The following is a 112,483-nucleotide window of genomic DNA, read 5'->3' as shown; positions in this document are numbered from 1 at the left end:
CACCATCAACGAGTGGCACACCAGCCCCGCCGCCGGCCCTATCGTCGCGTCCAATCCGTGCTCGGAATACATGTTCCTTGATGACACGGCCTGCAACCTGTGCTCGGTCAACCTGCTCCCCTACCGCAACAAGGACGGCTCCTTCGACACCGCCGCTTACGAACACACCGTCCGCCTCTGGACCATTGTGCTCGAAATCTCGGTGATGATGGCCCAGTTCCCCTCGCGCGCCATTGCCGAACGCTCGTTCGAATACCGCACCCTGGGCATTGGCTATGCCAATATCGGCGGCTTCCTGATGACCTCCGGCATTCCCTATGACTCGGCCGAAGGCCGCGCCATTGCCGGTGCCATCACGGCCATCATGACCGGCGTTTCCTATGCCACCTCGGCCGAAATGGCCAAGGAACTCGGCCCCTTCAAGGATTACAAGCGCAACGCCAAAGCCATGCTGCGCGTCATTCGCAACCATCGCAATGCCGCGCACGGCAATGCGACCGGCTATGAAGAGCTCTCCATCAATCCGGTGCCGCTCGACCATGCCAGCCTTATCGACGCGGCCCTGTCCGAGCGCGCCAAGCTGGCCTGGGACAATGCTCTCGCCCTGGGCGAAAAGCACGGCTACCGCAACGCCCAGGTGTCCGTTATCGCTCCGACCGGCACCATTGGCCTGGTCATGGATTGTGACACCACCGGCATCGAACCCGATTTCGCCCTGGTGAAATTCAAAAAGCTCGCCGGTGGCGGATACTTCAAGATCATCAACCGCGCCGTGCCCCCGGCCCTGCGCACCCTGGGCTATGCCGAGGACCAGATTGCCGAAATGGAGGCCTATGCGGTCGGCCATGGCAATATGAACCAGGCTCCGGCCATCAATCCGACGACCCTCAAGGCCAAGGGCTTCACCGACGACAAGATCGAAGCGCTCAACGCCGCGATGAAGTCGGCCTTTGACATCAAGTTCGTCTTTAACCAGTGGACGCTCGGCGCCGATTTCCTCAAGAGCCTGGGCGTCACCGACGAGCAGCTCAATGATTTCTCCTTCGAGCTGCTGCCCTTCCTGGGCTTCTCCAAAAAGGACATCGAGGCCGCCAATATCCACGTTTGCGGCGCCATGACGCTCGAAGGCGCGCCCTTCCTCAAGGACGAGCATCTGCCCGTCTTCGATTGCGCCACCCCCTGCGGCAAGATCGGCAAGCGCTACCTGTCTGTGGAATCCCACATCCTGATGATGGCTGCCGCGCAGCCCTTCATCTCGGGCGCAATCTCCAAGACCATCAACATGCCCAACGACGCCACCGTCGAGGATGCCAAGTCCGCTTATATGCTGTCCTGGCGCCTGGCGCTGAAGGCAAACGCCCTCTATCGCGACGGCTCCAAGCTGAGCCAGCCGCTCAACTCCTCCGTGCTCGCCGCCGCTGACGACGAGGATGACGAGGACCAGGTCGAAGCCATCGCCGCCCTGCCCGCTGCCGCCCGCACTGAAGTCATCGTCGAAAAGATCGTCGAGAAGGTGTTCCGCGAACGCGAAAAGATGCCGGATCGTCGCAAGGGCTACACCCAGAAAGCCGTTGTTGGCGGCCACAAGGTCTATGTCCGCACCGGCGAATATGATGACGGGCGCATCGGCGAAATCTTCATCGACATGCACAAGGAAGGCGCCGCCTTCCGCGCCATGATGAACAACTTCGCCATCGCCATCTCGCTCGGCCTGCAATATGGCGTGCCGCTGGACGAATATGTGGAGGCCTTCACCTTCACCCGCTTCGAGCCTGCCGGCATGGTCATGGGCAATGACCGCATCAAGAATGCCACGTCGATCCTCGACTATGTGTTCCGCGAACTGGCCGTTTCCTATCTCGACCGGAATGACCTCGCCCACGTCAATCCGGACAGCCCGACTTCGCTCGGCAAGGGCGTTGCCGAAGAGCAGGGTACGCGCACTGCGCCCCCCGCCGCTCCGGTGCCGGCTGAGCGCTTTGTCTCTCGCGGCATGACCCGCGGCAAGGTCCAGAACTCATCTCTGATGCTGGTTCCCCGTGCTCAGGCTGAAGCCTACAACCCCGTCGGCTCGATGCAGACCTCCACCGTGACGGCCCTCAAATCCGCCACGGCCCTCAAAATCGACCCAAGCCCGACAGCCCTCAACACCGCCGAGCTCAGCCCAATCCCTGCCCCGCCACCGAGCAAAGACACCGGCCTCCTCCGCGCCGAGGCCCAGATGAAGGGCTATACCGGCGACCAATGCACCGAGTGCAACAACTTCACCATGGTCCGCAACGGCACCTGTTTGAAGTGCGACACCTGCGGGACGACGACTGGCTGTAGCTGAAGTATAGTCAAAAATAGGCCCGACCATCTTGGTTGGGCCTAACTTAATTTCAGAAACAAAGAAGGCTGAGGGAGCGACCTCGGCCCTTACAAAACCGTACCACTCGTGAACGTCCAAGCCGGGCAAAATTTCGAAGAACAGTCTTGGTTAAACGTGCGGGAGGGGCTTCCGCGCAAACTGCCGGTCGGCCAAACTCAAGAACAACACCGCGTTGCCCCCCCCAGACAACCAATCGCCCCCAACTTATCCCCGCCCCCAAAACCTCCGGCAGAATCGCCTCATCTCTTCTGCGACGGGCGGTCTGCAGCGACCAGATGCGGAAGGTGCCGGTTGAGCCCCGGGTCGCTCCAGGGCTTGCCTGCTTGGTGGGTCACCTTGCGACGAGCGATCAAAAGGGGCCTTGCCGGGCAGGAGAAACCCGGCGTTCCGAGGCGGTCTTCGTCCCACTAAAAACTAACTCAGGGACGAAGCCGTCTCGGAGCCACGCCCAATACCTGCAACCGTGAAGCCCTGTGGCCGGACGGCGCTGCAACGCGCCCGTGTGAGCCCAAGAGGCATCGTCCGGAAGTCGAGGCGCCCATGGTCGATAGCAAAGCCCCTGCCCCAGCCGACCTGCCGGCGGTCCAAGGCACCGCATTTCTCACCTTCTCGATGCGGCGGTCCGGCCATGTCTGGGACAACGCGGCGACGGAGCTCTTCTTCTCCTCGCTCAAGAGCGAACACACCGGAGCCAAGGTCTATCGCACCAGAGACGAAGCCAAGGCTGATGTGTTCGACAATGTCGAGCGCTTCTACAACCCGAGGCGCCGACCCTCAACACTGGGCTTTCTCAGCCCAGTTGAATACGAAGAGCAAGTTAAGCTAGCCTGACTTCGTGTCCATCGAACCGGCAGCAGCTCACGATCGCGCCGGAAAAACACCTCATCGAGTGTAACCGTGTTCGAAGGATGCCTGCCGTGCAGTTCTGATTTCTCCGCTCCCACCGAACCCTTGGAGGTTTCCTGTGTCGCTAAAAAACAATAGTGAGGCAAGACGGATGGCCTGGCGCGACCGACCGAAGACAGACCGTTATGGGATCATCGGCGCCTTCGTGGGCATGGCGATCGCCGCGCCGATCGCGATCATCTTTGCCTTCGACTCCCCAACCCTCACTCGGGGCTTGATTATGGCCGCCGGCTTGCTGATTGGTTGGGCTGCGGGACGGGTCATCGCTTCGCGGTGATCGCCCCGAAGGCAACGCATATGCCACGCTCTTGCCTGGTCATGACCATTCCCCTTGCAATCTGCACATTCCGAGCACCCAAGCTTACTGGAATACGGCTTTGAGGTCTGCGGGCATGGCGGAAGCGCGCCGGGCCACAACATGGCTGCCGACCAGGACCAGGAGCACGACAAGATAGGGTGCGGTGCCCAACAAGTGCGGCGAGAGCTCGAAGCCCGCCGATTGCAGCCGCAGCGTGGCCACCTCTGTCAGCCCGAATAGCAGGCAGACAGGCAGGACCAGAGCCGGCTTCCAGCGGGCGACGATTACCAGCCCCACGGCCACCAGCCCACGCCCCTTGGTCATTTCCTGCGCCCAGGTCTGCGTGTAGTCGACCGAAAGAATTGCACCACCAAGCCCGGCGAGAAGACCACCCACCATGATCGCAGTCACCCGCACACGAATGGGTCTGATGCCGTTTTCGGCAGCGATCAGGGCGGATTCGCCCACGGCCTTCCAGTGTAGGCCAGGGCGAGTCTGGTTCAGCCACCAGGCCGCAAAAACGACCGCTGCAAGCGCCATGGGCGCGGCCATCGTCATTTGCGACAGGATCGTTCCGACAAGTGGAATGCCATCTGACCAGTCCGATCCGAGTGAGGGGAGCGGCGTGACCTGCTGCCCGACCAGCGCCCGACCGAAATAGGACGTGGCACCAAGCGCGATCATCCAGACGGCAAGGCCCGACCCGATCTGGTTTGCGCCCGCACCCAGAACCAGTCCCGCATGAAGCAGCGAAAGCACGGCTCCCGCCAGTGCGCCAGCCATGAGGCCGAGCCATGGATTGCCGGTGGCGACACCGACGGCAAAGCCGACACAGGCGCCGAGCAGCATTTCGCCCTCCGTGCCCAGATTGATAATGCCCACCCGTTGCACCAGTGTCTCGCCCAAGGTGGCAAAGATCAGTGGCGTGGCGCTACGCAAGGTGGCAATGCCCCAGCTCGCCAGAATGGCGATCATTTCGACGCTCATTGTGCTTTCCTCCAGCGAGCCAGCAGCCCGGGAACGGCCAGGGCTGCCGCGAACAACAGACCCTGCAAAATGACCGCGCTGGCCGCGGGGACCTTTGCAAACATCTGCAAGGCATCGCTACCGGCAACCAATCCGCCGACGCAGAGCGATACCGGCAGGATGATCAGGGGTTGGTGCCGAGAGAGCCAACTTACGAGGAAACCGGTCAGGCCGTAGCCCAACGAGATCGATTGTTGCAGGCGCCCTTGAATGGCGGAGACTTCAGAAATGCCTGCAAGGCCGGCCAGAGCGCCGCCCACACTCATCAACACCATGACCCAAAAGCCGAAGCTGAGCCCGAAAGTCTCGCCGACCTTGCGGTTGCCTGCAAGGATGCGAACCTTGTCGGCCCAACGGCTGTGATTGAAGTAGATGTGGAGCGCCAAGGCGGCGACGAGCCCGAGCAGCAGGCCGAGATGGATACGACTGCCCGGAAGGGCGGGCAGCACGGCATTGGGCGGGAACTGCATGGTCGCAGGCCAGCCCTGGCTCGCCGGATCACGCCAGGGGCCGAAGACCAGAGCGGCCACCAGCAAGACGGTCACATAGTTCATGAGCAGCGTCACGATCGTTTCGTTGACGTCGAGACGCGCGCGCAGCAGGCCGGGAATATAGCCGTAGATTGCCCCGCCAATTGCAGCAAAGATCAACATGAGCGGGATCAGAACTGGCGCGGGCCAGACCGGGGCCAGAAGCACAAGAGCAGTTCCAGCGATAGCGCCGGCATGCAATTGCCCCTCGGCACCCACCGAGATCAATCCGAGGCGTCCGGGCACCGCAGCGGCCAGAGCGCAGAGCAGAATTGGTGTGGTTTTCGCCATCGTCTGAGACAGTGAGTAGCTGTCACCCACGGCAAACTGCACCAGCACGGCCAGCGTCTGAAAGGGCGGTTGGCCCAGACCGATAAACAATGCGACTGCAAGAAACAGGAAGACGAAAATTGTTAGGATGAAGGGCGACGCAGCGCCCAGAATACGCGGGCTCACGCTGCGGCCTCCGTCTCGGTCATGCCAGTCATGAGCGCGCCGACGGCCTCGCGGCTGAGCGTGCCGTCATTGTCGAGCAGCGCGACCAATCGCCCCTCGCGCATTACCGCGATGCGGTGCGAGCCCGCCAGCAGGTCATCAAGGTCCTCGGAAATCCAGAGCACCGCTGCTCCAGATGCCGCCTGGGCAAACATGGCCGCGTACACCATTTCGATGGCCGCCAGATCGAGACCCATTGTCGGATAGCAGGCCAGAATGGCGTCACGCTGAATGCCCAGCTCGCGGGCGATGACAAGCTTTTGCACATTGCCGCCCGACAGTGTCCCCGCCAGTTTGGCTGGATCGGGCGGATTGACGTTGAAGCGCTCCAGGAGATTAGCGTGCCTGCCCGTGGCGCGCTTGCCCTGGGCCAGATCGCGTAGAGCCAGGTTGCGCGCCAGAGACATGGTTGCGACAACGCCATTGTCGCGCGGCTGTTCAGGAATATAGCCCAATGGCGTCGAGACAGCCTCGAAGGGGGTGTGACGCGCAATGGACACACCATCTAGCAGGATGTCTCCAGCGGTAAGAGGTTCAACTCCGGCCACAGCCTCCGCCAGCAACGCCTGTCCATTCCCCGCAACACCGGCGACACCGACGATTTCGCCAGCGGCAATGCTGAGTGAAATACCCTGCAAGCTCATGTCAGGACGTTGTGCGGAAACATTTTCAAGCACCAGCCGGGGAACCGTTCTTCCGAATGCTGGTGGCGGCCGCAGCGTGCGATCAACGCTTTGGCCCATCATCAGCGCGACTGTTTCGGCCATACTGCGTGCGCCGCGCTCGGCGATGTCGACAACGCTGCCACGCCTCATGACGACGATCCGGTCGGCGCAGGCCTCAACGTCTGCAAGCTTGTGAGTGATCAGCGCCACGGCCACACCGCGTCCCGCCAGTTGCTTGATAAAACCATGCAGACGCGTCGCCTCGGCAGGAGTTAGGACCGAGGTTGGTTCATCGAGAATAACGAGGCGCGCATTGATATTGAGCACCTTGCACAGTTCGACTAACTGTTGTTCGCCGACCGAGAGGGAGCTCACGATACGCTCGGGATCAATCTGCGGCGCCAGCTCGGCCAAGGACGTCAGAACGTCGTCCGTTCTGGCATTGCGGTGGCTTTTCCAGAACGGGGTTTTGGGCCACGACAGAAGCAGATTGTCCCGCACGGACAGGGCAGGCAGCAAGGAGAAATGCTGGAACACCATGCCGATGCCATTGCGCATGGCATCGGCCGGCCCGGAGATCTTGGCGGGAGCGCCGTCGAGCAGGATCTGCCCTTCGCTGGCCGGATAGAGACCATAGAGCATTTTCATCAGTGTGGATTTGCCCGCGCCATTCTCGCCCAATATGGCGAGAACTTCTCCGGCGCGGATGTCGAGGCTGGCATTGTTGACAGCTATCAGGTCACCAAACCTGCGCGTCACGCCAGCGAACTGAACAAGGCTTTCGGGCATGTTCAGTCGACCACGAAGATGGCATCGACCTCAACCGACGCCCCCTGGGGCAATTGTGCCACCCCGACGGCTGTACGGGCATGGGCGCCAATTTCGGGCCCGAAGATCGAATGAAACAGGTCCGACGCGCCGTTGATTACCTGCGGAACCTGCAGAAAGTCGGGCGCGCAATGCACGAAACCGCCTACGCGAAGACAAGACCGGACGCGGTTCAGATCGTTGTCCAGCGCCTCCCGCAGAGCTGCCAGCAAGTTGAGGCCGCAAATGCGCGCGCCGTCCCGCGCAGTATCGAAATCGACGGCATCGCCCACCTTGCCCTTATAGACTACACTGCCATTCCATTCGCAGACTTGGCCCGCCAGATAGATAACGTCGCCATGCCGCTGCCAGGGCACGAAATTGGCAATGGGACGGGGAACATTGGGCAATTCGATACCGAGTTCACGCAACTGATTTTCGGCTGTGTTGGAAACGACGCTGGTCATTTGCCGGCATATCCTTCGGCGTCGAGCGCCTGCAAATAGGTGGTGGAGCGCGCGACAAAGCCAAACAGTAGCTTGACGTTGTAGAGCACGCTCTGCACGCAATAATCGGGGGAAGTGGTGGCCGCGCAGTCCTCGAGGAGAATGACGTCGTAGCCGAGGAAGGTTGCGTCCTCGAGGGTGGTCATGACGCATTGGTCGAGATTGACCCCGCAGACCAGGAGTGTGGTCACTCCAAGATTGCGCAGAACCGCATCAGTTTCGCAGTCCCAGAAGGCGCTGAAGCGATGCTTGGTGATCTGGTAATCACCGGTGCCGGGATTGATCTCATCAACCACCCGCGCGCCCCAGCTGCCCGCCGCAATCACCTCGGACCGCGTGCCGGGAACAGGTTGAGCCAGATTAGTCTCATTGCCGTGCGGATTGTGGGCATGTTGGAGAGAAGGCGCGATGTTGAGCAGATCCTTGCGCACCCCCCAATTGACCCAGACAACCGGAATATCGGCCTCGCGGCTCGCCGCGATGGCCTTGCGCAAAGGCTCGATGGGCTTGCGGTTGGGGGTGATGTCGATGCCGCGGGAATGCAGCCAGCCGCCTTGGGTGCAGAAATCATTCTGCATGTCGACAATCAGCAGCGCCGACTTGTTGGCATCGACAGTTACGGTCTGTGGTTCAGCATCCAGAAAGAGTGGACGCAACGGTCGGGCCGGTCGGCTCATATCGACATGATCATGACTGACCTGCCAGCCACGGCTGGCATCCTGCCCCATCAGGATTGTTGATTGCTCGCCGGGCTTGGGTGCCACACTCATTAGTATCTCCTTGCAAATAGGGGCGGAGCCGAGGCACCGCCCCGGCAGGTCAGTTGGTCGAACCGATCACGCCCTGAACCAGAAAGTCCATGCTTTCGATGGCCGTCATGTCGAGTGCAGAGCCAGCACCGACGGCTTCCGAACCGTCCTGTTTGAGAATAGGGCCGCTCCAGATGTCGAAGCTGCCGCCCACGATCTCGTCCTTCTTGGCGACCACGGCCGACTGCACTTCCGCAGGAACCGCATCGCCAAACGGATCAAGCACGGCAGCACCGCCAGCCAGGTCGCTGCGCAAATGTGAAGGCGTCCAGGTCCCAGCGTGGATTTCGGAAACCAGTTGCTCCATCATCGGTCCCCAGTTCCAGGAAACGCCGGTCAACCACGCAGCCGGAGCCCGATCCATCACATTGACGTCCTTGCCGATGATATGAACACCGCGCTTCTCGGCAGTCTGCGCAATGGTGATGGGGCTGTCCACCTGCTCGGCAATGACGTCAATGCCTTCATCGGCAAATGCGTTGACCGCATCGGCTTCCTTCTGCGGCTCCCACCATCCGCCGGTCCAGACCACCGTCACGGTTGCGTCCGGATTGACGGATTGCGCACCCAGCGTGAAGGCGTTGATGGAGCGGAAGAGCTGCGGGATCTGGAACGCGCCGATAAAGCCCAGCTTGCCGGTTTCCGATTTCTCGCCGGCTGCGATACCGGCCAGATACATGCCATCGTCGCTATCAGCCCAATAGGTGCCGACATTGTCTGACGTCTTGAGACCGCCAGCATGGAGGAATTTTACGTCAGGGTATTTTTCACCAAGGGCAATTGCGTAGTCGAGATAGCCATAGCTCGTGGCAAAGATGATGGAGTGACCAGAATTGATCAGGCGCTCCATGACCTGCTCGACTTCGGCCGATTCAGGAATGTTCTCGATCGCAGTGGTCTCGATGCCCTCAATCTTCTCCTCCAGGTAGAGGCGGCCGAGGTCCATGGACATGTTGTAGCCATAGTCGGCGGCCGGACCGACATAGATGAAGCCGATTTTGTTATCGTCGGCCGAAACGGGGAGAGCAACGAGCGCTGAAGCGGCCAGCGCTGCACTGAGCAAATGTTTAAGCGTCATGGTGGAGTCCTTGCACCGAATTAGTAATCACCCACTTACTAATGCAATCGGCGTGCCAAACCCGTCCGGGACGCTCCTTCGGCCACCGCCATTTAGTAAAAAACTATATACTTAAAAGACTTGCGGGATGAACAACTTAAGCTCGAATATCGAGGCAGCAATGTGCTGAGCCGACCAATCGGGGCACGCCCCTAGATCAATGCCCAGGCAAGAGGCGGAGGTTGCTTAAATTATGGGCAGGCAGTTTGGGAAGCAGGGACAGGCGCCAAGAAGGTAGCGAGCATGCTTCGCGCAAAGGCACGATGATCGTTCTGCCAATCTCGGGTGAGAAGCGCGTCGTTCCAGATGGTGGCCAAGGTATAGGCGTTGGACTTGTGGAAATAGGAAAGCGCGACCATGACCACATAGAGGTGCAGAGCATCGATCCCGACCCGCACCGCACCCTGCTCTTCACCACGCCGTAAAAGCGTATCGATATGCTCGACCACCGGTGATGCAACTGCCGGGGTCGCCATCGAGGTCTTGAGATAGCTCCCTTCCAGCAGGTTCTCCGCCGAGAGCAAGCGGATGAGTTCGGGGTGCTTGGCAAAGTGACCGAAAATGAAGTCGAACATGGTCAAAAGGCCATCAATCGGCTCTGCGGCAGAGACATCGAGCTTGAGCTCCTCGGTCCGCAATTCACCCAGGACGTGCTCAAGCACGGCCACGTAAAGGCCGGCCTTGTCGACATAGTAATGATAGACCATGCGCGCATTGACGTCTGCGTCTTTACAGATGCTCTCGATGCGCGCGCCCGAAAAGCCATTTTTGGCGAATTGGACGATAGCGGCCCTTAGAATCTTGTCGCGGGTTTCGGCAATATTGAGCTGCCGCGGACCAGAGGGCGGTCCGATCCGCTTTTTCGCTGCCCGCATGTGCGCCTCCATTCAGGGCATCTGACTAACCCCGCGGCAAAAAGACTGCAAGTTGCATGCAATCGTCGAGGCACAAACAGGCATGCACCTCAGCACGGTCGCAGCGGAAACATCGCTGATTTCGCGCTTGGCAACTCCTTGTTTGCGCCTGAATGTCGGCCGCGATCGTTCGATTTGAGGCACAAAGCAGAAAGGCGGATATTCCGCGGCCACCGAAGATTTGAGCCATCGACGGATCTTGGTTACTGGAGGTTTTGGGGAGACGCAGCTGGCCATTCTGAGGCGTGCGTAACGAGGTTGACGAACTACCCTAGTTCGAGCGTCGACACCGCAAAGACACGATCGAGACGAACGTCAGGTGCGGCGCCTCGATACATTCTGGCCGTGTTGAATTGCCCGTCAAAACCGCGCTCTTTCAGCTTGGCCAGCAAAGCAACTTGGTGCATGGGCACATCAATCTGAACCTCACCCTCGACAGTGCCAAGCAGCGTCATCGCTGTCTCAAGGTCATGGGCGAAGAGCGGACCGACCTTTCGCGCAGTCCGGCACTCGCGGACAACAACATAGCCGGTAACCGCTCCGTCGCGCGTGCTGAACCACGCCTGGTGCGGGGGCGCGATCCAAGCCTCCAAAAATGACTGTCGCTCGCTGGGAAAACAGGCGAGGTCGACATCCCGTACGACCGAAGCGGCCAAAATCGGCGCAACACTGACATGCCGTGCCGAGACAAGATCGAGCGCCCCCACCATCCGGACGGTTTCGTACTCGGTGACGAAGCCCATCTTGCGGTAACTGGCCTGCTGCTGAGGTACACCATCAAGGCCGATTGTACGGTCGCCAAGATAGGCCATGCCAGCATTCCAGACGGCGCGGCCATAGCCTTGCCCACGAAAATCGGGATGACAGATATAGAGCCCCAGAAAGCCGAACTGGTTGCTGTAGGCGACAACCGAAATTCCCGCGACCATGCGGCCATCGACAAAGGCGCCAAGAAAACCGTTTGGATCGGCCAGTTGAAACCGTCGGGCATCGTCGAGACCCGGATTCCAGCCTTCGGCGGCAGCCCAGTCGATCAGTGTTTCGATCTGATCGATGTTGAGGATGCGAATGTCAGCGGTCATGGAGCGAATTGGGCCAACATGCCTGTATAGGGTTTGGGGACAGGCGCAGCATAGGCGCCGCGTTTGCTGGTGGACAGCCCCAGTGCTACCAAAGCCTCCGCCTGTTTGACGGCCGCGCCCACCCCGTCGATCACTGGCATGCCGAATTCGACTTGAAGGGTGCGCGCCAGATCCGCCATGCCAGCGCATCCGAGAACGATGGCTTCTGCATTGTCCTCGGCAATAGCACGGGTGATCTCGCTTCTCAGCTTATCACGCGCGCCTGAATTGGGATCTTCCAGGGACAGGACCGAAATATTGGCGGCGCGAACATGGGCCTTTCGGGCCATGCCGTAGCGGTCGACGAGTTCCTCAATGGGCACGCGAGAACGCTCCATCGTGGTCACCACGGTGAAGCGCTTGGCGATCATGGCAGCGAGAGTGAGAGCGCTTTCGCAAATGCCGAGAACCGGAATTGCCGCCATCGCGCGCGCAGCGTCTAGGCCGGTATCGTCGAAACAGGCGATGATGGCTGCCTGCGCTCCACCCGATTCGCCAGCCGCTATCGTGGCCAGCAGGCCCGGCACCGCAAAAGCTTCGTCGTAAAAGCCCTCAATCGAGGCGGGCCCCATGGCGCTGGTCACCGCCTCAATCGCGGTTTCCCCACCTGCCGCCTGGCGCGCGGCAGCAGCAATGGTTTCGGTCATGGTCGCGGTGGTGTTGGGATTGACCACGAGCAGCCTGGTCATGACCGCACCCGCCGGCGCTGCAGAAGCTGAATCAAGCCGATGGTCCCCAGAATGACCAGGAAGGAAAACAGTGTCGTCACCGTCCCCAGTGCGTAGAGAACCGGCGTCGTGACATTGGTGGTCATGCCATAGATCTCGAGCGGCAAGGTATTGGCGCTGCCAGAAGTCATGAGACTGCGTGCGAACTCGTCATAGGACAGGGTGAACCCGAACAGCCCGACACCGATCAGGCTTGGCGCGATCATGGGCAGGACCACATGCGCAAAGGTCTGCCAGGAGGAGGCACCAAGGTCACGGGCCGCCTCTTCATATGTGGGGGAGAAACGGTTGAAGACCGCGAACATGATGAGGACGCCGAAGGGCAGCGTCCAGGTCAAATGGGCGCCAAAAGCGGAGCTGAACCAGGCGGGCCGGATACCGATCTGCTGGTAGAGGACGCCAATCCCCAGACTGACGATGATGGAGGGAACCACCAGGCTGGCCACGGTTAGGTAAAACAATGGCGTTGCACCAAAAAAGCGCCGTCTAAAGGCCAAACCTGCTAGCAGTGATACGAGCACCGTCACCGCCATGACCATAAGTCCGAGCGCGAAGGATCGGCCAAAACTGGCGCCGAAATCACCCACGGCCTGACGCTCGAAGAGGTTGAAGAACCAGTGCAATGACACCCCGTTGAGCGGGAAGGTCAGCCCCCCGGAGGGGCCCTGGAAGCTCAGAATGAACACCGCTGACAGGGGGCCATAAAGGAACAGCACGAAAAGGATGAAGAAGACGGCGAGGACATAGAAGCCGAGGCTGCGTTTTTCGCTCATCTCACAGCTCCTTGCGAATATCGACAATGCGGAGGATGCCCGCGACCATCACAAGGACCACCACCAGCAATACGACTGCATTGGCGGCTGCCGCCGGATATTGCAGCAAACTCATCTGGTTGCGCATCATCAGAGCCACCGAAGCGGATTGCCCACCACTCATCACCTGCACGGTGGAGAAATCAGCCATGACCAGGGTCACGACGAAAATGGTGCCGATGGCAATGCCCGGCTTGGCCAGCGGCAGGATGACATGCCAGATGATCTGCCAATTCTTGGCGCCCGCATCGCGGGCCGCTTCCACCAGGGCGCGGTCAATGCGCATCATGGTGTTGAAGATCGGGGTGACCATGAAGAGGGTGTAGAGATGCACCATGGCGAGCACCACGGCGAAGTCTGAATAAAGCAGCCACTCTATTGGCTGATCAATGACCCCTGCGCTGACCAAAGTTGAGTTGACCAATCCGTTGCGTCCCAGCACCGGGATCCAGGAAATCATGCGGATGATGTTGGATGTCAGGAAGGGCACAGTGCAGACAAGAAACAGCACCATTTGCATGGCGGTGGTCCGAATGTGGAAGGCCAGGAAATAGGCTACCCAGAACCCAAGAAACGCCGTGATTGCCCAAACCAAGAAAGCAAATTTCAGCGTATTGCCATAGGTGCGCCAGGTTACCCAGGAGCCCAGCGTTTCGGCATAGTTGAAGGTGAAAAAGCCCGGATACATGCCGGCGAAATCATAGTCCCAGAAGCTGACGAGCACGAGTAGCAGGATCGGCAAAGCCAGGAAGAAGCCCAAGATCAAGGTCAGTGGCGTTGCCTGCAGATAAGGCGTCGCGCGGGTCAGAAGGTTGTTCAACAGTGCTCTCCAGTTCCACGGTGCGGCCCCCGGACTTGACCCGAGGGCCACTCGCGACCCGTGCCAGCTTGGCATTGGCCCTCGGGTCAAGCCCGAGGGCGGATCAGTGTCAGGCGGGTTTACCTCCCCGTCTCATCAAGCTGCGATGAACTCGTTCCAGCGACGAACCATGTAGCGGTCTTCGTCCATGACCGAATTCCAGCAGGCAACCTTACCCATGCGCTCTTCGAACGAGCCACCATCACGCACGGCGCCGGCCTTTTCCATGACTGTGCCATCGGGAGCGAGGATGTCGCCCTGGGCAGCCTTGCCTTCGATCCAGTAGCCCCACTCGTCCTCGGACATGTACTGCTTGGCCGTTTCCATATTGGCCGAGTAATAGCCTTGGCGATTGAGGTAGCCGCCGACCCAACCGGACGTGTACCAGTTGATATATTCGTAGGCGGCATCGAGCTGTGCACCGGAGAGGTGGGCGGCCAGGCCCAGACCACCACCCCATGAGCGGTAACCTTCCTTAAGCGGCTGATACTTGCAGGCTATGCCGCGAGAGCGGACGGCCGCAACGGCTGGCGACCACATGGACTGGATGACCACTTCGCCCGACGCCATCAGGTTGACGCTCTCGTCAAAGCTCTTCCAGAAGGCACGGAACTGACCGTCCTGTTTGGCTTTGATCAGAAAGTCGATGGTCTTGTCGATTTCTTCGGTGGTCATGTTGCCCTTGTCGGCATAGGTGATTTCACCCATGGCTTCCATGATCATGGCCGCGTCCATGATGCCGATCGAGGGGATGTTGAGGATCGAGGTCTTGCCCTTGAAGGCCGGGTCCATGATGTCGGCCCAGGACGTGATTTCGCGTCCGACCAGGTCAGGACGAATGCCCAGCGTGTCGGCGTTGTAGATGGTCGGGACCATGGTGAAATAGCCGGTTTCGCCAGCTGCGAAAGTCTTGCTGTCCATGCTTTCGACAAAGCCGACCGTGTGCGGCGCGGTGCCCTGCGCAATGACGCTGTCGGGCAGCAATTTGCCCGATTTGAACAATGGCACGATCTGATCGTAATAGGTCAGGCGCGAGGTATCCATGGGCTGGATGACACCGGTGGGGAAGACTTTCTTCAAGATCCAGTATTCGATGTCAGCAATGTCATAGCTGTCCGGCTGGGTGACGGCGCGCTGCGCGGCGGCGTCGGAGTCGGTGGCGGTCATTTCGAGCGTGATGCCGAGGTCTTCCTTGCACTTTTCGGCAATGGCATTGAGGTTCGATACGCCCGTGCCAAACTGGCGCAGCGTGATCGGGTTCTGCGCCCAGATGGTGGGGAAGCCGGTGATGGCGCCAGAACCGACGGCTGCACCCGCCACTGCGGCAGTGCCGGTCTTGAGGAAGTTGCGGCGGCTGATCCCCGCCTTTTTCTCTGTGGTCTTCGTCATAGCTGTTGTCCCTGTTCGCTGGAGTGACGATTTAGGCATCAAGACGACCAAGGACGATCGCGTCCCCGGCGTCCCAATTGAGGGGCACCGCATCCCCGACGCTGACTGTCGTAGCAAAGAACGCCTTGTCGGAAATGATGGCGGTGAAGTCGGAAATGCCGGCGCCATCGCAGGTGATCTTCACCGTGGCGCCGCGATATTCGATGTTGGAAACTATCCCGGTGAAGCCGAGACCCTTGGTCACTGGGCCACCAAGCCGGACCCGGTCGGTGCGGACGGCGATATCGAGGGGTTGGTTGTCCGCGGACGCGGTGCCCATGGCGGCAAAGGTCGATGCCCCCGGAATGGACAATTGCGCCAGGCCATCGGCGCCCCCCGCTGAGCGGCCCGAAATGACGTTGTGGTCACCCATGAAGCGGGCAACAAAAGCCGTAGCCGGACGCTCGAAAATCTCGCGTGGTGGCGCGGCCTGTTCGATGCGCCCGTCGCTCATAACAACGATGAGGTCAGCCAGCGCCATGGCCTCTTCTTGGCTATGGGTCACGTGGACGAAGGTGATGCCGAGGCTTTTCTGCAGCTTCTTGAGTTCGGCGCGCATGCGCACCTTGAGGAAGGGGTCGAGCGCCGAGAGCGGCTCATCGAGCAGCAGTGCCTCTGGGTCAGTGATCAGCGCGCGGGCCAGGGCCACGCGCTGTTGCTGGCCACCGGAGAGCTGGGCCGGCCGGCGGTCGGCATAGGCCTCCATCTGCATGAGCGTGAGCATGTCCAGCGCCTTGGCCCGGCGCTCGTTCTTGGTCATGCCAGCCATGGTGAGGCTGAAAGCAACATTGTCGATCAGATCGAGATGCGGGAACAGAGCGTAGGACTGGAACATCATTGCCGTGCCGCGCTTGGCGGGCGGCAGATCATTGACGACAGTGGGCCCAAGCCGAATATCGCCCACCGAAATGCTCTCGTGCCCCGCAATCATGCGCAGGGTGGAGGTCTTGCCGCAGCCCGAAGGCCCGAGCAGGCAGCAGTAGCTTCCGGCGGGGATCTTGAGGCTGATCGAGTCCACGGCAGTGGTCTTGCCGTAAATCTTGGAAACCGATGCGATATCGATCGACGCTGCCTTGGTCATCCACACCCCCTTTGACGGGACTGTTTTTGCAACCAGCGTGCCAATTGCCCCTACCGAGGCTTAAGTGACTGAAAACACAACTATTTAGTTGAACGATCTATGTGCTCAGGAAAACACCTATTGCACTGAATGCCTAATCATTGATCACATGTCGACACTACGGCGGTCAGATTGTATGCAATCTGTGATGTGCTTTGGCGGCGATCTTTTGCTTTCACTGCGCGCTAAATGCTCCTATGAGAATGGTCAGGTGAATCATGACCCAAACTTCTTTCTCTGAAACCGCAGTACAGTCCGATGACCGGGCAATGGTCATTCGCGATCAGTTGCGCGACGCCATTATCGAGCACCGACTGGTGCCGGGCACCAAGCTGTCGGAAGCAGAAGTGGGAAAGCTGTTTGATGTGAGCCGCACCGTGGTGCGCGCCGCTTTGCAGTCACTGACCTTTGAAGGCCTAGTGCGCGCTGAGCGCAATCGTGGCGCCTTTGTCGCCAGCCCGAGTCCGGAAGAAGCAAGGCAGCTGTTTGAAGCCCGTCGTCAGATTGAGGCCGGCATTGCCCGTATAGCGGCCAACCAGGCCACGGCCGAAGCTTTCGCGCGCTTTGACGCTTGCCTCGAAGAAGAGACCCGGCTCCTGCAGGAGCGCGGTCCCGCCTCGCGCCGTGCTGCCATTCGGGCATCGGGAGAGTTTCACATTCTTCTGGCCGATGTTGCTGGCAACCCCATCATGCGGCGTTTCATGGAAGAGCTGATCGCGCGGTCCTCCCTGGTCATTGCGCTCTACGGGCGCACCGGCGCGTCGAGCTGCGGCCACAATGAGCATGGCGATATTGTCGCGGCGCTCCGCGACCGTGACGCCGAGGGCGCCAGCCGCCTCGTCCTCACCCATATCGACCATATCGAAACCGACCTCGACCTGCGCTCCTATGCGGAGCGCCCCCTCAGGGAGGCTCTTCTGTCGGTGGAATAAGCCCGAACCGTTCCGGGGTGGGAGCCAATCACACTTTGAACCTTCCGACACATGCGCGAGTCATTGCTGGAGATTTGAGTTTGCCAACGCGGGTCGAGTTATCCGCTCGGGGACCCAATAGTCCAATGCTGGAATCCCAAACCGTGTGACTGGTTTAAGAATTCTCCCTCGTGAATTGTCTCGATGGCGGGCCGCTGATTGCTGGCCTCGGTTCGAATCCACACAGCGCGACAATTACCGCAGACTTGTAGGTGAGCGGCCTGGGCGCGGTCTACCTGTTCTTCAGGCTCCACCAGGCAAGGCGCGCGATCTTGCGCCAATCGGCATCGTCGGCCGGGACAGCAAAAACATTGCTGTTGTTTTGCCACGACTTCAGTTGCGTTTCGAGCAGGACAATCGCCGCGAAAGCGGGGCGTAGAGTGGCTGGCAGCTGCGCAATTGCCGCCCGAGCCTTGCTCAAGTGACCGACTGCGAGTTCGGCGACCTGACTCAATGCCGCATGGAGGCCTTCGCTTTGCTGCCCAGCGAAAATTTCGCCTTCTGTTACCCCATTTGCTTCCAATATGGACCAGGGCAACATGATGCGGCCTTGGGCGGATATGCGGCCAAAGGCGCGCAGATGACCGATCATCGCCTGCGCGACACCCAGATGGCCAGCAGCATCGCCCGGCTCGACCGGAGCACCATCGTTGAGAATCATGGCCGAGAGCTGGAACAGGGTGGAGGCCGTTTCGCCCGCGTAGCCCTCGAAGGTCCCGAGGTCGGGCATGGGGTCGTCATAGAGATCGAAGCGACGGGCGCCGATCAGCCGCTGCAAGGTGCCAATGGGCAGGCCGTAGCGCTCTACCGTGTCCAGCAGCGCATCGGCCAGCGGGTTCTGACGCACCGCACCATGGCCATTGCCGGTGAGCGCATCGTTCCACCATTGCAAGCGGATCTCGCCGGGCTGCGGACCTGAGACACGCTCCCGAATGGCGGCAATGTCGGCATTGAAGGCATAGAGCGCTGCAATGCCGGGACGCGCTGCGGCGGGCAGCACCAGTGTCGCCAGATAGCGGTCGCGATCGTTCTCGCGCAGCGCCTTGGCGGCAAAGTCTAAACTCTCACCTGCCATCAGCGGGCGTTCTCGACGGCGATCAGCGCCGCACCAACGGCCCGCTGCTCGGCCAAAAGAACATTGTATGTGCGCACGGCACCGCCCGTTTGGGTGGCCTCGATAATGACCTTACGATCCCTGAACGCATGGCGGATGGCCGGGTCGATGGCGACAATGTCGCTGCCCAAGCCGATCAACAGCACGTCGAGGCCTTGCGCCTGTTCCAACACAGGCGCGAGGCTTTCAAGTGTCAGCTCGGCCGCCGATGGCATGTCCCAGCCGGACATGCCATCAGGCAGGCAAAGCAAGGAGCCCTTGTGCGACATCTCGGCAAAGCGGAAGCCACCATTGCCATAAGCATCTATGCCAACCTGTCGCGGGAAGCGTCCTCCCGCGCCGGACGCGGTTTCAGACGGCAGCGCCATCGACAGACTTTTCCTTGGCTTCGGTTTCCGGTTCCGGCCGGTCTTTGAGGCCGAGATTGACCAGGATCGGCGCGGCAATGAAAATTGACGAATAGGTGCCGATCAGCACGCCAAAGATCATTGAGAGCACAAAGCTCTGGATCACCTCACCGCCGAACACTGCCAGAGCCAGGAGGGCAAACAGGGTCGTGGGACCGGTCAGCACGGTGCGAGACAGGGTTGAGTTGATGGCACGATCAAGCAGGTCGACCAGCGGGATCTTGCGATACTTTCGCTGGAATTCGCGGACGCGGTCATAGACCACCACCGTATCGTTGAGCGAATAGCCCACAATGGTGAGTATGGCCGCGATGCTGGACTGGTTGAACTCGATCCCGGTAAGCGAGAAAAAGCCCAGAGTGAGGACAACGTCGTGCAGGGTCGAGACCACGGCACCGACCGCAAACTGCCACTCAAAGCGGAACCAGAGATAAATCAGGATGCCGAGCACCGCGACGGAAAGGCCGATGGTGCTGGACAATGCCAATTCGCTGGAAACCGTACCACTGACGGCCTCGGTCCGTCGCAGTTCGTAGTTTTCGGTAGCCAAAGTCGTCACCACCGAGTCGACGGCAGCCTGCTGCGCCTCGGGACCGCCATCCTGTAGTTCGATGCGGATCAACACATCTTCAGGCGTCCCGAAGCCCTGCACCTGAACGTCACCCAGATCGAGTGCGCTAAGCAGTTCGCGGATATGGCCGACATCGGCCGGTCCATCCTGATGCTGAACTTCGACGGAGGTGCCACCCTTGAAGTCGATGCCCAGGTTCATGCCGTGGATGAAGAAAAGGCCCACTGATCCCAGGGTCAGCACCATGGAAGCGATGATGGCGATGCGCCGCCAGCTCATGAACGGCACCGTGGTATCGTCCGGTATCAGGCGCAACAGCTGGATCTTGAGTTTCTTGGGCCGGCGCCAGGTGTACCAGCGGCCAATGATCAGCATGGTGATGAAGTAGGCCGTGAACAGCGTGGTCAAAATACCGATGGCCAGCGTCACGGCGAAGCCCTGGACCGGACCGGAGCCAAGGAAGAACAGAACCACGGCTGCAATGAATGTGGTGACATTGGAGTCCAGGATGGCGCTCATGGCGTTCTGGAAACCGGCCTGAATGGATTGAACAGCACCCCTGCCCGCGGCTTGTTCCTCGCGCATGCGCTCAAAGATCAGCACGTTGGCATCCACGGCCATGCCCATGGTCAGCACGATGCCGGCAATACCCGGCAGGGTCAGGGTGGCGCCCAGAGCCGACAGCGCCCCAATGACCAGGCCGATATTGAGAATCAGCGCCAGGTTGGCGAAGGCGCCGAAGGTGCCATAGGCGATCAGCATGAACAGAACGGTTGAGACGCCGCCGATAATGCCGGCAATAACGCCGCCGCGCACGGAGTCGGCACCCAGGCTCGGACCAACCGAGCGTTCTTCGACCACATCGAGGCTGGCCGGCAATGCACCAGCCCTCAACAACACAGCAAGGTCATTTGCCGAAGCAGTGGTGAAGCTGCCGCTGATCTGGCCGGAGCCACCGGTGATCGGCTGCTGGATGACCGGCGCAGTGATGACCGTATTGTCCAGAACAATGGCAAATCGCTGTCCGACGCTCTGCGAGGTGATTTCGCCGAAGGTGATGGCGCCGCGCGTATCGAAGCGGAAGGTGACCACGGGAATGCCGCGCTGCTGGTCAAAGCTGGGCTGAGCATCGCTGAGCGACTCGCCGCCAATGGCGATGTCCTCGTAGAGAAGTTCGCGCGTGCCGTCCTGGCTGGGCAGGATCATGGTCCCAGGCGGCAGGCCCTGTGCCTCTGCCTGGTCGGGCGTCAGGCCAGGATACACCATATGAAAGGTGAGGCGCGCTGTCTGCGAGATGATGTTCTTGAGACGCTCGCTGTCGCCAAAACCGGGAACCTGCACCAGAAGGCGGGTGTCACCCTGGCGCTGAATGGTTGGCTCGGTGGTGCCCAACTCGTCGATACGGCTGCGGATCACTTCCACGGACTGCGCCACCAGCGCGCTCATCCGCTGGGAAATACCATCGGGCGTCAGGCCAATGGTCAGTTTGCCATCGGCGGTTTCACCGAAGGACAGCTCATTGGTGCCCGTCCCGGCAAAAAGCGCGTTGCTCAGCGTATTCTGCAGACCTTCTACCGCCGTTTGTGCTGCGTCCTTCTGCGTGGGATCGGTCAGCTCGATAGTGATGGTGTTGGAGGCGACATCCGTGGTGATGATGTTGCCAATGCCATTTTCGTTCGCCAGCACGTTTCGCGCGTCGCGGCGCAAATCGGATAGCCGCTCGGTGACGATGCTGTCGCGGTTGACTTCAAGCAACAGGTGCGAGCCACCTTGCAGATCCAGGCCAAGCACCATGGATTGCTTGGGAAGCCAACCCGGAAGGGCGTCAACAACGTCCTTGGAGAGGAAATTGGGCACCGCGAACAGCAGCCCAATGACCGCTGCAAACAGGATAACGACTGTACGGATCGGCGAAGACTGCATGGGGAAGAAGGTCCTGAAAACGAAACCGGAGCCCGTGGGCTCCGGCGGGCACGCAATGAACGTCTTAGGCTGGCTTGTTGTCGTTGACCGGCTCGGACTTGGAGCGCACGTCGGCAACCATGCCACGCACGACCTTGACCTTGACGCCAGTCGCAACCTCGACTTCGAGGTCTTCGCCGTCGACAGCCTTGGTCACCTTGCCCACGATGCCGCCGGTGGTGACGACGGTGTCGCCGCGACGGATGGATGAGAGCATGGCCTGCTGGGCCTTGAGACGCTTCTGCTGCGGACGGAAGATCAGCAACCAGAAGATAACCACCAGCAGGGCGATCGGCATCAGCTGGATGAAAATGTCAGCCATGCCACCGGTGGCCCCAACCGCATCCTGTGCATAGGCGGGCGTTACAAACATCAAGCGTACTCCTAATCGATTCTTTTTTGTGTTGGAGGATGGGGCCGCCCGCACCTGGCAGTTCAGGCGGTGGACGCTATCGCGCAGTCATGCACTTGCGCCCCGGCCAAAATCGCGCGGACTATACATTTGGGGTTGCATGATTGCAAAGCCAATAAGGACGCGCAGATTGCCGCGCTAAAGCTGAAGGACGGAACGGGTGAAGACCAAGGATTTTCTGGGCAGGATTGCCGATGCGCTTGAAACCATAGCGCAGGCGATGAGCGCTGATAGCGCAGACAAGGGTTTCGTGCTCGGGCCGGAAAATGCCTACCACTGGCAGGGCGATAGCGGCACGCTGTTGCCCGTGCCAAAAGTCAGCCGTGTGCCCCTGGCCATGCTCAAGGGCATCGACCAAGTCCGTAACATCCTTGTGACCAATACCGAGCAGTTTGCCAGGGGCCACGGGGCGAACAATGCCCTGCTGTGGGGCGCACGCGGCATGGGCAAGAGCTCGCTGGTCAAGGCCATCCACGCCGAAATCGAGGCCCGCGACGGGTTCGCTCGGCTGGTTTTGATTGAGATTGCACGAGAGGACCTGGAAACTCTGCCGCTTTTAATGCGCGCGATCTCGGGGCAAGAGGCACGGTTCATAGTCTTTTGCGACGATCTCAGTTTTGACAGTGGCGAGACCAGCTACAAGTCGCTCAAGACCATTCTTGATGGCGGGTTGGAAGGCCGACCGGACAATGTGTTGTTCTACGCTACCTCGAACCGCCGCCACCTTATGCCACGCGAGATGATCGAGAACGAGCGTTCGACAGCGATCAATCCGGGGGAGGCAGTCGAGGAGAAGGTGTCGCTCTCGGATCGATTCGGGCTGTGGCTGGGTTTCCACAACTCGGATCAGGACAACTATTTGGCGATGGTCTCAGGCTATGCCGAATATTATGGGCTGGAGATCGATGCCGAGACGCTGCGGGCGCGGGCCATAGAATGGTCGGCGACGCGCGGAGCGCGATCAGGCCGTGTCGCGATCCAGCTGGTGCGCACGCTGGCAGGCGAAGAAGGCAAGGCGGTTTCGTAAGACAAAAGAAAAAGGCCGGAGCACCACGCCCGGCCTTTTCCCGATACTGGAGGTTAGTCTGCAGTCAGCTTGCGAGCAACGGCACGGGATCGACCGGGGTCGCGCCTTTGCGCAGCTCGAAGTGGAGCTGAGGGCGGGAGACCGAGCCAGTCTGGCCGACAGCACCGATGGCGTCGCCGCCGTTGACCACGGCACCCTTGGCCACGCTCATAGAGGCAAGGTGGGCATAGGCCGACACGTAGCCATTGGGATGGCGGATCAGCACGAGATTGCCATAGCCCTCGACACCCGAGCCCACGTAGATCACCGTGCCGCCATCGGCGGCCTTGACGGTCGAGCCTTCCGGAACGTCGATATTGATGCCGGTGCCGCGCGAAGCTGCAAAATCGGTGATGACACGACCCGAGACCGGCCAACGGAATTTGTCACTGGCGGTGACTTCAGGCTGCGCTGCTGGCACAGCGGCCATTTGCGTGGGCGCAGCGGCAGGAGTGGCCTGAGCCGGCGCCACGACAGGCGTCGCGACTGGAGCCGGTGCTGTTGCAGACTGCAGGACATTGGTGCTGGCCAGATTAGTCGGACGGGCAGCCGGCAGGGACGGCGCGGCCGCCTGCGGAGACGCGCTGGCAACCTGCACACTGGCCGTGTTCACCAGATCGGAACGGCCCGGAATGATGATCTTCTGGCCCACAATGATCTTGTCAGGTGAACTCAAACCATTGGCATGAACGATGGCCTGGGTGGTCACATCGTACTTTCGGGCGATTGTGTAGAGCGATTCGCCGCCTGCAATCGTGTGGGTATAGGCGTTGGCGCTGGCCGTAGCCTGTACAGGAACACTCGAATTGACTGGCAATGCGGCGGTCGAGGGATTGCCCATGGCGACGGCAGCAGGAACGGCCGGCAGCGGGGCGAGGTTTTGCTGAGCAGGCATGGCTTGCGTGGCTCCCATAGATGACGACGAACTCAAAGCAGGAAGGGCCTGGGTCTGAACCGTGCCAATTGGCGAGGTCACGCCGGATGGCTGCATAAACCCATTGCCGACCGGCGCAGGCGGCAGCGTATTGCCACCTGTCCAGGACGTGCCGACATTGGCCGGCGGCAGGAATTCCATGCTCGCGAGTTGCACACCCTGCGGTGCACCAAGCGTCGGCGGCATGGGCTGATTGAGAGATGTCGGGCTGGACTGTGCCGTGGAACCGGTCACCGTAGAGTCGCTAAAGGCGCGCCCTCCGAGACTGGAACAACCGGACAATCCAACGGCGGCGATCATGACACCGGCAACGGCGACCGCACTTTTATGGGTCCGCGGGAAAACGCGAATACTCATCGGCTTACTCGTACGCAGGTACTCAACAACTAAGCTTGACGCTACGCCGGTAAGGTAAAGACGAGTTTAAAGCCGATGCGATTTGAAAGAATTCGTATGGGGGCGATTCAGGGGTGAGTAAGGTTAAGGAGTGGGCTTCGACGCCGCCCTCCGCTCGATCCGGAGGCCGCTCTGCCAATACTATTTTTCCTCAAGCCCCTTGAGCACGATATTGCCCAGCCTTGCCAGGGCGCCGTCATGGGTTTGCTGAAGCGCAAAGGGAGTGACCGTAATGGCATTGCCCCGCCGCAGCACTTCAAAGTCAGCCTTGGGATCGAGCGGCAGCGGCGTTTCGGGGATGGCCATGAAGAACTGGCCTTCGTTGTCGCTGGGATAGTAGCGAATGGGGGAGCGCGAAAAGCGCTGATGGGGCACGGCGGAAATGCCCGTGACCTCTGTGGTGCCACAAAAGGGAAAGTTGACATTGTAAAATACATCGTCGCCGCCATGGGCCACCATGATGGCCGAAACCACTTCGGCGCCAAAGCGGCTCGCGTTGGACCAATCAGGGGTGTGGCTGACTTCGTAGTCCATCGACTGGCTCATGGCGATGCCAACCGCGCCCTGCAACACCCCTTCACGGGCGCCCGCAGCCGTGCCGGAGCAATTGACGATATCGCCCAGGTTCTGGCCGGCGTTGACGCCCGAAAGCACCAGGTCAGCGGGTCTGTCGCCCAGGATATGGGTCATGCCGGCGACAACACAATCAGCTGGCGAGCCGCCCTTCACCGAAAAGCGGCGTGCGCCGAGTTCCTTGTATGAAAGCTCGCGACCGAAGGTGAAGCGGTGCCCTGCCCCGGATTGATTTCCATCGGGCGCCACGATCCAGACATCATCCGAGATCGCGCGCGCGATCTCGGCCATGACAGCAATGCCCGGCGCATCGACGCCGTCGTCATTGGTGATGAGGATTCGCAAGGCCATCAGCGGGTGCCGATGGACGTCAACCCGCCCATGTAGGGCTGCAGCGCCTCGGGGATCAGCACCGAGCCATCTTCCTGCTGGTAGTTCTCCAGCACGGCGATGAGGCAGCGACCTACCGCAGTGCCCGAGCCGTTGAGCGTATGAACATACCGCGGCGACTGCTTTTCGCCGGCGGGACGATAGCGGGCTTCCATGCGACGGGCCTGGAAGTCACCACACACCGAAACCGAGGAAATTTCACGGTAGGTGTCCTGGCCCGGCAGCCAGACCTCAAGATCATAGGTACGCCGCGCACCGAAACCCATGTCGCCTGTGCACAGCTTCATGACACGATAGTGGAGACCCAGGCGCTGCAGCACTGTTTCGGCGGCAGCAAGCATGCGCTCGTGCTCGTTTTCCGACTCTTCGGGTGTGGTGATGGAGACCAGTTCCACCTTGTTGAACTGGTGTTGGCGCAACATGCCCCGCGTGTCGCGACCCGACGAACCAGCTTCCGAGCGAAAGCAGGAGGTCAGCGCGGTGAAACGCAGGGGGAGTTCTTCTTCGGTGAGAATGGATTCGCGGACAAAATTGGTCATCGGCACTTCGGCCGTAGGAATCAGCGCCAGTCGGCTCTCGCCGTGCGGCGTGAAGAACAGATCTTCCTCGAACTTGGGAAGCTGCCCGGTGCCGAACAGGGCATCGTCACGCACCAGCACGGGTGGCTGGGCTTCCAGATATCCATGCTCGGTGGTGTGCAGGTCGAGCATGAACTGGCCAAGGGCGCGTTCGAGGCGAGCGATCTGGCCCTTGAGGACAACGAAGCGGCTGCCCGAGAGTTTTGCGGCAATCTCGAAATCCATGTCCTTTTCAGCGACGCCGATGTCGAAATGTTCCTTGGGCGCGAAAGCAAAGCTGGGCTTCGGAGCACGGGCCTTTGCGGCCGTTTCGGCCGACCCATTGAGGCCGAAATATTCGACATTATCGGCTTCGTCTTCGCCAAAAGGCACGTCATCGAGTGCCATATTGGGGATGGCGGAAAGGGCGTCGCGCAATTCCTTTTCGACGGCGCGCTCTTCGGCTTCGCCGGCAGGAATGAATTCTTTGAGGCGCGCAACCTCGGCCATCAATTCGGCCGCCTTCGCATCATCCTTCTGAGCCTTGGCCTGACCAATCTGCTTGGAGAAGGCATTGCGCTTTTCCTGCGCTTCGTTGAGGCGGACGATGACCTGTCGGCGGCGCTCATCGATGGCAATGAGATCGGACGAACGCACGGACACATTCTTGCGCTGGCTCATGGCCGCGTCGAAGGCGTCAGGGTTTTCTCTGATCCACTTGATATCGAACATCGCTGATTACGGACCGCAGCCCGCCTCTCTTTTGTATAATTGTTTGAGCGCCCGCCATTGGAGCGCAGCGCTCATGTCCTTCTCGCCACCGGTCACTCCGCTGGAGTGACGTTCCGCTGGCCGGCTCGAAATATCAGGATTCGACGGATGATTCAGCGCCGTCTTCGTCTGATCGGGCCTGGGCGCGGCGGCGCTCGATCAGGCGAACCGAGAGAATGGCCAGTTCGTAAAGACCATACATCGGCAAGGCCAGACCGATCTGCGAGATCGGATCGGGTGGCGTGATGAAGGCGGCGGCGGCAATGATGCCAACGATGGCATAGCGCCGCCCCTTCTTGAGCATCTCGACATTGACCAGTTCGATCTGGGCCAAAAGCGTGAGCACCACCGGCAGTTGGAAACAGACGCCGAAGGCCAGGATCAGGGTCATGGCCAGGCCGAGATATTCGGACACCTTGGCCAGGAGTTTGATCTCGTCAGTCTGCATGCCGGCGAAGAAATTGAGCGCCATGGGCAGAACCAGGAAATAGACCATGGCGGCGCCCAGCATGAAAAAGACCGGCGTGGCAATCAGATAAGGCACCAGCGCCCTGCGCTCGTGCTTGTAGAGACCGGGCGCAACAAAGCCGTACACCTGGGTGGCGAGGTAGGGGAAGCCGATGAAAATCGAGCCGAAAAAGGCCAGGTTGAGCTGGGTGAAGAAGAATTCCTGTGGAGCCGTATAGATCAGTTCCATCTCGCCCGGATCGGAATAAAGCGAGCGATAGGGATTGAGAAGGATATCAAAAATCTGGCCGGCGAAGATGAAGCAGACCACGAGCAGAACGACGATGACAATGGCGCTGCGGATCAGCCGCTTGCGCAATTCGGTAAGGTGCTCGAGCAGCGGCGCCTCGCTGCCGGCCAGTTCGTCCTCAACCTCGGGCTTGTTCTTGTCTTCGAGCAACTGGGGCTTGGTATCGGCCATTATTCGCTCTTTCCGGCCGTTTCAGCGGGCTTCTTGCGGGGGGCGCGCGGCTTGGGTGCCGCTTTGGCAACTGCCTTGGGTGCATCGGCCGCTGCTGCCGACTTGGGCGCGGATGCGGTCTTGGCGGCAGGCTTCTGCACAGCTTTGGAGGCTGGCGTAGCGGCGGCCTTAGCAGCAGTTTCCGACGGTTTGGCAGCGGCCTTTTTGGACTTTGCCACAGTTGCCGCGGCAGGTTTTTCCGCAGCGGGGCTGCGCGCGGCCTTGACCGGCTCATCTTTTTTGGAGGTGAAGCCATAGTCAGCGGCCAGTTCGGTGCTGGTCTTCTTGGCAGCCGCCATGCCGGCCTGCTGCTGAATTGCGTCTACGACGCTTTCGGTATTGGGGTCGGTCGGCTTGAGCGCCCCGCTCGGCTTGGGCTGGCCATCGGCACCGATGGCATTGAATTCCTTGCGGATTTCGTCAGCGGTCTTTTTCAGTGGCGAGGTGATGGAGGTGCGCAGGTTGCGAACCTCATCAAGCCCGGTTGTCTTGTTGATTTCGCGCTGGAACTCGCGTCCCATGCGCTGCACTTGGCCAATGACCTTGCCGATCCTGCCCATGACAACGGGCAGGTCTTTGGGGCCGATAAAGATCAGCGCGACAACGCCAATCACCAGCATCTCTGTCCAGCCTAGGCCGAGCATGGATTTATTCTCCGAATGGCGGCAAACCGCCTGCAGTGGTTAGAGAGGAAGAACGCGCTCAGGCGTCCTTGCTCTTGTCCACTTCGCGGGCTTCGACTTCAGATGCGGTCTGAATGCGCTCAGCTGGCTTGTCGTCGTCCTTCATGCCCTTCTGGAAGGCTTTGATGCCGGAGGCGACTTCGCCCATCATGCCGGAAATTTTCCCGCGTCCGAACAGCAGGATAACGACGACGGCAACAACGAGAATGCCCCAAATAGACGGCGCGTGCATAATGGTCTCCCTAGAACTCCAGATACGCGTTACACGCGATAGATAGACCGAGAGATAGGTTTAATCGCGACCAAACACAAGAACGTGTTCCTGCCAGCGCGCCAGAAATGGGCGGCAGTGATCAAGTTTCTTCGTCCTCGGGCTCCGGATCGCCAAGATCGGCGGGGTCCAGCGGGTCCTCATCGTCCCGGAGGCTGCCGTCAAATGGCAGAGGGATCTGCAGGTCAGGCGGCAATCGTCCCGAGAGCAATCCCGCGCCCTTCAATTCATCGAGTCCCGGCAAATCCAGCAGGGTTTCCAACCCAAAATGGTCGAGGAAGGCGTCTGTCGTGCCATAGGTCACCGGACGCCCGGGGGTGCGGCGACGCCCCCGCATGCGGACCCATCCCGCTTCCATCAGCAGGTCTAGTGTCCCCTTGCCGGTGGCGACACCGCGCACTTCCTCGATTTCGGCACGGGTGGCCGGCTGGTGGTAGGCGATGATCGACAGAGTTTCGAGCGCGGCACGCGACAACGGGCGAGTCTCGTGTTCTTCGCGGCGCAGCAGGAAACCCAGATCCTCGGCAGTCCGAAAGGCCCAAGCATCGCCGCGGCGCACAAGATTAACACCCCTGCCCTCGTATTGGGTTTGGAGGGTCAGAAGCAGGCCTGCGACATCCACGCCTTCACCGAGATAGGATGCCATATCACTGGCGCGGAGGGGTTCAGCCGAGGCAAAGAGCAGGGCTTCAAGGATGCGCAGGTGGCGGCGCAGAACGTCTCCGATCTCGTCATCTTCATCCGGGCTCACCGGCTATCCTCCCGGCGGCGGCGCATGAACAGCGGCCCGAAGGTTTCTGTCTGGCGAATGTCGATCTGCCCCTGGCGCACCAGCTCAAGGCTCGATGCGAAGGTGGAGGCGCGGACGGTAGCGCGTTCGGACGGTTTGGCCAGGTAGTCAATGAGGTAGGCGTCGAGCGCGACCCATTCGCGGCTTTCTCCGATCAAGCGCTGAAGAATGTCGCGGGCATCCTGCAAGGACCAGACTGTGCGCAGGCGCGGCGCGTAGTCCGTAGACGCGCCGCGTTCGCGCTGGATGGAATAAGCATTCAGCAGATCATAGAGGCTGGCCTCCCAGACTGACCGGCGGGCGATCTCCATCGGCTCGGGAGCGCCGCGCGCATAAATCTGGAAGCCCAGGCGTGGCCGGTTCATCAGCCGGCTGGCTGACTGGCGCATGGCTTCGAGGCGCTTCAGGCGGAACTGCAGCATGGCCGCCAGCATCTCGCCGCTCGGCTCGTCATCGCCGGGCGCCTGTGGCACCATTAGACGGCTCTTGAGGTAGGCCAGCCAGGCGGCCATCACCAGATAGTCGGCGGCCACCTCGATGCGGCGTTCCCGGATGGTGTCGATGAAGGCCAGATATTGTTCGGCAAGCGCCAGGACCGATATGCCGGACAAATCGACCTTCTGGCGTCGGGCGAGATCAAGCAGCAGGTCCAGCGGACCTTCGTAGCCACCAACATCGACATGCAGCACTTCGTCGGCAGGCGGCGGAGCCGGCGTGTCGAACCAGTTGGATTCCGGGCTTGTCATCAGTGCACAGTCAGGGTGGCCGTCATGCCCCATCCTTGGCCGCTGGCGACGCCAGCGTCAAGAACAGTCCGGCCCGTCGCTAAAGCAGCAGGCAGTCGCCACCAGCAGCCCTGACGTTGGCGCAGATATTCGCGGCGTTTTCTCGCGACGGGGCCGGGACAACCACGCGATAGTAGATGCCGCGTTCGCCCAGATCGACGCGTGAGATTTCCGGCGAGGCGCCACCAAACAGCACGCCGTAGCGGGTGGCAATCGCTTGCGCTGACTGACGAGCGGCATCCTCGCTGCGTTGCGAGGCCAATTGCACATAGGCGGAAGCCGAACCGGCCGAATTGGCCGTGGCGGCGGCCTGTTGCGGCGCCGGGGCCACGGCAGATGGTGCCGTAGCCGGCAGGGCGGTTGCCGGGGCGGCATTTGCCGAGGCAATGGCGGACGCAGCGATAGTCGAGAAGTCGGCGGGGCGCTGCATGGGCATGGTTACGCTGCGACCCGTGATCGGCGCACCGGTGGCGTCGACAACCGAGATGATGGCGCCGGGCTCGGCCGGCACCACTGCTGGCGTCGACACCGTTGCGGCAGGCGCCACTGCGGCGGCCGCTTCGACTTCGGCGCTGGCATTGGCGATCAGGTCCGGGGTGGAAAAGTCTGCGCCCGGAACATCAGGCACGTTCGGCCGGTCAACTGGCAGGATGGCGGAACCGGCCAGGCTGTCCTCGCCGCTGACAATGGTGCCGTCGGGGCGCACGGTTACTGTGCGGACCTTGCGATTGACCAGGCCATCCTGGTTGGGGTCGACAGTGTCGCCAGACTCATCTGCGATCACGCCCGAGCTCGCAACGGGACTGTTGGCGGCAACCACGGCTTCAGTATCGGCCTGATCGCGCGATACGATCTGTTCTTCGGCAGTCGGCTCAGCGCCGGAAATCTCGTTGAACACAACAGACTGGGTCGCGGCGGCCGTGTCAGGCTCGGGGATTTCCTTGGTCGCGGTTGTGTCGGCAACCAATAGCGGCGCGGGACCCGCCGGATCGCCGCCCTGCCCCAGCGCCCAATAAAGGCCGAAGCCAGCGACAGCGAGCAATCCAACGGCAACCAGAGGGCCAGCAATGGCCCGGTTTACTCGGATATTCCGGGCAGGAATGGGGGCGACCATCGCTTCATCGCCATCATCAGCGCTGGTCTCGTCACGATCACCGGCATTGACCCATTCAACATGGGCTCCTGTGGCTGCGGCAGCGGCCAAGATGGCTTCGTCAACCGAACTCATTGAGGCTACGGGCTCTGGCGCCACCTTCGCCGATTGCGGCGAGGGCTGAGGCAGCTCGGGCGCTGCCGAGACCGGCTCGGGGATAGTCGGCGTTGCCAAACTGCGCAGCGCCGGCGTCGGCGAGGCGTGGGCGACATTCATTCGCACCGCGGGACCGACAAGCCTCTCGATCTCGTCGAGCGGGTCCAGGGCGTCGCCATCAGGACTTTCCTCAGCCTGAGCAGGTGCCGCCTCGACCTTCGCCGGTGAAGGTGCTTCGGGCTGGCGCGCCGCCACAGGAGCAGCAGGCGCCGGGTTCTGCGGTGCAGTTCCCAGACCAAATACGGGTGGCACGGCGAAATTGTCTGGACCAGTCGGCCGCGTGGTCACCGGAGCCGGATCGAAAGCAACAGGCGCAGCACCGATATCAGCGGCCAGCTCGGCGGCAATCAGATCGGCAAGGCTATCCTGGTCAAGCGGAGCCGCTGCCTGCTCAGGCGCACTCGGCATCTCATAGCTCGAAGGCGGCAGCGGCGGTGCGGCCGGCTTGGTGGCGGATGGGCTTGGCTCCGAGGGGGTCTGCGCAGCCTTCTGCGTGGACGAACTCAGATCAAAATTGAAATTGAAGGGCTCAGCCGATGCCGCAGGTTCAGCTTGGCCACCCGGAATTCGCACGGGGGAGCTGGGCCCCTTGCCGGCTGCCATATCTGCAGACACGGAAAAATCGTATCGGGGAGTCGGTGCTGCTGTCGCTTCGCCGGGGATTCTAACCGGCTTGGACTGCTCACTGTCTACTGGCTGGCTGCCCCTGGCGTCGTCGGCCATGAGGCGTGCCAGTTCGGCAATGAGATCGTCCGGTGCTTCAGTCTGTGCAGCCATTGATTGCGGCTTCGCTGACGTCATCTGACAGCGCCCCTAGAATGCGGATAGTCCGATCAAGGACTTGGCCGCGATTGTTCACACCAATGCGCCCGAATTATGAAAGCTCCTCGGGCGCCGAGACCCCCAAAATCCCCAGGCCGTTTCGGATAACCTGACGAACGGCGTCAACGAGTGCGAGTCGCGCTAGCGTCAACTTCGGGTCCGCAAGGTTAACAAATCGTAAATCAGGATCATCCTTGCCCTTTGCCCAGAAGCCATGCAAGGCCCCTGCTAGCTCATGGACATAGAAGGCAATGCGGTGCGGCTCATGCGCAAGGGTCGCCGCGGAGACCGTCCGCGGCCAAGATCCGACAAGGCGGATCAACTCGAGATCGGCATCGCTGACCAGCAGATCCACCTCAGCCCCGGCCAGCGAAGCAGGAGAAAGATCGAGGTCAGGCATGTCGCGTTCCGCCGTGCGGAAAATGGAGCAGGCGCGGGCATGGGCATACTGAACATAGAAGACCGGATTGTCGCGGGTCTGCTCCTTCACCTGCGCGAAGTCAAAATCCATCGACGCGTCATTGCGCCGGAACAGCAGCATAAAGCGCGTCGCATCGGCGCCGACTTCGTCGACGACGTCAGCCAGAGTGACCAGGTCGCCAGAGCGCTTGGACATCTTGAACGGCTCGCCATTCTTGAGCAGCCGAACGAGCTGGCAGATCCGCACATCAATATCGGCCTCCTTGTGCGAGACGGCTTTCACGGCGGCCTGGAGACGCTTCACATAACCAGAGTGGTCAGCGCCCAGCACATTGATCATGTGCTTGAAGCCGCGCAGGTATTTGTTGCGGTGATAGGCAATATCGGCGGCAAAGTAGGTGTAGGAGCCGTCTGACTTGATCAGCGCACGATCCGTGTCGTCGCCATAATCGGTGGCGCGGAACAAGGTCTGTTCGCGGTCTTCCCATTCCTCGGGCGTCTTGCCCTTTGGAGGCTCCAGGCGACCTTCATAGACCATGCCTTCTTCGCGCAGCCAATCCAGGGTGGTCTGGATATCACCCCCCTGCCCGTGCAGCGTCCTCTCGGAAAAGAAGACGTCGTGGTGGATATTGAGCTGAGCCAGATCAGACTTGATCAGTTCCATCATGGCCGCCAGCGCCGCCTCGCGGGCAATCAGCACGGCCTCCTGCTCGGGCAGGTCGAGCAGAGAATGGCCATATTCGCTCACAAGCGCCTTGCCCACGGGAACCAGATAGTCGCCGGGATAGAAGCCGGAAGGGATTTCGATGGTTTCGCCCAGGGCCTCGCGATAGCGCAGCATTGCGGACTGGCCGAGAATGATCGTCTGCCCGCCAGTGTCGTTGATGTAATATTCCCGCGTCACATCATAGCCCGACCAGGCCATCAACGAGGCGAGTGCGTCACCAAAGACGGCACCGCGGGTGTGGCCGACATGCATGGGGCCGGTAGGGTTGGCCGACACATATTCCACATTGACCCGCTCGCCCTTGCCCATGTCGGAGCGGCCATAGTCGGCGCCCTGGCTGCCCACGGACTTGAGCACCTGGTGCCAGACGGCATTCGACAGGCGGAAATTGATGAACCCGGGCCCTGCGACTTCGACGGCGGTCACGTCGGGCAGCGACTGAAAGCGCTCTACCAATGCGGCGGCAATGTCGCGGGGGCTCTTGCCCAATGGCTTTGCAACAACCATTGCGGCATTGGTCGACAGGTCCCCATGGGCGGCATCTCGCGGCGGTTCCACCACAACGCGTGTCAGCAGACCATCCTCGAGCTGGGGATAGTCGGCACGCAGGACCTCGATGACCCTTGTGGTGAAAAGTGCGAAAATATCCATGGTAAACCTGACTCACTTCGTGTGCGGTGTCGATGTGAGGCGGGTCGCCTCCTCCTTCACCGTGTCATCCTCGGGCCTGACCCGAGGACCAGTCGTAATGCGTACTGTGTTGATAGAGGCCCTCGGGTCAAGCCCGGCGGCGGACCGGCGGGGTTGAGGAGTTCTCGACCTCATCACACGGCGGTTGGCGTTAACGGAAATCCGGTCGAGCGTCAAACAGGCGCTGATGCTCATCGAGGGCGTAAGGATCGGTCATCCCTGCGATGAAATCGGCAATGATGCGGGCGCGCGCCGCGCCCTCAACAGGCCTGCCCATCTCACCCCAGCGACCGGGCATGTCGGCATTGGCCATATAGGCCGCGAACAGTCGCTCAACCACGGCCTCGCTCTCGCGCACGGGCACCATGACCGCCTCATGCCGATAGACGCGAGCAAAGAGGAATGCCTTGAGGCCTTTTTCGGCTGCTTCCGTCGCGGGTGAAAAGGTGACAAGGGCCCGACCGGCCAAGCGAACATCTTCGGTGGATACGGGAGCGGCGGCGGCAATATTGGCGGTGCTTGTGGCTATGACATCTTCAACCGCGCGCGTAATCAGGCGCCGTTGCACCTCATGCGCCTGCCGCTTGGGAGCGATTGTAGGGTAATGACCCAACACCTCACTGACGATTGGACCCGCCATCGGCACGCCAATGAAATCGGGCAATGTGACCAGGCCCGCCCGCAAGGCATCGTCGATGTCATGGGCATTGTAGGCAATATCGTCAGCAATGGCGGCGACCTGCGCCTCAAGGCTCGCAAAAGTATCAAGGCGCAGATCGGCCGCGGCAGGAATATCGTCCAGGCCGCCAGGCAGGCCGCCCTCGGCGTAACGGCCGTGCGGGCACCCTTGCGCGTCCAGCAACGGCCCATTGTGCTTGAGAATCCCCTCCAGCGTTTCCCAGGTCAGGTTGAGCCCGTCGTGCTCGGCGTACCGGTTCTCCAGACGGGTCACGACGCGCAGAGCCTGCACATTGTGATCAAACCCGCCAAAGGGTGTCATGGCGCGGTGCAAGGCCCGCTCGCCCGCGTGACCAAAGGGCGTATGGCCAAGGTCGTGGCTCAGGGCCACGGCTTCGGCCAGGTCCTCATCAAGCCGCAGCGCCCGGGCAATGGAGCGGGCAATCTGGCTCACCTCAAGCGTATGAGTCAGGCGATTGCGGAAGTGTCGTCCTTCGTGGGCCAGGAACACCTGGGTCTTGTGCTGCAGGCGGCGAAATGCGGTCGAATGGATGATCCGATCCCGGTCGCGCTGGAATTCCGAGCGCGTCGGGCTTGGCCCTGTGCCAAAAAGCCGGCCGAGCGATTGGCTGGATTTGCTGGCATAGGGGGCGGTATCGTTCATCTGATGTCGTCCGGCCTTTGCAATGGCGCTCAGAGCGCCTATCTTAACGGCAGCGTTATGACATTACGACCGATCCGGGACCTCCCATGACCGCCGCTGCCCTTGCTGAGACACCTGCCGTAACCCTTTCGGACCGCGCCGCCAAGCGCGTGTCGCGCATTCTTGGCAAGGAAGCGCCGGGCACGGTCCTGCGTGTTTCGGTGGCCGGTGGCGGCTGCTCGGGGTTCCAGTACGAATACAATCTCGTGCAGGAGACGCCCAATGAGGATGACCTGGTGCTGCAAAAGGGCGATGCGACGGTATTGATCGATTCGCTGAGCCTTGAATTCATGGGCGGCGCAGAGATCGATTTTGTGGACGACCTGATCGGCCAGTCTTTCCAGATCAAGAACCCCAATGCGGTCGCGTCTTGTGGCTGCGGCACCAGTTTTGCTGTCTGACCCCCAATCCATGGTTGCCTAAACGCGGCCCTCCCGGCACAAAGTGCCCACGGGAGGAACACGCATGGTCAATTCCAAAGCTATCGACGCGGTTATCGAAAAAGGACTTGCCGACAAGGGTTTCGTTGGCGCCGTGGTCATGGTCGCGCGGAACGGCGAGATCGTCTATCGCCGCGCTGCGGGGCTGGCCGACCGGGAATCGGACCAGCCGATGACAGAGGCGACGATTTTCCGCGCAGCCTCGCTGACCAAGCCGATCGTGGCGGCAACACTATTGGCCATGTCGGACGCGGGCCTGCTTTCCATTGACGATCCCGTTACCGCCTACCTGCCCTATTTCCGGCCCCGGCTGGCCGATGGCACCGAGCCGGCTATCACGCTGAGGCAGTTGCTGACCCATACGGCGGGTCTCACCTACGATTATTCGAAAGACCCTCGGATCAGCGCCGGCCTCACCAATACCGATCTCGGACTGGATGACGTGCTGCAATTGGTGGCCGAGCAGCCGCTCGCCTATCGGCCGGGCGAGTCCTGGCTCTATTCGATGGCAATCGATGTTCTGGGCGGTGTGGTGGCAAAGGTGCATGGCCGCCCGTTATCGGACGCCGTTGCACATTATGTAACCGGTCCATTGGGCATGAACGACACAGCCTTCCACGTAACAGACCGCACGCGCCTGGCCACGCCTTATGCCGATGGGCCGATCGAGCCGGTGCCAATGTCCGATCCGCATCCGGCCGCGAACCCCTGGGGCGGCGTCACGACCTTTTCACCCAGCCGAATCTTCAATGACAAAGCCTTCCAGTCCGGTGGCGGTGGCATGGCCATGACGGCGCCCGACTTCATGCGTTTTCTCATGGCGATGGTCGAGGACGGCGGGCCGGTGCTGCGGCCCGAGACTGCCCGCATGGCCTTGCAGAACCACATGAGCTTTGAGCGCGACCCCGGCCAGGGTTTCAGCCTGTTGGGGAGCTATGTAGTCGATCCGGCGCGGGCCGACCTGACGCTGCCGGCCGGCGCCAACAATTGGGGCGGCATTTACGGCCATGTCTGGTCGATCGATCCTGCAACCGGCATATCGGCGGTTTCACTCAGCAACACAGCATTCTATGGTGGTGAACTGGCTTATCCGCGCGCTTTGCGGCACGCCATCCACGCCGATCTTGCATAAGGACAGACCCATGGCCCTGCGCATTGCCACCTGGAACATCAATGGCATCAAGGCCCGGCTGGAACTGCTGGTCCGCTGGCTGGAAGAAGAAAAGCCAGACATCGTCGGCCTTCAGGAAATCAAGACCGTCGACGAGGGATTTCCGCGCGCCGAAATCGAAGCGCTGGGCTACAATGTGGAGACCCATGGCCAGAAGAGCTGGAACGGCGTTGCCCTGCTTTCCAAGTTGCCGTTCGACGAGGTGCATCGCCGCCTGCCCGGCAGAGACGAAGACGAACAGGCCCGACTGATCGAGGGCGTGTTCTCGGTAGAGGGCGGCGTGATCCGGGTATGCAACATTTACCTGCCAAACGGTAACCCAGTGGATACGGAAAAATTCCCCTACAAGCTGGAGTGGATGGACCGGCTCAACAGATTTGTACAAGACCGGCTGGCGCTGGAAGAACCCTTCATCCTGATGGGCGACTTCAATCTCATTCCGGCGCCGATTGACGCGCATGATCCGGCCGCGTGGTGGGGAGATGCGCTCTATCGCCCGGAAAGCCTCGAGAAATTCCGCATTTTGCGCAACATGGGAATGACCGACGCGCTGCGCGCCATCAGCGCCGAAGAAGCCTATACGTTCTGGGATTTCCAGGCCGGCGCATGGCGCCGCAACGCCGGCATTCGCATCGATCATCTGATGCTTTCGCCCCAGGCCGCAGATCGGCTGGACGATGTGGTCATCCACAAGGATGTGCGTGGCTGGGACAAACCCAGCGACCACGTGCCGGTGGAAGGCGCGTTCAGCTTCTAGTTGGATCTAGAGCATTTCACCGTTTCTTTGAAACGCCGGACTGCTCCAGATTTGATTATCGAGAATCTGACCCGCAAAACCGCTGCAGGTGCGCAAGACGCGCCCTAGAACTCGGCACTGACCACGACGCCGGAATTGGCCATTTCGATGGCGGCGGCGCGAACTTCGGGCGTGGCGATGGACATGGCGCGCTTGAGCATTTCGTCGGCGGCGGCCATATCGTTGGTACCGACGCAGGTGCCGTGGGCCAGGTTCATCCACATCAGACCTTCGGCCGGCCGCGGACTGTAGGCTTCCATGCCATTGAACAGCAGGTCGCCCAATTCGGCCTGGGCGAGGCAGTGGCCCTTGTGGGCGGCAGACTGCAGCCAGCGGGCCGAGAGCATGGGGCTGACGCCCAGGCCATCTTCCTGCTGATAGAGCATACCGATACGATATTGCGCCTCTGCATCGCCGAAATAGGTCGCCGCATGCATCAGCATGCGATGATATTCGGCGGGGTTTTGGGAAACTCCTGCCTCGGGAACGCCCAGGCGGAAATAATCACCCAGCTTCACAAAGGAACTGGCGACGATGTCGGCTTCAAGGCCACGCGGCGCGGCATCGGCATGTTGGTTGGCGATCTGGGCAAAATAGCCAAAAGCCTTCACAGGGTCCTTGTCGACGCCCTCGCCATTCTCATACATCGTGCCAAGCTGCCAAAGCGCCAGCGGACGACCGGCGGCGGCATCATTTTCAAGGGCAGACAGATAGGTATCGCTAGAGACTATGGAGCCTGTGCCATCAAGCGTGCGGGCAAAATCAAAAGCGGCATCGGCGGCAGTCTGGGCATAAGCAGGCGTCGACGCCAACAGGGCTACCAACAAACCTGACGCAGCGCGGGCAAGGGATTTTTCCCGAGTTGTGCGCATGATACTCCTTTCGCCCATGCTGGCATGGGCGGACACTTCTGGCGCTGCCCGCATCAACGGGATCGCCGCAGCGGCGGGGCCGCTTTGTATGATTGGTGATATTGCCCGGATGACGTAACCGAGCAAAGCAATGTCTGAACACTTCGTAAACGCGATTTGTGACAGCATTCAGCCCAACCCATCACAACGGCGTTCCGACCCCAGTCCGAGCGCGGACGGGGCCACTGGTTCAAGAGCAATCGCGGTCGTTATTTGAGCGCTCATATCACCGTTTCTGGCGGATTCTGCCGCCAACCCTGCTTGCAGCGGGGGAGTTGTCCGTTCGGAACTTCCCAATGCACCATGGGCCTGTCCGAAGCCAGCACCCGCCCCCGCTATGCAATGCAACCTGCTTTAGGGTCAGATTGTGGCGGGAAACATCGCCAAATCGTTGATGAAGCCAGCAGGCGTATGGAATCGATGCCGTTGTTGCGGAATCGTCACATAGAGCGGGCGCAACCGATCACGGCATTGCCTTGACCTCGTGCGCCCAGCATAATTCGTGCTCTCAAGCCTATGGGAGATCAAGATGAAAGCCTTTCTGTCCGCTTTGAAAACCCAGCATCTTCATCAGGACAGAAGTACTCATGTCTCCTCATTCTCCCTCGATGGCTCAGCGCGCCAAACGCCATAGCCTTTTCTCCCGGCTCTTCATTCCACACGCACAGACTGGTGCAATCGCCCAGGATGTCGCGGGCGTTCGCGCCCGCCGGTTTCTCTCCTATTATCGACCGCATCTGCCGCTGTTGGCGGCTATCCTCGCCAGCGCCCTGCTCGTCGCCACGACGGCCATAGCACTTCCCCTGATGGCCAATTACATCGTGGTGCAGTTGGACGATTTGCGGTCCGCGCCGGATGCGTTGGGCCAATTGCTCATGCTGGGCGCAATCATGGTGGGCGTCTTTATCGTGCAGGCGCTGGCGACCTATTTCGTCGACTACCAGGGCCACGCCATGGGTGCCAAGATCGAGGCCCAGGTCCGCCAAGAGTTATTCGAGCACTGCCAGAAACTGTCTTTCAGCTTTTATGACCGGCAGCGCACCGGGCAGTTGATGAGCCGCATCAGCAATGACTCATTGTGGCTGGGCGAACTGTTTCACCATGGACCGGAAGACTTGGCGATCAGCCTGCTCAAGTTCTTCGGCGCCATGGCCGTATTAGCCTATATCGACCCCTTAATTGCATTGGCCATCGCGCTTCTCCTTCCGTTCGCTGGCGGTTACGCGTTACACTTCAACCGACGCATGAATATCGCCCTGCGCAAGACCAAAGAGCGCATTGGCGACATCAATGAGCGGGTTGAGGACGCGTTGGGCGGCATTCGGGTGGTGCAGTCCTTCGCCAATGAAGGCGATGAAATGCGCCGGTTCTCCGTCGAGAATCGGCGGTTTCTGGAGAGCCGAAAAGACGGCTATCGCAGCGAGGCCCTGCTGTGGAGCGGCATGGAGGGTTTTGGCCAGTTGATCACGATCCTCGTGATCGTGGGCGGCGCAATCCGCATCCTGACCAGCGATCTGACAGCCGCAGACATGCTGACACTACTGCTTTGCGTTGGTGTATTGCTCGACCCGATCAAGCGCTTCGATAACTTCATTCGGCTCTGGCAGGAGGGCTATACGGGCTTTGTGCGGGCCATGGAGCTACTGGAGGAAGGCGTCGACATCGCCGACCGGCCCGGCGCGACACCGATCGGGGCCGTCGAAGGCCGAATTACGTTCGAGCAAGTGAGCTTTCGCTATGACGTGGATGGGCCAGGGGTTCTCGCCATTGTCTCGCTTGAAATAGCGCCCGGCGAGTTCGTTGCCCTGGTCGGCCCGTCCGGCGTCGGCAAAAGCACCCTGTGCAGCCTGATCCCCCGGTTCTACGACGTCGCGGGCGGCAGTGTCCGCATCGACGGGAGAGATGTGCGTGACCTCACGCTCGCGTCGCTGCGCGGCGCCATCGGCGTGGTTCAGCAGGACATTTACCTGTTCAGCGGCTCGGTGCGGGACAATCTGCTTTATGGCCGACCGGGGGCGTCCGAGGAGGAAATGGTGACAGCGGCCGAGGCGGCCAATGCGCATGCATTCATCATGGCGCTGCCGCAGGGCTACGACACCGATATCGGCCAGCGGGGCGTAAAGCTGTCGGGCGGGCAGAGGCAGCGCCTGACCCTTGCCCGTGCTTTCCTTAAAAATCCACCCGTGCTGATCTTCGACGAAGCCACTAGCGCGCTAGACAATGAAAGCGAGCGGGCCGTGCAGCAGGCCCTGCTGGGCCTTTCCCGCGGGCGCACCACGCTGGTCATCGCCCACCGACTCTCAACTGTGCGTCATGCCGACCGCATCCTTGTGCTGACAAGGGACGGGATTGTCGAGGAAGGCACGCACGACCAGCTGATGGCCAGGGACGGCGCCTATGCCGGGCTGCATTCGGTGCAAGCCAGGATCTGATTCCGCACTTGCCAGGGTGCCCCCTCGGGCTCGACCCGGGGGCGGAGCGGTGGTTGGCAAAGCGTGGCGTTACAGCCAGCGCCGCTTACGCATCAGCCCGAGGGCACCGAGACCCAGCACGACGACGAGGACGCACACCGCCCAGAAGGCCGCGCTGTTTTCCGCGAAGGGAATGCCCGAGACATTCATGCCCAGAAGACCTGTAAGGAGGGTCAGCGGCGAGAAGATCACCGTCACGGCGGCCAGCACGAGCATGGCCTTGTTCATCTGTTCGGCGCGATCGTCGATGATCTCCTCGTGCACGAGGACCGCGCGTTCAGACAACGCCTGCAATTCGTCGCCGATACGGGCAGTGCGCATGGCCGCTTCGCGCAGGCGCATGCGGTCGCGGTCGGAGAAGAAGGACAAGTCTTCGACTTCCAGCGTGGACAGGGCGTCGCGCTGCGGCCAGACGAGGCGGCGGAAACTGATCAACGTTCGGCGCAACTGCTCGAGATTGTCCTGCGCCCGTTCGGTCTTTTGGGTAATAAGACTTTCCTCGACCTCGTCGAGCCGGTCACCGAGCATTTCGATCAGTGGTTCAAGCCGGTCAGTCGCGCGTAGCGCCAAGCGAGCAATAAGGTCGGCCGGCGTGGTGGGTGCATATTCAGCCTGCTCGACTTTGGACAGACCCAGAAAGTCGAGAATGTTCAGTTCAGACGCGATGATGACGCGGCTCTTCTCGATCCAGATGGTGAGGAACTGCCGCCCGACGTCGTGCGGCGCGGCACCGGGACGGACAACGCGCAGTACGACCAAGGCGCGGTCATCCAGCACACTGCAGCGGCTGCGCGAGCTCGGCGCAGTCACCAGGCCCGTATTGAACTCGCCAAGCTCGCCCTTGAGCCAAAGCTTGAACTCGGGGGCCTTGGAATTGCCGACGACGAGCTTGAAGCCGTTGCCGGGCACCACCGGGTGATCCTCACCCGGTTCATGCCGTTTCATGCCGCCGTTACCATCGAAGATCAGCACCGCCCCGCCCCCGACGAGGCCATTTTGCATTGCACGTTCGTTGGGCGGCTTGGCGGTGTTCGTCATGCGATCAGCTCAGGCGCTTCAAAGCTTCGAGAATCTTCGTGCGTCGCTCGATGGCCGCCTCGCGGCGGGCCTTTTGCTCCTCGATCACCTCTTCAGGTGCCTTGGAAACGAACTGCTCATTGCCCAGTTTCTTGTCGACCTGGGTGACTTCGCTATCGAGTTTGCCCACTTCCTTTTCGAGGCGGGTCTTCTCGGCGGCAATGTCGATAACCCCCGCAAGCGGCAGTGCGTAGGTGGCGTCGCCAACCACGAACTGAGCAGATTCGCCGGGCACTTCATTACGCGGCGAAATTTCATCAAGACGCGCCAGGCGCGAAATCAGCGACGTGCCCGAAACAAGGCGATGCAGGGTCTCGTCCCCTGCCCCGGTGACGACCATCAACAGCTTGGCGCTGGCTGGCACGTTCATCTCGGCGCGCACCGAGCGGATGTTGGAAATGACATCGACCAGCCAGGCCAGTTCGGCATCGGCGGCCGCATCCTCCAGGCCCGAAAGGTCAGGCCATTCGGTGGTGATGAGCATGCTCGCGCGCGCCGGACCGAACTTGCCGGTCTCGGCCCAAAGCTCTTCGGTGACAAAAGGCATCATCGGGTGCAGCATGATGAGTATCTGGTCGAGCGCCCAAGCGGCGGTGGCCCGAGTTTCGGCCTTGGCAGCTTCGTCTTCACCCATGAACACGGGCTTGGCAAATTCGACATACCAATCGCAGAACGTGCCCCAGACGAAGTCATAGGCGCTATTGGCGGCCTCGTTGAACTTGTAGTCCTCAATGCCGGCACGAACCGCAGCCAGTCCACGCGCGGTGGCGCCAACGATCCAGCGATTGAGCGGCAGCTTGTTCGCACGCGGATCGTAACCCTCGACGCGGCGGCACTCGTTCATTTCGAGGAAGCGCGCAGCATTCCAGATCTTGGTGACGAAGTTGCGATAGCCTTCGACGCGCGAAATAGCGAGCTTCAGGTCACGTCCCTGCGCTGCCATGGCCGCCAGGGTGAAGCGGGTCGCGTCCGCGCCATATTCATCGACGAGCTTGAGAGGGTCGATGACATTGCCCTTGGTCTTGCTCATCTTCTGGCCCTTTTCGTCGCGGACCAGGGCGTGCATATAGACCGTGTGGAACGGCTCTTCCTTTAAGAACTCAAGCCCCATCATCATCATTCGGGCAACCCAGAAGAAGATGATGTCAAAACCTGTGACAAGGACGTCAGTCGCATAATAGCGCTTGAGTTCCGGCGTCTCGTCGGGCCAGCCCAGGGTCGAGAACGGCCATAGGGCCGAGGAGAACCAGGTATCGAGCACGTCGGGGTCGCGGGTCAGTTCGACCGGCTTGCCATAGTGCTTCTCGGCGGCAGCCAGCGCCTCCGGTTCGTCATAGGCGACAAAGGCCTCATTGTCCGGGCCGTACCAGGCCGGAATCTGATGGCCCCACCAGAGCTGGCGCGAAATGCACCATGGCTTGATGTTTTCGAGCCAGGCGAAATAGGTGTTCTCGTATTGCTGCGGCACGAACTTGGTGCGGCCCTCGCGCACCGAGGCGAGTGCCGGCTGAGCCAACACGTCAGCCTTCACCCACCATTGGTCGGTCAGGAAAGGCTCGATGACGACGAGCTTGCTCTTCTCGTCATGCGGCACCATGATTTTCTTGTCTTCGATATGATCGAGACCGCGCGTGGGGTCCTCTTCGGCCATAGCCGCAAGATCAGCAACGATGGCCTTGCGGGCGTCGAAACGGTCGAGTCCGCGATAGGCCGCAGGGACAAAGTCCGCGTCGATGATCGCGCCGCGCGTGGTGAAGACGTTGATCGGCTCGAGGCCGGCGCGTGTGCCCACCTCAAAGTCATTGAAGTCATGCGCCGGGGTAATCTTCACGGCGCCGGTGCCGAGCGCCGGGTCAGCGTACTCATCGGCTATGACGGGGATACGGCGGCCAACCAGTGGCAACTCGACAAATTTGCCAATCAGACCCTGATAACGCTCATCTTCCGGGTGCACGGCGACGGCGACATCACCCAGCATGGTTTCGGGACGGGTCGTTGCCACGATGATGTAGTCGCGCGTTTCCTCGCCCGTGACATTGCCCTCTTCGTCCTTGATCGGGAACTGATAGGTGACGCCATCGGCCAGGGGGTAGCGCAGGTGCCACATGTGGCCCTTGATCTCGAGGTTCTCGACTTCGAGGTCAGAGATGGCGGTTTCGAGACCGGGATGCCAATTGACCAGTCGCTTGGCGCGGTAAATCAGCTCGCGCTTGTGCAGCTCGACGAACACCTTGGTGACGGCGCGCACCATCTGGTCGTCAGGCTGGCCACGCTCGCCCATGGTGAACTTTTCGCGGGAAAAGTCCGCCGAAGCGCCGAGGCGCTTCAACTGGTTCATAATGGTGCCACCGCTCTCGGCCTTCCATTCCCATACCCGATCAATGAACGCGTCGCGCCCCATGGTCCGACGGTCCATCTGCTTCTCGGCAAGCTGGCGCTCGACGATCATCTGAGTGGCAATGCCGGCATGATCGGTGCCCGGCTGCCAGAGAACGTCCTTCTTCAACATCCGGTTGAAGCGGATCAGGATGTCCTGGATGGTATTGTTGAGCGCGTGGCCGATATGCAGCGAGCCAGTCACATTGGGCGGCGGGATAACGATGGTGAAGGTCTCGGCGCCGGGCTTTGCCCCCGCCCCGGCCGCAAAGGATTTGGTGTCCAGCCAGGCATCATAGATGCGGCCTTCAACGGCGGCGGGGTCGTAGGTTTTTTCAAGCATGACGTCACTCGCGAACAGCAGCGACCCGCCAGGCAAAACCTTGGCGGGTCGGAAAGAGGTTGGCAGTCTTCAAGCAAATGCAGGGTGCGGGGTCAACAGGCCATCGACCAGCTGGCGACAAGCCTGCCATTGGCACAGATCGATTTTGCCTCAGGCGGGGTTTGCCATTCGAGCACAGCTCTCATGGCCTTCTCACCTAATTCGCTCCACCAGAGCGAATTTGCCTGCGGCCGGTTCGAAATTACTCGCCGCGCGAAACTCGGGCGATTTCCTTTTCCACCATCCGTTCCACCACGGACGGCAGATTTTCATCCAGCCATTCCTTGAGCATGGGACGCAGCATGTCGCGCATCATCGCCTCGATGGTGAGCGCCGGATTGCCAATGCCCAGAGCCGAAAGCTTACCGATGGAGCCACGCACGGCGGCGCGGGTGGCCGGCTCAAGCAATTGCTCGGCCATATCGGCGGTAAGAGTCGGATCTGGCAGCGGAGCAGCCCGGGACATGCTCGGCAGGGGCTCCGGTACCGGCTGCGGCTCGGGCTCCGGCATGGCCATGAACACCGGCTCAGGTTCTGGCGCAGGCGCAGGCGCGGCGGCAGCTTCGACCACGCGGGACGGCGCTGGATCAAAGCTGGGTAGGTCGTCATCCATGTCGAAGGTTACGTCTTCGGCCTCGACCAGACCCGGACCATTGTCCTCCGGGCCTTCAGTGTCGGCCAGAATTGAGTCGAAGCTAAAACCTTCGACATTGTCGCCCTGCTCGACAATTTGAGAGGCTGAGAGCGCGAGCGGCTCGATGTCGTCCAGCATGTCGCTCAGATCGCGGTCATCAGGCTCGCTGATGGCGCGCGCCGGGGCGGCCTGCATCGGTGGCGGAGCAGATTGTACAGAAGGCCGACGCGGCGTCCCGGCAGCATCATCGTCGGCGATGATCTGTCGAATGGACGACAGAATTTCGTCCATGGACGGTTCTTTTGGTGCCGGCTTATTCATCAGTGCCTCTTACTCATGCGCCCGACTGGGAAAGGCATCCGCAGCCGCTTTCCCTGATTCGTAACCAATAGCTTAAACGCAAGGGGCACGATTAGGAATCATCCCAAGGCCGGAACTTGAGGTCTTCCACGAAAAGTTGTGGCCGGGGACAGGCCCGGCCACAAGATTTGGGATCAGACTGGCATCACTCGACGACGGTGCGCAATTCCTGCCACACGTCTTCGACGGCCTGAGTATAGGGGACCGCGGTCTTTATCTCGACAGCCAGGCCCAGATCGTGCGCGGTCAGGCGACCCATTGCACTCAGCAATGAGAATGTGGCGATGATCTTGCCATTGGAGGCATTGATAAGCGCTTCGCGCGCGCTGGTGAGGTCGGCCTGCGCATTGAGCACGTCGAGCGTCGTCGCCGCGCCGAGATCACGCTCCTGAATGACACCATCCAGCACGGTATTGCTCGACGAAACAGCCGCCTGGGCGGCGCTGATCTGCGCGTCGGCGCTTTGAATACCGGTCCAGGCCGAAATCACTGCCTCACGAATCTGGTCATAGGCGGACATGGCGTCCACCTCGGACTTGATCTGGTTGAGATTGGCCTGCCGCACAGCAGAACCCATCCGTCCGCCGGAATAGATTGGGATATTGATCTGGAAGCCAAGCGAAGCGGAGATACCATCGCGCGCGGGATTTCCCGAAGGGCCAGTCCAACTCGTTCCGACTTGTCCGGTCACCCCTGCCGTGGCGCCGAAATAGCCAGCCTGTGCAGCGTCGCTACCGGCTTGCGCTGCACGAATGCTTGCTTTGGAGAGCAGAATTGCCGGATGACCAATCTCGGCCTCCGCGATAGCAGCGTCGATCGAGCGTGGCAGAAGATTGGCGTAGGCGTGACCGGTTGAGAGGCCCTGCGGACGTTGACCGACCAACCGCTGGAAGCTGGCCTCGCTATTTTGCAAATCTCCCAACGCGGCCTGCTGGGCTGCCTGCCCCTGGGCCAACCGGGCCTGGGCCTGCGCGACATCAATACGGGTGCCCTCACCGACGTCGAGCCGATCTTGCGCAGACTGTAACTGCGCTTGGAAGAAGGTGACATTTTCCTGCCGAAGCGCGAGCAATTCGCGCCCGCTCAGCACCGCCATATAGGCCTGAACAACCTGCAGCAGTACGTTCTGCTCGGTATAACGGATCTGGTATTCAGCAACCTCGGCAGCAGCGCGCGCGGCTTCGACTTGGGCGGCCGTGCGGTTGTTGTCAAAGATTGTCTGGCTGTAGGAGAGACCAGTGGAGAGCGAGGAACTTGCATTCCAGTTGCCGCCAACAAGGCTTGTGCCCTGGCTGCCACTTATGGTCGCGCCAATGTTCGGCAGCAACCCCGATTTGGCCTGAACAATGCCCTCGGCCGAGGCCTTGGCGCTCAACAGTGCTGACTGCAAATCCGGGGCATGATCATATGCCGCCGTCAGGGCCTGTGAAATCGACTGGGCGTACGATGCCCCGGCAGAAGCCCAGGCCACCAGCAGAGCTAGCGCGCTCGCACTCAATATTCCGCGATAATTCATAGACCAAACTCCAGACCCCGGCACTCTAGTGCCCAGCACATGGGGTGCACAACCGACCCCGGCAACCCTAACAAATTTTAATCTCATCGCCATGCTCCAGCGTGGCCAGAACGCAACACTTTACTAGAACACAAAAATCTCCGGCGTCGGCGCCAACTCCATTAGCGGCAGGGTCGCATTGAACGAAGACTTGCTGACGACGCCTTCGGGCGCACGCGTGTACACAGTGGCCACCCCTGTCGGTCCCTGGCGCAAAAGGCAGACGAGGCGACCGCCTAGGGCCAGTCGGCCGAGCAGGTCATTCGGCACCTGCTTAACCGCACCCTCAACGATAATGGCGTCAAATCCATTGAAATTCGCTGCCAAACCGTCGCCGGCGACCATGGTGGCATTGGCGATTCCTAGCTCTGCCAATGTGCTCAGCGCAGCTGCTGCCAGGGCAGCATCAGGTTCCCACCCAACGACCTTGCGGGCGATGGCGGCAATGATCGCGGTGGAATAGCCACTGGCTGCGCCAACATCGAGGACGTGATCGGTATCCCTGATATCCGCAAGTTGCACCAGCCGGGCGAACACGGATGGCGCAGGCAGGATGCGACCATTGCCCAATGGATGATGCGCGTCGCTATAGGCCAGTTCGCGTCGGCCTTCTGGCACAAAACACTCACGCGGAACCCCGTGAAACGCCTTGAGCAGCCGAACGTCCGTGACCGAACTGGTCTGTATCTGGTTTTCCACCATGGCCCTGCGGGCTGACAAATAGTCGGCAATGGGCACGGGCTGATCCAGGTTGGGCATATGCTGGACGTGAATATGCTCAAGAGCGTGCCAATGGCAACATCGAGTTGAGATCGGCGGCAACATTGTTGATGAATCGGCTGTTGACCAAGCGTTTTTCCGACGCCTAGGCGCCTTGCGGCCCCCAGGCAAAAGGGGCTCGAAACAAGCAAACACTTCGGGAAACTGGAGGCCGCGTCCGGAATCGAACCGGAATACACGGATTTGCAATCCGCTGCGTAACCACTCCGCCACGCGGCCTCTGGGCGGCATTACCTATTTTACCACAGTGGCTTATGCAAGGCCCAAGCTCATGCAAGATGAATTTTCTGAACTTCTGCAAGCCGTTAAGGGGGCAATTTTCGGCAATCAACTCACCAACGGCCGACATGACGCCATGGAAAAACGAGCTCCATGCGGTCCCTCAACCCGATTACTCCCCGCGGAACGATTTGCGAAGCCGGGCGTTATTCTGCGAATTTGGGGGACCATGTGGACAACGCTGCCAAGATTTTAGTGGTTGAGGATGAGGTGCTCGTTGCGCTCGACATCGAAGATGCCTTGGGCGCCGCTGGCTTCGCCACCCGACTTGTTCACAATGGTGAAAATGCCCTGGAGGCCATCAACAGCGGAGAACCGCTGGCGGCCATTTTGACTGACATTCGTATTCCCGGTCCAAGCGGGTGGGACGTGGCGCGTCATGGCCGAACCCTATTCCCGCAAATCCCGGTTATTTACATGAGTGGGGACAGCGAAGCGGACTGGGACGCCAATGGCGTCGAGAGCAGCCGAATGTTGCTCAAACCGTTCGTGATGTCCGAGCTCCTCACAACAATCGAGATGCTGTCGAATGGATCCGGGCCGGGTAGTACGGCCCCATGACATATGCTCTTGAGCACGACCACAAATACTGGCTTGCTGCCATCGTCGATTCATCTGCCGACGCAATTGTTTCGAAGACCCTCGACGGCGTCGTAACATCGTGGAACGCCAGCGCTGAACGTATATTCGGCTACACCGCAGATGAAATAGTCGGGCGATCGATCCTGGCCGTTATCCCGCCGGAGCGGCACCATGAAGAGGCCGACATACTGGCCCGCATCCGGGCAGGCCAACGCCTGGACCATTTTGAGACAAGACGTCTGAGAAAGGGGGGCGGCGTAATCGACGTTTCTCTGACTATATCGCCGATACGAAATGAATCCGGCGCCATAATAGGCGTCTCCAAAATCGCTCGAGACATTACCGAGCAACGCCAAAACCAAGAACTAAAAAACATCCTGTCCAGAGAAATAAACCACCGCTCCCGAAATTTACTTGCAGTCGTTCAAAGCTTGCTCAGGCAATCCGAAAAAGAAATACCGCCGGACGTATTCGTTGCGCGCGCACTTGATCGCATTCAAGGTCTTTCCCTCACACACGAACTGATCGTGCGCAGTGACTGGAAAGGTATCTCTGTAGGAGAGCTTGTAGAGGTGCACGTACAGCATTTGGGTCCGCGACTGAGTAGCCGCATAAAGGCGTCCGGTCCAAAGCTGCGGCTCTCCCCGGCCGGAACTCAGGCAATGGGGCTGGCGCTACACGAACTCTGCGCCAATTCCAGGGATTATGGAGCCCTGGCTTCGGAAGGGACGATAAATGTCCGCTGGGATGGATCAATGGACGCCCCAGCGTTTTCGTTCTTTTGGACTGAGCAGAACGGCGCGACCTCCCTCGGCCCTGGCACGAGAGCACGGTTGAGTTGGCGCATACTCGAGCGCATGGTGCCCGCAACGATGCAGGGCTCAGCGGAACTTAGTCTCGGAGAAAAAGGCATGATCTGGACGGTGTTCACTCAGGCGCGTTCGGCCTTCGCCTCGGACAATGCCGCATAGCGTAAAGGGCCCCTGAGCGAGCCAGCACCACACATCGTCCGCCATCCGACCCAGTCGGGCGAATACCGGGGGACTGTCGCTTGATTTCTCCTGCGCCGCTCCAGGCTGTAAAAGACCAGAGCCTATTTTGGCGCGGGCCCGACGACTCCAACTCCTGGGCCCGTTCGGGAGGCATGGCGCGACAACAGGGCCATGCAAACCGCAGCCAGCAAAAGCACTAAAGCGAATATGCCGATTGCCAGCTGATAGCTGCCAAGCTGATCATAAATCACTCCCGCGATGATGGGTGCCGTGGCGGTCCCAGGCACTTGCAGCGCCATCAGCATGCCTTGCACCGAGCCAAAGCGCTCCTCTCCAAACAAATGCGCGCACATGAGCAGCACGACCAGTGTTGGCGCCCCTGCCCCTATGCCCTGTGCCAGGATGAGGATCAAAGTGCTGGCTGAATTCGGCCACACAGCAAATAGGCCGACACAGGCAGCCTGCAAAACGAACAACCCGGCCAGCAGGGCCGGCAGCAAATCCGGGGAGGCCTTGTCGGCAATCCGACCAGTGATGAGACGAACCGGCACGGAGAGCAGGATCATGCTACCAAATATCACCCCGGCCTGGGCCGCCGGCAATCCGGTGTCGGTCATTAACGGCACCAGATGTACCGAAAGCCCAGTCACAACCGCCGCTTGAGCAGTGAAAGCCAGGGCGACCAGCCAGAATGTGGGATTGCGCAAAATGCTTCGCGTGTTTGAGGGCGTGTCCGTGGACTGCCGGACGGGCTTTGGCGCAGAGCTGGAAGGACCGAACGCAAGCAGAGGAATTGGCAGCATCATTATGATCACTGCCGCCCAGATGAAACACGTCGCTCGCCAACCCAAGGCTTCGACCAAAATAGTGACTGTTGGCACAAGTACCGTGGACACGACTGCTGCTATCGAGAATCGAACGGCCAGCGCCATGCCGCGCCGACCTTGGCCTGTCCCAATGACCAGCTTGTCGAGCGCGACGGTAAAGCCAGCAGCGACGCCAACCGACACCAAGAGGGACCAAGCGAAGTAAAGCCAGGCTTCCGTTTGCGCAAATCCGAGGACAACCAGCCCGACGGCGGTCAGGGTCATGCCGAAAGCCACGACCAGCCGCGGCCCCGACAAATCGGCCAGCCGCCCGACAAACGGTGAAATCAAGCCAGATGCCAACCTGCCCAGGCCGATGGCCGTGGATACCACGCCTCGCCCGGTGTCGAGGTCCAGGGCGATGGGCTTGAGCAGAGCAGACACGGCAAAGGCGACAAAGCCATGGCCCATGCCGGTCAGAACACCGGTTGTGGCCACGAGGCCCCAACCTGGAGGCTTCGGCTCGGTCACAAGCTTGGCAACCACAGGACCAGCAAGGGAAAGGCAATGAGCATCGCAACGTGCAATATGTCCGCGGCCACAAAGGGCAAGGCGCCTTTGAAGATCTTGTCCAGTGGGACGTCCTTGGCGACCCCGGAAAGAATGTAGACATTCATGCCCACGGGCGGGGTGATCAGTGCAATTTCAGTCATGCGCACCACAAGCACCCCGAACAGGACCGCATCAAAGCCCAGATCCATCATCAGCGGAAAGAACAGCGGAATGGTCAGTGTCATCATTGCCGAAGCATCGAGCACCATGCCCAGCACGAAATAAACCAGCAGTACGAGCGCCAGCACCGCCATGCTTGGCAGACCGCTTTGCGTAACAAACTCAACGATATGCAACGGAATGGTGCTGGCTGTAACAAAGGAATTGAAGACTAAGGCTCCGAACAGGATGCCAAAAATCATGCCCGTCGTCTTGAGAGTGGCATAAATGGCCCTACGTGCCGCCTCCCAATTCAGCCGTCTGCGCGCCACCGAAATGATGATCGCCCCGAAAGCACCGATGGCGCCGGCCTCCGTGGGCGTAAACCACCCCAGAACGATCCCGCCCATGACCAGTGTAAACAGGAATATGACTTCACCGGTGCGTGTGAAGCTCCAAAGCTTTTCCCGCAGTGTGAACTTTGGCCCGCGCGGACCGGCATTGGGATCAATCCGGCACCAGATTGCGATGGTCACAATATAGAACAGGGCCAGCAAAATCCCCGGAATGATCCCGGCAGCAAACATCTTGCCGATCGAGGTTTCCGTCAGGATGCCATAGATGATGAACATCCCCGAAGGGGGGATCAATGAGCCGATTGTCCCACCGGCTACAACGCTGCCTGAGGCCAGCGAGAGGTTGTAATTGTTCTTGCGCATCTCGGGCATGGCCACGAGACCCATGGTAGCCGTGGTCGCAAGCGATGAAGCGCTCACCGCAGCAAAGCCCGCCGACGCCCCAACAGTTGCCATGGCGAGCCCTCCACGGCGGCGGCCCATCCATTTGGAGGCAAAGTCATAAAGGTCGCGCCCAATGCCGGAGGCGAACAGTATGTGCGCCATGAAAAGAAAGAGCGGGATGGTACCTATGGCGTAATTGGTTGCCAGATCATAGGCGGTGACACCAATTCGAACGACTGCGGCATCCAGGCTCACCAACACCGCGAAGCCGACAAAACCCACAAGCCCCATGGCGAAGCCGATTGGCATGCCAAGCGCGATGAAGCCGAAGAGAATTCCAAGACCGATAAAACCGATCGTAACAGTCATTTGGTGTAGTCCCCGCCCCTATCGTCTTCAGTTTCTTCCCCGCGCCACAGTCTGATTGCCTGAAACATCAAGACGACGCAGAGAAGGATGATCGCGGCCGCCATGGCCCAACGGAACGGTGCAACCGGCACATTGATGATGGGAGAAAGCTCGTTCTGAGCCATCCGCCGCAGTGCTTCTTTAATGGTGGCCCAGGCAATCGCGACCCAGAACAGTGAGCCCAGAAAGGTCATTGTGCCCTCGAGCCCAAGACGCAGGCGCCGCGACCGGATCCGGTCCACAAAAAGGGTGACACGGGTGTGCTCACCCTGCATGGCCGCATAGGCAAGCGCGCAACTGACCGCCGGAATAAGGAGCAGTTCTGACAACGAATAGGTGCCCGGAAAGGCAATGCTGATTGCCCGGAAGATGACGGTAATGACAGTGAGGGCCATCAGCGAAAGAATGGCGGCTACACCCACAAAGGCGGCCGCCGCGCAGAGGCGTCGCAACAGGGTTTCAAAGGTTTTCATGGCTGCTCCGCCCTTAAGGTGTGCCGCGCATCCGAAGATGCGCGGCACGGAGGGATCTATTCGTCGTGCGCGGCACGGATCTTGCCGAGAATTTCCGTGCCCGGCAGGCCAGCGGCGTCTAGCTGCTCGGCCGTCGTCTTGGCCGATTCCGCAAAGGCTTCGGAATAGGTGGCGACGACTGCGGGATCGACGGCATTAAATACCACGCCCTGTTCCTCGCCATAGGCCTTGCCATCGTCTTCCGCTGCCTGGGCGTTTTCATAGGTCGCCTGGGTCAGCCACTCGATATTGTCCTCGAACACCTGCTGGATATCTGCTGGCAGGCTGGCCCAGACATCTCCATTCATGGCGCGCGATGGATAGGCGCCGCGGCTATGGGGCAGCTCGGAATAATAGTTGATGACTTCCGCAAAGCTCAAAGACTTGAGCGCCTCGTATGGTGCAATGACCCCATCGAGAACTCCGCGCTGCAGCGACGGATAGGTGTCCGTCATGGGCATTGTAACACCTTCGGCGCCGAAGCTGGCAAGGGCTCCGACATAGTCCACCGCCGAACGGATGCGCAGGCCCTGGAGATCTTCGATCTTCTCAAAGGGCTTTTCGCGCAACATCAAGTGCATGGGGGTACCGACGTTGAACCCCAGCACCTTAACGCCGTCGAGTTCTTCGGCATATTGCGGATACTCTTCCCACAGATCCATATAGACGCTCAGGACATCCTGGGCGTCGGCATAACCGTAGAACAGCTGCGGGGTCAGACGGTTAAGGTCATAACCCGAACGTGCGTAGATCGGCGCGATGTAGGAAATGTCAGCGACGCCAGCTGCGAGTTCATCTACGCCCTCGCGGCTGGTGATCAGCGATCCACCCCAGAATGGCGTGATGACCACGCGGCCATCAGTCTGTTCATTGATGCGTTCGATCCATTCAGCGTCTGCCGCACCATAGGGGTGGGTTGGCGAATAGGGCGAGGCATAGTTCAACTGGAATTCCTGGGCGATTGCGCCACCCATCAGGGCAGTCAGCCCCGTCGTCACCAGTACCGTCCAAGTCGTCAGTTTCAGGCTCATCAGTTCCTCCCGTGTGAGACCTAATTTTCGGCGCCAAGCGCGCCGCTTCTCCTCAGTTGCTCGAACTCCAGGCTGTCCATTCCCAACTGGGACAGGACAAACTGGGTATCGGCGCCGGGCATGTGCCCCAGCCATCGCAGGGAACCGCCCTCCTCAAGGCGGACCGGCGCACCGATCTGTGTGACGGTCCTGCCGTCTTCTCCTGCGGCTTCTACGACCATGCCTCTGGCCCGAACATGCGAGTCGGCCAAGGCTTCTAGGATGTCGTTCACCGGCGCAAACTGCGTCCCCGCCGCTTCAAGAATGGCCAGCCACTCGGCCTGGTCCCTTTCGAGGAACACAGCCTCGAGCACCGACCGGATTTCAGGCCGGCTTTCGACGCTGTTTTGCAAGGGTACGAAGTCAGGGCGTCCCACCGTCTCGCAGAAGACCTTCCAATAGCGCGGTTCCATATCGGTGGTGCAGATGAACTTGCCGTCTCTCGTCCGCCAAAGCCCCATATCGGCCCGGCGCGTACCGCGCGGGGGGATAGTTGCAGGGTCGGGATAGCGCGACAGCACATTGACCAACAGGCTCATGGCGCAATCGCTCATCGCCACATCGACATGCCGGCCGCGTCCGGTGCGGCCTCGTTCATGCACGGCGGCGAGAATAGCGAAAGCGGCATGGCTGCCGGTGATCACATCGGCCGCGGGAATGCCGGCAAAGCTCGGCGCATTCAGGTCTTCGCCAATGCGCGACTGCACGCCGGCAATCGACAGAGCAACGGGATCGTGCCCCGGCTTGTCGCGATAAGGACCGATCTGTCCGCAAAGAGTAAGGCTGGCATAGATCAGGCCGGGATTGAGCGCCGAAAGGGCGTCGTAGCCCAGCCCCAGCCCGGACAGCACGCCGGGCCGGTAGTCCTCAACAACAATGTCCACGCCCTTGGCGAGGTCCTGCAGTACTGGAAGCGCGTCTTCATGCCCAATATCGAGCAGGATGGAGCGCTTGTTGCGCGCCAAAATATCGGTTTCGCGCAGCCGACGCCGATCTGCCTCAGGCAGCTTGTCCCATCCGAACACCTTGGCCTGCTTGCTGATCTCTCGCGGGTTTTCCACGCGGATCACCTCGGCGCCCATGTCGGCCAGCAGCCAGCTGCAATAGGGGCCGGGCAGCAGCCTGGAAAAATCCAGCACCTTGAGCTCCGCCAGTGCACCGCTCATGACGCGCTCCAGCGCTTGAATGAACTGGCCGGTTGGGGCGCCGATAGCGTCCGGGCGGGTGGCACCGGCTTGATTGTCGAAACGAATAGCGGGCCCGGCAGGCTCGCCTTCTCCCCTGTGGCCTCATCGGTCACCTGCACAAACAGGCTGCGCGAAGCCAGTTGCTCGCTGTGGCGCACTTCGGCGGGCGTATTGATGACCGAAAGACCCCAGCCCTTTTGCAGCGACCACCGGCCCAATTGCGCCTTCTCCTGGGACTTGAAGAATTCCCCCACAATGGCCTGCCAACGTTCGATAGTTTCCTGTGGGAGATCCGCGACCAGGGTATTGTCCCAATCGACGTCGGACAGCTCGCCGGCGACACCCTGCTCGGCCAGAACGGCCACAAGGGCGCGCATCATCGGTGGATTGTCGATCATCGACCAGGTGACATGCCCATCGCGGGCCTCCCACACCTGGCGGACCCCAGACTTGCCGCGCACGAGCAAATTGCCGTTGCGCCTGCCAATACGGCCCGTCCATTCATACATGATCGCTTCGCGATAGCTGGCGAGCGTCGCGCTTTGGCGCGCCGACACATCCACCCGCTGGCCGTGACCAATGCGACGCCGGGCATAAAGGCCCAGCAAGGCCGCTGTTGCCGCCTGAATACCTGTCAGGGCATAGGCCTGCTCGCCGGGAAACCGCAGCGGCGGACGATCTGGATCACCGGTGACGCCCATCAGGCTCGACTGCGCCATCAGGGTCAGGTCAGTGGCGGGCGCGCTCGATCCGCGCTCGGCAAAAACGCGGACATGGATGGTTTTTGTGTCAGGGCCCAGAACATCACTCAGTCCGAACCGGTCTCCATTTCGCTGCCCGTCAAGGACGATATCGGCCTGTCTAGCCAGCGGAATGATCGCTTCAGGATCGTCGACACTCAGCCGCGTCTTGCCATGATGCCAGGCCAGCACGCGCTCTTTCGCACGATCCTGCTCTGAGCTTATCGAGACCACGTCCGCGCCCATTTCGGCCAGCATCCGCCCACCGAAATCGACCAGCCCATCGGCAATTTCGAGAACCTTGATCCCTTTGAGCAGCGTCATGCGAGCACCCCTTCTGCTTCGAGGCGCGCAATTTCGGCATCCGAGAGCCCGGCAATCTCGCCCAGCACTTCCCTGTTATGCTCCCCCAAAAGTGGCGCAGCAGTCATTGCCCAGGGCGTTTCAGACAATTGATAGGGTGGCGCCGGCATCCTGGCTGATCCCAGAACGGGATGGTCGAGCGCGACGAAATGGCCGGCCGCTGCCAATTCCGCGCTTTGCGCCACGTCGCGCCCGTCGAGAACAGGTGCAGCAGCAATGCCCAGGGACCGCAGCTTTGCTGCGAGATCCCCGGCCTCGAATTTTGCCGTTGCCTCCGCAAGAGCGGCTTCATCCGGTGGCACCGTCAATTCCAGGACGTCCGCCAAGGGCGTCAATTGACCATGGTTATCAATGGCGATGGCGATCCATCGATCATCCCCGGCGCATGGAAACACCCCATGCAAAAGATAATCCGCATCCTCGTTGCCCGCCTTGTCCGGCATGCTGGCATGGGCATAGAGATCGGCAATGACATGAACCATCGGTTCGGTCTGGGAAATATCGAGATGCTGGCCCTCGCCGGTGCGCGCATGGTGTTCGAGTGCCGCCAGGATCGCGACCGTGGCAAACATGGGCGCGACCACGTCGCCATAGGCCAGGGGCGGCATATGCGGCGCGCGGCCGGCCCACCCGGTCAATGCGGCATGGCCCGAATGGGCAGCGGCCGAATTGCCATAGCCACGGAACCCCGCCATAGGCCCGGTTCGTCCGGCCACCGAGACGCTGGCCAGGATGATGTCGGGCCTGATGGACTTGAGCGTCTCGTAGCCCAGGCCAATCCGCTCCATATAGCCGGGACCAAAATTTTCGACGACGACATCGGCCCAGGCGATCAGTTTCTTGGCAATCTCCACGCCTTCGGGGGTCGAGAGATTAATCGTGACACTCTTCTTGGACGTGTTGGTCTGCGCGAAAAAAGCCGAACCATCCAGATTTTTCTGGCCACCGGCAAAGGGGGGCGACAGGCGACCCAGATCAGGCCGCTTCCGCGACTCGATCTTGATGACGATTGCACCATTGTCAGCAAGGTCCTTGGTGGCGCGCGGTCCCGCACCAACCCAGGAGAAGTCCGCGATCTTAAGACCGTCCAATGCGCCCACGGCGCGCCTCCCATTCCTCAGCCGGCCTTTGCCGATCTTGTTATGAATGATAATGGTTCATACAATGAACTATGTCAAATGCTTCTCTTCCAGCACGGCGTCGAGAACCGGGGTGATGCGGCGAACGACGGCATCGCGGTCCCAATCACGCTGATCGACCATGTCGGACCAGACTTCGATAACTTTGACGCCCGCCGCCTCCAGCGCCGCCTTTGCGTAAAGCGAGCCGTGGCCGGAAAAACGGTCATGCTGGGGGATGAGCATAAGAGCGACATCGATGCGATATTTCCGTGCCTGCTCGACCATCCAGGCATTGATCCAGGGCGGCTGATGCAACTGCTCATTCATGGCCGAAACGCGCGCGGCCAGCGCCCGGAGCGGATCGCCATTGCTGGCCCGACGATAGCCGTCAGCCGCAAAGGGCAGATACATCGACCAGACAAAGGCCGCGCCATGACTTTCTTCAAAGGCCGCGTAGAAACTTGTGTCGAACCAGAGTCCTGCCCCAATCCACATCATGCGGATCTTCTCGTCTTCAACGACTGACACGCCGGCTTCGACGCGCTCAGCCAGTTCATCGCGGAAACGCTGCGCGTGGTCGATTGCCCAATCCGAACCGCGATGCCATTGCGGGATCATGACATTGGGGATTTGCTCGGCGATGCGGATGGGACATTGCGGGGCGGTTGCGACGAGATCGCTCGCCTCTTCAAAAATGGCTTCCTGGCGGTCGATGGCGTCCATATAGCGCGCAAAGGCCTCGGGATCGAAACGCCGTCCCGTCAAAGCCTCGATGTCTGCGATCAAGGTTTCGAACTCACCCACCATCAGATCAAGGCGATCTGTGTGATAGAGCTCTTCCCAATCCACGCGCGCGCGGGACCACCATTCGGGGTCCGGGTCGGGAACTGCGGGTGCAGACAACAGGGTCAGATGCGCGCCCGTTTGTTCGGCCCAAAGCGAGAAAATCTTGCCATGATCGTCCGCACTGAGGCGGGCGCATAGCATGGCCGGTTTGGGCAGACCGCCCCAGGGTTGCCGCTCCGCATCGCCTTCCAGTTCGGCAATCAGGGGCAGGCTCGAATAGCGCGCCAGTCGCTCGTGGAAGCCCTCGGCCTGCATGTAGTCGAAATAATATTGGGAGAGCTGCTTGGCCGCGATCACTGCCGACCACCACTGATTGGTGACGATCGGCATGTCCATGGCATGAAAAAGCTCATGCGGCGTATCGGCATTGACGAAGGCATATTGCGTGCCCGACGTAATCTGGGTCCGCAATTGCTTGACCCAATTGCGCTGATAGTCGGTCGCTGCGGCCGTCGCCGCTAGGGGCTGATAGGTCACGGCGCGGCCTCCAAGGCTTGAACCAGCTTCTGTTCGGCCCCTGCCAGCCAGTCGGCATCCGGGCGGTGGTCTCGAAACCCGAGATGAACGAACCTGATCCCATGCGCCGCAAGCGCGGCTTTGAGCGCCGGGAGTTCCCAACCAAACGTGTCGTCGGTCTGTGCCAATTGGCAGACAACGAGATCACATTCGGCGGCAACGACGCGATCCACGAGCGATTGGCGGTGGTTTTGTGGCGGCACAATTCGGGGGCATGAAGGATCCCCGGACAATACGTCCAGCATCGCCTCAATGTCGGCCTTCTGCTCCCAGGCGCCGGGCCAGAACTGCCCATAGGCCTGCAGATCGGCGACTAGAACGCCGACGCGATCCAGCATCGCAAGGAAGCCAGGATCATCCACAGCAGAGCCGACAAGGCCCAGACGCGGCCCTGCCCTCTCTGCACGGTCGAAGTCGGCAACAGCGCGCTCCAGCAGCTCGGTATGCGCCGCAACGCTCATGAAACGGCCAGCATTGCGCCACTGCGTCGTCAACGCGCCCGGCACGGCCCTGGCAGCCTGGAGAAGCCCATCACGGCGCCTGGATAGCGCGGCCATTGCCGACATCGCCGCATCGCCGGGCCGGTCGAGACCAACCCGAACCAGAAAATTCACCAGCTTGTCACACTGGATGCGATTGAACTTTTGGGCCGCAACCGTGCGGGAATGCACAAGATTAAAAAGGAAGAGCGGTGGCGTTCCGACAGGAGCCCGCCCTTGCCGCACCCACTCGGTCGCATACTGATAGGCAGTCAGCGCCGCCGCATCGTCGCGCGCAAAAACCACCCCCGCCAGGCCATTGAAGTCGCCGAGGGCAAAGCGGTTGAGAAACACCCGCACCTCATGGTCCACGAAGGGCTCGATGACATCGCGCATCGGCTCGTTGTCTGGAGAAGCGCCGAAATTCACATGGATGCAGACGCTTCCGGCCGCCGCGACCAGTCCCTCGGGAACCCCGAGACCGAAAAGCCCGATCCGGGGCAAGCTTTCGCTATCCCCTAAGCGGTCCGCCGCAGCGCAAGCTGACTCCAGCAATTCTCCCGCTGCAGCAGTCTGTCCGATAACAGTCGTCACCACACGCCCTCTGTTTAGTTCACATTATGAACTATTGACGTTGTGTCAAGGGGCCGCGGCAGTTTGACTCGATCTGGTTTGCTCGATAGTCACCACCAGCCAGGGATGGGGACGACCATGACCGACCACGACACTGAGGACGCGAACAACGGCATGGAGCTGGGTTACCTTCTGGGTAACATTCCCTTCCTAACGCGTGCCCTTCGCGCTCACGTCCGCGCCGAAAATGCGGACTTTTACGCCGACGTCGGCGCCCAGCAGGGCGAAATTGTCGTCATCTGCCTGATCGGGCTCAATCCCGGCACATCGCAACAAGACGTCGCCTCAACGCTCGTGCTGAAGAAGTCTGCGGTCACCAAGGTGATCAAAGAACTTGAGGATCGCGGCATCGTGCGGCGCGAAAAAGTGGCCCAGGACAAACGCTATAATGCCCTGTTCCTGACTCCGGCCGGAGAAGAACGCTACTCGCGGATTCAGGCCCGCATGGCGGATCAGCATCAAGCGCTGATTGAACCGTTTTCCGAGGCTGAGCAGAAGCAGCTATTTGCCCTGCTCAATCGCCTGCTGGCGCACCTGATTAGCCGGAGCGACACGCGTCGCGCCAGCGGCGGCCTATCAGCAGAGGACGCTGACGACTGACGAAACCTTGACAAGACCACCCTCAATAGTTCATTTCCTGAACTATAAAGAGGAGGATGCGCCTTGGCTCAACCATTGGCTGGCGTCAGGATTGCCGATTTCAGTCACGTCATTGCCGGCCCCCTGGCAACGCATTTCCTGTGCCTGCTGGGCGCCGAGGTCATCAAGGTCGAACCGCCTACTGGCGATGTACTGCGCAATTATACGCAGAGACGCGAACTGCGCGGCATGGCCGAGCCCTTTATCGGCGCCAATGCGGGCAAGAAGTCCATTGTCCTAGATCTCAAATCCGACGCCGGCCGAGAGGCCGCGCGACGTCTGATCGGCACCAGCGACATTGTTGTCGAGAACTTCCGCCCCGGCGTCATTGATCGCCTGGGCCTAGGCTATGAGGCCCTGCGCAAGGACCACCCCAGCCTGATTTTTTGTTCGATTTCGGGTTATGGGCAGTCCGGCCCGATGCGCGATTATCCGGCCATCGACCAGATTATCCAATCCGTTTCAGGACTTATGAGTCTATCGGGCGAGCCGGACAGCGGTCCAATGCGCGTTGGCTTCCCCCTCGTCGATACCTATTCGGCGCTGCTCGCGGCCTTTGCCATCCAGTCGGCCTATATTCAGCGCGAGCGCGATCCGGAGCGCCGTGGTCAATATATCGACATGTCCATGCTGGATGCGTCGCTGGTGATGATGGCCTCGGTGGTCAATCCACTCGTCATTTCGGGCACCGAACCCGTGCGCACGGGCAATCGCGGTTTCTCCCTGGCGCCGACGGCCGATACATTCGAAACCAGCGACGCGCCCATTACCATCGGCGCCGTCCAGCAAAACCAGTATGAGCGCCTCTGCAAGGCGCTGGAGCGCCCCGACCTGATCGCTGATCCGCGCTTTGTCGATGGGGACAGCCGCATCGCGCACGACACCGCCTTGCAGGCGGAACTGGCGGCCGCCTTCAAGACCAGGACCGCTCTTGAATGGGAACAGATCCTGTCTGATGCTGGCGTCCCGGCGGGCGCTGTCCGCCCCCTCCGTGAAGTTCTGGACTTGCCGCAACTCAAGGACCGGGGCTTGCATCTCCCCATCGACGTGCCCAACGATGCGGTTGGCCGCACACATATTCTCAATGCCGGCTTCCGCTTCGAACATGACGGCCCCGGGATCGATGCACCGCCGCCCCTTCTTGGGCAGCACACCGATGAAATCCTTGCAGAACTTGGCTTGCGCACGCCCCAGCAGCCATAGCACCTGCCCTCCGCCATCTACCAACGGTCATGATCTGGCGCTAGACTTGCCCGGCACCAACCGGAGGGACCGGAAATGACCGCACGACTGAACCCTTATCTCGGCTTCCGCAATCAGGCCCGCGACGCGCTCAATTTCTATCAGAGTGTTTTCGGCGGCGAGTTGCAGCTGATGACCTTTGGCGAGAACGGCATGCAGGGCGACGAGGCCGATAAAATCATGCACGGGCAGCTCGAAACTGCCAAGGGCTTCACCCTGATGGCCTCCGACACGCCCCAGACGATGGACGTCGCGTCAAACAGCAATATCACCGTCTCGCTCAGCGGCGATGAGGAGGCCCTGCTCACCGGCTATTGGCACGGGCTAGCCAAGGGCGGTCAGATCAGTGAGCCATTGGTCAAAGCCCCCTGGGGCGACACCTTCGGCATGCTGACCGACCAGTTCGGCACGCGCTGGATGGTCAATATCACTGGTCAACACTAAGGCCCTGGCACTGGCCCTCCGCTCTCAGCGCCCCAACAGCAGGTCTCGCGCATCATTGATCTTGGCGGCAAGGAACTCCGAACCGCCATGGTCGGGATGAACCCCCTTCATCAATTCGCGATGCGCAGACTTGATGTCCTCATCGCTCGCTCCGGGCTTCAGGCCCAGCACAGCATAGGCCTCGCGCACTGCATCGCCGGCTGCACCATTTGAGGCGCCCTGCCCGGCGCCAGAGCCAGCGCCGCCCCCTGCGTCAGCCTCGGCGAAATATTCGCGCCAGCCGGCCCTGTTGGTATCGAGCCAACTCTCGAGCAAATTGACACTCTCGGCGTCCTGCCCAATCTCCTCGAACAGCGCCCGCGTTTCAGTTTCGCCCAGGTCCATTAGGTCCCAGCCGGCAAACTGGCCGTCGACCACCCGGCCGCCCAGCTCGCCGGTGTCGTGATCGAGTTCCATCGCCAGATAGCGGCTGCGCACCTTCGACACATTGCCGCTGCTCTGATCGCCAATGCTGTCGAACGAAAATCGTCCCAACCGCCCGCGCAACAGCACCGAGGCGGCCACCGCGCCAACGATCATGGCGATATCGATGCGCCGCAATAGCAGAGCGCCGATCGCAATCACCGCGGCAACCCCGCCCACAATCCAGCGCAGGGACTGCATCACCAGCCGCCGGTCCATATTGCGCAGCGCAAATACCAGCCAGAGCACGCCCAGCAGCCCCAGTGCGACCAGAAAAATCCAGCTCATCGTCCCTCGATCTGTGTCAGCAGCGCCCGCGCTGCCCCGCTTGACTGCAGCTTCAAATGCGCCCGGCCGCCGCTGGCATAGGCCGCCACCGCCTTGAGCAGGTCTGCCAATTGCTGCGGGGCGCTGCTGTCGAAGCGCGCATAGGCGCCTTTGGACAACCGCGCGAACTCCCGGAACGCCGCCTCGACCCTGGAATCGCGCCCCTCCTGGAACACAAACAGCGGCAAGCCCATCAGCCCCAGTTCCCCAGCCTTGGCGCATAGGGCATCGACACTTTCTTCTATGGCGTCACCCACATAGACCACGGCGTGAATGCGCCGCTTGCGGTGCTCATCCCGGGCATGGGCTAGCACCTTGCCGATCTGGGTATTGCCCCCCTGGCAGGCAATAGTGCTCATCAACCGCGCCAACGCCGCTGCATCAAGCACCCACTTGGACGCCCGGCATTCGCCGAGCCCCCGGAAGTAGATCAGTTGCACCTGCAACGCGCTATCCTTCGGGATTGCCTGGAACATACCGGCCTGTAGGCTCATCGCCATATCCCAGGTCGGCTGCCGGCTCATGGTGGCATCCATGGCAAACAACAGGCGCCCGTCCTCGTCGGCATTGGGCCGTGCCAATTGCCCCACCTTTTTCACAAAGGCAGCGACCTCGTCCCGAACTTCGCCCTGCGGCGCCACGGCGTCTCCTCGCCGGGTCGGATTTTTCTCACTCATTGTTTGAATATGTGGCCCCCCGGCCGCCGCGGCAAGGCAGGCGTCCACGCGCCTCGATAAATTTCACTTGCTCGTGTCGAACAGCCGGCGCTCCATCCGTCGTGCTGGTGAATTCCTGCAAGGAGGGACCTTCCAATGGAACGACACTACGGCTGGGTGATTGTCGCTGCTGGCGCAGTCATCACCTGTCTGGCCATGGGCGCCATGTTTGCCCTACCCGTTTATCTCCAGCCCATGGCCGATGAGACCGGCTGGACCCGCGCCGGCATTTCGGGCGCCATGACCGTGGGCTTCATCGTCATGGGCGTCGCAGGCTTCTTCTGGGGCACGCTGACCGACCGTATCGGCGCTCGACCGGTCATCCTGACCGCCGCCCTTTTGCTGGGCCTCGGCCTCTTCATCGCCAGCCGCGCCACCGACCTCTTGGTTTTCCAGTTTGCCTATGGCGGTCTCGTCGGCGCCTCTGGCGGCGCTTTCTTCGCCCCGCTGATCGCCACCACGCTAGGCTGGTTCGACAAAAACCGGAGCCTGGCGGTGTCGCTGGTGTCTCTGGGCGGAGGCATCGCCCCCATGACCATCACCCCGCTGGCCACCGTGCTCATCGAGAACTTCGGCTGGCGCGACGCCATGATGATGACGGCCATTGTCGCCACCTGCCTTATAGTTCCGGCCGCTTTCCTGATCCGCCGGGCACCCGAAGCCATGGTTGAGGCACCTAGTCCCGCCAGCGACGTGGTCCCCGCCGAACCGCGTCCAGGCAATATGGCCGCCATTTTCCGCAAGCCGCAGTTTTTCGTGCTGGCCGGGGTGTTTTTCCTCTGCTGCGGCGCCCATTCGGGCCCGATCTTTCACACCGTCAGTTATGCCATGCTCTGTGGCGCCTCGGCGCTGGCCGCCGCCAGTATTTATAGCGTCGAAGGTTTCGCGGGCCTCTTTGGCCGCCTGATCTTCGCCATGCTTGCCGACCGCATTGGCGTCAAGCGCGTCATTGTCGGCGGCCTCCTGCTGCAGGCCGTCGGCATCTATAGTTATATCTATGTCAGCGAATTGACCCACTTCTACATGCTGGCCGTGGTGCTGGGCCTCGTTTATGGCGGCGTCATGCCCCTATATTCCGTGTTGGCGCGCGACTATTTCGGCCCCAAGGTCCTTGGCACGGTCTTGGGCGGCATTACCATGACCTCGTCCATCGGCATGGCCTTCGGACCCTTGGGTGGTGGCTATCTCTTCGATACCTTTGGCGACTACCACTGGCTCTATGTCGCCTCGGCGGCGGTGGGCTTGGCCGGGGCCATGCTTGCGCTGGCCTTTCCGCCCAAGACTGAAGAGCCTACTCCGACAGCCGCGCTGCCAGCGTAGGCGAAACTTGGGGGTCCTCCGATCAGGCGGGGCTGGCCACGGCCGCCTCGCCACCGTCCCCTTCATCGTCATCATTCTTGCCCGCCGCATAGGCTGCCGACAGGTCCCGATAGTAGCGGGAGTTGAAGGCTATGATGGTGACGATGAGCCCGATGACGCCGGCCACGGTGAAGACCAGCGCCATGCCTCGATCCGCCCCGGTCCCGAACCAGCCGCCGATGGCATCGGCTCCTGCCCCGTCGGTCATGAACGGGATGACCACGAACTGGGTCAATGGCCCGATCAGGAAGGCCGTCAGCGGCGAAGCCGATTGTTCCACTGACTGGGCAAAGCCAAAAACTCGCCCCTGGCGCTCGAGCGGCACCACCTTCTGCAGCGTCGTGTGCTCTGCCGCCTCGGCATAGGGCGCCAGGAACATCCAGACGAAGCATCCCGCCACCAGCAGCCAATAGGAGGAGACTACTGTAAAGACGCAGCAGACCGACCAGGTAATGACATTGACCATCAGCAATGTGCGCAGGGGATTCTTGCCCAGCCCCGTCTTGGCAATGATGATGCCGGAGAGGATGAATGCCGTCGACAAGGCGCCAAAAGTCAGGCCCCAGATTTCCACCGGCACCAGTGACAGGCCATAGGCGTCGAGCAGCGCCATGAACACGCCGCCCAGGAAATTGTTGAAACAGGCGAAGAAGATCAGGGCGAAAAGCCCCGGCACCGCCCCTATCACCGCAATCGTGCCGGCAATATCCACCCGCTTGGGTTCAGCTGGCGCATCGGCGCTCGGTTCAACCCGACCTTCATCGATTTGGACGAAGAACAGGTGTACCAACACCAGTACGGTTGCAACCAGGGCAAAGACCATCACACCCAGCATGCCCGTATAGGCAACCATGAAGCCGGAAATGACCGAGGTGGTCAGGAAGCCTATGCCTGAAACCATGCCTACAAGGCCGTTGGCCTTGTCGCGATTGTCTTCGGGAATGAGAATGGTCACCAGCGTCGGCAGGGCAATCGAACGGATATTGCCGACAATGACCCCCAGCATGACGACCAGGATGAAGGCCCAGAGATAGGGCCCATAGGGATTGGCAAAGGCTCCTTCTGGTTCGAACAGGATCAGGGCGAGGCCGATCACATAGAGCACGCCCGAGACGAAGCTCGACCCGATCATCGCCAGTTTCTTGGGATTGTGATCGACAATGGCTCCGAACCAGATGCCGAAGCCTGCTGTGAACACCAGGTAGATGCCTGCAATCATGCCCGTGGCAAACACCGACTGGGTCTCGAGGAACACCCAGAATGTGACCGCGAACCACACTGTGAAATTGGTGACGTTGGCGACGAGATTATTGGCCAGTATTCGATGAAACGGCTTCATGGGAATAGTCCGATCCTTGGCTTTGCACCCACCCTATGGGCCGGCGCTGCGATGCTCAATTGCTAAACTGGAGCGAAGACAACCCGTGTCAGGGTCGACCTGAGCGATGCTTTGGGCCAACGCCCACAAATGCCCGTCAGGACGGCAAAACGCACCGCCCGACGTGATCGACCCAGATATCGTCAACAACGCCCGAGGGCCGCATCGATAATCGGCACAAACGGGTCACGACGTCAAAATGAGCTGGGGTCGTTGGCAAACTCTCCTGCAATCTGTCACCCCGACGATTGAGCAGTGCTGACTTCGACAGCAGAACCCACTCAAGTCATGGCGCCCATGCGCCCTGCGACACGCAACATTTACTATCCATCAACCATAGGCGCGCAGGCTCTTTCCCGTATCCGTTATCAGGGAGTGCTGCGATGCACGAACAGATCCAAAGTCGTGCCTACGCCTTGTGGGAAGCCGATGGTCGTCCCGAAGGACAGGACCAGACCTACTGGTTCAAGGCGGTGAGCGAAATTGCCGCCGAAGCCGCCAAAACCATCAAACCGCCGCGCAAGCGCACGCCTCGCGTGAAAAAGGCCGCCTGAGGCGGCCTGATGCTTGCCTGAAATTGGTCGCGCCTACCACATGCGCGGCCAATAAAGGTCATTGGCATAGTCACTTGGAATGGGCGAAAGCCGGGACAGCGCCTGTGCGGCCAGATCGATCTGCTGGCACATCTGCACGATGTGATCGGGCACCGGGCGGTCGGTGACATATTGGCGCAATTGCCATTCATCGAGCTTGAGCAAGCCTTTTCGGCGCCGTGCCTCGTTCTCGACTTCCCCAGGATCAATGAACCGGTCCTGGCCGTTGGCGACACCTTCCGGCTCGCTCCACTCACGCGTATCCCTGATGACTGCAAAGCGCATTTCTTGCGTACCCACTGGCCGTCGGCATCCTGCCTGGCCAGCTTTCAGCCTAACCCAGTCTTGGTTACGGAACAGAAAATGAGCGCTTGGCCCTTGCCGCTCAAATGCTAATCTACGCCCCATGTCGATCCTTTATGTCATGGCCGCCGAAGCCGAGTTCGGTCCCTATCTGCGTGCCCGAATTCAGCCGGTGATCATCGGCGTTGGTCCGGTGGAGGCCGCCGTCAACACGACACGCGCCCTGTCGGATCGTCGAAGCGATCTGCCCCGCTTGGTGGTGTCGCTTGGCTCCGCAGGGTCTCGGACGCTCGAGCAGTGCGGCGTCTATCAGGCCGTCTCGGTGAGCTATCGCGACATGGACGCTTCGGCGCTGGGATTTCCCCGCGGTGTAACGCCCTTCCTAGACTTGCCGGCGACGCTTCCTCTGGCTCCTGCCATCCCTGGGCTGCAAACAGCAACCCTCTCCACCGGCGCCAATATTGTCTCGGGCGCCGCTTATGACGTCATCCCCGAAGACATGGTGGACATGGAAACCTTCGCGGTGCTCCGCGCCTGCCAGTCGTTCAACGTGCCCTTGCTGGCCCTTCGCGGCATTTCAGACGGCAAGACGGAGATCGGCCAAATGGCGGACTGGACGCAATATCTGCATATCATCGACGAGAAACTGGCGGCAGCAGTCGACCAGATCGAAGCGCACGTCTTGGCGATCTGAGCCTATTTCCCGTCACGCTTGCGGTCACGGCGTGATCTCTGCCAACGCGTCCACCAACGGCCGCCGCGCAGCACCGCCGTATTCACCGGCCCCTGCAGAAAGATCAGGTCGACCGCCAGCAGCAATAGGCCCAGTGGCAACATCCAGATGCCGAGCACCGGCAGGAAGCTGAAAATGCCGCCCAGCACCAACAGCACGCCCAAGGGAATGCGCACCCAGCGCGCTTCGGGACGGCGCACGCGGGCCAGCCAGCCGGCAGCCAACTTTGGGATACTGCGTTCCAACCGGTCAAACAGCCGGTTTAACCGGTCAGCGCTCTTGCTCATGGAAACTCCCTCTCCCTGCACTAGATGGCAATGGCATGGCGCAGTTCAAGACCACGGAACCCCTTGGTTGCTCCCCCGTTGATCCGCAAACAAGGAGCGTCCCATGTCCATTGCTACAGTTCTCAGCCAACTCGGCATTCCACGTCACGATCCGCATAGCCTGGAAGCTCAGTTGCACGCCATGCGGCGTGACGTCCAGCGCATAGGCAAGGCCCTGTCACGACAGGCCAGCCACCATACCGAGGGGTGGAATGATCATCTCTCCGATTTTGGACGCGAGGCCGCCCATCACACTGCTCACCTGGCTGAAATCGCCGGCACCCAGGCAATGCGCGGCGCGATCATGGTGCGGCATGATCCGCTTCCGGCACTGGCTGTGATCGGCACCGGCCTGCTGCTGGCGCGCCTGCTCAGTCGCAGGTAACGCTCCATTTACCCTTCCGCTGAGGCTTTCCTTAAGCCTGAGCGCGCATTTTCGGGCCAAGCGACCTTTCCGCCACAGCCCGGAGTGCATCCATGCGCGCCCACAGCAAAATCCTTCTGCGCTTTGCAGCCATGGCCATCCTGGCATCCAGCCTTGGAGGCTGCAGTTTCCTTGGCATGAACATCGGCTTGGGCCAGATGAGCGAGAAGGAATGCATGATGCGCGCCATGTATTTTGAATCCAACCGATCCAGCGCCGATGGCATGCTGGCCGTCGGCACTGTGGTCATGAACCGCAAGAATGACCCACGTTACCCAAAATCCGTCTGCGGCGTGGTGGGCCAGAAAAACCAGTTTGCCCAAGGCGTACTCAGCCGTCCAATGACCGATAGTGGTGCCATACTGGCCTCGCAGGTTGCCGAACAGGTGCTCCGCGGCGCCCGCCATCCTGGTGTGCAGGACGCCCAGCATTTCCACACCGCGGGCCTGCGTTTCCCCTACAACAACATGTTCTATGTGCTCGAAGCGGGCGGCAACGAGTTCTACGAAAAGCGCGACCCGCGCAGCGGGCGTCTGCTCTAGGCGCTAGAACTCGCCGCCGATATCAAAGCCACCCCAGTCGTCGCCACCGCTTTCGAAACTCTCGTCAGCTGCGGGCTCATCGGCAACATCAGCCTGGCCCTCATCCGCGACGGCCGCGCCACTAAACATCCCGGCAATCACTGAACCCAGCAACAAGCCGCCGCTGACGCCAAGAGCCGTCTGGGCCGCGCCAGCCAGGAAGCCGCCGCCATCCTGGCGATCCCACGGTCCGGGCCGACGCCGCACTTCGCGATTTGGCGGCTCATCGCCAAAGACGCTGCCCAGAAACCCCGAGCGTCCGCGTTCGGCCTGTTCTTCGAGTTCGGCCAGGCGCGTCTGTTGGTCCCGCAGGGCCGCCTCTTGCACGATTATGGCCTGGGCCATGTAATAGGCAGCCGCTGGATGCTCAGACAATTTTTGTCGGATCAGCGCCTCGGCCTCGGCATCGCGTGGCCCGCTATTGCCCTCGACGCGCCGAAGCCGTGCGAACAGGTCCTCGATTGCGCGTTCATCTTCTGCTCTGAGCATGGCCATCTCCGTTGTTTGCAACAAGGACATGGGGAGCATCTGGCCCTGGCACAAGGATCAGCGTCGCGTTTGCTGCAACACATAGCCAATGACGACGGCGATGGCGTCATAGAGTTCAAGCGGAATGGTTTCATCCAGCTCCACCCCGCTCAGGGCTTCGGCCAGCACCGGATTGGTCTCGATCACCACGCCGTTTTCAGCGGCCAGCGCAACGATTTTCTCGGCCACCAGGCCCCTGCCCTTGGCGACGACCCGCGGCGCTTCCTTGGAGCCCTTTTCATACTGCAGCGCCACTGCCAGCGCCCGCGCGCGGATTTCATCGTCGCTCATCGCCGCGCATCCACATAGTGTCCGGCCTGTCCGGATGGCTGAGCCTGTTGTTCCGCAGGCGCGCCGGAGCGCACCACGATCGCGCCCGCGATCAGCCCAACCTCGGCAAGAGCTTGGCGCAAGCCATCAACGGCTTCGGCCAGCGACCGGGCCGTCTCAGGGTCATCGGCCCACAGCAAGACACTGGTATTCTTGGCTCGCAGCGAAATCTGCGCCCCGACTTCACCGCGTTCCGCAAGATTGATCGCAAACCGCACCTGCCAACCGCGATCCTCGGGCCGCTCCGCCTCCTTCTCGGCATCGCGATGGATTTGCATCTGCAGCAAATGCTGCTGTCCTCCAACCACCACCGGCAGGTCGAGGCTCCACTGCGCGTCCTGCCGGGCCGAGTTGGGGTCCGGCAGCGAGGCGTTCTGGTGCAGGCGGACACGCGACAGCGCCGCCTCGGTACGCTCGAGCAACAGCTTACCCACCTCAACGGGATCATCCGGCATGTCCGGCGGCACCCCATCGCCGGTCCGGGCCCTCGGAATATGCCCGCGCAAGGGCGGAGCCACCGCCGAGAGTTGCGCAACCGGCGCCTGATTGCCTAGCCATGCACCAAGGCTCTGACGCAGCCCAAGGAGCGCGCTCTTGGTATCACCGACGGCTGCCTGCCCCTGGCCGGCCGCCAGCAACGCCTCTTGGAACACTCCGGAGCGCTGCACCGCCGCCTTGATCACGGCGCCGCCAAGCCGAACCCCATCGAGTGGCACCCGCGCCGCCAGCACCTGCTGCGCAGCCTTCACCACTGGCTCCGGCAGCGCCACCTTACCAGCGATGGCGGTCAAAGCCGTGGTCAGCCCCACGATGCTGTCCTGACGCGGCAGCGATTGCTGCACCATCTGCGCCAGCGCCGCCTGCGGCGTTACAGCGGGCGTTGTCGGCGTAATAGGCGCAGCCGGGGTCGGGCCTGCAGGTGCCTGCGTCGGCACACCAGGCATATTGGTCGAGGGTGCATGTTGTCCGGTGGTACTGGACGACACGGTCGACGCCACAGGGGACAAGACCGGGGCCGCCACCCGGCTTACACTCGTCACCTGAGATGGACCGGCGATTGGCGCCGCCACCGCATAGGGAATTTCGGGACGGCCACCGGCAATGCCGGGCGCCGCTGCCGCCACAGGCGCCACGACTGTCGGCATAGCCGTTGGCGAACTGGGACCCGAACCGGCAGGCGGCGCTGGCGCTGCGCCAGAAACGGGAAGCAGCGGCGCGCTGGCCGCCGGCATGCCCGGCTGCACATTGGCTGCCGAAGCACTGCTCACCGCTCCTGACGCTACGGACGCGCCGGGCGTGGCCGCAGGTGTTGATGAATCAATGGCCGCGCCTTGAGGCGGGACAACGCTCGCAGGGGGCGCCGGCGTCACCAGCGCGCCAACATTCGTCGACGCGACAGGTACCACGCCAGTCGACGCAACAGCGTTTGTTACCCCGCCGGGCGTCGATGCGGGCGATGGTGAAATCGACCCCGGCGCAATCCCCGGGGCGCCCTGCCCAGGTGGAGTCGATGCCAGGGGCTGGTTGAGCGAAGGGCTGGAAAGAGCCGCAGCCGAAAGCTGCACCGAAGTTGCCGGCGCCAGGACTGCGCCCCCTTGCGGCGGAATGATGTTCGCCGTGGGGGGACGGGCCGCCACCAGAGCCAGTCGGAGCTGTCCATCGGCCTGCTGGACCGAGAGAGTCAGGGTCGTCCCGACAGGCTGCCCCTCAGGCAAGGCCAGGTTCAGCACCTGGCGCCCGATCTGCACCTGCGTCGTGCCATTGCTGGACTGGCTGAGGACCCGCGCCTCGACTGTCTGCCCGGCCGCCTGCGCCAGCGCGCGCAAACTTGCACTGGCTTGTGCCAGTGGGATAGGCGGAAGCTGGGACGTAATGCTCATCAGCCGGCCGACTCCGGCCACGTCACGTGGCTCCGAGCCAGTTTAGCTGATCGAAGCGAGGGCGCTACCCCGAACAGTTCGACACCGTAACCGGTCTATTGCGGACGAATGTCCGTATAGTCCTTGGTCATTGGCTTGCCTTTGAAGGTCACCCAGAAAAAGTTGAGCGTATAGGTGCCCGCCGTGCGGAATACGCCCTCCTGCTCCAGCCGCCGGCCGGAGGTCTTCATCTTGAGGGCAAAGGTCCATTTGACCTTGCCGACCTTGGATAGCCGCACCGCAACGTCGGTATCTTCGCCGAAGAACTCGATGGTGCGATCATAGCCCCCCACGGCCGCCCAGGCGGCGCGCCGGAAGACGAAATTGCCGCCCTGCACCACCGAACCGACCCGCAGCACAAACCGATTGAGCAGGTAAATCAGGTAGGTCAGGCCATAGAAGAGCCCGATCAGCATCCGGTTGTGCAGCGCCATGTCGTAATAGACATAGGGACCACTCAGGCACACAAGCTTGCTGTCCTTGCCAAATTCGCTCAGCACCCGATCCAGCCAGCCTTCCGGCACGATGGTGTCGCTGTCGATATTGGCAACCAGCTCATAGCCTTCGCTGGCGGCAAACCCGGCGTCCCGGGCATTCACCAATCCCTTCTTGGGCTCATCGACAACGCGCACACCTGCAAAGCTGCGGGCGATTTCGCCCGTCCGGTCAGACGAGGCATTGTTGACGACGATGACATCCGCATCGGCGCCGGAGCGCTTGATTTCCGCCAGCACCGATTCCAGACATTTGCCGATCAGCGCTTCTTCGTTGTAGGCGGGAATGACGAAGGCAAGCTTCATGGGGGGCCTCTTGCCCGGCAATTCGCCGGTTGTTGTGTGAGCAGCACATAGCGCGCCACGTCCCCTGCGGCAACTATGGCACGCGCGCGTCCCGGTCGAACCAACAAATCAGCGCCTCCTTTCGAGGCCGCCTGGTCTCTGGTAAACTCTGTTTGCACCTGAGCCGTTCAGTTCCGGTTCAGCGGTAATATTGGACGGTATTCAGCATGATCAAACACATCGCCTGTACCGCTATTGCTTCCTTGTTCCTGCTCACGTCAGCCTTTGCTGCCGGAGAGGGAACTGCTGTTGGCGTCAAGCCCGATGCCGTTTCACGCTTGGGCAGCGCGGATCGCATTCTGGTTGTCGGCGCGGACGTTTCGGTGGGCGAAAAAATCGTCACCGGCCCAAGCGGCAATGTGCAGCTTCTGTTTGACGATCGGACCCGGCTGGTGGTCGGGCCGCGCAGCACGCTCGAGATCGAGACCTATCTGCTCAACGGCACCGGCGCGGATAAGTTCGCCGTCAACGCCCTGGCGGGAACCTTCCGCTTCATTTCCGGCACTAGCCCCAAATCAGTCTATTCCATCGACACCCCAACGGCCTCCATCGCAGTCCGAGGAACCAAGTTCGATCTGACCGTCGGTGGCGGCCAGACACTGACCTTGCTGTACGAGGGGGCCCTGACCCAGTGCCAGGGCGGGACCTGTGTCGACCTGACCAAGCGCTGCGATATAGCTGCCACAGGCGGCGGCAACGGCAATATTTTCGGATGGACGGATGGCCGGCATGGTGGCCTCGCGGGCAATTTCCCGCTGCCCAACATCCAAAGTGCCTTCGGCAGGGATTTCAGGATTGGCGGCGCCCAGGCGTGCCTCAACCCACCCGCCGCGACAACGAACACCTCCATTGCCAATCCTTCGGCACCATCGAGCCAGAGTCAGTCACAAACGCAAACATCATACTGCTCCACAGCGCCCATCAATGCCCCCAATTGCTAGGCTGTATGGGAACACATCGCCATCCTGGCCCTTTAATCAGCTTACAACCTTGTCCTTTCTAAGCGGCCTCGAGCAAGCCCACGCAAAGTGAACCGAGTGGCGACCACCGAAAGACGGACCCAGTCCAATCAATCCAGGGGAGCGGGTCCACATCGACTGCGCTCCAGGCTTCGCCTGCTCTATCATGGCCAGTCGACCAAGGCCCTGCGCTTTCAGGCCACCATTCTGGTGGTGGACTTGGCGATCATTGCCTTCTTCATCGCCACGCCTTTGCTGCGCGAAAGCGAAACCTTTCTCTGGATCGATTATTCCATCGCCGCATTGCTTGCCCTCGATCTCCTGGCGCGGGGGCTGGCCTCCAATCAGCCGACCCGCTGGCTGCGCCAGCTCCCGGTCATAATCGACATTTTCATTCTGGTGACACTTCTGGCCCCCACCTGGCTGTTCAACCTGGGGTTCCTGCGCATCCTTCGCCTCTGGACGCTTACCCGCACCAGCATGGTCTGGCGCCCATTGGAAAAGCGCGGGCTCAGCGAATACCGCGAAACGGTCCAGGCAGTGATCAACCTCCTCGTCTTCATCTTCGTGGTCACAGGCTTCGTCTACACCGCCTTCGCCAATCGCCAGTCCGGCATCGCCGGCTATGTCGACGCGCTCTATTTCACCGTCACCACCATGACGACCACGGGGTTTGGCGACATCGTCTTGCCTGGCACCTTCGGCAAGCTCACCTCGATCATCGTCATGATCATTGGCATCTCGCTATTTGTGCGGCTGGCCCAGCTTGTCTTCCGCCCAGCCAAGGTGAACTTCCCATGCCCGCAATGTGGCCTGCACAGGCACGAGCCAGACGCTGTCCATTGCAAGGCCTGCGGACACTTGCTGAATATCCCCGACGAGGGCGAGGGCTGAACGACTTAGGATTGGCTGGCCTGCTTGACGACCGGCAACCGAACTCGGAAACAGGCGCCGGGCAAACTGCCTTGCACCAGTTCCAGTGAGCCGTTCATGCGCGCGATGATCTGCCGGCTGATGGCCAGCCCGAGCCCGGCACCGCCTTGGTCACCACCTCCCTCGACGCCGCGCCAGAACTTCTCGAAAATCAGCTTCCGGTCGGATTTGGAAATCCCCGGCCCATTGTCCGCGACATCCACCACGAACTGCCCCGACCGCACCGTCGAGTTGATCTGCACGACCGGGTCATCGGCGTCATTGTATTTGACCGCATTGGATATCAGGTTGATGAACACCTGACACAGGCGGTCGCTATCGCCCTCGACCATAGTGACATGGGCGCGCTCCCCGAACTCCACCCGCATCCCCTTCTGCCGCAACAGCGCATCGCAAACCGCGACGGCCCGGTCCAGCGCATCTTCGGCGTCCACTGGCACATTGCGCCAGCTGCGCTCGCCGCGTTCAAGAGCGCTGAGATCCAGGATTTCGTCCAGCAGCTTGGTCAGGCGCAAGCTCTCTTGATGGATCGTGGTGATGAAGCGTTGCCGCTGACTGTCGTTGAGATCACTCGGCTCCATCAGGATTTCCGAAAACGAGCGAATGGAAGTCATGGGCGTGCGCACTTCGTGGCTCACCTGGCTGAGAAATTCGTCCTTCTGGCTGTCCAACTCGCGCAGCTGCGCATTGGCGTCCTCGAGCTTGCGCGCGGTCAGCCGCAGCTCCGCCGAAGTCTTCTCCAACTCCTGGGAATACTCGATGACCTGTTGCGTTTCGTCGGCCATCTGCATCATTTCTTCCAGCGACACATCGCCACCAGCCACCACCTTGGATAGCATGACATGCGCCGACGCCGATCCGATGGAACCGGCCAGCTCGCGCTCGAGTCGGCCGATAAACTCCGGCGTCGGCTCCAGCAGCGCCGGCTCAACGCCGCGCTCCTCTGCCGCCGCTTCAAACAGCGACGCCGCCCTGCTCTCTCCCAGCACGCGCTCCGCCACGAAATAGAGATCATTGGCCGTCGCAGAGCCGGGTACGAAGCCGCGATGTTCAAACGGCCGGCGCCGGAACACATCGACAAAGGCCGCGGCCTGAATACGCTCCAATGCCGACTGGTTGGACAGCAGTGATCCAAGCACCAGAACAACCGTGTTGAGCAGCAGGCTCCAGAACACGGAATGCACCAGCGGATCCAGGCCATTAAGTCCCAGCATGTTCTCCGGTCGCAGAAACCCGATGCCCCATGGCCCCTGCTGCATGACCGCATAGACCCACGGACTGACCGTTTCGAAGCTGGGCATGAACATGGTCCAGGCCCACACCACGAAACCGACGAAGATACCACTGGCCGCACCGCGCAGCGATGCTTCGCGCCAGTAGAGGCCCGCCAGAATGGCCGGCAGGAATTGGGCGACACCGGCAAAGGAAATCAGGCCGATGGGCGCCAGAGCATCGTCCCCCGTCAGCGAGAAGTAGAGAAATCCGAGCGTCAGGATCACTCCGATGGAAATTCTGCGGCTAAGCAGCAATAGCCGTCGCACGCCCTGACCATCGCCCTGCCCCACATTGGACGAGCGCAGGATGATCGGCATGATGATGTGGTTCGAGACCATGATCGAAAGCGCAATCGAGGCGACGATAATCATTGATGTGGCGGATGAAAAACCGCCGATAAAGGCAAGCAATGCAAGGCCGGATTGTCCCGCCGACAGGGGCAGCGTCAGCACGAACATATCGGGGTTTGAGCCCGGCGGCATCACCGTCATGCCATAGAGCGCGATGGGCAGGGTAAAGACGCACATCAGCAGCAGATAGGCGGGAAAGGCCCAGCCGGCCGTCCGCAGGTGATCCTCGTTGGAATTTTCAACCACCGTGATCTGGAACTGCCGTGGCAGACAAATAATCGCCGCCGCTGACAGCACAGTCATTGCCACCCATCGCGGTCCGAACGGATCGTCCTCGTAAATGGCAATCCCGGCCGCCTCGGCTCCACGAAAAACCGCCTCAAAGCCTCCACCCAGGCCGAAAGTAACGAAAATCCCAACGGCCACCAGCGCAGCGAGTTTGACCACGGCTTCGAAAGCAATAGCGGCGACCACACCATGGTGCTGCTCCTTGGCATCGACATTGCGTGTACCGAAAAGAATCGTGAACAGCGCCATGCCGGCGGCAATGCCAAAGGCCAGCGCCCCGTCATCCACGCCGGCCAGGCTGCCGCGCGCACCCTCCGCAGACGCCGCCACGGCCTGGATCGAAGCGGTAATGGCCTTGAGCTGCAGGGCAATATAGGGGGTGATGCCAATCACGGCGATCAATGTCACCAGCACCGCCAATCGGCTGGACTTGCCATAGCGCGACGACAGCAGATCGGCGATGGAGGTGATCGCTTGCAGGCGCCCGATCCGCACCAGCTTGCGTAACACGAACCACCAGCCGACAAAGACGATGGTCGGACCCAGGTAGATGGTCAGGAATTCCAGTCCCCCGCGCGCTGCATTGCCCACGGCGCCATAAAAGGTCCAACTGGTGCAATAGACCGATATGGACAGTGTATAAACCGCCGGCGAGCGCAGGAACGACGACCGGTTGGCGCGCGTGTGCCGGTCGCCAAAGTATGCGAGCACGAACAGCAGGCCCACATAGGCAACGGCTGTGGCAATGACGAAATCGGCCGAAAGCATCACTCGCTCCCGTCGTGGCTATCGCCCTCGGCATGCGGAAGGTAATGAGTCAGCACCGCCGTCCCCGCCACCATCAGCAGCCATACACCAAACAGGTATAGGACGATCTGCGGCAGGCCAAAATGCAGGATGGGGTGATTGAAGATATAAACCAGCGGCGGCACGATCAGCAGCGCGCTGAACACCGCGAACACCAGCACGCCGCTTTCGAGCTTACGCCGGTCCGTCATCTTCGCCCAGCAACTGACGCACAGCGCCCACCACCTCGGCATTGGAATAGGGCTTGGTCACGAAACCATCGGCGCCCAGTTCTTCAGCAATGCGCCTGTCCTGCTGTTGTCCCTTGGCAGTCAGGATCAACACGGGCAGGTCCTTGGTCTCCACGTCAGAGCGCAACTGCTTGAGCACATCAAAGCCGCTACGCTTGGGTAGCATCACATCGAGCACCAGCACGCGCGGCCGGCTGCGGCGCACCTTTTCAAGCACCGCTTCGCCATCTGTGGCCGAATCGATACTCCATCCCGCCCGACGCAGGATGAAGTCCAGCGACTCCAGAATGCTCGGCTCATCTTCGGCGATCAGAATATCGACGGCCAAATTTCCCCCCAAAATATCCGCAGTCTCCCCACCGCGAATATCGACACTAAATCGCAATCAGCCACGCTCGCCAAGCGCAAAACCCTTTGGCACCAGAGCCGCCCGCAAATCCGAGCGCCCCGGCATCGGCGCCAATGGCTCTTCCTGACGGCTGGCACAGTCCGACCGCGTGCACAGCCGGCACGTCGGCCCCACCTGCACATCGGCACCCGTATCGGCAAGGTTGAGCCCCTGTGCGTAAATCGTCTGGTCGGCATGCAGCACATTACAGGCCAGCATGACCGAAGCCATCACCGGCGGCTCATGGAATGCCGCTGCCCGGCGCTGCACGGTGCGCGCTACGAAAAGATAGCGCGAACCATCCGAAAACCGCACGACCTGCCGCACCGGCATGTCTGGGGTTCGAAAGGCCCCATAGATCGCCCAAAGCGGGCAGGCATGACCCGAATAGGGCAATAGCAGACCCGGCAATGGAAAGTGCTTGGTCAGCCGGCCGGCTGGATCGGAACGCAGAAAGCCGAACGGCACACCCTCCTCGCCGGGCCGGCGCAGCGACACCAGGCGATGCGCCACCTGCTCGTAGCTGGCATTGTAGGTCTGGCGTAGCTGGTCGATGTCATAGGACGCCTCCGCTGCCGCCGCGAGAAATGCCGAATAGGGAAAAACGATCGCGCCTGCCAAATAAGACCCCAGCGCTCTGCGGGCCAGGCGCTGAGCGGTGGGGGAAGCTATGCCAGCCTTTTCAAGTTCGGCCTCGATCACCTCACCCGCCGCGATCTCGCCATAGAGCCGCGCCAACTGGAATTGCCGCGTCGCCAAGGTTGTTGAGCCTTGCAACCACATGGTCGCGCTATCGGGAAAGTAGCGATACTGCCCGGGAAAGTCTGCCAGCCCGCTGGGCGGCGCTCCGCCGATATGGATACCGATGCCAAAGCGGCGCTCCAAGGCATCCGTCAGCGTGCGCACGCCGAACGCGCCATCGCCCTCAAGCTCCTGCCGCAGACGCACTGCGGCAGCCTCAAGCGCCGGAAAATAATTCCCCTGCGCGACCAACAGATCGTCGATCTCGCGGGCCGGCGAAATGCTGCGACGACTGGCACTGGCATTCTCGAAATGGCCGATCAGATTGCGCGCCACCGCTCCGAGGTTTCGCGTCTCTCGGCCAATCGAGCTCACAAAGCGCAGTCGTTCCGCCTCGGCCAGATCAGCGACGTCCTCGAGAATTTCGGCACTCGAGCGCACTGCCGTAACCCCGGACAGAACCTGATGCAGCAATTGCCCCAGCAGCGGGTCCGATCGCAGTCGGTCGGCATAGGCGTCGGCATTGGCAAGTGCGTCCGAATAGGCCCTGTGCAGGCGCGCCATGGCCATCGCGCTGGCCGGATATTGCGCCACCATCTGCCGGCGTTCATCGGGCTGGAATGGCAGAGACTCAATCATCGGGTCGGCATAAGCCTCTTCGAGGTCCTGCAGCAGTTTCTGTTCTGCCTGCCCCGTCAGATCATCGATGCTGATGTTCAGATGCAGCGCAACGCGCTGCAAAAGTGCGCCGCCGACGTCGCGTTTGTTGTTCTCGATCAGGTTCAGATAGCTCGGGGATATCCCCACCAGTCGCGCCAGTGCGGCTTGGGAAATCTTGAGCGATTTCCGCCTGTTGCTGATCCGAAACCCTATCGGTGCGCGCATGCCCGCCCCCTCTAGAACACCTCGACTGTCAACGCGTTGACAGAAATGACGCGAAATTAGATCAACAATTTACAAGTTTTTCCATGAATTACAATGATCTATTGCCGTCGTTTTCAAATGTGTCGAATACTGGGCAGGCGGAAGCGGCTGGCAATGTATCAGTGGCTCCGCGCCATAAGGAGGAGATCTATGACACTTTTGAAGCGCGGGCTTTCCCGCCGCAGGGTTTTGCAGACCGGCATGGCCGGCATTATTGGTACGGGCGTTGCGCCCATGATTTTCACCAAGGGTGCCTGGGCGCAGGAATTCTGCAACAATCCAACCGGCGACACCGTCACCATCGGCCTCAACCTGCCCTTGACCGGCGCTTATGCCGAAGAAGGCGCTGACGAACTGAAGGCTTACGAACTGGCCATTGCGCACCTCAATGGTGAAGGTGACGGCGGCCTGATGAACGTACTGACCCCCTCAGCCCTCACCGGCAACGGCATCTTGGGCAAGAAGGTTGGCTACGTTTCTTCCGACAGCCAGACCAAATCTGACGTGGCTCGTGCTGGTGCAACCCGCATGATCGAACGTGACGGCGCCATCATGATCACGGGCGGTTCGTCCTCGGGCGAAGCTGTCGCCGTGCAGAGCCTCTGCCAGGAAATGGGCGTCATCTTCATGGCGGGCCTGACCCACTCCAACGACACCACCGGGAAGGACAAGCGGCGCTACGGTTTCCGCCATTTCTTCAATGCCTACCAGTCCGGTACGGCACTCGGTCCTGTGCTAAGCAATGCTTATGGCAATGATCGCCGCGCCTATCACCTGACCGCAGACTACACCTGGGGCTGGACCCAGGAAGAGTCCATCAAGAACACCACTGAAGCGCTTGGCTGGGAAACCGTGGAAGCTGTACGCACCCCGCTCGGTGCTGGCGACTTCTCGCAGTTCCTGACCCCGGTGCTGAACTCCGGCGCTGACGTGCTGATCCTGAACCACTATGGCAATGACATGGTGAACTCGCTCACGCAGGCCGTTCAGTTCGGCATGCGCGACCGCCAGGCGAACGGCAAGGATTTCCAGATCGTGGTTCCGCTGTTCTCCGAACTGATGGCCAAGGGCGCCGGCGAGAACATCAAGGGGATCTACGGCACCTCGAACTGGCACTGGAACCTGCAGGACGCCGGCTCCGTCGCCTTCACCAAGTCGTTCGGTGCCGCCTATGGCTCTCCGCCGTCGCAGGCAGCGCACACCTGCTACGTGCAGACCCTGCTCTATGCAGACGCTGTGGAACGCGCCGGCACCTTCTATCCGCCGGAAGTCATCAAGGCGATGGAAGGCCACGAGTTCGACGGCATGGGCAATGGTCGGACGCTTTACCGCGCCGAAGATCACCAGTGCATGAAGTCAGTTCTCGTCGTGCAGGGCAACGATGCGCCGACCAGCGAGTACGACGTGCTCAACGTTGTGCAGGAAGTTGATCGCGAGACCGTCAACTACGATCCTTCGATCTTCGGTGGCGAACTCGGCCCGGCAGAACCTGTCCCAGTCTGCGCTTGATCCAACTGAGGGGCAGGGAGAAATCCCTGCCCCTTTCGGCCCGCCGGCGTGCGGTCACCCGGGCATTCTCGCTTGCTCAAAAGCAAATCGAGATCGTCGGAATGTCCGACCATGGCGACGTGCGATGATCCTGGGGATCGTCGCTCCTAGCGGAGCAAAAAATGTTCGAAGTCATCTTTCTGCAATTCCTCAATGGGCTCGATAAAGGCGCCGCCTATGCGCTGATCGCCCTTGGGCTCACCCTGGTGTTCGGCACGCTAGGGGTCGTGAACTTTGCCCACGGGGCATTGTTCATGCTGGGCGCATTCTGCGCCGTCATGTTCCGCCAGTTTCTGACCCTTGAAACGGTCACTATCGACCCCACGCAGCTATCTCCATGGGGCGCGCCTCTGGAAATCCGCGAACCCCTGGTCCAGGCATGGTTCGGCGATTTCGGCGCCATCCTCGTCAATTACTCGGTTCCCGCCTCGATCCTGATCACCATTCCCATCATGCTGCTGATCGGCATCGCCCTGGAACGGGGCATCATCAAGCACTTCTACAAGCGCCCCCACGCCGAACAGATCCTCGTGACCTTCGGCCTGGCCATCGTCGCCCAGGAAGTCATCAAGTCCATCTTCGGGCCCAATCCCATCCCCCAGCCCATGCCGACCGATCTGCGCGGCGCCGCAGACATTGGCGCATGGCTCGGCATGCAGGCCAATGTCATCACCTATCCGCTCTGGAGGATGATCTACTTCCTGTTCTCGGCCGTGGTCATCGGTGGCGTCTTTGCCTTCCTGCAGTTCACCACCTTCGGCATGGTCGTACGTGCCGGCATGGCCGACCGTGAAACGGTTGGGCTGCTCGGCATCAACATCGACCGGCGCTTCACCATCATGTTCGGCCTGGCTTCGGTCGTGGCCGGCATGGCAGGCGTCATGTACACGCCGCTCCTGCCACCCAATTACCACCTGGGCATGGATTTCCTGGTCCTCAGCTTCGTGGTGGTCGTGGTTGGCGGTATGGGCTCGCTACCCGGCGCCGTCGCAGCCGGCTTCCTGCTCGGCATCCTGCAGTCTTTTGCCTCGATGACGCAGATCAAGGCCTTCTTCCCCGGTATCGATCAGATCATCATCTATCTCGTTGCCGTGATTATTCTACTCGTTCGTCCCCGTGGCCTGCTTGGTCGCCGCGGCGTCATGGAGAGCTGACATGGCCAATTTCATGTCTCGCAACGACCTCTTTTTGTTCCTCGGCTTCACCATCGTAGTGCTGGCCATGCCGATCTGGCTGGCGCCCTTTGGCGCCGGCTACCCCGATCTGCTGCAACGCTTCATGATCTATGGAATCTTTGCCGTCGGCTTCAACATCTTGTTCGGCCTCACCGGCTATCTCAGCTTCGGCCACGCAGCCTTCTTCGGCGTCGGCTCCTACGCTGCCGTCTGGTCCTTCAAGCTGCTGACGCTGGACGCCATTCCCGCGATGATCTTTGCGGTCGTGATTTCTGGCCTGTTTGCGCTGATCATCGGCTTCCTGTCGCTGCGCCGCTCGGGCATCTACTTCTCCATCCTCACGCTGGCTTTTGCCCAGATGAGCTACAATCTGGCCTATTCCGTGCTGACCCCGATCACCAATGGTGAAACAGGCCTGCAGCTCACCCTCAGCGATGCACGCGTCCTGGACGCGGCAATGGGCCAGACCTTGGTTGGTCAGCCCGTCCCCACACTGCTCGGGCAGCAGTTGAGCGGCTACGCCGGCTTCTACCTCTGCGCCGGCTTCCTGATCCTGTCGTTCTTCATTGCTCAGCGCGTCTCGGGTTCGCCCTTCGGCATGATGCTCAAGTCGATCAAGTCCAACCAGACCCGCATGCAGTTCACCGGCTTTAATACCCGCCCCTATGCCCTCTCCGCCTTCGTGATTTCGGGCATGTATGCAGGGCTGGCGGGCGCCCTGCTCGCCGTCACCGACCCGCTGGCCGGTGCAGAGCGCATGCAGTGGACTGCCTCTGGTGAAGTTGTTCTCATGACCATCCTGGGCGGCGTCGGCACGCTGGTCGGCCCGGTGATTGGCGCCTGGCTGATCAAGTACTTCGAGAACATTCTTTCCGCCCTCAATGATCAGATCCTTGCCAATTTCTGGAGCTTCCTACCCGAAGGCGCCGCCGACCTCATGGTTCAGGTCACCGGCAAATTCGTCGGCGACGGCTGGTTCCTCACGCTTGGCCTGGTCTTTGTTCTGGTCGTGGTGTTCCTGCCGGGCGGCGTCATGGAAGGCGTCCGCCGGATTGCAGCCACCCTCAAACGGTCTGGCACCCCGGACTCCAAATCTCGCCAGACTCAGCCGGCAGAGTAAGGACAACCATCATGGCAAAATCCAACGTTGTCCTGCACGTTGCGGACGTTCACAAGCGCTTCGGGGGGCTTCATGCCCTGGCCGACATCGACCTTCAGGTCGAAGAGGGCCAGACCCATGCGATCATCGGGCCAAATGGCGCCGGCAAGTCGACCCTGCTCAATGTCATTATTGGCAAGCTTGCGCCAAGCAGTGGCCAGGTGGTGTTCGACGGAGCAATCCTGACCGGACGCAAGCCCCACCAGATCAATCAGCTCGGCATCGCCCGCGTCTTCCAGACCCCCGAGATCTTCGCCGATCTCTCGGTGCTGCATAACGTGATGATCCCGGCCTTCGCCAAGCGCGACGGGGCCTTCACGCTCAACATGCTGCGCTCGCTCGACAGCGAGACCGCCATCCGCCAGGAAGCCGAGCACATGCTCGAAGATGTCGGCATGCTCACGCGCAGGGACATGCACGCAGGCAGCCTCAGCCGCGGCGACAAGCGGCGCATGGAGCTCGCCATGTGCCTCATTCAGCATCCACGCCTGCTGCTGCTGGATGAACCCACGGCCGGCATGAGCCGCCACGACACCAATACCACGATCGACCTGCTCAAGAAGATCAAGAGCCGCGGTATGACCAAGGTGATCATCGAGCACGACATGCATGTGGTGTTTTCGCTCGCCGACAAGATCTCCGTACTCGCCCAGGGCCGCATCATTGCAGATGGCACCCCGGACGAGGTTCGCGGCAATCCCAAGGTCCAGGAAGCCTATCTCGGGGGGGCTCATTGATGAGTTCTGTAGCCATGCAAACTGACGCCGTCGCCGGCAGCCACGCTGCCGATATCGAAACTGTTCGCCCGTTCTTCTCTGTGCGCGACATCCACGCCTATTATGGCGAGAGCTATATCGTGCAGGGCGTGTCGCTGGATATTCGTAAGGGTGAAATTCTGGCCCTGCTCGGCCGCAACGGCGCCGGCAAGACCTCGACGCTTCGCACCATTGCCCGAACAGACAATCCTCAGATGCGCCATGGCGAAATTTGGCTCGACGGACATCCCGTCCACCATATGAAGAGCTTCGAGGCGGCCCGCGCCGGTATCCAGCTTGTGCCCGAAGATCGCCGCATCATCCAGGGCCTCACCGTCGAGGAGAACATTTCCCTGGCCAAAGTGGCGCCGGGCAACGGCTGGAGCCTCGATCAGATCTACGAAAGCTTCCCGCGCCTTGCCGAGCGCCGCAAGCAGGATGGCGTGACCCTGTCGGGCGGCGAGCAACAGATGCTGGCCATCGCTCGTGCCTTGGCCCGCGATCTCAAGCTGCTGCTGCTCGACGAGCCCTATGAAGGGTTGGCGCCAGTGATCGTCCATGAAATCGAACGCATTCTCCATTCGATCAAGCCCCTGGGCATCACCACCATCATCGTTGAGCAGAATGCGGTGGCCGCTCTGAAACTGGCCGACCGCGCCGTCATCCTCGACACTGGCGAAGTGGCTTTCTCGGGCACCGCCAAGGAAGTGCTCGACAACACCGAACTCCGCCACGAATACCTGGCGATCTAAATCCTGGTCGCGCTTCGCGACCAGCCACGCATACCCTGGGTCCTTTGGGTTTCAAGGCATTTTGCCGATCTCACCCTCTCCCCCCTGAAGGTCCCAGGGTACTTCTCGCGGTGCTTGAAGAGCAAAATCTCCCCAGTGGGGGGATTTTAGGCGGGAAGGCCACGAGAGCTGCGCTTGAGTGGCACGAAAACTCCCCACCCCCTAAATCTCCACCGCCCTCTCCACCTCCGGCTCGGCCGGCGCAATGGTAATGCCTTCGCCGACCAGCGCATCCCGCACTTCGCGGGCCAGGTCGACTGCCCCGGGCGTATCGCCATGCAGGCAGATGGACCGCGCGGCCGACTTGATCACCGTGCCATCAATGGCCACGACTTCGCCCTCGACCGCCAGCCGAAGGCAGCGCTCGATGACAGCTTCGGGGTCTTTGATGACGGCCCCCTCTTCCGTTCGCGGCACCAGCAACCCGTTTGCGGTATAGGCGCGGTCGGCATAAGCCTCGCGGATCAACGGCAATCCCACGGCCTTGGCCGCCCGTACCTGCTGGCTGTTGTCCAGTGCCAACACGGCCATGCGCGGGTCCATTGCATGAATGCTGCCAAATATTCCGACGGCAAAAGCCAGCTCCTCCGCCGTCTGGTTGGCCAGCGCCCCATGCAGCTTCACATAGGAAAGCGGCACATCCACCTCATCGGCGATGTGGCGCACGAGAAACAGCTGTCCGCGAATTTGTCCCAGCAATTGCTCCAGCGGCATCACCACCCGAAACCGGCCGAACCGCTTGGGGTCGACATAGCCCGGGTGTGCCCCCGCACGCACCCCTCGCGCCTTGCACACCTTGAGGATGCGCCGGATCGTCGCCGCGTCGCCGGCATGTCCGCCACAGGCAATCGAGGCGCTGGAAACGATATGCAACAGGTCGTCGTCGGTTCCCATGCCCTCTCCGAGATCGGCATTGAGATCGATACTGGTCATGAAAGGCTGCTCCGCAACAGGCGGTGCGCATGCTCCACGCTTACCGGCTCGAAGGCAACCGGGTCCCCGGCCCGCATTTGCGCAAATCTGTCGAGGTCCGCCGAAATGACCGTGCCTATACGCGGATAGCCGCCCGTGGGCTGGTGGTCCCGCATCAGCACAATTGGCGTGCCATCGCCCAATATCTGGATATCACCGGGCAGGATCGGATCGGATACCAGCGACAAGATACTGGCGCCCGCAAAAACCCCCGCCTCGTCGGCCAGGCGAACGCCCATGCGATCCATCATCGGCGTCACCCGAAACGTCGCCTCAACGAAGCGTTGCCGGACATCCGCCGCAAAGTTTTCGGCATGCAGCCCCCAGACGAAACGGATCGGCCCCTCTTGCAACGCGATGGGCGAAGGCGATAGCGCAGCCCGCTCTTCGCCTACAAAACCCAACACATCGCCAGCCGCCAGCGCTCGGCCCTCGACCCCGCCTAACCGGGCCCGCGTGCTGGTCGACAGGCTCCCCATGACCATCGGCAGGTCCAGCATTGGCCCAAATCGAAGATAGCCGTAATTGCCCCTTGGTCCCGGCGTCACCGAAAGCCTGTCTCCGGCCGCCAGCGTCGCCCCTCCCGGCCAAACTTGCCCTTCCCCGTTGATCGCAACAGTAAAAGCGCCACCGGCCCAACCGATCCGCAAGCGCCCCTGCTCCACCCGCAAGGCGATACCCGCGCGCGTCAGCTCCACGCCCGCCTCACCGGCCGCCCCAGCCAACGCCCCCGCCAGGCGATGCGCCGCCCGGTCCATTGGCCCCGAGGCACTGATACCATGCGCCAGCAGGCCCTCGCGGCCATGATCCTGGATAGTACAAAGGGGCCCTGCCCGCTCAATGATGATCCGCACGCTCATCGTGCCACCACGAATCGCACGAGATCGCCCGCCTGCAACCGGGTAGGCGGATCGTTTTGGGGCACGAAGTTGCGGAAACTCGTGCTGCCAATGACATTCCAACCAGTCGGCACCTCCGTAGCAGTGATCGCCGTCTGTCCCGCCGCGAACAGCACGCTTCCCACCGGCACGCTCGGGCGAACCTGTGTACGGCGCGGCAAGACCAAGGCTTCAGAATGCAATCCGCAATAGACAAACCCGGGCGCAAATCCAGTAGTCAGCACCCTGAGCGGCGCCGCATTGTGTTGCGCAATAAAGTCGTTCTCGGACAGGCCCAGCGCAGCTGCAACCTCGGCCAGATCCACTCCGTCAAAGACCACTGCGATGTCGTGAACGTGAGGCTCTCGCGCCTCATTGCCCTGCCCTAATCGCAGCGCAATTTCCCCCGCCAGATGTCCCGGCGAAATCTGTAAGGGATCATAGCGCAGCAGCACTGAAACCAGGCTCGGCACGACTTCAAGAACGCCAAAGATAGGTTCGGCGTCCAGCCGTGCAGCAAGCGTCAGGGTCGCCTGGTTGGCTTCGTCATCAAGGCTGGTACCGAACCGCACAAGCAAAGCGCTGTCGCCCAGGGGCATGATGTGAGGCCTGCGCCAGAGGCTGTCATCCATTCCGCTCATGGCAGCCCTAAATCCCTTCACCTTCGGGAACGCAGTCCTTCAGATTGGACCGCGTTCCGTCAAGTCGTCGGTCACCGGCAAAGCCGGCGGAACTGCCGCGATGCGGCACTACATCAATGAAATTCGCGTATTTTCCGGGATCAATTGGGGTCGCGACCCTCCTGTTCAACCACGGCCTCGAACAGGGTGCGGGCCTGCCCCGGACCGATAGCTTCAATGGCTACGGCAGCGATGGCAGCAAACAGCTCCGCGATTTCCTGGGGATCGGTGATTTCGGCGTCGTCGTCTTCGGCGTCGGCGTTGATCAGGGTAAACATGAGGAACGCGTCTCCACTACGGAGCGGGATGCGGACGTAGGTAGAATTCCGCAGAAGCCCGCGACCACAATAGTCTGGCGCCAGACCGGCCCCAGACGAGCCTACGAGATTGAGTGTGCGGCGATTCCGTTACCGCATAAATAACGGAATGTGCTGCGGGGGATCACAACCCCGCTTGTCCGAAAGGACAGGCGCGCTTACTCTTCGCCCGCTTCCAATGCATCGAGATAGGATTCGACCTCGTCCAGCGAGGCCGAAAACGGCTTTGGCACATCGCCATAGACGATCTTGAACGTGGCGTCTTCCCGCACCGCATGACCGCCGGGCTGTCCCAGCACCTTGACCTTGTCGGCGGTCAAGATGGTCAGCCCATACCGGGCCGCCACGCGTTTCATGCGCCGCATGCGCGAAGCGTCAAATTCCTTGCGGCTCATGTCTTTCGCCTCAGTAGAGTGGCGGGCAGGGAGGGATTCGAACCCCCGGAAGGCTTTCACCTTCGCCGGTTTTCAAGACCGGAGCAATCAACCGCTCTGCCACCTGCCCGTAGCCTGTGCCTTTAACCGTGGCGACGCGGCCTGTCCAGAGGCCGCGACACCAAGTTTGCCTGGTCCTACGGTAGCAACACCACCGAACCGGTGGTCTCGCGGTTTTCCAGCGCCCGATGCGCTTCTGCCGCCTCAACCAGCGGATAGGTCCGGCCGATCTCGACCTTGATGGCGCCGGACAGCACCGCGTCGAAGAGCGCCTTGGCGCCTTCAAGCAGGTTTTCGCGCTGGGGAAAGTAATGCGTGCCCGTTGGACGGGTGACATATAGCGAGCCCTTGCGCGCCAGAATGCCAAGGTCCGGTACGCTGACCACACCAGAGGCATTGCCGAAACTGGCGAGCAGGCCACGCGGCCTGAGGCAGTCGAGCGATCCCTCGAACGTCGCCTTGCCTACGCCATCATAGACGACATCGACGCCCCTGCCCTCGGTAAATTCCTTCACCAGCGTAGGGAAGTCCTCGGCCTTATAGTCGATGACATGGTGACAGCCATGGTCGAGAGCCTTTCGGACCTTGTCCGGGCCACCGGCCGTACCGATGACCGTTGCGCCGAGCGAGCGTGCCCACTGCGTGGCAATCAGCCCAGTGCCACCGGCTGCCGCGTGCCAGAGAATGGTTTCGCCGGCTTGCACCGGCCAGGTCTTGAACAGCAGATAATAGGCCGTCAGCCCCTTGAGAAGGATGGCGGCGGCTGTCTGGTCATCGATGCCATCGGGGATCGGCACCAATTTATCCACCGGTGCCAGTCGTTCCTCGGCATAGGCGCCCGGCGTACCCTGATAGCAGACGCGGTCGCCCACCTTGACTGCGGTGACGCCCTCGCCCACCGCCGTCACGACGCCAGCCGCTTCATTGCCGGCCACGAACGGCAGCGGCAGAGGATAAAGTCCCGAGCGCTGATAGGTGTCGATGAAATTAAGCCCGACGGCGGTCTGGCGCACGCTCGCCTGCCCCGGCCCCGGATTGCCTAGCGGCCAGTCCTCTATCGAGAGTGCTTCCGGCCCGCCGACTGCGTTGACGGCAACAACCCGGGTCATTTCGGCGCCTTCGGCTTGCGTGGTGCCGATTTCGGACGAGCCTGCGACCGATTGGCGGCTGTTGTCTTCGGACGCGGCTTGGCCGCGGTGACCGCCGGCGTCGTGGTCGAAGGCGACCCACCGCCGAGTGCCGCCATTGCCGCCGACGACGAGACCGAACCAGTGTCACCAGTAAATGGCGTGAACTCGGTTTTGTGCGCCTTGCCACCCGCCATACGCAGCTTGCGGTTCTTGGCAAACACATTGATCGCTTCGACCAGTACCGAGAAGGCCATGGCCGAATAGATATAGCCCTTGGGAATGTGGACGCCGAAGCCGTCAGCGACCAGCGTCACGCCGATAAGCAGCAGGAAGGCCAGCGCCAGCATTTTGGTTGTCGGGTGATCGGCCACAAATTTGGCAATCGGCCCCGAGGCAAAGAACATTACTGCGACCGCTACCAGAACGGCGGCAATCATCACGGCCACCTGGTCCGCCGGCACCATGCCCACGGCGGTGATGATCGAATCGATGGAGAACACCATGTCGATAACGACAATCTGCACCAGGATTGCCTGCAGGCTCGCCTTGGCAGCATCGGCCAGACCAACCTCATGCGGCTCTTCGATGGCTGCATGCATTTCGTGGGTGGCCTTGTAGATCAGGAAGCCGCCGCCGGCGACGAGAATGATGTCCTTCCACGAGAAACCGTGGCCAAAGGCCTCGAAGACCGGGTCCTGCAATTGCACAATGACGCTGATCAGCAGCAGCAATATGATGCGGAACACCAGCGCCAGACCGATACCCAGCTTACGGGCGAACTCGGCCTGCTCGCGCGGCAGGCGCGACACCAGCACCGAGATGAAAACGATATTGTCGATGCCCAGCACGATCTCCATGACGGTCAAGGTGGCAAAGGCAACCCACACATTTGGATCAGCCAACAGTTCAAGCATCTAACGCTCCATTCGGGGGAATCCACGCGATGCGACAATCTAGGGATGGGATGCCTTGCGGTGAAGGGCGCAAATGCAGTTTTTCGCCACTGCGTCATCAAACCTGGCAACTGAGCTCAGCCTAGGCTGGCATCACGCCCTTGCGCGATGTTAGGTTCCAGTCTCTTTTCGCGCGAGTACAACCATGGAAGCCTTCTCTCCCCTGACCGCCGCGCTTGGCGGCGTCCTGATCGGCCTTGCCTCCGCCGTGCTCTGGCTGGGCAATGGCCGCATCGCCGGTATCTCCGGCATTTTTGGACAATTGCTGCCCCCAGCGCAAACCGTGGTTTGGCGCGTCGTTTTCCTGGTTGCCTTGGTCGCCGCAACGGCTCTCACCGCCTTGGCGTTCCCGCAGATCGGTGTTGGCGGCGTTGAACCGGCTCAACTCGCTGCGCCACCCGCCGCCTGGTCCATCCCCATGCCGGTCTGGTTGATTGCTGCAGGGCTCCTCACCGGTCTCGGCACCAAGATCGGCAATGGCTGCACTTCCGGCCATGGCGTGTGTGGTCTCGCCCGCCTGTCGCTGCGCTCGCTGGTTGCCGTGCTCGTTTTCTTCGGCGTCGCCATTCTCACTGTTACCGTCACGGGGATTGTCTGATGGCTGTTCTGCGCCTGCCCTACCTCGCCACGGCCGTCTTGAGCGGCGCCCTCTTCGGCGCTGGTCTTTACGTGTCCCAGATGGTCGATCCACTCAAGGTTCTGCGCTTCCTTGATTTCACCGCCATTCCTTCAGGCGGTTGGGACCCCAGCCTCGCTTTCGTCATCGTCCCCGCCATTCTGGTCATGTTCATCGCCGTACGCATCGGCAAGGGCCGCGCCACGCCGCTCTTTGACATCACCTTCCACGAGCCGGAATACCGCAAGATTGACCGTCGCCTTGTCGGTGGCGCGGCCTTGTTCGGCCTCGGCTGGGGCATGTCCGGCATTTGTCCCGGCCCCGCAATCTCGCTGATCGCCTTTCAGCCGGACGGGCTCTGGATTTTCCTTGCCGCCATGTTCGCCGGCTCTCTTGCCGGCAGCCTGATCCTCCCAAGCGGCCACCAACGCCGCCTCTCGGATGCCGCCTCGTGAGCCAGGACGCCGACATCATCGTCGTCGGTGGCGGGCTGACGGGCGTCGCTGCTGCTGTTAGCCTTGCCGGCGCCGGCCTCGCCACCATTCACCTGGCGCCCGCTGCACCGCCGGATCGCCGCACCTCGGCGCTGATGATACCCAGCGTCGATTTCCTCTGCGAGACCGGGCTGATCGTCGATCCGGCCGGCATCGGACATGCGCTCACCGCCATCCGCATTATCGACGCGACACCGCGCCTGATCCACGCGCCCGAAACCCTGTTCGACGCGCAGGAAGTGGGTCTTCCTGCCTTTGGCTGGAATTTTTCCAACGCCAAGCTGCTCGAGCGCTTCCAGGCAGCCGCACCCGCCACCGGCCTTGAAACTCGCAACCAGGCCGTTACCGCATGGCGACGCGACGGCGCGCTTGGCGTTGTCACTCTGGGCGATGGCTCGGAACTGCGCGCGCCCCTGATTGTCGGTGCCGACGGCAAGAAATCCCTGGTCCGTGCCGCTGCAGGCATTGCCACGCGCGAACATCAGTTCGCGGAGGCGGCCCTCGTCTGCGATCTTGAACTCGCCCGCCCGATTGGCGGCGCCTCCATTGAGTTCCACTATCCCCACGGTCCCTTCACCTTGGTGCCCGCCGGCGGAAAGCGGGCCAATCTGGTCTGGATCGACGAGGAACCGCTGCTGCGCCAAACGCAGGCAGCAGGCCCCGAGGCCTTGTTGGCGGCCCTGCACCAGCGCTCGCAACGCCTGTTCGGCGCCATTACGCTGGCCTCTCCCAGTTTCGTCTTCCCGCTCTCGTCGCTCACCGTCGCCACGGCTGGCCGGGACGGCGTGGCCCTGGTCGGCGAATCTGCCCACGCTTTCCCGCCCATCGGGGCGCAGGGCCTCAACCTGGGGCTGCGAGACGTCGCTGACCTCCTCGCAGCGGTCAACGCCGCCGACCGGTCCAATCCTTCGTGGGGTGATCTGGCGTCAGTCGACTATGCCCAGCGCCGCGCCGGCGATCTAGCGCGCACAGGCGGCATGGTGGACACCCTGTTCCGCTCGCTGCTCGCGGACATGCTGCCCAGCCAGGCCCTGCGCGCCGGTGGCCTCTGGGCCCTGAAGCTGGTACCGCCCCTCCGCCGCCAGGCCTTTGCCTTGGGCATGGGCGAACGGACCTGAGACAAAACAAAAAGGGCGCAGTTTCCTGCGCCCTTCGTCTCAATTCTTTAATCCAGCTTACTGAGCCGGCGCTTCTTCAGCCGGAGCGTCAGTTGCCGGAGCGTCTGTCGCCGGCGCCGTGGTGCCTTCTCCCGAAAGCTCCTGGCGCAGCTTCTCGGCGCGATCCTGCAACACCTGCTCTAGCGCGTTCTGACCCGATTCCTGCTGCTGCAGCTGCTCAAACGAGAGCGCCGCATCGCTATCATAGGTTGCGGTGAAGCCCGCCAGATCGATCTCGATGGCGAGATCCTGGTTCTGGCGGTTCTTGGCGGTCAGCGTCAGTTTGGCGCCGCGCTTGAGCGAATTCACATACTGCTCGTTGATCACCAGCTGGGTCGAGCACGACTGCGTGTCGCACAGCATGTAGGGCACGCGGACCGGCTTGGCATTGTCGATCTGCCAGGTCAGGCCAAACGGCAGCAGCACCCCGAGCGGAACGGCAGCAACCGCCAGCAGGCGGCTTTCCTGGCCCGGATCGTCGCGCAGCAGGAACGAGCCGAGGAACTGGCCATTGGCCAGCACAACCTGGCGCAGCAGGCATGCCTTCTGACCATCGGGCAGCGGATCACAAACCTTGAGCCAGTTCTGCGATGCCAGGCCATCGACGGCCGCAGCAACTTCATCGGTCGCGGCACCCTCAGCCGGTGCGGCTTCTGTGGTCTCCGCTGCGGGCGCCTCGGTCGCAGTGGCGTCCTGCGCGAATGCCGATAGCGGAGACAGCATAAGAGCAGCCACCGCGATTCCGGCGACGAGGGGTTTCCTGAAAGTCATAGAATATCCTTGCCTTCCTTGGCGGTCCCGGCGGCTCCCGGCCGCCTTGAAATTCGAACTGCCCTTCAAGGGCGCAAATCGGGCAATAACATGACCGATAGCCCTTGCCAAAACATTATGCGCTGGCGTGGTAAGTGGGGCACGCCTAAGCCCCGGTTTCTGCCAGTTTTGCGAGCTTGGACAGGATCGCCGCCGCCCCCTTGAGGCGGTGTTCGGCGCTCGGCCAGTTACGGGCGAACACGAGTTTCTGATCGGGTTTGATCCGCACCTGGTTGGAAAGATCGCTGACCATGCGCACAAGCCCGGCCGGATTGGGGAATACGTTGTTCCTGAGGGTAATGACCGCACCCTTGGGGCCGGCATCGACCTTTTCGACATTGGCCTGCCGGCACAGCGATTTGACCAGGATAACCTTGAGCAGTGCTTCGACCTCTTCGGGTAATGGCCCGAAGCGATCAATCAGTTCCGCCCCAGCGGCATCGATGTCGCGAATGTCCGTCAGGTCGCCCAGCTTGCGATAGAGCTGCATGCGCAATTGCAGGTCCGGCACATAGTGCTCGGGAATCATCACCGGCATGCCCAGCGAAATCTGCGGGCTCCACTCGTTGCGGTCTTCGTATTCCTCTTCGCCGGACTTGAGGTTGGCAACCGCCTCTTCAAGCATGGCCTGGTAGAGTTCGTAGCCCACCTCGCGGATATGACCCGACTGCTCATCGCCCAGGAGATTGCCTGCACCGCGAATGTCGAGGTCGTGGCTGGCCAGCTGAAAGCCGGCGCCCAGACTTTCAAGCGATTGCAGCACGCCCAACCTTCGCTCCGCCGTGTCGGTCAGCTTGCGGTCCGGTGGCACGGTGAAAAGCGCATAGGCCCGCTGCTTGGCCCGACCGATCCGACCGCGGATCTGGTAGAGCTGCGCCAATCCGAAATTATCCGCGCGATGCACGATCAACGTATTGGCATTGGGAATATCGAGCCCGGATTCGACGATGGTCGTGGCCAGCAGCACATCAAACTTGTTGTCGTAAAAGGCATTCATGATGTCATCGAGCTCGCCCGGCGGCATCTGGCCATTGGCAATAACAAACGACACCTCGGGAACCTGCTGGCGCAGGAATTCGGCAATATCGGGTTGGTCCTTGATCTTGGGCACGACATAGAAGCTCTGCCCGCCACGATATTTCTCGCGCAGCAGCGCCTCGCGGATCGAAAGCGGATCGAACGGCGAAATGAAGGTGCGGATGGCGAGCCGGTCCACCGGCGGCGTCGCCAGCAGAGAAAGATCCCGCACCCCCGTCAGCGCCAGTTGCAGCGTGCGCGGAATCGGCGTCGCCGTCAGCGTCAGCACATGCACGTTCGCCTTGAGCTCCTTGAGGCGCTCCTTGTGGCCAACGCCAAAATGCTGCTCTTCATCAATGATCAACAGGCCCAGGTCCTGGAACTTGATGGACTTGCTGAGCAGCGCATGCGTGCCCACCACAATGTCCACCTGCCCGTCGGCCAACCCGTCCTTGGTCGCCTTGAGCTCCCCGGACGGCACCATGCGCGAAGCATGTCGCACCCGAACCGGAAGGCCGTTGAACCGCTCGGAAAAGGTCTTGAAATGTTGCCGGGCGAGCAGCGTTGTCGGCACCACCACCGCCACCTGCTTGCCCGAAAGTGCCACCGCAAAGGCCGCGCGCAGCGCCACTTCGGTCTTGCCGAAGCCCACGTCGCCGCACACCAGCCTGTCCATCACCTTGCCCGAGGTAATGTCGTCGAACACCGCATCGATGGCGTTGAGCTGGTCTTCGGTTTCCTCATAGGGGAAACGGGCAGCAAATTCGTCATAGGCGCCCGAATTGATGTCAACCACATCGGCCTTCACCAGCAGACGCTGCGCCGCCAACTTGATCAGCTGCTCCGCCATTTCGCGGATGCGCTTCTTGAGCTTGCCCTTCTTGGTCTGCCAGGCGACGCCGCCCAGCTTGTCGAGCGTGGCCCCGGCATCGTCAGACCCGTAGCGGGTCAGCAACTCGATGTTCTCGACCGGCAGGTAGAGCTTGGTGTCGCCCGCATATTGCAACTCGACGCATTCATGCGGCGCGCCACCAGCCTCGATCACCTTGAGCCCGATGAACCGGCCGATGCCATGATCGACATGCACCACCAGGTCGCCTGCATTCAGGCTCGCCGCCTCGGTCAGCGCATCAGACGCTTTCTTGCGTCGCTGCGGCCGCAATATGCGTTCGCCCAGGATGTCCTGTTCGGAAAGGACCAGCAGGTCCTTGGTTTCGAACCCGGTTTCCAGCGGCAATACCACCAGCGAAGTCGTTGCGGCGCTTGTGGTCTCGGCATCGCGCCAGTTCTCGGCCAGCCGCGGATTGGTGAGCCCATGGTCCTTGAGCACCTGCGCCATGCGATCGCGCGTCCCGGCGCTCCAGCAGGCGATGATCGCGCGACGACCATTGCGGCGCTCGGCCAGCAGCCGATCCACGACGGCCTGGAACAGGTTGATGTCCGAAGCCGCACGTTCAGCCGCAAAACTCGGCGCTATACGCCCGCCCGCATCATCGCGCTGTGCCGCATTGGGTGAGAGGAACGGCGAGAACTGGACGACGGACGCGCCGGCAAGCGCCGTCGGCGCCACATCCAGATCATAGAGCAGTTCCGGCTTGATCGGCTTATATGGCGCCCCAGCCCCGGCAACCTTCGGCGCCAGTCGCGCAGCCTCACGCGCGTCAAAATAGTCGCGGATCTGATCGGCGCGCTCGGCATAGGCCTCGGCGACCTGGTCATCGAACACGAAAGGCGCGTCGCCCACATAGTCGGCCAGCCGGTCCATGTGATCGTAGAAGAACGGCAGCCAATGCTCCGTGCCTGAATAGCGGGAGCCGCCACTGACAGTGGCATAAAGCGTGTCATCGACCGTATTGCCGCCAAAGGTCGCGGTATAATTCTGCCGGAAGCGCCGGATCGTCTCTTCGTTGAGCACCACTTCGCTCATCGGCGTCAGGTCCACGCGCTTGAGCGTGCCAGTGGTCCGCTGGCTATCTGCGTCAAACGTGCGGATCGACTCGAGCTGGCTGCCGAAAAAATCAAAGCGCAGCGGCGCCTCCGAACCCGCTGGGAACAGGTCCACCAATCCGCCCCGCACCGCAAATTCCCCGCTTTCACGGACCGTCGGCACCCGCAGATAGCCATTATTGGCCGCCCAGGCGATCAGCTTGTTGCTGTCCACAATCCGGCCCACCGCGGCCGAAAAACTCATCGTTTCGACCAGGTCGCGCGGCGGCAACTTCTGGATCAACGCATTGACGGCGGTGAGCACAACGGCGCCCCTGGCCCCGCTGGTCAGCGCTGCCAGCGCATTCATGCGGGCCGCGATAGTCACCGTATTGGGCGACACGCGATCATAGGGAAGGCAATCCCAGGCCGGCAACGTCACAATGGTATGGCCGGGCAGAATCGCCCCCAGCATTTCCGCCATGCGCTGCATGCGCCGCCCGTCGCGCGCCACAAACACCAGGCTTGCCGCGTCGTCAGGAGCGTCCTCGAGGCGCTGTTCGACCAGTCGCGCCAGCACCATGGGCTGCATGCCGTCCGGCACATTGGAAATCGTGCGGGGCGTCGGCGCCACGCCGGACATCTCGTTCATTTCGCGATCCGCGCCTGATGGTCAGCAATCACCAGATCAAGAAAAGCCCGATCGACATGGGTCGGCGGCTCTTCCTGCCGCATCACCCATTTGAGCAGCGGGGGATCTTCCTCATCCATCAAGGCTTCGAGGCGATCCAGTTCTGCGGTGTCGTAAGCCTCGATATTGGCATCGGCAAACGGCCCCAGTATCAGGTCCATTTCCTTGGTGCCCCGATGCCAGGCCCGATAGCGCAACCGCTTGCGACGAATAGAAATGTCTTCACCGGCCGCCATTTCGACACCCATGATTGCAATTTGTTCTCGATTTGGACATGTCTATTACGCGGGTTGATCGGGATTGTCACCACGTCTACGGACGTCGCCCTCCCCTTGTGGAGCGGGTAGCAACGCTGGACCGAACGGTTCCAACACGGCTAGGTGAGGGTGTCTGACTATCGCTATCGCCGAACACCTAACGAGAATCGCCCTTGTCCCGCCCCGAAGCCTTGCAGCCCCTGTTCGCCTCGCTCCACTCCGTAAAAGGTGTGGGAGACAAGCTGGCCGCCTTGCTGACCCGCTATTTCGGTGCACCTGATGGACAGGAAGCCATTGTCCTCGACGTGCTGATGCACATGCCCTCCGGCGTCGTTGATCGGCGTCGCCAGGTGGGTATTGCCGAAGCCTATCTGAACCAGATCGTCACCCTGCGCCTCCATATCGACCGGCACCAGCCGCCGCCGCGTGGCAAACCGCATGTGCCCCATCGGGTCTTCGCCCATGATCAAACCGGCGATATTCAGCTGGTGTTCTTTCGCGCCCAGGGCGGCTGGGTCGAGAAAAGCCTGCCCATCGGTGAAGAGCGATACGTCTCGGGAACAATCGGTTTTTTCAACGGCGAAAAGCAGATCACCCACCCCGACTATGTGGTGGAACCAGACAAATTCTCGACCCTCCCTCTGGTCGAGCCGGTCTATCCCCTGACCAATGGCCTGAGCTCAAGGGCCCTCGCGAAGCTGGTTCACCACGCCATCCAGGTCGTTCCGACCCTGCCCGAGTGGATCACCGCCGACACCATCGCGACCCGCAAGTGGCCGAGCTTTGCCACCGCCATGCGCATGGTGCACACCCCCGAAAACCCCGACGAAGCACAACTCTGGTCCCCCGCCCGCCAACGGCTCGCCTATGACGAATATCTGGCCGGCCAGATCACCCTGCAATTGGTGCGCTCCAGCATGGTTTCGGCCCGGGGCGTGGCGCGCAATTTTACCGGCGCGATCACCGAAAAACTCGCCGCCGCCCTGCCCTTTTCCCTTACCGACGGTCAGACCAAGGCGCTGGAGGAAATCCGCGCCGACCTCTCCGCCCCTGACCGCATGTCCCGGCTGCTGCAGGGCGACGTCGGCTCCGGCAAGACTGTGGTTGCGCTCATGGCCATGGCTGCCATGGCAGAGAGCGGCGCCCAGTCCGCCCTGATGGCCCCCACCGAACTGCTGGCTTCTCAGCATTTCCGCACCATCCAGCCGCTCTGTGAGGCCGTTGGACTCGGCTGCGCCCTGCTCACTGGCAAGATGCCTGCCAGCGAACGCCGCACCGTATTGGCCGGCCTCGCCGACGGCTCGATCGCCATCGCGGTCGGCACCCACGCCCTTTTTCAGTCCGACATCGCTTTCCGGGACCTCGGTCTGACGGTTGTCGATGAGCAGCACCGCTTTGGCGTCCATCAGCGACTTGCTCTTTCCGACAAGGGACGACACACCGACTTGCTGGTGATGACCGCCACCCCGATCCCCCGTACTCTCGTGCTCACGCACTTTGGCGACATGGAAGTCAGCGTGCTGCGCGAAAAGCCGCGCGGTCGCCAGCCCATCGACACTGCCGTTCTGTCTATCGGCGACTATGCCCGCGTCATTTCACGCCTCCAAACGCGCCTGGCTGAAGGGGCGCAGGCCTATTGGGTCTGCCCTTTGGTCGAGGAGAGTGAAACGCTCGAAGTCGTCAGCGCCGAAGACCGCTTCGCTGACCTGCTGAAAATCTTTGGCGATCAGGTGGCGCTGGTCCATGGCCGCATGTCCGCCGCCGCCAAGCAGGCGGTGATGCAGCGCTTCAAGGACAATGAAATCAAGCTATTGGTGGCCACCACTGTCATCGAAGTCGGGGTCGACGTGCCCAACGCCACCATAATGATCATCGAGCACGCCGAGCGCTTCGGCCTCGCCCAATTGCATCAGTTGCGCGGCCGTGTTGGTCGCGGCTCCCAGCGTTCCGCCTGCCTGCTGCTCTACAAGGACCCGCTCAGCGAAACCGCCCAGGCGCGGCTCGAAACCATCAAGGCGACTGAAGACGGCTTTGAAATTGCCGAGCGCGACCTGGAACTCCGCGGCCAGGGCGACCTGCTGGGCACCCGCCAGTCCGGCATGCCCGGCTATCGTCTCGCCGTGCCCGACGTGCACCGCCACCTGCTCGAATTCGCGCACGACGACGCCAAGGCCCTGATGGAGCGCAATCCCACGCTCACCGGCCCAGACGGCGAAGCCGCCCGCACCCTTCTCTATCTCTTCAGGAAAGACCTGGCGATCCCGCTGATCCGGGCAGGATGACTACTCCACCGTCACCGACTTCGCCAAATTCCGCGGCTGGTCGACGTCCGTACCCATGAATACTGCCGTGTGGTACGCCAGCAATTGCACCGGAATGGTCGCAAGGATCGGCGCAACAAACGGATGCACATGCGGCACTTCGATGATGTCAGCCACACCATGGCCTACTGTCTTGGCGCCCTCGGCATCGGTGATGAGGATGATCTTGCCGCCGCGCGCCGCCACTTCCTGCATATTGCTCAACGTCTTGTCGACCAGCTCGTCCGAGGGTGCAACCACGATCACCGGCATGGCCTCGTCCACCAGCGCGATGGGGCCGTGCTTGAGCTCGCCTGCTGCATAACCTTCTGCGTGGATATAGCTGATTTCCTTGAGTTTGAGCGCGCCTTCCATGGCCACCGGGAACATCGGGCCACGGCCGAGATAGAGCACATCCTTGGCCTTGGACAGCCGCTTGGAAAGCTCGATAATTTGGTCCTCGGCGCCCAGCGCCGCTGAAACCGCCGAAGGCAGCGCCGTCAGCGCCCGCACCAGTTCCACTTCTTGCTCGGCACTCAATACGCCGCGCGCCCGCCCGGCCGCAATGGCGAGGCTCGCCAGTGCGGTCAGCTGGGCCGTCAGCGCCTTGGTCGATGCAACCCCGATTTCCGGCCCGCAAAGGATCGGGAAGACGACACCCGATTCGCGGGCAATCGTTGATTCAACCGTATTGACCAGGCTTGCCACATGCTGGCCCTGCCCGGCGCAATAACGCAGCGCCGCCAGCGTATCCGCCGTCTCGCCCGACTGCGAGATGAACAGCGACAGCCCGCCCTTCTCCAGCGGCGGTTCGCGATAGCGGAATTCCGATGCCACATCGAGGTCGACTGGCAGCCGCGCGAAGCGCTCGAACCAGTATTTGGCAATGGCTCCGGCGTAGTAGGCCGTGCCGCAGGCGCTCATGGTCAAGCGCGAAAGATCGGCGAAATCAAACGGCAGCGTCTCGCGGATCGCCACCTTTTCGGCGCCCATGTCCACATAATGGCTCAGCGTGTGCGAGATAGTCTCGGGCTGCTCGTAGATTTCCTTGGCCATGAAATGGCGGTGATTGCCCTTGTCGACCATCAGTGCCGAGGCCTGGCTCACCATCAGCTCGCGCTCGACCAACGCATCCTTGCCATCGCGAATGGTCACACCCGTTGGAGTAATCACGGCCCAGTCGCCGTCTTCGAGATAGGTCAGGCGCGAGGTGAAGGGCGCCAGCGCCATGGCATCTGAGCCCAGATACATTTCGGTCGTGCCATAGCCGACGGCCAGTGGCGCCCCGTGCCGGGCCGCGATCAGCAGGCCGTTTTCACCCTTGAACATGAAAGCAAGGGCAAAGGCGCCCTTGAGCTTCTTGAGCGTCCGCGCCACCGCCAGTTCGGGTTCCGCACCATTATCCAGCTCACGCGTCACCCACAGGGCCACCGATTCTGTGTCGGTCTGGGTCTGCGGTTGGTACCCATCCTGCGCCAGGTCGGCCAGCAACTCGCGGAAATTCTCGATAATGCCGTTGTGGACAATGGCCACGCGCTCGGTGGCATGCGGGTGGGCATTGGTTTCGGTCGGCGCGCCATGCGTCGCCCAGCGGGTGTGGCCAATGCCGATGTGTCCGCCCAACGGCTCCATGCCCAGCTTGCTGGCAAGGTTGCCCAGCTTGCCTTCGGCACGGCGGCGCGCAATGGCTCCACCTTCCAGCGTCGCCACGCCCGCGCTGTCATAGCCGCGATATTCAAGACGCTTCAGCGCATCCACCAGCCGGCCGGCAACGGGCGCATCGCCGACAATCCCAACGATTCCGCACATGCTACTTTCCTTTCGCTGCCTTTTTGGCCAGCGCCCGCTCCTTGAGCTTGGGCGCATAGCCTGGCTTGTTCTCCTGCCGCGCCCGCCCCACGGCGAGGGCATCGGCCGGCACATCTTCGGTGATGACGCTGCCCGACGCCGTATAGGCGCCGTTGCCAATCGTCAGTGGCGCGACCAGCGAGGCATTGGAGCCAATGAACACATTGTCGCCAATGATCGTCTTGTCCTTGTTCACGCCATCATAATTGCAAGTAATGGTACCCGCACCGATATTGGTTTTCGTCCCGATTTCGGCGTCGCCCAGATAGCTCAGATGCCCGGCTTTGGTGCCTGCACCGATCTTGCTCTTTTTCACTTCGACGAAATTGCCCAGGTGCACATCCGGCCCCAGCTCAGCGCCGCCACGGATGCGTGCAAACGGTCCAATGCTCGAGCCTTCACCGATAACGGCGTCCTCGATATCGCAAAACGCACGGATTTCCACATTGTCGCCGATCTTGACGCCTGGCCCGAACACCACATTGGGGAAAATTGTGACGTCCCGGCCAATCTCGGTATCCCAGGAAAACCAGACACTTGAGGGATCACGCAAGGTCACGCCGGCCTTTAGAACGTCCTCCCGGCGCACCTCCTGAAACAGAGCCTCCGCGCGCGCCAATTGGGATCGGTCGTTGACCCCCATCACGTCGTTTTCAGGCGCCACGCCAAAGCCGACCTTCTTGCCTGCCTTGTTGGCGAGGCCGACCAGATCTGTCAGGTAATATTCGCCTTGGGCATTATTGGTATCGATCCGGTCGATCAGGTCGCGGAACACTTCAGCGCGGAAGGCAAGGATACAGGCATTGCACAGCCCGATGGCGCGCTCGTCTTCAGAGGCATCCTTGTGTTCGCGAATGGCCAGCAAGTGCTCGCCATCGGTGATGAACCGGCCATATCCCGTCGGATCCTTGGGCTCGAACCCGAGAATGGCGACATCCAGCCCCGCGTCCAGCCGATCGAGGACGGCGCTGAAATTGCCGCCGCGCAGCAAGGGGTGATCCCCATAGACCACGGCAATGTAACCGTCGTGACCATCGAAAAGATCGCGCGCCTGCGCCGCCGCATGACCTGTGCCACGCGCTACGCTCTGCTCGAAATGCACGACGTCGCCGTCGAGCGCGGTGATCGCCGTGCGAATTGTATCGTGCTTTGGCCCGGTCACTACCGCGATCTTGCTCGATCCCGCCTCGCGCGCCGCGCGCACGACGTGACCGATGATCGGCAGACCCCCGACCGGATGCAGCACCTTGGGCAGCGCGGATTTCATCCGCGTGCCCTCGCCCGCTGCAAGAATGATCGAAAGCAGTTCGGCCATGTCGCTCTCCCCGAGCCGCGCGTTTTCTACTGGCATTTACACAAATTTATGGCAGCCAACGGTTGGCGAACCAATAACAAAGGGACCAATCTGGCCCCGATACATCCGGCGATTCGGATGTTCCTGAGGTTTAGTGGCTTGGCTAGAGCATCCGAACAGTTCCGGCAATCGGACGTTACCCTCTGGGCCATCGTCGCGCTGGCTTGCGCCGCCCTTGCCGTGTTCGGCTCCAATATCTCCATGCTGGTTCCACAAAGCGTTCTGGGTGGGCTGCATCAGCCGCGCGTCGCGGGCTCCTCCATCGAGACTTTGCGCATGCAGGTTTCCGACCTCCGCGAGGAAACCACCCGCCTCAAGCGCGAGAACGAGTTGCTGGTCAGCCGTTTCGCCATGCAAGAGCGCAGTGGCAACGAAATGACCCGGCGCGTCGGCGCCCTCGAGGTCAGCGTGCCGCGCCTTCTCGAAACGCTGCCCCCCGGCGCGCTGGTGGATCGTTCAACTTTCACCGCCTCCATCGGCGCCAATGAAACCCTGACTTTCGATACTGATGGCGGCTCTGTCGCCGTGCGGCAGTCGGCCCTTCCTGATGTTTCGCCCCCCACCGGCATCGACCAACCTCTGCCCGCGCCGGTTGAACCGCAATATGCCATGGCCATGCCCAACGAGGATGCTTATGGCATCGCTGTCGGCGCTGCCGTGCCCTTTGAGGACACGCAGGCGCTCTGGAGCGACCTGACGCTCAAGCTTGGCCCACTCCTGTTCGGCCTGTCGCCGCTGGTGGTCGACGAGGCCAATGGCGACGACAAGCGCATCGTGGTCGGTCCCATCGAGGAATTGGCCGAGGCACGCTCGCTCTGCCAGCGCTTCGAGCGCGTCTCGATTGCCTGCATCCCAATGCCCTATTCCGGCACGCCGCTATCGCTTGGGCAATAGCGGCCAAATTCGGTTGACAGGCGGGCAAGTCCGGCTATGTTCCGCCGCGACGCCGCAGGGCGTCTCATTTCGCAGATCGTTCGGCGTTTCGCAAAAAACCCTGATCGCGTCTCGAGCGCCGGTAGCTCAGTGGTAGAGCATTCGACTTTTAATCGAATGGTCGCGGGTTCGACCCCCGCCCGGCGTACCAATCACCTTGAAATGCCATTCATACATTCGCCGTGTCGGCGCCCCAATATGCGGGCCATTAGACCTTTCCGCAGTTTGCACCCGCCATCATGTCACAGACCTGCATAGACCCCGACCCCTATGCCGAACTCGACAATCGCGCCGATGCGTTTGAATTGTCCGAGGAATTTCGCAAACCCGTCCGGGTCGCGCGATCGCGTCGCAATGGCCTGCCCATGACCCAGACGCGTCTCATTGGCCCGCCCCGCCGCATTCTCATTTGAGAATCAGCGCCAACCCGTACTATCGGCAGGGTCTGGAGCGCTTCGGGCAAAAGTGGCAACGGTTTTGTGGTCGAAAAGCGCGACGACACGTGGCGTGCATCGGGGGAACGATATGTCTCAGGAGACGACCGACCTGCTCAAGGTCCTGGCGGTAACGCTGCTGGTCTTTGCGGCGAGCACGCTGATTATGCTCTATGGCATCCTGCTGCTGTCTCAGTACGGCGCCAATTTGCCCATGGTCGGCTCCCTGCCGCTCAACGCGCCGCCTGAATTGGTCCCGGTGCTTGCCGGCAGCGGTGTGTTCGCGACGCTTGCCGCTGTTCACGTCACCGCCTCGGGCCTCGCCCTGCTGCTCACCAGCAACACCATCGACACGGCCCTGCTGATTGCCGCCAAGGCCGTCACCGTGGTCATCATGGCCCTGCTCGGCTTTGCCGGCGGCCACATGGTCTATCTGCAGTTGACCGAGAATACCGCGCTCAACCTCAACCCGCTGCTACCCGCCCTCGTCGGGCTGATCGGGTTCCTGGTACTCTCGACGCTGCTCAGCGTGCCTGCCATGCGCCGCCTGGGCAATCTGCGCTACGCCGTGGGCATAGGCCTTATCATCCTCGGCCCGCTGCTGCTGGTCTGGCTCTAGCGCAGCCTATTCTTCTCCACATCGGGGAAAAGGTGGCGCGCAGCGCCGGATGAGGGGCCTACCCCGCCAGCGTCACCACCACCGGCCCGCGCGGCGTCGCGACAATGGTGTGCTCATATTGCACCGTGGGTGCCAGCGGCTCGGCTGTCAGTGTCCACACGTCGTCCTCATACATCTGCTCGGCCATGTGCCCGCCCATCGACAGGAACGGCTCAACGGTGAACACCAGCCCATCGCTGATCCGGCGCCGCTCCGAGCGATCCGGCCAGGTGGAAATCTCGCCCGGCTCGTCATGCAGGCTATCACCCACGCCGTGGCTGGCGAGGTTACGGATCAGCGTATAGCCGCCCTTCTTGGCCACCTTGCCAATGGCCGTGCCGATATCGGCGAGCGGCGCGCCAGCCTTGGCCGCATTGATCCCGGCCCACATCGCCTTCTTGCCATCGCGGCAGAGCGCGTCGAGCCGCCGGTCGCCCTTGCCCAGCAGATAGGACGCGCCACAATCGGCAAACACCCCATCCTTAACCGCCGAGACGTCGATATTGACGAGGTCCCCCTCGTTCAACACCCGGTCACCGGGAATTCCATGAGCGATTTCCTCATTGACCGAAATGCAGGTCGCGCCGGGAAACTCATAGGTGACAATGGGCGCCGATAGCGCGCCATGTTCCGCCAGCAAGCGGGCGCCGATTTCGTCGAGCTCCAACGTCGTCATCCCCGGCCGCATGGCCGAAGCCATGGCCTCGCGCGCCATGGCGCAGATGCGTCCGATTGCCTTGAGCTTGTCGAGTTGCTCGTCTGTCGTGATGATCAAGCGTCAGGCCTTGTTGGCAAGGTAATAGCCAAGTAGCCCCTGCGTGGAGGCATCATGCCCCTCGCCGCTCTGCTCACCCTTGACCTTGGGCAGCAACGCCTTGGCCAGCTGCTTGCCCAGTTCCACGCCCCACTGGTCGTAGGAATTAACGTTCCAGATCACGCCCTGCACAAAAACCTTGTGCTCGTACAGCGCCACCAGCGACCCCAGTACTTCGGGCGTCAGCTGCTTATAGAACAGCGTGTTGGATGGGCGATTGCCGGGAAACACCTTATGCGGTGCCAGCGCCTTGATCTGGTCCTTCTCGAGACCCTGGGCCTTGAGCTCGGCGACGACCTCATCCTTGGTCTTGCCCAGCATCAGCGCTTCGGACTGCGCCAGCACATTGGCCACCAGCTTGTCGTGGTGCGGCGGCAGGTCTTCATGCGGCCGCGCCGCAATCAGAAAATCGCAGGGAATGACGTCGGTACCCTGGTGGATGAGCTGATAGAACGCATGCTGCCCATTGGTGCCCGGCTCACCCCAGACGATTGGACCGGTCGACCAGCCAACCTTCTTGCCCGCCAGCGTCACAGACTTGCCGTTCGATTCCATGTCCTGCTGCTGCAGATAGGCGGCAAAGCGGCTCATCCGCTGGTCATAGGGCAGCACGGCATGGGTCGAGAATCCCCAGGCATTGCGATACCAGACGCCGATCAGCGCCATGATCACCGGTAGATTGCGCTCCAGCGGCGTCTCGAGGAAATGCCGGTCCATGGCGTCGGCGCCGGCCAGGAATTTGGCGAAATTGTCGTATCCAACGGCCATGGCAATCGGCAGGCCGATGGCAGACCACACCGAATAGCGACCGCCCACCCAGTCCCAGAACCCGAAGATCCGGTCTTCGCGAATACCGAACTTGGCGCAGGCCGCGATATTGGTCGAAACCGCCGCGAAGTGGTTCGGCACGGCCTCTTCGCCCAACGTATCGGCAATCCACGCTCGCGCCGAATTGGCATTGGTCATGGTTTCATCGGTGGTGAACGTCTTGGAAGCAACGATGAACAGCGTCTTCTTGGGATCAAGGCGCTTCAGCACGTCATGAATATGGGCACCATCGACATTGGACACATAATGGGCGCGCAGGTCGGCGCGCGTATAGGGTTCCAGCGCCAGCGTCACCATGGCTGGCCCGAGGTCCGAGCCGCCAATACCGATGTTGACCACATCGGTGAACCGCTCGCCGCCATGACCGCGGATTTCGCCCGAGCGCACGTCGTTGGTGTAGGCCTCGACGGCCTTGAGCACAGCGCGCACGTCGCCCATGACGTCCTTGCCATCCACCTCGACCGGGCGATCGCCCTGGTAGCGCAGCGCCATATGCATGACGGCGCGGTCTTCGGTGATGTTGATATGCTCGCCCTCGCACATCTGGCTGCGGCGCTCTTCGACGCCGGCTGCGCGCGCCAGGGCGATCAGCGCCTCCATCACCTCTTCGTCGATCCGGTTCTTGGAGTAATCGAGCAGGATATCGGCGCCCGTCGCTGAAAAGCGCTGGAAGCGATTGGGGTCGAGCGCGAACATTTCGCGCATGCTCAGATCGTCCAGCCGCTTGCGCTGCTTTACCAGCGCATTGAGGACATCGCCGCGTTCACCCTTGGCCATAGATTTTTTCCTTACAGCACAGGCAGATCGCCGGCGGCCCATGCCGCGCGCGTCTCTGCCGCAAAATCGTTCATCCGGCCGGCCTCGATAGCCACCCGCGCCCCTGCAGTCAGCTCTTGATAATAGGCAAGGTTGATCTGCGATAGCACCATGGCGCCCAAAATCTCTTCGGTGCGCACCAGATGGTGCAGATAGGCCCGGCTCCAGCGCCGGCAATTCAGGTTCGGCGACGCTTCGTCCAGGGGACGATGGTCTTCCTTATGCCGGGCGTTCTTCAGGTTGATGACGCCAAAGCGCGTATAGGCATGCCCATGCCGGCCAGCACGCGTCGGGTGCACGCAGTCGAACATGTCGATGCCGCGCTCGATCCCGCCCAGAATATCGTCCGGCTTGCCCACGCCCATAAGGTAGCGCGGCCGATCCGTCGGCAGCTCCGGCGTGATTTCCGAAAGCACCCGGAACATCACCTCCTGCGGCTCGCCCACTGCCAATCCACCTACGGCATAGCCATCAAAGCCGATGCTCTTCAGCCCCGCTGCTGAGCGCGCCCGCAATTCCGCATCATCGCCACCCTGGACAATGCCGAACAGCGCCCGGTTGGCCTGGTTGTTGAACGCTGTCTTGGAGCGATCCGCCCAGCGAATGGACAACTCCATCGCCCGTTCCATCTCCTTGCGCTCGGCGGGCAAGGCAATGCACTCGTCAAGCTGCATGATGATGTCGCTGTCGAGCAGCGTCTGGATTTCGATGCTCCGCTCTGGCGTCAGCTCATGGCTCGACCCGTCGATATGCGACTTGAAGGTCACGCCCTTCTCGGTGAGTTTCCTGAGCTTTGCCAGCGACATCACTTGGAAGCCGCCGCTATCGGTCAGGATCGGCCGCTGCCAATCCATGAACTCATGCAGCCCGCCCAACCTGGCTACCCGCTCGGCGCCCGGCCGGAGCATCAGGTGATAGGTATTGCCCAGCAAAATATCAGCGCCCGTCTCGCGCACTTGCTCGGGGTACATTGCCTTGACGGTGCCGACTGTGCCCACCGGCATGAAGGCGGGCGTGTTGATCTCGCCGCGCGGCGTATCGATGCGGCCGCGACGGGCCGCGCCGTCACTGGCTATAAGGGAAAAGTTGACCTGTTTCATGGCGCGGGTTCTAGCCGGTTGTGCAAGCTTGGGAAAGTGGCCAACTCACCCCATCGACCCAACAGCAGCCATGCCCAGATGGAATGCACCCACCACGATTGCAATGGCCACTCCAAGGCCCACCGCCGTGGCCCCTATCCCCACAATCACCCCAGCCCCATCTCGGTTCAGCATCGAGAAGGCAATGATGCACAGCCCCACATTGGGAATAGCATTGATGAAGGGAACCGGCAGCGCCATCACCACGCTGACACCGATGACCAGAATGGCATAGGGCAGATTGGCCGCCGCCCCGGTCAACCAGCGCAGGCGCGGCCTGGAAAACCGGGCAAGAATACCGGCGACCGTGACCACTTGCTCGCTGGCCCGGATCATCAAATCGAGCGGCAGCCTGCGCTTGCCGATAATCCCCGGCAACCGGATCTGCTTGCCCAGCAGCATGGCGACCGCAATGGCGCAGGTGGTCCAGGCAATGGTACCGCCGTAGCCAGGCGGTCCGGGGATCATGTTGAACAGCGACACAACCAGCAACAGCAGCCGATGTGCCCGCGGACCGAGTAGTTCCACCAGCCCCGTCAGCGTCAGGTGCGTCTCGTCACCGTCGGCGGCCCGCCGCAACGACGAGGCAATACGGCGCGTATAGCGTGTGATTGGCGTGACGCGCTGCGTCACACATCGTCCTCGGGATGCGGCGCCCGATGCAGCAGTGAGGAATCCCCATAGGAATAGAAGCGATAGCCATTCGCAATGGCATGGGCATAAGCCGCCTTCATCGTATCCATCCCCGAAAAGGCGCTGACCAGCATGAAAAGAGTTGATTTTGGCAGATGGAAATTGGTCATCAGCACGTCCACCGTACGGAAACGGAAGCCCGGCGTGATGAAGATATCCGTGTCGCCGACAAAGGGCTTCAACTCTCCAGTGGCCCGTGACGCCGTCTCCAGCAGGCGCAGACTGGTCGTGCCAACCGCAATCACCCTGCCCCCGGCGGCGCGGCGCGCATTGATCCGCTCGACCGTCGCCTGGTCGATCTCGCCCCATTCCGAATGCATCACATGGTCGTCGGTGTCGTCGGCCTTCATCGGCAGGAAGGTGCCGGCACCCACATGCAGCGTCACCCGCTCCATGGCGACATCCATGTCGCTGAGGTCCTGCAGCAGTTTCTCAGTGAAATGCAGGCCCGCCGTCGGCGCGGCAACGGCGCCATCCTCGGCGGCATAGACCGTCTGGTAGTCGACCTTGTCGCGCTCTTCCACGGCGCGCTTGGCCCCGATATAGGGCGGCAGCGGCATGGCGCCATGCGACTTGATCGCCTCGTCGAGCGCAGCCCCGCCCAGCTCGAATTCCAAGGTCACTTCGCCGGTCTCGCCCTTGCCGGCAATGCGCGCCACAAGCGGCTCAGCCTCACCATTGCCCAGCTCCAGCCGGTCGAGCAGCGCCAGCTTCTTTGCCGGTCGCGCGAAGGCCCGCCAAGTGTTGGCGTCGACGCGCTTGTGCAAGTTGAACGAGACATTGGCCCGCACCTCGCCACGGACACGCACGCCTTTCAGCTCGGCCGGCAACACCCGCGTATCATTGACCACCAGCACATCGCCCGGGCGAAGCAGGGTCTTGAGATCAGGAATATACTGATCTGCGATGACCTGCCCCGGGCGCACCACCAGCAGGCGCGCGCTGTCGCGCGGCTCCGCCGGGTGCAGGGCAATCAGGGTTTCGGGCAGCTCGAAGTCGAATTCTGTAACGCGCATGGCGGCTCGTTATCACGGGTGATCGCACTCGGGAACGGGGTTCGTCGCATGGGAGTTGCCTAAAGCACGCGGATCATCACCGCTCCGGTCACCAGCAAGGCGGCCCCGGCAATACGCCCGACTGAAATTTCGCGCACTGCCATCCCCATGAAGCCGATCTTGTCGAGGAACAGTCCCCCGATGAGCTGTCCTGTGACTGACAGGGCCATCACGGCAGCCGCGCCCATCAGTGGCGTCAGCGTGATGTTGGAAAACACATAGAAGGCGCCCAGAAGCCCACCAGCCAGGAAGGTCCACGGCGCCGGAGCGCCAAAATTGATCGGCGTATGCGTAAGGTGACTGAAGAGGAACGCCAGCGCCCAAAGCACCACGCCCCCGGCCAGGAACGAAACAGCGGCCGCGGCAACCGGCACCTCCAGCGCCCGCCCAAGGCTGGCATTGATCGGCGCCTGCGCCGCAATGCAAGCCCCGGCGATGACGCCCATCAGCGCCCAGAGAACAGTATCCATTTTCAAAATCAGCAACCTGCGAGGAAAGGCGGACTCACTTCGTCAAGTCCGGGGAGCGCCGACCAGACCGTCTGCGCACCACCTCGTCAACCCCGCTCAGCTCCTCACAGGCCCAGGTCGCTCGACCGGCAGCTGACGGTCCACAGGCCGCCCCCGGCAACGGCAACCACGCCGCCAACCTGTGCCCGCTGCGCTTCATAAACGCGCCCGATGCGGAAGCTCATGGCCTGGTGTTCGCGCCCGTCCTCGTCCTTCCACGACACCGTACCGCCCTCAACATCATCGCCGATGAAGCCGGCGGAGACATATTCACCGTCATGGTCGGGATGGCCGGCGTCGGTCGACAGCCCAAAATCATCGGTCAGCTGCATTTCAACGCTCAGCACCGGCTGCACCAGCGCCGGCCCGGTCACATAGGTGAACGCGATTTCACCCTTCGCATCCTTGCAACTCACCGTATCGAGCGCGGCGACCGGCGCAATCAGTGCCAGCAGGACCAACGCGGCGGCGGCTCCCTTGCCCATGATCGAGCGCATTCACCCCTCCATGCACCTGACCTCAACCCGGCGCGTCGGCGTGCTCAACACGCCCGAATAGCTTTCCGCAGCAGCGTCCCAGCTGACGCGCAGGCTGACGATAATGTCCTCAAAGTTCGGGTCGACGAAATCCACCATCATTTCGTCTCCCTCGGCAAAGGCCTGCCCGACGGCGAACGGCGTGCCCTCGCCGCGCTCCGGCCCGGTCGAATAGCGCTCACCATCGATTTCGGCAAAAGCGCCCAGCACCTGCATCACCACCAGCCGGCCCATGGCGATGTCGATTTCGCCGCCCTCGCCCTCACAAAAAAGGCCCCCGCTTGCCTGGACGGGCGAAGCGAGGGCCATGCTTGCAAGAACGAGCGCGGTTGCGCCGAACTTATTCAGC

At 61.4% G+C, this 112,483-nt stretch carries 109 protein-coding genes, 3 tRNA genes and 1 pseudogene (2 of these 113 running past the window's edge); 34 read left to right on the top strand and 79 right to left on the bottom strand.

Features of this window, described 5'->3' with window-relative positions:
* The 3 genes and pseudogenes from NIM87_RS01430 to NIM87_RS01420 all read left to right on the top strand — a co-directional run.
* Positions 1 to 2,332: the 3' portion of a vitamin B12-dependent ribonucleotide reductase gene (locus tag NIM87_RS01430; protein ID WP_415061112.1), read on the top strand. The gene continues 1,433 nt to the left of window position 1, outside the view; only the last 2,332 of its 3,765 coding nucleotides appear in the window; its start codon lies beyond the left edge, outside the window; the stop codon is at positions 2,330 to 2,332.
* 639 nt (positions 2,333 to 2,971) lie between these two features.
* Positions 2,972 to 3,202 (top strand): annotated as a pseudogene (locus NIM87_RS01425) (IS3 family transposase); the annotation flags it as partial.
* A 166-nt stretch (positions 3,203 to 3,368) separates the two neighbouring features.
* Entirely contained in the window at positions 3,369 to 3,554 is a 186-nt protein-coding gene (locus NIM87_RS01420; protein ID WP_254672847.1) for a hypothetical protein, read from the top strand.
* An 84-nt stretch (positions 3,555 to 3,638) separates the two neighbouring features.
* Here the strand turns inward: NIM87_RS01420 and NIM87_RS01415 are convergent, their stop codons facing one another.
* The 13 genes from NIM87_RS01415 to NIM87_RS01355 all read right to left on the bottom strand — a co-directional run bounded on the left by NIM87_RS01415 (position 3,639) and on the right by NIM87_RS01355 (position 16,473).
* Positions 3,639 to 4,562, bottom strand: a complete 924-nt coding sequence (locus tag NIM87_RS01415; RefSeq protein WP_254672846.1) for an ABC transporter permease — start codon at positions 4,560 to 4,562, stop codon at positions 3,639 to 3,641.
* On the bottom strand, positions 4,559 to 5,587 hold the full coding sequence (locus tag NIM87_RS01410) for an ABC transporter permease (protein WP_254672845.1): 1,029 nt from the start codon (positions 5,585 to 5,587) through the stop codon (positions 4,559 to 4,561). Before NIM87_RS01410 ends, NIM87_RS01415 begins: the two co-directional genes overlap by 4 nt.
* A complete protein-coding gene (locus tag NIM87_RS01405) occupies positions 5,584 to 7,080 on the bottom strand; it encodes an ABC transporter ATP-binding protein (protein WP_254672844.1) in 1,497 nt (498 codons plus the stop codon). Before NIM87_RS01405 ends, NIM87_RS01410 begins: the two co-directional genes overlap by 4 nt.
* A gap of 2 nt (positions 7,081 to 7,082) precedes the next feature.
* On the bottom strand, positions 7,083 to 7,565 hold the full coding sequence (locus NIM87_RS01400; RefSeq protein WP_254672843.1) for a RidA family protein: 483 nt from the start codon (positions 7,563 to 7,565) through the stop codon (positions 7,083 to 7,085).
* The gene (locus NIM87_RS01395; protein WP_254672842.1) at positions 7,562 to 8,374 is read right to left on the bottom strand and encodes a cysteine hydrolase family protein; all 813 of its coding nucleotides are present in this window, start codon (positions 8,372 to 8,374) and stop codon (positions 7,562 to 7,564) included. The genes NIM87_RS01400 and NIM87_RS01395 overlap by 4 nt, the downstream gene beginning before the upstream one ends.
* Before the next feature lie 49 nt (positions 8,375 to 8,423).
* Positions 8,424 to 9,491 (bottom strand): BMP family ABC transporter substrate-binding protein, encoded by a 1,068-nt coding sequence (locus NIM87_RS01390; protein ID WP_254672841.1) that lies wholly within the window; start codon positions 9,489 to 9,491, stop codon positions 8,424 to 8,426.
* A 230-nt stretch (positions 9,492 to 9,721) separates the two neighbouring features.
* On the bottom strand, positions 9,722 to 10,405 hold the full coding sequence (locus NIM87_RS01385; protein WP_254672840.1) for a TetR family transcriptional regulator: 684 nt from the start codon (positions 10,403 to 10,405) through the stop codon (positions 9,722 to 9,724).
* Between the two features lie 305 nt (positions 10,406 to 10,710).
* Positions 10,711 to 11,526 carry a GNAT family N-acetyltransferase gene (locus tag NIM87_RS01380; RefSeq protein WP_254672839.1) on the bottom strand — a complete coding sequence of 272 codons (816 nt, stop codon included), beginning with the start codon at positions 11,524 to 11,526 and terminating at the stop codon, positions 10,711 to 10,713.
* Positions 11,523 to 12,254: an aspartate/glutamate racemase family protein gene (locus NIM87_RS01375; protein ID WP_254672838.1), complete on the bottom strand. Its 732-nt coding sequence runs from the start codon at positions 12,252 to 12,254 to the stop codon at positions 11,523 to 11,525. The genes NIM87_RS01380 and NIM87_RS01375 overlap by 4 nt, the downstream gene beginning before the upstream one ends.
* Positions 12,251 to 13,066 (bottom strand): ABC transporter permease, encoded by an 816-nt coding sequence (locus tag NIM87_RS01370; protein WP_254672837.1) that lies wholly within the window; start codon positions 13,064 to 13,066, stop codon positions 12,251 to 12,253. Before NIM87_RS01370 ends, NIM87_RS01375 begins: the two co-directional genes overlap by 4 nt.
* A 1-nt stretch (position 13,067) precedes the next feature.
* On the bottom strand, positions 13,068 to 13,925 hold the full coding sequence (locus NIM87_RS01365) for an ABC transporter permease (RefSeq protein ID WP_254672836.1): 858 nt from the start codon (positions 13,923 to 13,925) through the stop codon (positions 13,068 to 13,070).
* A gap of 135 nt (positions 13,926 to 14,060) precedes the next feature.
* Entirely contained in the window at positions 14,061 to 15,353 is a 1,293-nt protein-coding gene (locus NIM87_RS01360) for an ABC transporter substrate-binding protein (RefSeq protein WP_254672835.1), read from the bottom strand.
* A 31-nt stretch (positions 15,354 to 15,384) separates the two neighbouring features.
* On the bottom strand, positions 15,385 to 16,473 hold the full coding sequence (locus tag NIM87_RS01355) for an ABC transporter ATP-binding protein (protein ID WP_254672834.1): 1,089 nt from the start codon (positions 16,471 to 16,473) through the stop codon (positions 15,385 to 15,387).
* Positions 16,474 to 16,730: 257 nt separating this feature from the next.
* Here NIM87_RS01355 and NIM87_RS01350 point away from each other — a divergent pair, with 257 nt between their 5' ends.
* Positions 16,731 to 17,444, top strand: a complete 714-nt coding sequence (locus tag NIM87_RS01350) for a GntR family transcriptional regulator (protein WP_254672833.1) — start codon at positions 16,731 to 16,733, stop codon at positions 17,442 to 17,444.
* A 271-nt stretch (positions 17,445 to 17,715) separates the two neighbouring features.
* Here NIM87_RS01350 and NIM87_RS01345 read toward each other — a convergent pair whose 3' ends face one another.
* The 4 genes from NIM87_RS01345 to yajC all read right to left on the bottom strand — a co-directional run bounded on the left by NIM87_RS01345 (position 17,716) and on the right by yajC (position 21,910).
* Positions 17,716 to 18,558 (bottom strand): phytoene/squalene synthase family protein, encoded by an 843-nt coding sequence (locus tag NIM87_RS01345; protein ID WP_254672832.1) that lies wholly within the window; start codon positions 18,556 to 18,558, stop codon positions 17,716 to 17,718.
* Positions 18,558 to 18,965, bottom strand: coding sequence for an Mth938-like domain-containing protein (locus NIM87_RS01340; protein ID WP_254672831.1), 408 nt, complete (start codon positions 18,963 to 18,965; stop codon positions 18,558 to 18,560). Before NIM87_RS01340 ends, NIM87_RS01345 begins: the two co-directional genes overlap by 1 nt.
* Positions 18,949 to 21,498 carry a protein translocase subunit SecD gene (gene secD / locus NIM87_RS01335; RefSeq protein ID WP_254672830.1) on the bottom strand — a complete coding sequence of 850 codons (2,550 nt, stop codon included), beginning with the start codon at positions 21,496 to 21,498 and terminating at the stop codon, positions 18,949 to 18,951. The genes NIM87_RS01340 and secD overlap by 17 nt, the downstream gene beginning before the upstream one ends.
* A gap of 64 nt (positions 21,499 to 21,562) precedes the next feature.
* On the bottom strand, positions 21,563 to 21,910 hold the full coding sequence (gene yajC, locus NIM87_RS01330; protein ID WP_254672829.1) for a preprotein translocase subunit YajC: 348 nt from the start codon (positions 21,908 to 21,910) through the stop codon (positions 21,563 to 21,565).
* Between the two features lie 259 nt (positions 21,911 to 22,169).
* Between yajC and NIM87_RS01325 the strand changes: the two genes are divergently transcribed.
* A complete protein-coding gene (locus tag NIM87_RS01325) occupies positions 22,170 to 22,976 on the top strand; it encodes an ATP-binding protein (protein ID WP_254673297.1) in 807 nt (268 codons plus the stop codon).
* Between the two features lie 64 nt (positions 22,977 to 23,040).
* On the opposite strand, the gene NIM87_RS01320 is transcribed toward NIM87_RS01325, so the two are convergent.
* The 11 genes from NIM87_RS01320 to NIM87_RS01270 form a co-directional block, all read right to left on the bottom strand.
* A complete protein-coding gene (locus NIM87_RS01320) occupies positions 23,041 to 24,306 on the bottom strand; it encodes a peptidoglycan DD-metalloendopeptidase family protein (protein ID WP_254672828.1) in 1,266 nt (421 codons plus the stop codon).
* Positions 24,307 to 24,486: 180 nt separating this feature from the next.
* Entirely contained in the window at positions 24,487 to 25,269 is a 783-nt protein-coding gene (gene surE, locus NIM87_RS01315; protein WP_254672827.1) for a 5'/3'-nucleotidase SurE, read from the bottom strand.
* On the bottom strand, positions 25,269 to 26,597 hold the full coding sequence (serS, locus tag NIM87_RS01310) for a serine--tRNA ligase (protein ID WP_254672826.1): 1,329 nt from the start codon (positions 26,595 to 26,597) through the stop codon (positions 25,269 to 25,271). The genes surE and serS overlap by 1 nt, the downstream gene beginning before the upstream one ends.
* A gap of 133 nt (positions 26,598 to 26,730) precedes the next feature.
* Positions 26,731 to 27,564, bottom strand: coding sequence for a twin-arginine translocase subunit TatC (gene tatC, locus NIM87_RS01305; protein ID WP_254672825.1), 834 nt, complete (start codon positions 27,562 to 27,564; stop codon positions 26,731 to 26,733).
* The gene (gene tatB, locus NIM87_RS01300) at positions 27,564 to 28,247 is read right to left on the bottom strand and encodes a Sec-independent protein translocase protein TatB (RefSeq protein ID WP_254672824.1); all 684 of its coding nucleotides are present in this window, start codon (positions 28,245 to 28,247) and stop codon (positions 27,564 to 27,566) included. The genes tatC and tatB overlap by 1 nt, the downstream gene beginning before the upstream one ends.
* Positions 28,248 to 28,305: 58 nt before the next feature.
* A complete protein-coding gene (locus NIM87_RS01295; RefSeq protein WP_254672823.1) occupies positions 28,306 to 28,518 on the bottom strand; it encodes a twin-arginine translocase TatA/TatE family subunit in 213 nt (70 codons plus the stop codon).
* Between the two features lie 121 nt (positions 28,519 to 28,639).
* Complete coding sequence (scpB, locus tag NIM87_RS01290) at positions 28,640 to 29,308, bottom strand: SMC-Scp complex subunit ScpB (protein WP_254672822.1); 669 nt, start codon at positions 29,306 to 29,308, stop codon at positions 28,640 to 28,642.
* On the bottom strand, positions 29,305 to 30,093 hold the full coding sequence (locus NIM87_RS01285) for a segregation and condensation protein A (protein ID WP_254672821.1): 789 nt from the start codon (positions 30,091 to 30,093) through the stop codon (positions 29,305 to 29,307). The genes scpB and NIM87_RS01285 overlap by 4 nt, the downstream gene beginning before the upstream one ends.
* A 79-nt stretch (positions 30,094 to 30,172) precedes the next feature.
* Positions 30,173 to 32,218 (bottom strand): SPOR domain-containing protein, encoded by a 2,046-nt coding sequence (locus NIM87_RS01280; protein WP_254672820.1) that lies wholly within the window; start codon positions 32,216 to 32,218, stop codon positions 30,173 to 30,175.
* 97 nt (positions 32,219 to 32,315) lie between these two features.
* Positions 32,316 to 34,061 carry an arginine--tRNA ligase gene (argS, locus tag NIM87_RS01275; RefSeq protein ID WP_254672819.1) on the bottom strand — a complete coding sequence of 582 codons (1,746 nt, stop codon included), beginning with the start codon at positions 34,059 to 34,061 and terminating at the stop codon, positions 32,316 to 32,318.
* Between the two features lie 190 nt (positions 34,062 to 34,251).
* Positions 34,252 to 35,442 carry a deoxyguanosinetriphosphate triphosphohydrolase gene (locus NIM87_RS01270; protein ID WP_254672818.1) on the bottom strand — a complete coding sequence of 397 codons (1,191 nt, stop codon included), beginning with the start codon at positions 35,440 to 35,442 and terminating at the stop codon, positions 34,252 to 34,254.
* An 86-nt stretch (positions 35,443 to 35,528) separates the two neighbouring features.
* Between NIM87_RS01270 and NIM87_RS01265 the strand changes: the two genes are divergently transcribed.
* From NIM87_RS01265 to xth, 3 genes are all read left to right on the top strand, one after another.
* Positions 35,529 to 35,882 carry a HesB/IscA family protein gene (locus tag NIM87_RS01265; protein ID WP_254672817.1) on the top strand — a complete coding sequence of 118 codons (354 nt, stop codon included), beginning with the start codon at positions 35,529 to 35,531 and terminating at the stop codon, positions 35,880 to 35,882.
* Between the two features lie 64 nt (positions 35,883 to 35,946).
* The gene (locus NIM87_RS01260) at positions 35,947 to 37,053 is read left to right on the top strand and encodes a serine hydrolase domain-containing protein (RefSeq protein ID WP_254672816.1); all 1,107 of its coding nucleotides are present in this window, start codon (positions 35,947 to 35,949) and stop codon (positions 37,051 to 37,053) included.
* A gap of 16 nt (positions 37,054 to 37,069) precedes the next feature.
* Positions 37,070 to 37,849, top strand: coding sequence for an exodeoxyribonuclease III (gene xth / locus NIM87_RS01255; protein ID WP_254673296.1), 780 nt, complete (start codon positions 37,070 to 37,072; stop codon positions 37,847 to 37,849).
* Positions 37,850 to 37,953: 104 nt separating this feature from the next.
* Here xth and NIM87_RS01250 read toward each other — a convergent pair whose 3' ends face one another.
* The gene (locus tag NIM87_RS01250) at positions 37,954 to 38,700 is read right to left on the bottom strand and encodes a tetratricopeptide repeat protein (RefSeq protein WP_254672815.1); all 747 of its coding nucleotides are present in this window, start codon (positions 38,698 to 38,700) and stop codon (positions 37,954 to 37,956) included.
* Positions 38,701 to 39,386: 686 nt separating this feature from the next.
* Here NIM87_RS01250 and NIM87_RS01245 point away from each other — a divergent pair.
* Positions 39,387 to 41,231, top strand: coding sequence for an ABC transporter ATP-binding protein (locus NIM87_RS01245; RefSeq protein WP_254672814.1), 1,845 nt, complete (start codon positions 39,387 to 39,389; stop codon positions 41,229 to 41,231).
* A gap of 69 nt (positions 41,232 to 41,300) precedes the next feature.
* Here NIM87_RS01245 and NIM87_RS01240 read toward each other — a convergent pair whose 3' ends face one another.
* The 6 genes from NIM87_RS01240 to NIM87_RS01210 all read right to left on the bottom strand — a co-directional run bounded on the left by NIM87_RS01240 (position 41,301) and on the right by NIM87_RS01210 (position 48,653).
* The gene (locus NIM87_RS01240) at positions 41,301 to 42,308 is read right to left on the bottom strand and encodes a CorA family divalent cation transporter (RefSeq protein ID WP_254672813.1); all 1,008 of its coding nucleotides are present in this window, start codon (positions 42,306 to 42,308) and stop codon (positions 41,301 to 41,303) included.
* A gap of 4 nt (positions 42,309 to 42,312) precedes the next feature.
* Positions 42,313 to 45,066, bottom strand: coding sequence for a valine--tRNA ligase (locus NIM87_RS01235; protein WP_254672812.1), 2,754 nt, complete (start codon positions 45,064 to 45,066; stop codon positions 42,313 to 42,315).
* Positions 45,067 to 45,307: 241 nt separating this feature from the next.
* Positions 45,308 to 46,060 (bottom strand): DUF2497 domain-containing protein, encoded by a 753-nt coding sequence (locus tag NIM87_RS18510; RefSeq protein ID WP_269467859.1) that lies wholly within the window; start codon positions 46,058 to 46,060, stop codon positions 45,308 to 45,310.
* Between the two features lie 184 nt (positions 46,061 to 46,244).
* On the bottom strand, positions 46,245 to 47,615 hold the full coding sequence (locus NIM87_RS01220; protein WP_254672811.1) for a TolC family outer membrane protein: 1,371 nt from the start codon (positions 47,613 to 47,615) through the stop codon (positions 46,245 to 46,247).
* A 123-nt stretch (positions 47,616 to 47,738) separates the two neighbouring features.
* Positions 47,739 to 48,392: a protein-L-isoaspartate O-methyltransferase family protein gene (locus tag NIM87_RS01215; protein WP_254672810.1), complete on the bottom strand. Its 654-nt coding sequence runs from the start codon at positions 48,390 to 48,392 to the stop codon at positions 47,739 to 47,741.
* 187 nt (positions 48,393 to 48,579) lie between these two features.
* Positions 48,580 to 48,653: transfer RNA gene (locus tag NIM87_RS01210), tRNA-Cys, on the bottom strand.
* 231 nt (positions 48,654 to 48,884) lie between these two features.
* Here NIM87_RS01210 and NIM87_RS01205 point away from each other — a divergent pair.
* Both NIM87_RS01205 and NIM87_RS01200 read left to right on the top strand, forming a co-directional pair.
* Positions 48,885 to 49,274 (top strand): response regulator, encoded by a 390-nt coding sequence (locus NIM87_RS01205; RefSeq protein WP_254672809.1) that lies wholly within the window; start codon positions 48,885 to 48,887, stop codon positions 49,272 to 49,274.
* Positions 49,271 to 50,266, top strand: coding sequence for a PAS domain S-box protein (locus NIM87_RS01200; protein WP_254672808.1), 996 nt, complete (start codon positions 49,271 to 49,273; stop codon positions 50,264 to 50,266). The genes NIM87_RS01205 and NIM87_RS01200 overlap by 4 nt, the downstream gene beginning before the upstream one ends.
* Before the next feature lie 122 nt (positions 50,267 to 50,388).
* On the opposite strand, the gene NIM87_RS01195 is transcribed toward NIM87_RS01200, so the two are convergent.
* The 9 genes from NIM87_RS01195 to NIM87_RS01155 form a co-directional block, all read right to left on the bottom strand.
* Positions 50,389 to 51,564: an MFS transporter gene (locus tag NIM87_RS01195; RefSeq protein WP_254673293.1), complete on the bottom strand. Its 1,176-nt coding sequence runs from the start codon at positions 51,562 to 51,564 to the stop codon at positions 50,389 to 50,391.
* 56 nt (positions 51,565 to 51,620) lie between these two features.
* Entirely contained in the window at positions 51,621 to 52,913 is a 1,293-nt protein-coding gene (locus NIM87_RS01190) for a TRAP transporter large permease (RefSeq protein WP_254672807.1), read from the bottom strand.
* Positions 52,910 to 53,425, bottom strand: coding sequence for a TRAP transporter small permease (locus NIM87_RS01185; RefSeq protein ID WP_254672806.1), 516 nt, complete (start codon positions 53,423 to 53,425; stop codon positions 52,910 to 52,912). Before NIM87_RS01185 ends, NIM87_RS01190 begins: the two co-directional genes overlap by 4 nt.
* 56 nt (positions 53,426 to 53,481) lie before the next feature.
* Positions 53,482 to 54,495 (bottom strand): TRAP transporter substrate-binding protein DctP, encoded by a 1,014-nt coding sequence (gene dctP / locus NIM87_RS01180; RefSeq protein ID WP_254672805.1) that lies wholly within the window; start codon positions 54,493 to 54,495, stop codon positions 53,482 to 53,484.
* 20 nt (positions 54,496 to 54,515) lie between these two features.
* Positions 54,516 to 55,700, bottom strand: coding sequence for a CaiB/BaiF CoA transferase family protein (locus tag NIM87_RS01175; RefSeq protein ID WP_254672804.1), 1,185 nt, complete (start codon positions 55,698 to 55,700; stop codon positions 54,516 to 54,518).
* A complete protein-coding gene (locus tag NIM87_RS01170) occupies positions 55,697 to 56,785 on the bottom strand; it encodes a CoA transferase (protein WP_254672803.1) in 1,089 nt (362 codons plus the stop codon). Before NIM87_RS01170 ends, NIM87_RS01175 begins: the two co-directional genes overlap by 4 nt.
* Positions 56,782 to 57,924 carry a CaiB/BaiF CoA transferase family protein gene (locus NIM87_RS01165; protein ID WP_254672802.1) on the bottom strand — a complete coding sequence of 381 codons (1,143 nt, stop codon included), beginning with the start codon at positions 57,922 to 57,924 and terminating at the stop codon, positions 56,782 to 56,784. Before NIM87_RS01165 ends, NIM87_RS01170 begins: the two co-directional genes overlap by 4 nt.
* Before the next feature lie 69 nt (positions 57,925 to 57,993).
* Positions 57,994 to 59,268 carry a 2-hydroxyacyl-CoA dehydratase family protein gene (locus NIM87_RS01160; RefSeq protein ID WP_254672801.1) on the bottom strand — a complete coding sequence of 425 codons (1,275 nt, stop codon included), beginning with the start codon at positions 59,266 to 59,268 and terminating at the stop codon, positions 57,994 to 57,996.
* A complete protein-coding gene (locus tag NIM87_RS01155) occupies positions 59,265 to 60,380 on the bottom strand; it encodes a 2-hydroxyacyl-CoA dehydratase family protein (protein ID WP_254672800.1) in 1,116 nt (371 codons plus the stop codon). The genes NIM87_RS01160 and NIM87_RS01155 overlap by 4 nt, the downstream gene beginning before the upstream one ends.
* A gap of 117 nt (positions 60,381 to 60,497) precedes the next feature.
* Between NIM87_RS01155 and NIM87_RS01150 the strand changes: the two genes are divergently transcribed.
* From NIM87_RS01150 to NIM87_RS01140, 3 genes are all read left to right on the top strand, one after another.
* Positions 60,498 to 61,019: a MarR family winged helix-turn-helix transcriptional regulator gene (locus NIM87_RS01150; RefSeq protein WP_254672799.1), complete on the top strand. Its 522-nt coding sequence runs from the start codon at positions 60,498 to 60,500 to the stop codon at positions 61,017 to 61,019.
* Between the two features lie 63 nt (positions 61,020 to 61,082).
* Positions 61,083 to 62,261, top strand: a complete 1,179-nt coding sequence (locus NIM87_RS01145) for a CaiB/BaiF CoA transferase family protein (protein WP_254672798.1) — start codon at positions 61,083 to 61,085, stop codon at positions 62,259 to 62,261.
* 75 nt (positions 62,262 to 62,336) lie between these two features.
* Positions 62,337 to 62,744, top strand: coding sequence for a VOC family protein (locus NIM87_RS01140; RefSeq protein ID WP_254672797.1), 408 nt, complete (start codon positions 62,337 to 62,339; stop codon positions 62,742 to 62,744).
* A 24-nt stretch (positions 62,745 to 62,768) separates the two neighbouring features.
* Here NIM87_RS01140 and NIM87_RS01135 read toward each other — a convergent pair whose 3' ends face one another.
* Together NIM87_RS01135 and NIM87_RS01130 are read right to left on the bottom strand one after the other, a co-directional pair.
* Positions 62,769 to 63,494 (bottom strand): DnaJ domain-containing protein, encoded by a 726-nt coding sequence (locus tag NIM87_RS01135; RefSeq protein ID WP_254672796.1) that lies wholly within the window; start codon positions 63,492 to 63,494, stop codon positions 62,769 to 62,771.
* Positions 63,491 to 64,210 carry a VWA domain-containing protein gene (locus tag NIM87_RS01130; RefSeq protein WP_254672795.1) on the bottom strand — a complete coding sequence of 240 codons (720 nt, stop codon included), beginning with the start codon at positions 64,208 to 64,210 and terminating at the stop codon, positions 63,491 to 63,493. Before NIM87_RS01130 ends, NIM87_RS01135 begins: the two co-directional genes overlap by 4 nt.
* A 135-nt stretch (positions 64,211 to 64,345) precedes the next feature.
* On the opposite strand from NIM87_RS01130, the gene NIM87_RS01125 reads away from it, so the two are divergent.
* On the top strand, positions 64,346 to 65,569 hold the full coding sequence (locus tag NIM87_RS01125; protein WP_254672794.1) for an MFS transporter: 1,224 nt from the start codon (positions 64,346 to 64,348) through the stop codon (positions 65,567 to 65,569).
* A 22-nt stretch (positions 65,570 to 65,591) separates the two neighbouring features.
* Here the strand turns inward: NIM87_RS01125 and NIM87_RS01120 are convergent, their stop codons facing one another.
* The gene (locus tag NIM87_RS01120; protein WP_254672793.1) at positions 65,592 to 66,947 is read right to left on the bottom strand and encodes an MFS transporter; all 1,356 of its coding nucleotides are present in this window, start codon (positions 66,945 to 66,947) and stop codon (positions 65,592 to 65,594) included.
* A gap of 422 nt (positions 66,948 to 67,369) precedes the next feature.
* Here NIM87_RS01120 and NIM87_RS01115 point away from each other — a divergent pair, with 422 nt between their 5' ends.
* The gene (locus NIM87_RS01115) at positions 67,370 to 67,540 is read left to right on the top strand and encodes a DUF2934 domain-containing protein (protein ID WP_254672792.1); all 171 of its coding nucleotides are present in this window, start codon (positions 67,370 to 67,372) and stop codon (positions 67,538 to 67,540) included.
* Between the two features lie 33 nt (positions 67,541 to 67,573).
* Here the strand turns inward: NIM87_RS01115 and NIM87_RS01110 are convergent, their stop codons facing one another.
* Positions 67,574 to 67,879: a hypothetical protein gene (locus NIM87_RS01110; RefSeq protein WP_254672791.1), complete on the bottom strand. Its 306-nt coding sequence runs from the start codon at positions 67,877 to 67,879 to the stop codon at positions 67,574 to 67,576.
* Between the two features lie 106 nt (positions 67,880 to 67,985).
* On the opposite strand from NIM87_RS01110, the gene NIM87_RS01105 reads away from it, so the two are divergent.
* Entirely contained in the window at positions 67,986 to 68,576 is a 591-nt protein-coding gene (locus NIM87_RS01105) for a 5'-methylthioadenosine/S-adenosylhomocysteine nucleosidase (protein WP_254672790.1), read from the top strand.
* A gap of 2 nt (positions 68,577 to 68,578) precedes the next feature.
* Here the strand turns inward: NIM87_RS01105 and NIM87_RS01100 are convergent, their stop codons facing one another.
* A complete protein-coding gene (locus NIM87_RS01100; protein ID WP_254672789.1) occupies positions 68,579 to 68,902 on the bottom strand; it encodes a hypothetical protein in 324 nt (107 codons plus the stop codon).
* A 103-nt stretch (positions 68,903 to 69,005) separates the two neighbouring features.
* Between NIM87_RS01100 and NIM87_RS01095 the strand changes: the two genes are divergently transcribed.
* Entirely contained in the window at positions 69,006 to 69,326 is a 321-nt protein-coding gene (locus NIM87_RS01095; RefSeq protein WP_254672788.1) for a hypothetical protein, read from the top strand.
* 92 nt (positions 69,327 to 69,418) lie between these two features.
* Complete coding sequence (locus tag NIM87_RS01090; RefSeq protein WP_254672787.1) at positions 69,419 to 69,907, top strand: cell wall hydrolase; 489 nt, start codon at positions 69,419 to 69,421, stop codon at positions 69,905 to 69,907.
* Positions 69,908 to 69,910: 3 nt separating this feature from the next.
* Here NIM87_RS01090 and NIM87_RS01085 read toward each other — a convergent pair whose 3' ends face one another.
* The 4 genes from NIM87_RS01085 to NIM87_RS01070 all read right to left on the bottom strand — a co-directional run bounded on the left by NIM87_RS01085 (position 69,911) and on the right by NIM87_RS01070 (position 73,523).
* Complete coding sequence (locus NIM87_RS01085) at positions 69,911 to 70,435, bottom strand: DUF2076 domain-containing protein (RefSeq protein ID WP_254672786.1); 525 nt, start codon at positions 70,433 to 70,435, stop codon at positions 69,911 to 69,913.
* A 57-nt stretch (positions 70,436 to 70,492) separates the two neighbouring features.
* Positions 70,493 to 70,765, bottom strand: coding sequence for an EscU/YscU/HrcU family type III secretion system export apparatus switch protein (locus NIM87_RS01080; RefSeq protein WP_254672785.1), 273 nt, complete (start codon positions 70,763 to 70,765; stop codon positions 70,493 to 70,495).
* Positions 70,762 to 72,684, bottom strand: a complete 1,923-nt coding sequence (gene fliK / locus NIM87_RS01075) for a flagellar hook-length control protein FliK (RefSeq protein ID WP_254672784.1) — start codon at positions 72,682 to 72,684, stop codon at positions 70,762 to 70,764. Before fliK ends, NIM87_RS01080 begins: the two co-directional genes overlap by 4 nt.
* A gap of 95 nt (positions 72,685 to 72,779) precedes the next feature.
* On the bottom strand, positions 72,780 to 73,523 hold the full coding sequence (locus NIM87_RS01070; RefSeq protein WP_254672783.1) for a glycosyltransferase family 2 protein: 744 nt from the start codon (positions 73,521 to 73,523) through the stop codon (positions 72,780 to 72,782).
* A 206-nt stretch (positions 73,524 to 73,729) separates the two neighbouring features.
* Here NIM87_RS01070 and NIM87_RS01065 point away from each other — a divergent pair, with 206 nt between their 5' ends.
* A complete protein-coding gene (locus NIM87_RS01065) occupies positions 73,730 to 74,503 on the top strand; it encodes a FecR family protein (protein ID WP_254672782.1) in 774 nt (257 codons plus the stop codon).
* A 96-nt stretch (positions 74,504 to 74,599) separates the two neighbouring features.
* The gene (locus tag NIM87_RS01060) at positions 74,600 to 75,415 is read left to right on the top strand and encodes an ion channel (protein WP_254672781.1); all 816 of its coding nucleotides are present in this window, start codon (positions 74,600 to 74,602) and stop codon (positions 75,413 to 75,415) included.
* Positions 75,416 to 75,420: 5 nt separating this feature from the next.
* Here the strand turns inward: NIM87_RS01060 and NIM87_RS01055 are convergent, their stop codons facing one another.
* Genes NIM87_RS01055 through NIM87_RS01040 form a run of 4 tightly spaced genes read right to left on the bottom strand, consistent with a single transcriptional unit; the run spans position 75,421 to position 80,418 of the window.
* Complete coding sequence (locus tag NIM87_RS01055) at positions 75,421 to 78,135, bottom strand: sensor histidine kinase (protein ID WP_254672780.1); 2,715 nt, start codon at positions 78,133 to 78,135, stop codon at positions 75,421 to 75,423.
* Positions 78,135 to 78,365, bottom strand: a complete 231-nt coding sequence (locus NIM87_RS01050; protein WP_254672779.1) for a hypothetical protein — start codon at positions 78,363 to 78,365, stop codon at positions 78,135 to 78,137. The genes NIM87_RS01055 and NIM87_RS01050 overlap by 1 nt, the downstream gene beginning before the upstream one ends.
* Positions 78,349 to 78,732: a response regulator transcription factor gene (locus NIM87_RS01045; protein WP_254672778.1), complete on the bottom strand. Its 384-nt coding sequence runs from the start codon at positions 78,730 to 78,732 to the stop codon at positions 78,349 to 78,351. Before NIM87_RS01045 ends, NIM87_RS01050 begins: the two co-directional genes overlap by 17 nt.
* 57 nt (positions 78,733 to 78,789) lie before the next feature.
* Positions 78,790 to 80,418, bottom strand: coding sequence for a helix-turn-helix domain-containing protein (locus tag NIM87_RS01040; RefSeq protein ID WP_254672777.1), 1,629 nt, complete (start codon positions 80,416 to 80,418; stop codon positions 78,790 to 78,792).
* A 189-nt stretch (positions 80,419 to 80,607) separates the two neighbouring features.
* Here NIM87_RS01040 and NIM87_RS01035 point away from each other — a divergent pair, with 189 nt between their 5' ends.
* The 5 genes from NIM87_RS01035 to NIM87_RS01015 all read left to right on the top strand — a co-directional run bounded on the left by NIM87_RS01035 (position 80,608) and on the right by NIM87_RS01015 (position 85,846).
* Positions 80,608 to 81,966 carry a substrate-binding protein gene (locus NIM87_RS01035; RefSeq protein ID WP_254672776.1) on the top strand — a complete coding sequence of 453 codons (1,359 nt, stop codon included), beginning with the start codon at positions 80,608 to 80,610 and terminating at the stop codon, positions 81,964 to 81,966.
* Positions 81,967 to 82,127: 161 nt separating this feature from the next.
* The gene (locus NIM87_RS01030; protein WP_254672775.1) at positions 82,128 to 83,159 is read left to right on the top strand and encodes a branched-chain amino acid ABC transporter permease; all 1,032 of its coding nucleotides are present in this window, start codon (positions 82,128 to 82,130) and stop codon (positions 83,157 to 83,159) included.
* A gap of 1 nt (position 83,160) precedes the next feature.
* Positions 83,161 to 84,300 carry a branched-chain amino acid ABC transporter permease gene (locus NIM87_RS01025; RefSeq protein ID WP_254672774.1) on the top strand — a complete coding sequence of 380 codons (1,140 nt, stop codon included), beginning with the start codon at positions 83,161 to 83,163 and terminating at the stop codon, positions 84,298 to 84,300.
* Between the two features lie 11 nt (positions 84,301 to 84,311).
* On the top strand, positions 84,312 to 85,076 hold the full coding sequence (locus NIM87_RS01020) for an ABC transporter ATP-binding protein (protein WP_254672773.1): 765 nt from the start codon (positions 84,312 to 84,314) through the stop codon (positions 85,074 to 85,076).
* A 14-nt stretch (positions 85,077 to 85,090) separates the two neighbouring features.
* Positions 85,091 to 85,846 carry an ABC transporter ATP-binding protein gene (locus NIM87_RS01015; RefSeq protein WP_254672772.1) on the top strand — a complete coding sequence of 252 codons (756 nt, stop codon included), beginning with the start codon at positions 85,091 to 85,093 and terminating at the stop codon, positions 85,844 to 85,846.
* A 201-nt stretch (positions 85,847 to 86,047) separates the two neighbouring features.
* On the opposite strand, the gene NIM87_RS01010 is transcribed toward NIM87_RS01015, so the two are convergent.
* The 8 genes from NIM87_RS01010 to NIM87_RS00975 form a co-directional block, all read right to left on the bottom strand.
* Entirely contained in the window at positions 86,048 to 86,818 is a 771-nt protein-coding gene (locus NIM87_RS01010; RefSeq protein WP_254672771.1) for a LamB/YcsF family protein, read from the bottom strand.
* Positions 86,815 to 87,717, bottom strand: a complete 903-nt coding sequence (locus NIM87_RS01005; RefSeq protein ID WP_254672770.1) for a 5-oxoprolinase subunit C family protein — start codon at positions 87,715 to 87,717, stop codon at positions 86,815 to 86,817. Before NIM87_RS01005 ends, NIM87_RS01010 begins: the two co-directional genes overlap by 4 nt.
* Positions 87,714 to 88,376, bottom strand: coding sequence for a 5-oxoprolinase subunit B family protein (locus NIM87_RS01000; RefSeq protein WP_254672769.1), 663 nt, complete (start codon positions 88,374 to 88,376; stop codon positions 87,714 to 87,716). The genes NIM87_RS01005 and NIM87_RS01000 overlap by 4 nt, the downstream gene beginning before the upstream one ends.
* Before the next feature lie 140 nt (positions 88,377 to 88,516).
* Positions 88,517 to 88,693 carry a hypothetical protein gene (locus NIM87_RS00995; protein ID WP_254672768.1) on the bottom strand — a complete coding sequence of 59 codons (177 nt, stop codon included), beginning with the start codon at positions 88,691 to 88,693 and terminating at the stop codon, positions 88,517 to 88,519.
* Between the two features lie 197 nt (positions 88,694 to 88,890).
* Complete coding sequence (locus NIM87_RS00990; protein WP_254672767.1) at positions 88,891 to 89,127, bottom strand: hypothetical protein; 237 nt, start codon at positions 89,125 to 89,127, stop codon at positions 88,891 to 88,893.
* Positions 89,128 to 89,146: 19 nt separating this feature from the next.
* Positions 89,147 to 89,236: transfer RNA gene (locus NIM87_RS00985), tRNA-Ser, on the bottom strand.
* Positions 89,237 to 89,303: 67 nt separating this feature from the next.
* The gene (locus NIM87_RS00980) at positions 89,304 to 90,275 is read right to left on the bottom strand and encodes a quinone oxidoreductase family protein (RefSeq protein ID WP_254672766.1); all 972 of its coding nucleotides are present in this window, start codon (positions 90,273 to 90,275) and stop codon (positions 89,304 to 89,306) included.
* Positions 90,272 to 91,210: a TerC family protein gene (locus NIM87_RS00975; protein WP_332017493.1), complete on the bottom strand. Its 939-nt coding sequence runs from the start codon at positions 91,208 to 91,210 to the stop codon at positions 90,272 to 90,274. Before NIM87_RS00975 ends, NIM87_RS00980 begins: the two co-directional genes overlap by 4 nt.
* A gap of 184 nt (positions 91,211 to 91,394) precedes the next feature.
* Here NIM87_RS00975 and NIM87_RS00970 point away from each other — a divergent pair, with 184 nt between their 5' ends.
* Genes NIM87_RS00970 through NIM87_RS00960 form a run of 3 tightly spaced genes read left to right on the top strand, consistent with a single transcriptional unit; the run spans position 91,395 to position 93,477 of the window.
* Complete coding sequence (locus NIM87_RS00970) at positions 91,395 to 91,847, top strand: YeeE/YedE family protein (protein ID WP_254672765.1); 453 nt, start codon at positions 91,395 to 91,397, stop codon at positions 91,845 to 91,847.
* Positions 91,847 to 92,320 (top strand): DUF6691 family protein, encoded by a 474-nt coding sequence (locus NIM87_RS00965; RefSeq protein WP_254672764.1) that lies wholly within the window; start codon positions 91,847 to 91,849, stop codon positions 92,318 to 92,320. The genes NIM87_RS00970 and NIM87_RS00965 overlap by 1 nt, the downstream gene beginning before the upstream one ends.
* A complete protein-coding gene (locus NIM87_RS00960) occupies positions 92,317 to 93,477 on the top strand; it encodes an FAD-dependent monooxygenase (protein WP_254672763.1) in 1,161 nt (386 codons plus the stop codon). The genes NIM87_RS00965 and NIM87_RS00960 overlap by 4 nt, the downstream gene beginning before the upstream one ends.
* Positions 93,478 to 93,534: 57 nt before the next feature.
* Here NIM87_RS00960 and NIM87_RS00955 read toward each other — a convergent pair whose 3' ends face one another.
* The 3 genes from NIM87_RS00955 to NIM87_RS00945 all read right to left on the bottom strand — a co-directional run bounded on the left by NIM87_RS00955 (position 93,535) and on the right by NIM87_RS00945 (position 98,208).
* A complete protein-coding gene (locus NIM87_RS00955; protein WP_254672762.1) occupies positions 93,535 to 94,287 on the bottom strand; it encodes an invasion associated locus B family protein in 753 nt (250 codons plus the stop codon).
* Positions 94,288 to 94,432: 145 nt separating this feature from the next.
* Positions 94,433 to 97,921, bottom strand: a complete 3,489-nt coding sequence (mfd, locus tag NIM87_RS00950; protein WP_254672761.1) for a transcription-repair coupling factor — start codon at positions 97,919 to 97,921, stop codon at positions 94,433 to 94,435.
* Complete coding sequence (locus NIM87_RS00945; RefSeq protein ID WP_254672760.1) at positions 97,918 to 98,208, bottom strand: FAD assembly factor SdhE; 291 nt, start codon at positions 98,206 to 98,208, stop codon at positions 97,918 to 97,920. The genes mfd and NIM87_RS00945 overlap by 4 nt, the downstream gene beginning before the upstream one ends.
* Before the next feature lie 182 nt (positions 98,209 to 98,390).
* Between NIM87_RS00945 and recG the strand changes: the two genes are divergently transcribed.
* Entirely contained in the window at positions 98,391 to 100,499 is a 2,109-nt protein-coding gene (gene recG / locus NIM87_RS00940; RefSeq protein ID WP_254672759.1) for an ATP-dependent DNA helicase RecG, read from the top strand.
* Here recG and glmS read toward each other — a convergent pair whose 3' ends face one another.
* Both glmS and glmU read right to left on the bottom strand, forming a co-directional pair.
* Positions 100,500 to 102,326 (bottom strand): glutamine--fructose-6-phosphate transaminase (isomerizing), encoded by a 1,827-nt coding sequence (glmS, locus tag NIM87_RS00935; protein ID WP_254672758.1) that lies wholly within the window; start codon positions 102,324 to 102,326, stop codon positions 100,500 to 100,502.
* A gap of 1 nt (position 102,327) precedes the next feature.
* A complete protein-coding gene (glmU, locus tag NIM87_RS00930) occupies positions 102,328 to 103,680 on the bottom strand; it encodes a bifunctional UDP-N-acetylglucosamine diphosphorylase/glucosamine-1-phosphate N-acetyltransferase GlmU (RefSeq protein WP_254672757.1) in 1,353 nt (450 codons plus the stop codon).
* A 138-nt stretch (positions 103,681 to 103,818) separates the two neighbouring features.
* Between glmU and NIM87_RS00925 the strand changes: the two genes are divergently transcribed.
* From NIM87_RS00925 to NIM87_RS00910, 4 genes are all read left to right on the top strand, one after another.
* Positions 103,819 to 104,613, top strand: a complete 795-nt coding sequence (locus NIM87_RS00925) for a coiled-coil domain-containing protein (RefSeq protein ID WP_254672756.1) — start codon at positions 103,819 to 103,821, stop codon at positions 104,611 to 104,613.
* Positions 104,614 to 104,728: 115 nt separating this feature from the next.
* Positions 104,729 to 104,803, top strand: a tRNA-Lys gene (locus NIM87_RS00920).
* Positions 104,804 to 104,891: 88 nt separating this feature from the next.
* Positions 104,892 to 105,065: a hypothetical protein gene (locus NIM87_RS00915; RefSeq protein WP_254672755.1), complete on the top strand. Its 174-nt coding sequence runs from the start codon at positions 104,892 to 104,894 to the stop codon at positions 105,063 to 105,065.
* A gap of 112 nt (positions 105,066 to 105,177) precedes the next feature.
* Positions 105,178 to 105,705: a hypothetical protein gene (locus tag NIM87_RS00910; RefSeq protein ID WP_254672754.1), complete on the top strand. Its 528-nt coding sequence runs from the start codon at positions 105,178 to 105,180 to the stop codon at positions 105,703 to 105,705.
* 58 nt (positions 105,706 to 105,763) lie between these two features.
* Here the strand turns inward: NIM87_RS00910 and map are convergent, their stop codons facing one another.
* From map to NIM87_RS00865, 9 genes are all read right to left on the bottom strand, one after another.
* Positions 105,764 to 106,519: a type I methionyl aminopeptidase gene (gene map, locus NIM87_RS00905; RefSeq protein WP_254672753.1), complete on the bottom strand. Its 756-nt coding sequence runs from the start codon at positions 106,517 to 106,519 to the stop codon at positions 105,764 to 105,766.
* 3 nt (positions 106,520 to 106,522) lie between these two features.
* Positions 106,523 to 108,163, bottom strand: a complete 1,641-nt coding sequence (pgi, locus tag NIM87_RS00900; protein WP_254672752.1) for a glucose-6-phosphate isomerase — start codon at positions 108,161 to 108,163, stop codon at positions 106,523 to 106,525.
* 11 nt (positions 108,164 to 108,174) lie between these two features.
* The gene (gene tgt / locus NIM87_RS00895; RefSeq protein WP_254672751.1) at positions 108,175 to 109,302 is read right to left on the bottom strand and encodes a tRNA guanosine(34) transglycosylase Tgt; all 1,128 of its coding nucleotides are present in this window, start codon (positions 109,300 to 109,302) and stop codon (positions 108,175 to 108,177) included.
* Between the two features lie 45 nt (positions 109,303 to 109,347).
* A complete protein-coding gene (locus NIM87_RS00890; protein WP_254672750.1) occupies positions 109,348 to 109,974 on the bottom strand; it encodes an exopolysaccharide biosynthesis protein in 627 nt (208 codons plus the stop codon).
* On the bottom strand, positions 109,971 to 111,050 hold the full coding sequence (gene queA, locus NIM87_RS00885) for a tRNA preQ1(34) S-adenosylmethionine ribosyltransferase-isomerase QueA (RefSeq protein ID WP_254672749.1): 1,080 nt from the start codon (positions 111,048 to 111,050) through the stop codon (positions 109,971 to 109,973). Before queA ends, NIM87_RS00890 begins: the two co-directional genes overlap by 4 nt.
* Before the next feature lie 59 nt (positions 111,051 to 111,109).
* Positions 111,110 to 111,559 (bottom strand): DMT family transporter, encoded by a 450-nt coding sequence (locus tag NIM87_RS00880; RefSeq protein ID WP_254672748.1) that lies wholly within the window; start codon positions 111,557 to 111,559, stop codon positions 111,110 to 111,112.
* Between the two features lie 104 nt (positions 111,560 to 111,663).
* Positions 111,664 to 112,095, bottom strand: coding sequence for a hypothetical protein (locus NIM87_RS00875; protein WP_254672747.1), 432 nt, complete (start codon positions 112,093 to 112,095; stop codon positions 111,664 to 111,666).
* Positions 112,096 to 112,443 (bottom strand): hypothetical protein, encoded by a 348-nt coding sequence (locus tag NIM87_RS00870; RefSeq protein ID WP_254672746.1) that lies wholly within the window; start codon positions 112,441 to 112,443, stop codon positions 112,096 to 112,098.
* A 31-nt stretch (positions 112,444 to 112,474) separates the two neighbouring features.
* Positions 112,475 to 112,483, bottom strand: the end of a protein-coding gene (locus tag NIM87_RS00865; protein WP_254672745.1) for a peptidylprolyl isomerase. The gene runs 504 nt beyond the window's last position; 9 of the gene's 513 nt are visible here — the last part of the coding sequence; its start codon lies off the right edge, out of view; it ends in the stop codon at positions 112,475 to 112,477.

Origin of the sequence: Devosia ureilytica, assembly GCF_024273195.1 — a bacterium.
GTDB lineage: Bacteria > Pseudomonadota > Alphaproteobacteria > Rhizobiales > Devosiaceae > Devosia > Devosia ureilytica.
Note: the sequence above shows the minus strand (reverse complement) of the source record. Positions and strands in the feature narration are given on the sequence as shown.

What these genes read in the sequence shown, in the direction of transcription:
- NIM87_RS01420 (WP_254672847.1), top strand. Translation starts at nt 3,369, where the DNA reads ATGGCCTGGCGCGACCGACCGAAGACAGACCGTTATGGGATCATCGGC.
- NIM87_RS01415 (WP_254672846.1), bottom strand. Translation starts at nt 4,562, where the DNA reads ATGAGCGTCGAAATGATCGCCATTCTGGCGAGCTGGGGCATTGCCACC.
- NIM87_RS01405 (WP_254672844.1), bottom strand. Translation starts at nt 7,080, where the DNA reads ATGCCCGAAAGCCTTGTTCAGTTCGCTGGCGTGACGCGCAGGTTTGGT.
- NIM87_RS01400 (WP_254672843.1), bottom strand. Translation starts at nt 7,565, where the DNA reads ATGACCAGCGTCGTTTCCAACACAGCCGAAAATCAGTTGCGTGAACTC.
- NIM87_RS01395 (WP_254672842.1), bottom strand. Translation starts at nt 8,374, where the DNA reads ATGAGTGTGGCACCCAAGCCCGGCGAGCAATCAACAATCCTGATGGGG.
- NIM87_RS01390 (WP_254672841.1), bottom strand. Translation starts at nt 9,491, where the DNA reads ATGACGCTTAAACATTTGCTCAGTGCAGCGCTGGCCGCTTCAGCGCTC.
- NIM87_RS01385 (WP_254672840.1), bottom strand. Translation starts at nt 10,405, where the DNA reads ATGCGGGCAGCGAAAAAGCGGATCGGACCGCCCTCTGGTCCGCGGCAG.
- NIM87_RS01380 (WP_254672839.1), bottom strand. Translation starts at nt 11,526, where the DNA reads ATGACCGCTGACATTCGCATCCTCAACATCGATCAGATCGAAACACTG.
- NIM87_RS01375 (WP_254672838.1), bottom strand. Translation starts at nt 12,254, where the DNA reads ATGACCAGGCTGCTCGTGGTCAATCCCAACACCACCGCGACCATGACC.
- NIM87_RS01370 (WP_254672837.1), bottom strand. Translation starts at nt 13,066, where the DNA reads ATGAGCGAAAAACGCAGCCTCGGCTTCTATGTCCTCGCCGTCTTCTTC.
- NIM87_RS01360 (WP_254672835.1), bottom strand. Translation starts at nt 15,353, where the DNA reads ATGACGAAGACCACAGAGAAAAAGGCGGGGATCAGCCGCCGCAACTTC.
- NIM87_RS01355 (WP_254672834.1), bottom strand. Translation starts at nt 16,473, where the DNA reads ATGACCAAGGCAGCGTCGATCGATATCGCATCGGTTTCCAAGATTTAC.
- NIM87_RS01350 (WP_254672833.1), top strand. Translation starts at nt 16,731, where the DNA reads ATGACCCAAACTTCTTTCTCTGAAACCGCAGTACAGTCCGATGACCGG.
- NIM87_RS01345 (WP_254672832.1), bottom strand. Translation starts at nt 18,558, where the DNA reads ATGGCAGGTGAGAGTTTAGACTTTGCCGCCAAGGCGCTGCGCGAGAAC.
- NIM87_RS01340 (WP_254672831.1), bottom strand. Translation starts at nt 18,965, where the DNA reads ATGGCGCTGCCGTCTGAAACCGCGTCCGGCGCGGGAGGACGCTTCCCG.
- secD (WP_254672830.1), bottom strand. Translation starts at nt 21,498, where the DNA reads ATGCAGTCTTCGCCGATCCGTACAGTCGTTATCCTGTTTGCAGCGGTC.
- yajC (WP_254672829.1), bottom strand. Translation starts at nt 21,910, where the DNA reads ATGTTTGTAACGCCCGCCTATGCACAGGATGCGGTTGGGGCCACCGGT.
- NIM87_RS01325 (WP_254673297.1), top strand. Translation starts at nt 22,170, where the DNA reads ATGAGCGCTGATAGCGCAGACAAGGGTTTCGTGCTCGGGCCGGAAAAT.
- NIM87_RS01320 (WP_254672828.1), bottom strand. Translation starts at nt 24,306, where the DNA reads ATGAGTATTCGCGTTTTCCCGCGGACCCATAAAAGTGCGGTCGCCGTT.
- surE (WP_254672827.1), bottom strand. Translation starts at nt 25,269, where the DNA reads ATGGCCTTGCGAATCCTCATCACCAATGACGACGGCGTCGATGCGCCG.
- serS (WP_254672826.1), bottom strand. Translation starts at nt 26,597, where the DNA reads ATGTTCGATATCAAGTGGATCAGAGAAAACCCTGACGCCTTCGACGCG.
- tatC (WP_254672825.1), bottom strand. Translation starts at nt 27,564, where the DNA reads ATGGCCGATACCAAGCCCCAGTTGCTCGAAGACAAGAACAAGCCCGAG.
- tatB (WP_254672824.1), bottom strand. Translation starts at nt 28,247, where the DNA reads ATGCTCGGCCTAGGCTGGACAGAGATGCTGGTGATTGGCGTTGTCGCG.
- NIM87_RS01295 (WP_254672823.1), bottom strand. Translation starts at nt 28,518, where the DNA reads ATGCACGCGCCGTCTATTTGGGGCATTCTCGTTGTTGCCGTCGTCGTT.
- NIM87_RS01285 (WP_254672821.1), bottom strand. Translation starts at nt 30,093, where the DNA reads ATGACAAGCCCGGAATCCAACTGGTTCGACACGCCGGCTCCGCCGCCT.
- NIM87_RS01280 (WP_254672820.1), bottom strand. Translation starts at nt 32,218, where the DNA reads ATGGCTGCACAGACTGAAGCACCGGACGATCTCATTGCCGAACTGGCA.
- argS (WP_254672819.1), bottom strand. Translation starts at nt 34,061, where the DNA reads ATGGATATTTTCGCACTTTTCACCACAAGGGTCATCGAGGTCCTGCGT.
- NIM87_RS01270 (WP_254672818.1), bottom strand. Translation starts at nt 35,442, where the DNA reads ATGAACGATACCGCCCCCTATGCCAGCAAATCCAGCCAATCGCTCGGC.
- NIM87_RS01265 (WP_254672817.1), top strand. Translation starts at nt 35,529, where the DNA reads ATGACCGCCGCTGCCCTTGCTGAGACACCTGCCGTAACCCTTTCGGAC.
- NIM87_RS01260 (WP_254672816.1), top strand. Translation starts at nt 35,947, where the DNA reads ATGGTCAATTCCAAAGCTATCGACGCGGTTATCGAAAAAGGACTTGCC.
- NIM87_RS01245 (WP_254672814.1), top strand. Translation starts at nt 39,387, where the DNA reads ATGTCTCCTCATTCTCCCTCGATGGCTCAGCGCGCCAAACGCCATAGC.
- NIM87_RS01240 (WP_254672813.1), bottom strand. Translation starts at nt 42,308, where the DNA reads ATGACGAACACCGCCAAGCCGCCCAACGAACGTGCAATGCAAAATGGC.
- NIM87_RS01235 (WP_254672812.1), bottom strand. Translation starts at nt 45,066, where the DNA reads ATGCTTGAAAAAACCTACGACCCCGCCGCCGTTGAAGGCCGCATCTAT.
- NIM87_RS18510 (WP_269467859.1), bottom strand. Translation starts at nt 46,060, where the DNA reads ATGAATAAGCCGGCACCAAAAGAACCGTCCATGGACGAAATTCTGTCG.
- NIM87_RS01220 (WP_254672811.1), bottom strand. Translation starts at nt 47,615, where the DNA reads ATGAATTATCGCGGAATATTGAGTGCGAGCGCGCTAGCTCTGCTGGTG.
- NIM87_RS01200 (WP_254672808.1), top strand. Translation starts at nt 49,271, where the DNA reads ATGACATATGCTCTTGAGCACGACCACAAATACTGGCTTGCTGCCATC.
- NIM87_RS01195 (WP_254673293.1), bottom strand. Translation starts at nt 51,564, where the DNA reads ATGGGCCATGGCTTTGTCGCCTTTGCCGTGTCTGCTCTGCTCAAGCCC.
- NIM87_RS01190 (WP_254672807.1), bottom strand. Translation starts at nt 52,913, where the DNA reads ATGACTGTTACGATCGGTTTTATCGGTCTTGGAATTCTCTTCGGCTTC.
- NIM87_RS01185 (WP_254672806.1), bottom strand. Translation starts at nt 53,425, where the DNA reads ATGAAAACCTTTGAAACCCTGTTGCGACGCCTCTGCGCGGCGGCCGCC.
- dctP (WP_254672805.1), bottom strand. Translation starts at nt 54,495, where the DNA reads ATGAGCCTGAAACTGACGACTTGGACGGTACTGGTGACGACGGGGCTG.
- NIM87_RS01175 (WP_254672804.1), bottom strand. Translation starts at nt 55,700, where the DNA reads ATGAGCGGTGCACTGGCGGAGCTCAAGGTGCTGGATTTTTCCAGGCTG.
- NIM87_RS01170 (WP_254672803.1), bottom strand. Translation starts at nt 56,785, where the DNA reads ATGACGCTGCTCAAAGGGATCAAGGTTCTCGAAATTGCCGATGGGCTG.
- NIM87_RS01150 (WP_254672799.1), top strand. Translation starts at nt 60,498, where the DNA reads ATGACCGACCACGACACTGAGGACGCGAACAACGGCATGGAGCTGGGT.
- NIM87_RS01140 (WP_254672797.1), top strand. Translation starts at nt 62,337, where the DNA reads ATGACCGCACGACTGAACCCTTATCTCGGCTTCCGCAATCAGGCCCGC.
- NIM87_RS01135 (WP_254672796.1), bottom strand. Translation starts at nt 63,494, where the DNA reads ATGAGCTGGATTTTTCTGGTCGCACTGGGGCTGCTGGGCGTGCTCTGG.
- NIM87_RS01130 (WP_254672795.1), bottom strand. Translation starts at nt 64,210, where the DNA reads ATGAGTGAGAAAAATCCGACCCGGCGAGGAGACGCCGTGGCGCCGCAG.
- NIM87_RS01125 (WP_254672794.1), top strand. Translation starts at nt 64,346, where the DNA reads ATGGAACGACACTACGGCTGGGTGATTGTCGCTGCTGGCGCAGTCATC.
- NIM87_RS01120 (WP_254672793.1), bottom strand. Translation starts at nt 66,947, where the DNA reads ATGAAGCCGTTTCATCGAATACTGGCCAATAATCTCGTCGCCAACGTC.
- NIM87_RS01115 (WP_254672792.1), top strand. Translation starts at nt 67,370, where the DNA reads ATGCACGAACAGATCCAAAGTCGTGCCTACGCCTTGTGGGAAGCCGAT.
- NIM87_RS01105 (WP_254672790.1), top strand. Translation starts at nt 67,986, where the DNA reads ATGTCGATCCTTTATGTCATGGCCGCCGAAGCCGAGTTCGGTCCCTAT.
- NIM87_RS01100 (WP_254672789.1), bottom strand. Translation starts at nt 68,902, where the DNA reads ATGAGCAAGAGCGCTGACCGGTTAAACCGGCTGTTTGACCGGTTGGAA.
- NIM87_RS01095 (WP_254672788.1), top strand. Translation starts at nt 69,006, where the DNA reads ATGTCCATTGCTACAGTTCTCAGCCAACTCGGCATTCCACGTCACGAT.
- NIM87_RS01090 (WP_254672787.1), top strand. Translation starts at nt 69,419, where the DNA reads ATGCGCGCCCACAGCAAAATCCTTCTGCGCTTTGCAGCCATGGCCATC.
- NIM87_RS01085 (WP_254672786.1), bottom strand. Translation starts at nt 70,435, where the DNA reads ATGCTCAGAGCAGAAGATGAACGCGCAATCGAGGACCTGTTCGCACGG.
- NIM87_RS01080 (WP_254672785.1), bottom strand. Translation starts at nt 70,765, where the DNA reads ATGAGCGACGATGAAATCCGCGCGCGGGCGCTGGCAGTGGCGCTGCAG.
- fliK (WP_254672784.1), bottom strand. Translation starts at nt 72,684, where the DNA reads ATGAGCATTACGTCCCAGCTTCCGCCTATCCCACTGGCACAAGCCAGT.
- NIM87_RS01070 (WP_254672783.1), bottom strand. Translation starts at nt 73,523, where the DNA reads ATGAAGCTTGCCTTCGTCATTCCCGCCTACAACGAAGAAGCGCTGATC.
- NIM87_RS01065 (WP_254672782.1), top strand. Translation starts at nt 73,730, where the DNA reads ATGATCAAACACATCGCCTGTACCGCTATTGCTTCCTTGTTCCTGCTC.
- NIM87_RS01055 (WP_254672780.1), bottom strand. Translation starts at nt 78,135, where the DNA reads ATGCTTTCGGCCGATTTCGTCATTGCCACAGCCGTTGCCTATGTGGGC.
- NIM87_RS01050 (WP_254672779.1), bottom strand. Translation starts at nt 78,365, where the DNA reads ATGACGGACCGGCGTAAGCTCGAAAGCGGCGTGCTGGTGTTCGCGGTG.
- NIM87_RS01040 (WP_254672777.1), bottom strand. Translation starts at nt 80,418, where the DNA reads ATGCGCGCACCGATAGGGTTTCGGATCAGCAACAGGCGGAAATCGCTC.
- NIM87_RS01035 (WP_254672776.1), top strand. Translation starts at nt 80,608, where the DNA reads ATGACACTTTTGAAGCGCGGGCTTTCCCGCCGCAGGGTTTTGCAGACC.
- NIM87_RS01030 (WP_254672775.1), top strand. Translation starts at nt 82,128, where the DNA reads ATGTTCGAAGTCATCTTTCTGCAATTCCTCAATGGGCTCGATAAAGGC.
- NIM87_RS01025 (WP_254672774.1), top strand. Translation starts at nt 83,161, where the DNA reads ATGGCCAATTTCATGTCTCGCAACGACCTCTTTTTGTTCCTCGGCTTC.
- NIM87_RS01020 (WP_254672773.1), top strand. Translation starts at nt 84,312, where the DNA reads ATGGCAAAATCCAACGTTGTCCTGCACGTTGCGGACGTTCACAAGCGC.
- NIM87_RS01015 (WP_254672772.1), top strand. Translation starts at nt 85,091, where the DNA reads ATGCAAACTGACGCCGTCGCCGGCAGCCACGCTGCCGATATCGAAACT.
- NIM87_RS01010 (WP_254672771.1), bottom strand. Translation starts at nt 86,818, where the DNA reads ATGACCAGTATCGATCTCAATGCCGATCTCGGAGAGGGCATGGGAACC.
- NIM87_RS01005 (WP_254672770.1), bottom strand. Translation starts at nt 87,717, where the DNA reads ATGAGCGTGCGGATCATCATTGAGCGGGCAGGGCCCCTTTGTACTATC.
- NIM87_RS01000 (WP_254672769.1), bottom strand. Translation starts at nt 88,376, where the DNA reads ATGAGCGGAATGGATGACAGCCTCTGGCGCAGGCCTCACATCATGCCC.
- NIM87_RS00995 (WP_254672768.1), bottom strand. Translation starts at nt 88,693, where the DNA reads ATGTTTACCCTGATCAACGCCGACGCCGAAGACGACGACGCCGAAATC.
- NIM87_RS00990 (WP_254672767.1), bottom strand. Translation starts at nt 89,127, where the DNA reads ATGAGCCGCAAGGAATTTGACGCTTCGCGCATGCGGCGCATGAAACGC.
- NIM87_RS00980 (WP_254672766.1), bottom strand. Translation starts at nt 90,275, where the DNA reads ATGACCCGGGTTGTTGCCGTCAACGCAGTCGGCGGGCCGGAAGCACTC.
- NIM87_RS00975 (WP_332017493.1), bottom strand. Translation starts at nt 91,210, where the DNA reads ATGCTTGAACTGTTGGCTGATCCAAATGTGTGGGTTGCCTTTGCCACC.
- NIM87_RS00970 (WP_254672765.1), top strand. Translation starts at nt 91,395, where the DNA reads ATGGAAGCCTTCTCTCCCCTGACCGCCGCGCTTGGCGGCGTCCTGATC.
- NIM87_RS00965 (WP_254672764.1), top strand. Translation starts at nt 91,847, where the DNA reads ATGGCTGTTCTGCGCCTGCCCTACCTCGCCACGGCCGTCTTGAGCGGC.
- NIM87_RS00955 (WP_254672762.1), bottom strand. Translation starts at nt 94,287, where the DNA reads ATGACTTTCAGGAAACCCCTCGTCGCCGGAATCGCGGTGGCTGCTCTT.
- mfd (WP_254672761.1), bottom strand. Translation starts at nt 97,921, where the DNA reads ATGAACGAGATGTCCGGCGTGGCGCCGACGCCCCGCACGATTTCCAAT.
- NIM87_RS00945 (WP_254672760.1), bottom strand. Translation starts at nt 98,208, where the DNA reads ATGGGTGTCGAAATGGCGGCCGGTGAAGACATTTCTATTCGTCGCAAG.
- glmS (WP_254672758.1), bottom strand. Translation starts at nt 102,326, where the DNA reads ATGTGCGGAATCGTTGGGATTGTCGGCGATGCGCCCGTTGCCGGCCGG.
- glmU (WP_254672757.1), bottom strand. Translation starts at nt 103,680, where the DNA reads ATGGCCGAACTGCTTTCGATCATTCTTGCAGCGGGCGAGGGCACGCGG.
- NIM87_RS00915 (WP_254672755.1), top strand. Translation starts at nt 104,892, where the DNA reads ATGTCACAGACCTGCATAGACCCCGACCCCTATGCCGAACTCGACAAT.
- NIM87_RS00910 (WP_254672754.1), top strand. Translation starts at nt 105,178, where the DNA reads ATGTCTCAGGAGACGACCGACCTGCTCAAGGTCCTGGCGGTAACGCTG.
- pgi (WP_254672752.1), bottom strand. Translation starts at nt 108,163, where the DNA reads ATGGCCAAGGGTGAACGCGGCGATGTCCTCAATGCGCTGGTAAAGCAG.
- tgt (WP_254672751.1), bottom strand. Translation starts at nt 109,302, where the DNA reads ATGAAACAGGTCAACTTTTCCCTTATAGCCAGTGACGGCGCGGCCCGT.
- queA (WP_254672749.1), bottom strand. Translation starts at nt 111,050, where the DNA reads ATGCGCGTTACAGAATTCGACTTCGAGCTGCCCGAAACCCTGATTGCC.
- NIM87_RS00880 (WP_254672748.1), bottom strand. Translation starts at nt 111,559, where the DNA reads ATGGATACTGTTCTCTGGGCGCTGATGGGCGTCATCGCCGGGGCTTGC.
- NIM87_RS00875 (WP_254672747.1), bottom strand. Translation starts at nt 112,095, where the DNA reads ATGCGCTCGATCATGGGCAAGGGAGCCGCCGCCGCGTTGGTCCTGCTG.
- NIM87_RS00870 (WP_254672746.1), bottom strand. Translation starts at nt 112,443, where the DNA reads ATGGCCCTCGCTTCGCCCGTCCAGGCAAGCGGGGGCCTTTTTTGTGAG.